We start from the raw sequence: 115,343 nt of genomic DNA, 5'->3' as shown, positions 1-115,343 counted from the left end.
CTGGAAGCCCTGAATGATCAGATCTCTTACGTATCCCAGGAACAGTTTCTGTTTAATATGAGCTTATTTGAAAATATCCGTCTGGGCAGGCTTGACGCCTCCGATGAGGAAGTGATGGAGGCGGCCGAAAAGGCCCAGTGTATGGAATTTCTCGGGCGTCTGGAGAAAGGGATTCACACCATGGCGGGAGACGGCGGCCGGCAGCTTTCCGGCGGAGAGCGGCAGCGCATTTCCCTGGCCCGGGCGATTTTAAAAGACGCGCCGATCATTATCCTTGACGAGGCGACCGCATTCATGGATCCCGAGAATGAGGAGAAAATGAACGAGGCTATCGCCGAGGTCATCCGCGGAAAAACAGTGATCGTCATCGCCCACCGGCTTCTTTCTATTATAAATGCGGATCAGATCTGTGTGCTGTCAAAAGGCAGAGTGGCGGATGCAGGCACCCATGAACAGCTCCTGGAGCGGTGTCCGGCCTACCAGAGTCTGTGGAAGGCAGCAGGGGAAAGCGCGGCCTGGAAAGTCAGCGCCAGAGAAAAAGGAGCAGGGGAGGAAAGCGAAGTTTGGAAGTGAACTTCCAAATCTACCATTATTGACGCAGCAAATGCGTCAGGAAAGAGGAAAATATGATTACATTAATAAGAAGAATTTTACATGTGTCCGGACAATATAAGGGACGGATTCAGGCGGCGTTTGTATTTTCCTTCCTGAAATCCGTTCTGGCAAAGGCGCCCATCGGCATTGCTTTTCTGGTGTTGTCGGCGTTCTACCGGGGAACTATGACGGCGGAAATGTGTCTGGCAGCCGGAGCCGGCATGATTGTCTGCGTTTTGCTGCAGGTGATCTTCCAGCATGCGGCGGACCGGCTGCAATCTGCCGCTGGTTTTATGGTACTGGCCGATAAACGTATGGAGCTGGGACGGCATCTCAGGAAGATGCCTATGGGGTATTTCACGGAAGGAAATATTGGTAAGATCAGCTCCGTTCTTTCCACCGACATGGTATTTATTGAGGAAAACAGCATGACGGCGCTGGCCGATATGATGAGTTACATTTTTGCGGAAGCCATCATGATCGTGTTTCTGCTGCTTTTCAATGTATGGCTGGGGCTTGCCGGCATTCTGATCATACTGCTCATCTTGCTGGTGGCGAAAAAAATGAACCGGGAGAGCATGGAAGATTCCAATATCCGTCAGGAGCAGAGCGAAAATCTCACAGAAGCGGTGCTGGATTTCGTGGAAGGCATCGGCATCGCCAAAAGCTATAATCTGCTGGGGGAGAAATCAAAAGAGCTGACGGCTAATTTCAGAAAAAGCTACCGGACCAACATGGATTTTGAAAAGAACCATGCGCCGTGGCAGCGGCGGCTGAATCTCATCTATGGGCTGGGCGCCGTGGCGATCATGGTTCTCGCTTTGTATCTGACCGCAATGGGACAGATGGACGTAACCTATCTCATTGGAATCATGCTGTTTGTTTTTGACCTGTTCGGGCCAGTGAAAGCACTCTACAGCCAGAGTACCAGGCTGACGGTCATGAACAGCTGTCTGGACCGGATGGAGGAAGTGTTTGGGGAAGCGGAACTGCCCGATGAGGGCAGTCAGAGGATACCGGAAGCCGTCGCCGGCGTTCCGGAGATTGAGTTTAGGCATGTACATTTTGCTTACGGGGAGAAAGAAGTTCTCCATGACATTTCTTTTTCTGTGAAACGGAATACCATGACAGCATTGGTGGGGCCGTCCGGCGGCGGCAAATCCACCATCGCCAGTCTTCTGACCCGTTTCTGGGATGTAAAGTCCGGGCAGGTGCTCGTGAGGGAAAAAGACATCCGGGATGTGCCCCTCCATGATCTGATGGATCACATATCCATGGTGTTTCAGAGGGTATACCTGTTCCAGGATACCGTTTACAATAATATCAGTATGGGACGGCCGGACGCATCCAGGGAGGAAGTCATCGAGGCGGCGAAAAGAGCGCGCTGCTATGACTTTATCATGAAACTGCCGGATGGCTTTGACACGGTGATCGGCGAGGGCGGCGCCACTCTCTCCGGCGGGGAGCAGCAGCGCATCTCCATCGCCCGGTGTATTCTGAAGGACGCCCCGATCATTATCCTTGACGAGGCCACAGCCAGCGTGGACGCTGATAATGAAAGTTACATCCAGGAGGCTATCAGCGAGCTCTGCCGGGGCAAAACTCTTCTGGTCATCGCCCACCGGCTGAACACCATCCGCCATGCCGACGAGATTCTGGTCATCGCCGACGGAAGGACCACAGAATGTGGAACTCACGAGAAGTTGATGAGACAACACGGCGTGTACGAAAGCTTTGTTACCGTCCGGGAACACAGCCGGGGCTGGAACCGCCGCCGGAAGAGGGCGTAATGAACTGACGCGAAAAAAGCATAAAGAACCGCCGCCGGAAGAGGGTATGACGGACCGCCGGCGAAGGAGAGCATGACGAACCGTCGTGGGGAAGGACATAAGAACTATCAGCGGAAAAGGGCGTACCTGGATGGCCCTCTGACCGGGACATGCAGCTGTGATCAGATATCATAAATTTGAATACCACATTTTTTGGCGAGGGCCACAGAAGCGGCATTCTCCGGGCGGATTCGGGCAATAAACTGTTCGAATCCGCCCTTTTTGCGTCCGTAGGCTATCAGGCCGCGAAGCACTTCTTCGGCAAATCCCCGATGCTGGTATTTGCTGAGCAGAGCATAACTGACTTCTGCGGAAAGTTGACGATGACTGGCGCTGGTATCGGCCGTGATAATGGTTGAGCTGTCTTCAACTCTATTCTGAGTGGCCGGGAATAAACGATCGCCGTCAGGGGCAGCCTCAGTAACTCCGGCGAACCCCGCGATTCCCATGAAATCCTCCGATTCTTTTTCCAGAACCGCATAGAGGCCGAAACCAAAAAACGGATACTGGTGTCGGATATAATCTGAGAGGAACTCTTCCGGATTGTGACAGCCAGAAGGAAAAAAGCAGCCGTCAGAATTCTGTACATTTTCCTGCTGCAGAAGGTCCAGCGGGTCGAAATCTTCCTGGCATAATTCCCGGAGCAGGCAGCGTTCCGTCCGAAGAATCCACATGGGCTGCCGGTAATAACGGCAGTACACTTCATAAAGAAACTCCGGCGTCAGCGCCTCGGGGGACAGGATCAGCCAGGGTGTTCCCATCAGATCCTCAGAAGAATTGCCCTCGTGGGAGACGGCGATGACCGGCAGTCCTTCAGTCTTGTAGCGCCCAATGGCCTCATCGGTGTCGCAGAGGATGATCGTGCCGCCGCCTGGATCTGTGGCCGTTGAATCCACCGACATGATCGTCGAATCCACCGACATAATGGAAGGGCATGACAAAACGTCCGCTGCGCGGCGGTAAGCCTGGTCATAGGGCGGCATCATATCGAATTTTAAAATAAAATGTAACGGTGCTTGCATGTCGGTTTCCTTTCCCGGTCTCTGCGGTGATATATGAGGCGAAATATTTTTTGATTCTTAATTGAAACGCCGGTGCATTTTTGTCGCCGCTTTTATGCGGCTGGCCGAAATATTTCAGCAAGAAAATGTACGGTATTTCTACAGGTTTTTATTACCATCAGTCTATAGCATTTCCAATTCCTGTGCAAGAGCCAAAACGGCCTTGTCGGACAGGGGGATATGTGGTAAGGTAAAAAAGAAACAACAGGCGGACATCGTGCCGCAGTGATGATAAAGAATAAACCTGCTGCCTGCAGGGAAAAGTAAATGCAGGCGCGTATGGAGGGATACATTTTGGAGATAAAGTTTAAACCGGAACCGGAAAAGAAAGATACTGGAGCTGGAACGCCGCCGGAAGAAAAGCCGTCGGCAGCAGAGGAAACCATCGGTGCAGCGGAAACAGGAGGAGCGGCGGAGCCAGAAGCAGAAAAGCCGGCAGAGCCGGAGGAAAATGTCACAGAGGAGACAGCTGATATCAGTCCTGTGGAAACCGGGACCGGCAGCACGGCGGAAGGTGCCGGAACGGAAGATGATCCGGAGGAATCCGCCGGCATGAAACGCCGCAGGCGTTCCCGGAAGCGCGTGGCTTTGTACAACGATGAAGAAGAGCCGGGAGGAGCAGACGGCGAAAGCCGGAAGGAGATGGAAACGCCGGAAGATTCCCGGGATGATGATATTTTAAAGACCGTCGGCGAAGCTGTGGAGAAGAAACCTCTGCGGCTGTGGCAGAAGATTCTGCTGGCGGCCGGCGTTGTGGTTCTGGCAGTGATACTCACTTTTGGGTTTTCCATCTGGCGGGAGTATTCCAGGACGGAGTCCACGGAAGGCAATCCGGTGGAAGTGACCATTGATCAGGGCAGCAGCACCAGACAGGTGGCGCAGGAGCTGAAAGACGCGGGCGTCATCCGTTATGAAACGGCATTTTTACTGAAAATATATTTTTCCGATGACAGAGGAAAGCTCCGTTATGGAACTTTTGAACTCAACGACGGCATGTGTCTGGATGATGTGATTGAGGCGCTGGTGACCGGCGGTGCTCAGAAGAAGGAAGACTCCTTCACCATTCCGGAGGGCTACTCCATTCCGATGATCGCGGAGAAGCTGGAAAACGAAGGCGTTATGAGCCAGGAGGAGTTCCTGACAGCGGTGGAAAACGCGGCGGCGGATTTTCAGTATAAGGATATCCTGCCGGCGGCGGATCAGGTATTTTATCAGCTGGAAGGATACATTTTCCCGGATACGTATTATCTGTCGGAGGATATGACCGGGGATGAGCTGGTGGCCAAGATCCTCGATGAATTCCTGCAGAAGTTTGATGAGCAGCGGCAGCAGGAGGCCGAGGCTATGGGTATGAGCGTGGAAGAGGTGCTCATCCGTGCGTCTCTGGTGCAGAAAGAGACCGAGCGTCCGGAAGAATACCCTATGGTAGCCGGCGTCATCAATAACCGGCTGGCACAGAATATGCGTCTGCAGTTTGATTCCACGGTGGTATATGCGATGACGAAAGGAATGTACGGGGTGGACCGGGTCCTGTATGCGGATCTGGAGATTGACTCCCCATATAATACTTACAAAAATGACGGACTTCCTGTGGGTCCGATCTGCAGTCCGAGTCTGGAGGCCATCGACGGCGTGCTGCATCCGGCGGAGCATAATTATCTGTATTTCCAGACAGATCAGGTGAAGAATGACGGCTCCAACTTGTATTTTGAGACCTACGAGGAGCATGCGGCAGCAGCAGCCACCACGGAAAATCCGTCGGCGTCTTCAGATCAGGACGGGGAGAACACGGAAGCGGCAGGTTCATCAGACGGCGCTGCAGCGACGTCTGATGCAGCAGGGCAGACCACGGCAGCATCGGACGAGACAGGAGAAACCACAGCGGCAGATCCGGCAGGGGAAACCGCCGCTGTACCGGACGGACAAGGCCGGTAATCATATAGAAGAATTTTTCTGACAGCGGGTTTCTGTATGCAAACGAGGCTTAATGGAAAAATATATAGTGAAAAAGTCATAAAGAACAATTGATTAATTTGACGATTATGATATAATAACGTCATGAAATTATTTTCTACATGAAGTACCCCTCACTTCAGAAAGACGGCTGTGCGTAAGTTGCACGGCCGTCTTTTTTTTAAAAAAGCGGAGCGGCTGTGTGAAGGATGCAGACCGGTATATGATAAGGAGGAGAGAAGAATCGCGGATATTTTGTGCTGGACGACCATTGCTGTATTTTGTGGACTGCTGCTCGTCATCGCCTGGACAGATTTTAAGACCATGCGGATTCCCAACCGGCTGAACGGAGCTGTTTTTGTGACGGGAATTTGTTCGGTCTTTACAGTACCGGGACCGGATATGGTGGAACGCATGCTGGGGATGCTGGTGATCAGCGTTCCCATGTTTCTGACCGCCGTGCTGGTACCGGGCGGTTTTGGCGGCGGCGATATCAAACTGATGGCGGCGGGAGGCCTGTTTCTCGGCTGGAAAGGAACGGTGCTGGCGGCGGTGCTGGGGATTTTTGCCGGTGGAATCTGGGGATTGTATCTGGTACTATTTAAAAGAGCGGGCCGCCGGGATGCATTTCCCTTCGGACCGTGTTTATGCGGCGGAATGCTGGCATCATTTGTAATATTTTGCATGCGGGAATCATATCTTATACTATGAATCAATTTTATGTAATCTGCCGGGGTATTGTGAAAGTCTTCACAGGAGTGATGTGGGGATTGCTTTTTGGCGTGTTTTTTCTGTCCGGACTGGCCTTTCTTGCCGGCCGGCAGATCTATTATGAGACCTCGGACAGCATGAGTCCGGTCATTGAAAAAGGAAGTCTTTTGTTTGTAAAAGAAGAGGAAGAGTATGAGACCGGGGATATTGTGGCTTTTTACGCCCCTTATGGTGGACAGCTCATCTGCGTGACCCACCGCATTGTGGATAAAGTACAGCCGGACGCCTATGTCACAAAGGGAGACGCCAATGCCCGGGAGGACCGTCTGGTCATCCGGAAGGAGCAGATTTACGGGGTGGTCACGGAGTACATTTCCTATTTTGGATACATTTGTTTTTTTATACAGAGAAACAGTACTTTTTTGTTGTTTTTTTTCATTTTTTCACTGTTGTGGAGGAAATGAGGCGGTGCCGGGGATTCCGGCACAGGAACCTGCTGTATACAGGGATTTTTATGTATCCGATAGCAGCGTAGGATGTCTGAAAATCGGCGCGGCATACGTTAAAAGTACTGTGTCAAGGGCAACATTTGGCAGATTGACATTTTTTAGGGTATAATCTTGTATTTGTATACAAACATGGGCGATTTCGCTTTACAGATTCTCAAAAAAATGTTAATATTATGTCGAATTATAAACCATATCTTTAACTTATTAAGGAGGAAATTTCAATGCCTAGAGCAAAACAGTCCATGGATGGAAATACCGCTGCTGCTCATGTTGCTTACGCTTATACTGAAGTTGCAGCTATCTATCCTATCACACCATCCAGTCCAATGGCTGACTCCATCGATCAGTGGGCAGCTGCCGGACAGGAGAACATTTTTGGTCATCAGGTAATAGTAAATGAAATGCAGTCCGAGGCAGGTGCAGCAGGTGCTGTACACGGTTCTCTGGCAGCAGGTGCTCTTACCACAACATTTACAGCATCTCAGGGTCTTCTGTTAATGATCCCTAATATGTACAAGATTGCTGCAGAACAGCTTCCATGTGTATTTGATGTTTCCGCACGTACTGTTTCCACACAGTCCCTGAACATCTTCGGCGACCACAGCGATGTTTACGCCTGCCGTCAGACCGGTTTCGCTATGCTGGCTGAGACAAACCCACAGGAAGTTATGGACTTAAGCCCGGTAGCACATCTTGCAGCCCTTGAAGGCAAAGTTCCGTTTATCAACTTCTTCGATGGTTTCCGTACTTCCCACGAGATTCAGAAGATTGAAAAATGGGATTACGAAGATCTGAAAGAAATGTGCAACATGGACGCTGTAAAAGCTTTCCGTGAGCATGCACTGAACCCTGAAAAACCTGCTATGCGCGGTTCTCACGAGAACGGCGACGTTTTCTTCCAGCATCGTGAGGCATGTAACTCCGTTTACGACGCTTTACCGGCTGTTGTAGAGAAATACATGGCAAAAATCAATGAAAAATTAGGCACAGACTACGACTTATTCAATTACTACGGCGCTCCGGATGCAGACCGTGTGATCATCGCTATGGGATCCATCTGTGACGTTGCAGAAGAAGTTATCGATTATCTGACAAAGGCCGGCGAAAAAGTTGGTTTAGTTAAAGTTCGTTTATATCGTCCATGGGTATCCTCCTCATTACTGAAGGTACTTCCTAAGACAGTGAAGAAGATTGCAGTTCTTGACCGTACAAAAGAGCCAGGTTCCTTAGGCGAGCCTCTGTACCTGGATGTTGCTGCTACTCTTCGTGAAGCTGGTCTTAACGATATCGTTCTTACAGGCGGACGTTATGGATTAGGTTCCAAAGATACCCCTCCATCATCTGTATTCGCTGTATATACAGAGCTTCAGAAAGATGATCCGAAGCCTCGTTTCACAATCGGTATCGTGGACGATGTTACAAATCTGTCCCTGCCGGAGGTTAAACCTGCTCCGATCACATCTGCTCCTGGTACAGTAGAATGTAAGTTCTGGGGTCTTGGCGGAGACGGTACTGTTGGTGCTAACAAGAACTCCACAAAGATCATCGGTGACCACACAGATAAATATATCCAGGCTTACTTCCAGTATGACTCCAAGAAGACAGGTGGTATCACAATTTCTCACCTTCGTTTTGGTGACAACCCGATCAAGAGCCCGTATTACATCAACCAGGCTGACTTCGTTGCCTGTCATAACCCATCTTACGTTGTAAAAGGCTACAAGATGGTTCAGGACGTAAAACCAGGCGGAATCTTCATGATCAACTGCCAGTGGAGCGACGAAGAATTAGACAAACATATGCCTGCAGAGTCCAAGAAATACATTGCAGACAACAACATTCAGTTATACACCATCAACGCTATCGACAAAGCGATTGAGATCGGTATGGGTAAACGTACCAACACAATCCTTCAGTCCGCGTTCTTCAAACTTGCGAACCTGATGCCGATCGAGGAAGCAGTTGAGTACATGAAAGCAGCTGCTAAGAAGTCCTACAGCAAGAAGGGTGACGCAGTAGTAGAGATGAACTACAAAGCAATCGACGCTGGTGTAGACGCTCTTCATAAAGTAGAGGTTCCAGCTTCCTGGTCCAATCCGGAACCGGATGCTCCGGCACCAGAACTGGAAGGTCGTCCTGCAACAGTGAAGATGGTAAAAGAGTTAATGGAACCTATCGGACTTATGGATGGCGACAACCTGCCAGTATCCGCATTCAAGGATATCGCAGACGGTCAGTTCGAGCTGGGTGCTTCCGCATACGAGAAACGTGGTACAGCCGTAACAGTTCCTGAATGGGATCCTGAGAAATGTATCCAGTGTAACCAGTGTGCGTTTGTATGTTCCCATGCTACAATCCGTCCGTTCATGGTAAGCGAGGATGAGATCAAAGCTGCACCTGATAACATGAAGGTTGCAGATACAAAACCGAAAGCAAGCGAATACAAATATACAATGAGCGTATCTCCGTTAGACTGTATGGGATGCGGCGAGTGTATCACAGTCTGCCCGACAGCAGCTATCCAGATGGTACCTCAGGAATCCCAGGCAGATCAGCAGCCAGTATTCGATTACCTGGTAGCAAGCGTTGGAAAGAAACCGGGCGCACCTGCAGATACAACTGTAAAAGGTTCCCAGTTCAACCAGCCGCTGCTTGAGTTCTCCGGATCCTGTGCAGGATGTGCAGAGACATCCTACGCTCGTCTGATCACTCAGTTATTTGGTGAGCAGATGTACATCAGTAACGCAACAGGATGTTCCTCCATCTGGGGCGGACCTGCTGCAACATGTCCATATACTGTAAACAAAGACTCCGGACAGGGTCCTGCCTGGGCGAACTCCTTATTCGAGGACAACGCTGAGCATGGTTTCGGTATGTACCTTGGACAGAAGACTTTACGTGAACAGGCTATCGCTAAATTACAGAAGATGGCTGCTTCCGATAAAGCAACAGACGAATTCAAGGCTGCATTCAACAAGTTCATGGAGACAAAAGAGAACACCAGAGAGAACATGGCTGATACAAAAGCCCTGATCGCAGAACTGGAAAAAGCTGCCGCTGCCGGATGCCCGGATGCTGCAGAAGTTCTTGAGAAGAAACAGTATCTCTCCAAGAAATCCATCTGGATCTTCGGTGGTGACGGATGGGCATACGATATCGGTTTCGGCGGACTTGACCATGTACTTGCTTCCGGCGAGAACGTAAACGTAATGGTATTCGATACAGAGATGTACTCCAACACAGGTGGACAGGCATCCAAAGCTTCCAACATCGGTGAAGTTTGTCAGTTCGCTGCAGCTGGTAAAGAAGTAAGCAAGAAGAGCCTTGCTGAGATCGCTATGAGCTATGGTTACGTATACGTAGCACAGATTGCTCTGGGCGCTAACCCTAACCAGGCTGTTAAATGTCTCGTAGAGGCAGAAGCTTACGACGGACCATCCCTGATCATCGGATACGCTCCATGTGAACTTCACGGAATCGCCAAAGGCGGAATGAACCACTGCCAGGATGAGATGAAGAAAGCCGTTAAGGCTGGTTACTGGAACCTCTTCTCCTTCGACCCAGCTAAGAAAGCAGAAGGAAAGAATCCATTCACTCTGACATCCAAAGAGGGCGACGGTTCTTATCAGGAATTCCTGAACAACGAGGCTCGTTATACTCGTCTGGTGAAACCATTCCCAGAAAGAGCAGAGAAACTCTTCAAAGAATCCGAAGAAGCTGCAAAGGCTCGTTACGAGAAACTGAAGAGAATGGTAGAACTCTACAAATAAAATATATCTGGAAGTGCCGCGTGCACGATTCTCAGATATGGACGGGACGGAAAGAGTATTCTCTTTCCGTCTCCCAATATAAAATGTACAGAGACTCCCGCGGGAAATCTTTTCCTGTGGGAGTTTTTTCTGAAATATAAGCTTTACGGGAAAAAACACTGTGGACCAATTGCGCCACGTAAAATGATGGTGCAATATAAAACAATGACACTATAACAATAGAAGGAAAACAAAGTAGAAAATGAACATAATATTTGACGTGGATGAAACCCTGTACGATATGGTTCAGCCTTTTGAACGGGCATTTAAAGAACTGTGGCAGGATAAATATGATATAGATATGTATGCACTGTATGCGGCTTCGCGCGTGCACAGCGACAAAGTTTTTGACCAGGTAATGGCGGGCACCATGACGGTGGACGGCGCCGGCGTTTACCGTATGACGCATGCGATGGAGGACTTTGGATTTGCGATCACGGAGGAAGAAGCCCTGGAATTCCAGCACGCTTACCGGAAACACCAGCAGCATCTGGATATCTCTGAAACAATGGAGAAGATTCTCGATCTGCTGAAAAATCGCAATGTTTCCCTGGCAATCCTCACCAACGGAGATACCGATCACCAGATGGAAAAGATCCGGGGGATGGGTCTGGAACGCTGGTTTTCTGACGACAAAATCTTTGTCTCCGACACCGTCGGATACTTCAAGCCGGATGTGCGCACCTTCCGGGCGGTAGAACAGGCCCTGGATCTCAACCGGGATGAAACCTGGTACATTGGTGATTCCATCGAAAACGATGTGGAAGGAGCCGGAGCGGCCGGCTGGCATATGATACTTTTAAACCGCCATCACAACGATACTTCAATTATCCGGCATCAGCCGGACTATATCGTGGAGAGCGAGGAGGAGCTGCTGGAAATATTGAAGAGGATTGTGGGAGATTTGTAAATATATTAATAAAAAATAAAATATTGAAAAAATATTTATTGTCATTGCATTTCTGGCTCTTTTAGATAAAAAAAGAAGTGAGAAATAAATTTGCCTATCCTGTCTGCACTCAGGATAGGCGAAGTCATTAAAGATGTTTTTATGTCAGGAAGGCTCCGCTTACAGAGCAGGTGCTTTCCTAACATCAATATAGCATAGTTTGTTTTGATTTACAAGAATATTTTTTGATATAAATATATTTATTGCAAAAGTGTATTTTCTGCTGAAATTATTTCCAATGGCTGTATATTTTGTGAAGGAACAAAATAATTCTCATTCGTTTTAAATTGTATTAATTGTATATATAAATGTGCTCTCAAAAGACTGTCACACTCTGCTGACAAAAAGAATTGCATTTTTTTGAATGCAATCAGCTGGATTTTTAGATGTAAATTGTGATAAATAAGAACAAAATAGGAGATATAGCTCAAAATAATCTGAAAATAATAAAGATTTAAAAATAAAAACTAATTATTAGACAATAGATTAAAATGTTTATATTTACAAATTCCCTGAAATACGGTAAGATGATAACTGCAAGACAGATGAGAAAGAATATCATGTTTGGATTATCTATAACTGTATAAGAGAAAGGGTGAGAGCATGTATCATCAGGAGAGAGTGCAGCAGGGCCTGTATGATTCCTCCTTTGAGCATGATAACTGCGGTATCGGAGCCGTGGTAAATATCAAGGGAATCAAGAGCCATGCGACAGTGTCCAATGCATTGAAAATTGTTGAAAATCTTGAACATAGAGCCGGCAAAGACGCCGAGGGTAAGACAGGTGATGGAGTAGGAATCTTAGTACAGATTTCCCATAAGTTCTTCAAGAAAGCCTGTGATTCCCTCGGCATTTTTATTGGTCAGGAAAGAGATTATGGTATTGGTATGTTCTTCATGCCGCAGGATGAATTGAAGAGAAACCGCGCCAAGAAAATGTTCGAAATTATCGTGGAGAAAGAGGGACTGAATTTCCTCGGATGGAGAGAGGTTCCGGTACAGCCGGAGATCCTCGGAAAGAAGGCCAAAGACTGCATGCCTTATATCATGCAGGGCTTTGTGAAACGTCCGTTTGATGTGCCGAGAGGTGTGGATTTTGACCGTCGTCTTTACATTGTAAGACGAGTATTTGAGCAGTCCAATGATTTCTCTTACGTGGTTTCTTTGAGCAGCCGGACCATCGTATATAAAGGAATGTTCCTGGTGGGACAGCTTCGTAACTTCTATGCGGATCTCCATGATCCGGATTATGAATCTGCCATTGCACTGGTACATTCCCGTTTCTCCACCAACACAGTGCCTAGCTGGGAGAAAGCGCATCCGTACCGTTATATTGTTCATAATGGTGAGATCAACACTATCCGGGGTAACGCCGACAAGATGCTCGCCCGGGAAGAGAAGATGGAGTCCGATTATCTGAAAGATGAAATGACAAAGCTGACTCCGGTTGTGGATCCGAATGGTTCTGACTCCGCAAGACTTGATAATACGCTGGAATTCCTGGTGATGAGCGGTATGCCTCTGCCTCTGGCAGTGATGATCCTCATTCCGGAGCCGTGGCAGAATGATGAGAGTATGAGCCGGGAAAAGAGAGACTTCTATCAGTATTATGCTACTATGATGGAGCCGTGGGACGGCCCGGCATCCATTCTGTTCTCTGACGGAGATATCATGGGAGCCGTTCTGGACAGAAATGGTTTGAGACCTTCCCGTTACTATATTACCGATGATGATCAGCTGATCCTTTCTTCTGAGGTGGGTGTGCTGGATTTTGACGTCACTCACATTGTGAAGAAAGAGAGACTGCATCCGGGCAAAATGCTTCTGGTCGACACTGTAAAAGGTGAGCTCATTGACGATGAAGTATTAAAAGATTCTTATGTTAAGAAACAGCCTTACGGTGAATGGCTGTCTGATAACCTGGTACAGCTTTCTGATCTGAAGATTCCGAATGTGGCTGTGGAAGAATATGACTATGTAGAAAATAACCGACTGATGAAGGCCTTTGGCTATACCTATGAGGATCTGAAATCGGCGATCCTTCCGATGGCCTTAAATGGAAATGAAGCCATCGGCGCCATGGGTATCGATTCCCCGCTGCCGGTGCTTTCCAAAATGCATCAGCCGCTGTTTAACTACTTTAAGCAGATGTTTGCCCAGGTAACCAACCCTCCGATTGACGCCCTGCGGGAGGAAATCGTCACCTCTACTTCTATTTATATTGGAGATGAGGGAAATATCCTCGAAGAAAAGGCGGAGAACTGCCGGGTATTAAAAGTAAATAATCCGATTCTTACCAACACGGACCTGTTAAAGATCCGTTACGCAAAGATTCATAATATCGTGACGAAGGATGTGCCGATTACTTATTATAAGGGCACCAATCTGGAAAAGGCCATCCAGCGTCTCTGCATCGAAGTGGACCAGGCCCACAAAAACGGTGCGACGGTTGTCATTCTGACTGACCGGGGTGTGGATGAAAATCATGTGGCGATCCCGTCTCTGCTGGCGGTATCCGCAGTGCATCAGCATCTGATTCAGACAAAGAAGAGTACATCGGTGAAGATTATTCTGGAAAGTGGAGAACCGAGAGAGGTGCATCATTTTGCCACACTGCTTGGTTACGGCGCTTGTGCCATCAATCCGTACATGGCGCAGTTTGGTATTAAGAAACTCATCCAGGACGGTCTGCTGAAAAAAGACTATTATGCGGCCGTGGATGATTACAATAACGCAGTGCTGCACGGTATCGTGAAGATTGCCTCCAAGATGGGTATTTCCACTCTGCAGTCCTATCAGGGTTCCCAGATCTTTGAGGCGGTGGGCATCAGCAAAGATGTCATTGACAAATACTTTACCAACACCGTCAGCCGGGTGGAAGGTATCACCCTTGATGATATCGCGGAAGATGTGGATGTGCACCATTCCAAAGCGTTCGATCTGCTGGGACTGACCAATGACCTGACTCTGGACAGCGAGGGAACACACCAGTACAGAAGCGGAAAGGAAGAACATCTCTATAATCCGCTGACCATTCATACTTTACAGACAGCCACATGGACGGGAAATTATGAACTGTTTAAACAGTATACGTCCATGATCAATAAAGAAAATGCACCGATCACCCTGCGGGGACTGATTGATTTTGAATATCCGGAAAAGGGAATTCCGATTGAGGAAGTGGAACCGGCTGAGTCCATTGTAAGGAGATTTAAGACAGGAGCCATGAGTTACGGTTCCATCTCCAAAGAAGCCCATGAGACTCTGGCCATCGCCATGAATAAGATCCATGGTAAATCCAATACCGGTGAAGGCGGCGAGGATCTGGAGAGACTGACCGTCGGACCGGACGGACTGAATAAATGTTCCGCCATCAAACAGGTGGCTTCCGGACGTTTCGGTGTGACCAGCCGTTATCTGGTCAGCGCGCAGGAGATTCAGATCAAGATGGCCCAGGGTGCAAAACCGGGCGAGGGCGGTCATCTGCCTGGAGCCAAGGTTTATCCGTGGGTGGCAAAGACCAGACACTCAACGCCGGGCGTGGGTCTGATTTCCCCGCCACCGCACCACGATATTTACAGTATCGAGGACCTGGCACAGTTAATTTATGATCTGAAAAATGCCAACAAAGATGCCCGGATTTCTGTCAAGCTGGTATCTGAAGCCGGCGTCGGTACGGTTGCTGCCGGTGTGGCAAAGGCCGGTGCGCAGGTCATCCTGATTTCCGGTTATGACGGAGGTACAGGAGCGGCGCCTAGAAACTCTATCTACAATGCGGGACTTCCATGGGAGCTGGGCCTGGCAGAAACACACCAGACGCTGATTCAGAATGATCTGCGTAACAAGGTTATCATCGAGACAGACGGAAAGCTCATGAGTGGAAGAGACGTGGCCATCGCGGCGGCTCTGGGAGCAGAGGAATTCGGTTTTGCCACCGGTCCGCTGATCACCATGGGATGCGTCATGATGCGTGTCTGCAATCTGGATACCTGTCCGGTTGGTGTGGCAACACAGAATCCGGAACTGAGAAAACGTTTCAAAGGAAAACCGGAATACGTCATCAATTACATGATGTTCATCGCCCAGGAACTGAGAGAGTACATGGCAAAACTTGGCGTGCGCACTGTGGATGAACTGGTGGGACGGACAGATTTATTGAAAGAGCGTCCGGAAGCACAGGAGAAATACCATCTGGATTTATCCAAAATTCTGGATAATCCGTATTTGGATAAGACTCATCCGATCTGCTACAACAAAAAGAATGAATATAATTTTGAGCTGGAAAAGACTGTGGATGCGAAGATTCTTCTCAATAAATTAAAGACAGCACTGGATAAAAAACAGAAGAGAAGCATTTCCATCGACGTGGGCAACACCAACAGAGCCCTCGGCACCATGTTTGGATCTGAGATTACCAAGAAATATCAGGATACGCTGGATGACGACACATTTACTGTGCAGTGTACCGGCGCCGGCGGACAGAGCTTCGGTGCATTTATTCCGAAGGGACTGACCCTGGAGCTGATCGGAGACAGCAACGATTACTTTGGCAAAGGCTTATCCGGCGGAAAACTGATCGTATATCCTCCGAAGGGAATCCGTTTCAAAGCGGATGACAATATCATCATCGGAAACGTGGCTCTTTACGGTGCGACCAGCGGCCAGGCCTACATCAACGGTGTGGCGGGAGAACGTTTCTGTGTTCGTAACTCCGGAGCTACAGCGGTCGTGGAAGGCGTCGGAGATCACGGCTGTGAATACATGACGGGAGGAAAGGTTCTGATCATCGGTAAAACCGGTAAGAACTTTGCGGCCGGCATGAGCGGCGGTGTGGCCTATGTTCTCGATGAGGACAGTGACCTGTACCTGCGGCTCAACAGAGAGATGGTTTCTTCCGAGCCGATCGTATCCAAATACGATGTTATGGAGATTAAGGACATGATCACAGATCATGTGGCGTATACCAATTCCGAAAAAGGAAAAGAAATTCTGAATAACTTCAGCGAATATCTGCCGAAATTTAAGAAGATCATTCCGCATGATTACAAGAAGGTTCTGCAGAAGATTTCCGAGCTGGAAGGCAAGGGCTTAAGTGCAGAACAGGCGCAGATTGAAGCATTTTATGAGATAAAAAGAGGATAGGAGGGGAGAATCGTGGGAAAGCCAACTGGATTTTTGGAATATGAAAGAAAAGAAAGCGTTGCGGAAGCGCCGTTAAAACGAATCAGACATTTCAATGAATTTCATACCCCTCTGTCCCGGAAAGAACAGGAAATACAGGGAGCCAGATGTATGAACTGCGGTGTGCCGTTCTGCCAGTCCGGTATTCTGATCAATGGAATGGTGACCGGATGCCCGTTGAATAATCTGATTCCTGAGTGGAATGATGCGACTTATACTGGAAACTGGGATGAAGCGTACCAGAGATTAAAAAAGACAAACCCGTTCCCGGAATTTACCGGGCGGGTCTGCCCGCATCCTTGCGAGGTAGGCTGTACCTGTAATTTGAACGGGGACCCGATCAATATTAAAGAAAAAGAGTTGAGCATCATCGAGCGGGCCTACGAGAGAGGTCTTGCCAAACCGGAACCGCCGGCTGTGCGGACCGGCAAAAAGGTAGCCGTCGTAGGTTCCGGACCATCAGGACTGACAGTGGCACATTATCTGAATATGCGTGGACATTCCGTGACAGTCTATGAGCGTTCTGACCGTCCGGGTGGACTGATGATGTACGGAATCCCGAATATGAAGCTGGAAAAGATTTATATCGAGCGAAAGATCGATATTATGAAAGAGGAAGGCGTCACCTTCAAGACCAGCGTCAACGTGGGTGTGGACATCAAGGCAGAGGAGCTGAAAGAAGAGTACGATGCCATCGTGCTGTGCTGCGGCGCTTCTGATCCGAGAGATCTGAAGGTGCCGGGAAGAAAGAGCAAAGGCATTTATTTCGCGGTGGATTATCTGACGGCCACCACAAAAAGCCTGCTGAATTCCAATTTTGCTGATAAGAAATATATCGACGCCAAAGATAAAAATGTCATGGTGATCGGCGGCGGTGACACAGGCAACGACTGTGTGGGAACATCCATCCGTCTGGGCTGCAAGAGTATGCTCCAGCTGGAGATGATGCCGAAACTGCCGGACGAGAGACAGCCAAATAACCCTTGGCCGGAGTGGCCGAGAGTCTGCAAGACTGACTACGGTCAGGAAGAATCCATCGCTGTCTTCGGTAAAGATCCGCGGGTATATCAGACCACGGTCAAAGAATTTATCGCCAATGAAAAGGGAGAGGTCTGCAAAGCAAAACTTGTTAAACTGGAAAGCAAGTTTGACAAAAAGGCTGGCCGGAACATCATGGCGGAAGTGGCTGGCAGTGAATACGAAGTTCCGGTGGATCTGGTTCTCATTGCGGCAGGATTCCTGGGAAGCCAGTCCTATGTGACTAAAGCTTTTGGCGTGGACACCAACGAGCGGAGTAACGTAAAAACAGAAGCAGGATCCTATAAGACAAATGTGGATAAAGTATTTGCAGCCGGAGATATGCACCGTGGACAGTCCCTGGTGGTATGGGCCATCCGCGAGGGCCGCGACTGCGCAAGAGAAGTAGATTTATCCCTTATGGGATATACAAACCTGTAACCACCAGGCCATCAAAACATGCATCTGCTCGTGCTTGCATGAAAGCAGATGCGTGTTTTAGAGGGCCGCCCCCACATGAGCAAGAAGCTCGATAGAGCGGAATGCGAATGAGGGGAGGATTGCGGGAGCGTGAAACGCGGAGCAATCCGGGTGGTTACAAAAGAAAGAGAACGAATGGCCGCCCCCACATGAGCAAGAAGCTCGATAGAGCGGAATGCGAATGAGGGGAGGATTGCGGGAGCGTGAAACGCGGAGCAATCCGGGTGGTTACAAAAACGGGTATTACAAATACCTGCATGACATCAGCCAATCAGTTTTATTTTGATCATATAATAACTTTCCTGAACCGGCGGACCGGGGCGGCATCTTGTGTGCCGCGCCGGTCCGCTGGCATATCCGGAGGGCGGATAATATTTATAAATAAAAAATAGAAGCATTTTTATTTTGTTTGTGCTAAAATAGGAGTGTTATTCTGTTGGTCTTTACAAACGATAATAAAAACGAGGAATTACCGTAGTTTTGGACATGCAGATATGAAACGTTTTGAAATTGTATGAAAAGAACAGGAGTGACAGTATGAATTTAGAGGCAAAAGCTTTAGTGACATTCTTACAGAAATTTGATGAGCATCCCTTCACAGTAAAAATCGGAGATGAAGAGGCGCAGATCGGAGAAGGTAAATCAGAATTTACCGTTGTTTTCAATAAGGTTCCTTCCATGAAGGATCTGCTGACAAGCACATCCATCGCCCTGGGCGAGGCGTATATGGACAGAGATATGGAGATCGAGGGAGACCTTTACCATGCCCTTAATATGTTTATGGGACAGATGGGTAAGTTTTCTACCGACCAGAAATCTCTGAAAAAATTGATTTTTTCATCTTTGAGCAAATCCAATCAGTCCAAGGAAGTATCTTCTCATTATGATATCGGAAATGATTTTTATAAGCTGTGGCTGGATGAAACTCTGAGCTATTCCTGCGGATATTTTAAGAATCCGGATGATACGCTGTACCAGGCACAGGTGAATAAGGTAGATCGTATTCTGGAAAAATTGTATCTGCAGAAAGATATGACCCTTCTGGATATCGGATGCGGATGGGGCTTCCTCCTCATTGAGGCGGCGAAAAAATATGGTATCAAAGGCGTCGGCATCACATTAAGCAAAGAGCAGAAGAAGAAATTCGAAGAAAGAATCGTGGAAGAAGGGCTGGAAGGCCAGCTGAAAGTGGAATTGATGGATTACCGTGATCTGCCAAAGAGTGGTATGAAGTTTGACCGTGTGGTCAGCGTCGGCATGCTGGAGCATGTGGGACGGGATAATTATGATCTGTTTATGCGCAGTGTCAAAGAGGTTATGGAGCCGGGCGGATTATTCCTTCTTCATTATATCAGCGCTCTTCAGGAACATCCGGGTGACGCCTGGATCAAGAAATATATTTTCCCGGGCGGAGTGATTCCGTCATTGAGAGAGATTATCAACATTGCCGGTGATCATCGTTTCTATACCCTCGATGTGGAAAGTCTGCGCCGTCATTACAATAAGACTCTTCTGTGCTGGAATAAGAACTTCCAGGAGCATAAAGATGAGGTCGTGGAGATGTTCGGAGACCGGTTTGCCCGTATGTGGGAGCTTTACTTATGCGCCTGCGCGGCAACTTTCATGAACGGTATCATCGATCTGCATCAGATTCTGTTTACCAACGATGTAAACAATGATCTGCCGATGACACGGTGGTACTAAAAAATTTATTGATTCTTTTTTGTTTATCGCTTATGATGATACAAGGACAAAATACGGCGCGATACCCGGTCCGGTTTCGCCTCAAAGCAAAATCGGCCGGTGAGCGGGGCGGTTTGTCCGGGTATCATCATAATTTTTTATTCTGTTTTTACGAGGAGAGTTTATTATAATGAAGATTATTCTGGCATCCGGCTCTCCCAGAAGGAAAGAACTTCTGGAGCAGGCCGGATATGATTTTATCATAGAGGTCAGCGATGCCGACGAAAATATACAGGCGCCCCATCCGGGAGAACTGGTGGAGGAACTGTCCCACCGGAAAGCGGAGGCTGTGGCAGGACCGCATCAGGATGCGGCGGACGCTGTCACAGTGATCGGCGCGGATACAGTGGTAGCCATTGATGGCAAGGTCCTGGGCAAACCAGATGGGGAGGAAGGCGCGGTAAAGATGCTTCGTTCTCTTTCCGGCAGGACTCATCAGGTTTACACTGGGGTGTCCCTGCTTCTTTTGTCGGATGGACATCTGATCGCGGAAGAAAAGTTTCATGTGTGTACGGATGTGACCATGCGGGAAATGACCGATGAGGAGATCCGCTGGTATGTGTCCACCGGAGAACCTATGGACAAGGCGGGCGCTTACGGAATCCAGGGAAGAGCCGCAGTGTTTATTTCCGGCATCTGCGGAGATTATTATAATGTGGTCGGACTGCCTCTCTGTGAGCTGGTAAGCCGCCTGCGCCGGTTATGGAAGGAAAACGGAATTGATGAGTGAGGGCGGAAAAGCATTGGAACGGGAGATTTTAAAGAGAAAGACAGTAGTGGCTGAAAGGAGACAGAAAGTAAAGCGGAACGGCTGTTCCGAAAAATGGAGGATGTCTCCGCTGAAGCTAAAAAATACTGTTCTGGCAGCGGCTCTTGTGTTTTGTCTTAGCGTCGGGATGCTGGCGGGGTGTCAAAAAGAAGGGGCGGCCGATGGCGGCAGTTCTTTCCGTATTGTCACGTCCTTCTATCCCCTCTATATCATGGTCATGAATCTCACCGATGGTGTAGATGGGGTGGAGATCGCGAATATGGCGGAACCACAGACCGGATGTCTCCATGATTATCAGCTCCGTCCGGGAGATCTGGTATCCCTGGAGGGGGCCGATGTGTTTCTGGCCAACGGCGGTGGTATGGAAGATTTTCTTTCGGATGTGCTCGATACGTATCCGTCTCTGAATATTTTATATGCTTTAGACGGAGTGGAAACCGGTGCGCTTCTCCCCGGGGAGGAACACGCCCATGAAGGACACGAACATGCCCATGAGGAGGAAGATCAGCCTGAAGATCAGTCTGTATCTGCGGCAGAGGAGGATTTTGCCCACCGGGATGAGGGATTCGGGGCAGAGGCTGTTTCTGCTGATCACACGGATGCGTCCGCCGGCGATCTGGAGTCCGGGGAAGTCAACCCGCATACCTGGCTGAACCCGGAACTTTATGAACAGGAACTTTCATATATTGCTTCCGCTCTGGGTGAGATGGACCCGGCTCACCGGGAAGAGTATGAGCAGAACTATCTGGAATATAAAGAGAAAATTGACACTCTGATGGCAGAAAATGAAGATTTAAAAACCATCACCCCGAAGAAGGGCTGTGTACTTCTCCATGAAAGTTTTGCCTATCTGGCAGATGCCTTTGGCTTTCCGGTTCTGGAAACAGTCGATGTGGAAAAGGACAGCGGTTTTTCGGCAAAAGAAATCCGCACGCTCATCGATCTGGTGGAAGAAGCCGGAGACGGGATCATTTTATCTGACAGTCAGTATTCAGGGCGGATATCCAATCTGCTGGCGGGAGAGACAGGGATGGAAGTGTATCAGCTGGATTCCTGCGTCAGCGGGGAGTATGACAGGGATGCCTGGCTGGACAGCATGAGAAAGAACCTGGAAGCATTGAAAACTGCGGCGCAGAATGCCGATAGTCTGGAGGAATAAAAATGCGGCGAATCAAACCGAAAATGTGCGGAAATCACTGCACAAAAATTGAACATGTGGATGTCACTCTGGATAATAATCATATTTTGGAAGATGTAAATTTTCATCTCTACTGCGGGGAGATGCTGACCATAATCGGAAAAAACGGCGCCGGCAAATCCACGCTCATGAAAGCGCTGCTGGGAGAAATTCCTTATAAAGGAAGAATCATTTTTGAGGATATGCGCAGTGGCCGGCGGAGCCGGATGAAAATCGGTTATGTACCGCAGCACCTGGCTTTTGATAAAAACACGCCCACCACGGTGTATGATTTCTTTGCATCCTGTATCAGCCGTCGTCCGGTGTGGCTTATGAAGGATAAAAGAACCTATGAAAAAGTAAAAGAGGAGCTGTCGCATTTTCAGGCGGAGGATCTCATCGACCAATGTCTGGGAGACCTGTCCGGGGGAGAACTGCAGCGGGTGCTTCTTTCTGTGGCTACCTGCCCGATGCCCAACCTGCTGCTTCTGGATGAGCCGATTTCCGGTATTGACAGGAACGGAACCACTCTTTTTTATGAGCTTCTGGATGAGTTGAAGGGGAAATATGACCTGTCTATTTTGATGATCAGCCATGATCTGGATTTTGTCTACGAGTATTCTGACCGGGTGATTTTACTGGATAAAACTGTGGAGGCCGAAGGAACGCCGGAGCAGGTATACCGGACCGATGTGTTCCGGAAAACGTTCGGATATGCGGAACATCCGCTGTTTGCACCATCTGCGGCGGCGCTGTCCGGTCGTAAAGCAGAGGAGGAATGACTATGTTTGAATATGAATTTATGAAAAATGCCCTGGCGGCAGTGCTGCTGATCACCCCTCTGTTCGGACTGCTGGGGACAATGATCGTCAATAACAAGATGGCGTTCTTTTCCGACGCCCTGGGACATTCGGCAATCACCGGCATTGCTCTGGGCGTGATCCTTGGCATGACTGATACGACCCTTTCCATGATTCTCTTCGGTATCCTGTTTGCCCTGCTCTTAAACTGGATTAAATACCGGGGCAAGGCCGGTGCCGAGACGGTCATTAGCGTGTTTGCCTCCTGCGGCCTCGCAGTGGGACTGGCAGTACTGTCTGTGGGAGGGAATTTTTCAAAATATAACTCTCTCCTGATCGGAGATATTTTAAGTATCACCCGTACAGAGCTTTGGGGGCTGCTCATCGCCTTCGCTTTGACGGTGGCATTCTGGCTGTTTTGTTTTAACCGTCTGCATTTCGTCAGCGTTAATCCGTCCCTGGCCCAGAGCAAGGGAATTTCGGTGCGTCTGTATGATAACCTGTTCGTGATTCTGCTGGCCATCATCGTCATGCTGTCCATCCAGTGGGTGGGACTTTTGATCATCAACGCCCTGCTGATTCTTCCGGCAGCGGCGGCGAGAAATCTGGCGAGAAATATGCGCAGTTATCATCTCTTCTCCGTCCTCATCGCCGTGGTCTGTGGCGTGGCCGGACTGATTCTTTCTTACTATACGGACATTGCCACCGGGCCGATGATCGTGTTGCTGGCCTCCGGTGTATTTTTCCTGACCTTCTTAAAAAGAGCATGAGAATGCTCTTTTTTTATGAAATTGGGATTTGTAAAGGTGATGACAGATTTCTCATATATCAGACGATGCCATTCGTTTTCATACAGTTCCTCCCGGCTCGACCCTCACTCGGACTGCTGATATTTTCTGATCAGCAGGTCTTAGACAGTCCTCCCTCACAGCTCACGGTCGGAATCTGTATGCACTCCGAATAGCATCTGTATATTGGAAAAATCTCTGTTCCACCTTTACAAAAATCCTGTGCTACGTTGACAAAACAGCAGGTTATGGCTACAGATGAATCAGCGGGTACCAAAATTTACGGTCGCGTCTGTCTGGCATGAACTTACAGAGCCAGCCACACAGGTAACGCTTCTGTCGGTTTGAATCAGGTATTTTTGTTATCATCGATGGGACCGTTTAATAATCAAAACTGCCACAATCTGTTGTTTCGCCAGAGTAGCCAGGATTCTTTGTAAATCTCTATGCACGCAGACTGCATTTGGAGAAGACGAGGTATTGATATGGTTTGACGACGACTGTGAGCGCAGGCGTCTGATTTATATTGACGAAATACAGTCAGGTACCAGTCTGCCGAAGTGGAGGAGGAGAACTTTTATCAATGCCTTGTCTTCGGTAAAGCAGCCTTCTGTGGGCTGCAAAGAGATTTACAAATCCCCAGCTGCTTTCGTATCTTCTCCAGTGTTTTAAAATAAACGCCATAGATAAAAATACCAATCATCAGCAGCACGCAGAAGCAGACGCCCAGTCCCACGATTTCCGGGCCGGAGAAGGTGTTGTCATTGGCGTACATGATCATAATGTAAAGGAGAAACATGACGGTCATGCCCACAGTGGCCGGAACGGTGAAGACTTTGCCGCACTGGTTTTTGACCTCCTGTGCCAGGAATTTTGGCGATGCGCCCAGCCGACGCAGATCATCAAAGACGTAACGGTTGTTGAGGGCGATGGTCTGGCAGCGGGTGTAGCAGATGATCAGAGCCGCTGTGAAACAGATGATGGCGATGAAGAGGAACATCATCAGGAAAACGGCGAAGTTCTGCATAAAGTCATTCTGATCCAGAAGGCGGATTTTCGGCATATAGCTCCAGTACATGCGGAAGTCCGTGGAGTCCGGGTTGTCATAGCTGACCTTAGTCATCTCGTCGGTGTCGCCCCAGTAGACTTGACCGTTTTGTTCAGCCACATATTTTGCCACCCGGTCGTAGGCGTTGATAACTTCGCAGCTGGAGTCAAAAGAATGAACAAAGTTTAGGTAAAGCTGTCTGGCAAATTCGTAATTATCTTCCCCGTCCACATTGAATAAGAATATATTTCCCTTCCAGTCATCGGTGAGATTTTGGGACAGAGCGGCAAAGTCGCTGTTGTCCACCACATAAAAGCTGCTGCTGGTACCCGACATGAGATCATACTGAAGAAATCCGGCAAACTTTGTGTCGAAGCTTTCCATGGTGCACATATTGGTGAACTTGGTCAGATCAGTGGTGATCCAGTAGGAATCTTCCTGGCTGGTGGAAGTGGTGCCATAGCAGACGCCTGCCGGAATGTCGATATCATCTCCGGTAATCTGATTGTAAGTGTCCTCGGAGATGATTTTACATTCGGAGAGCAGGGGAGCATATTCGTAATGAAATTGTCGTCCGTCTTCCACCCTGGTGTTGCCGTCTGTGGCCAGGCTCAGGTATTCATGATCCTGCCAGCCGGTCAGCTTCAGGTCGTAGCCGGCGGCCAGATCCTCGATTGCTGCCTGGTCCGGAACATTCTGATCGGCCCGGTTGTAAAAGAAATAATCATAGTCCCGGCTGCTGGTCTCCAGGATGGAGGAGGTGGAGAGGATCGGAATATAGAAAATACCGAAACATCCTCCGGCGATGAGTACCGTGCTGACCAGAAGATTATTTACCGTCTGCCTGCCCTGAAACTTCATCATACTGCGGGCAATGATATTTTTGTAAGGATGTTTTTTCCGGCGGCTCCATCCGTGGACGACGGTATGGAGCATGATCATGTAAAGTCCTATAAAGACCGGCGCGTATAAAATATTGATCCATTCCGGCGGATAGGCCGAAAAAACATTCATGTAAACGCCGGGAGCTCCGTAGCCGATGATGGCGCCGGCAAAGAGAATGATGATGCCCGCCGGGCCGCACCACCGTCCCGGTTCACGGACGGGTTCATTCTTGTGTTCTTCCTGTACGATATCGATGATGTTGGTTTTCCGGAGATATCTCCATGCGGTCAGGCAGGAAAAAGCAATGACGATGAGAAGAAACATCGCGGACACGACCAGACATGTAAAGTCAAAATGTAATGTCATCTCAGCACTGTCGACTACAAACAGCCGGAACCCGTTCCAGAGCAGCCATACAAATGGAAAACCGGCGATGATCCCCAGCACGGAAGAGCCGGCGCTCAGGGTAAAAACTTCACGGAATAATCCCGGCGCCAGGCGGTTCCGGGAGGCGCCCAGTGCCATCAGTATGCCCAGCTGGCGGGATTTTTTGCGGAAAAATAAACTGGACGCGTAGATGGTGAAAATCACGCAGCCGAAGAGAGAAAGTACAAAAATTGCGTACATCTGTTTTCGGCTGTCTCCGCCTTCCGGCAGAATACCAAGGATGGTTGGTGAAAACATCATGGCAGAATACGCGGAAATCAGCATCAGAGAGATAAAATTACAGAACAGGTACAGAGATGCCTGTTTCCGGTCGGCCTTCTGAAGTTTCCGCTCCATGGACTGCATGGTGTTGTTTGATTTTTCTGTTTTCATATGAAATCTCCTTCCTTTTTGATAGTGTTCGACCGCGGATGCGTGTTACTCGCTCATTTCTTTGATGGCGTCCAGAAGCTGGTCCTGGAAATCGCTGCGGCTGCCGGTTTTCTCCAGCTGCCGGTGGACGGTTCCGTCTTTCAGGAGGATAACCCGGTCGCAGAAGGAGGCGGCGAAGCTGTCATGGGTCACCATGAAAATGGTAGCATTCATTTGTTTCTTGGCGTGTTTGAAGGAATCAATGACGGTGCGGCTGGACTTACTGTCCAGATTTCCTGTGGGTTCGTCGGCAAGAATCACATAAGGGTCATTGATGAGACTGCGGGCCACAGCCGTCCGCTGTTTTTCACCGCCGGAAATCTCGGCCGGATATTTATTCCTGATGTGTTCAATGCCGAAAAGAGCGATCAGCCGGTCGGCAAAAGTTTCTGCCTCCTGATCCACCTTTCCCTGAATGATGCGGGGAACAAGAATGTTCTCGCGAACCGTGAGTCCGTCCAGCAGCATGAAATCCTGAAACACAAATCCCAGTTTTTCATTTCGCACCTTTGCCAGCTCTGTTTCGCTGAGATTGGTAAGCTGTGTGCCGCCCAGGGTAATTTCCCCCTTATCAAAAGGAATATAGCAGGAAATACAGTTTAAGAGGGTGCTCTTGCCGGAACCGGATGGCCCCATCACCGCCACGAATTCCCCCTTGGCAATCTGAAAACTGACGCCTTTCAGTACCGGGTACTCTTTGTTGCCTACTATGTAAGATTTGTGAAGATTTTTAACATATAACATATGGTATCCTTCCTTTCTGATCGTTGTATGCGCATCGCGCTCTGTTGATATTCCCAATATAGCACGATACAGATCCGGACGGATTTTGCCATGTCAAAAATGGGAAGAGTAATGAAAAGTTTGGGAAGGCGCTGCAGAAAATGTAAAGAATGGTACGATGGATGTAAAGTTTGGCGCTGATCTTTGCCGGGATGCTCCCGGCGGGGGTTGACACTGCCTGCGGGAGAAGATATTCTGATAAAAAAGAAGAAATCAGGAAGAAAAGGAGAGGATCGTGTGCTGAGAATAGGCATCTGCGATGACGAGACCGGCGCCCGGGATACCCTCTGGATGCAGCTTTCAAAGCTGCTCCGGGAAGGAAGCGAAGAGGTGGTCTATGATTTTTCGTCGGGGAAAAGTGCGGTGAACTGGCTGGAGAAACATCCGGGGGAGATTGACTTATTATTTCTGGATGTGGAGATGGAAGGATTCAATGGCATGGAGACGGCAAGGAAGATCCGGGAATTCAATGAGAATCTGCTCATTGTGTTCGTGACAGGATATGCCGATTACGTGTTTGACGGATATAGTGTGGGAGCCCTGGATTATCTGATGAAACCGGTGAAAGAGGATCGTCTGGCGGCGGTGCTTGAACGTGTCCGGGAAAAAATGTACAGAGCGGATGAGCAGAACTTTGTGGTGAGGAACACGGAGGGAACGTATCGTTTCTCTTATAAGGATATTTTGTATTTCTACAGCGAAAAGAGAAAGGTGACGCTGGTGACCGCCTCAGGAGAATACGCCTTTTATGATAAACTGGACGCCGTGGAAGAGAGGCTGGGGGAAGGCTTTGTACGGATCCATCAGAGATATCTTGTCAGCGCCAATGCGGTCAGCCGTATTGGGAAAACATTTGTGGAAGTGGGAGAATACACTTTACCGGTGAGCCGTTCCCTCCGGGAGAAGGCAGCAGGGAAACTGGCCAAGGCCATGCTGGAGGGGTGACGCAGGATGGAGATGATAGTGTCCCATATATATGATCTGGTTTTAATGCCAACATTCTGGCAGTGGACGGGAATGTTTGTAGTTGCTGTTTTTATTGCGGGTTCAATGTGGAATCTGTTTCGGATAAAGAAATGCTGGTGGAGTGTTGTGCTGCTGGTGGTTCTGGGATTTTTAGCCGGCGGCACGGTGGTTTACATTGGTGATCTGGCCAATCTGCCGCCGACTTTTCTTGTGATCCTTCTTATCATATGGGTCTGCTGTGAGGACAGCGGCTGGAAGAAGCTCTGTATGGGGCTGCTTTTTGGCAGCACTATGTTTGCCTGGAATGCCATTGTGGATAATTTTATCCGCAATCATCCGGAGTATTTTTTATTGCCAAGAGTGATATTTGCGTTTTTATTTTATGTGATAACACGGCTGGCGGCGCCGGAGAAGGATGAGGATCTGGCTCCGGGCATGTGGCGGCTGATCCTGCTTCTTACCATGGTTCCGGTGGGAAATGTGCTGAGCACGGTCCTGCTGTCTGATGAGCGGTGGGAACCGGGGCGGCTGGATCTGCGTCTGCATTTTGCGGTGCTCTGTCTGTCCCTTGTGGCGTTTGTGGGGCTGCTCTGGGCCATCCGTGTGCTGGTGCGCCAGCGGAAGCTTGAGCAGGAAGCCATGTATGCGCGGATGAATCAGAAATATTATGAATCCATGGAACAGCAGCATTTTGAGATCCGCAGGCTCCGGCACGATATGGCTAATCACCTGCAGACGCTTTCCGCTCTGCCGGAAGAGGAACGGCAGCGATACATTGAAGAACTTCTGGCAGGCAGCGCGGTGACGAAGACTTTAAATTATTGTGGGGATTCCACGGTCAATGCCGTATTGTCTGTCAAAGAGACATTTTTAAGGCAGCAGCACATTTCCTGGGAGATAAAGCTGGATATTCCGGAGGAACTGCCCTTTGAGAAGGCGGACATCTGTGCGATTTTTGCCAATGGGCTTGACAATGCGGCGGAAGCCTGCGTGAAGCTTCCGGAAAAAGAGCGAAAAATCACCCTGCAGGGCCGGGCGGGAAAAGGAATGCTGGCGTTGAAGATCATAAATCCATGTGAAGCCGGCCGGACAGGCAAAAAAACGGCAGTATCAGGGGGAGTGCGCATGGCAAAGGGAAAACAACCTGCGGAGAACAAAAACACTGCCGCAGCGAAGAACAGCGTACTGCCGGGAACCACAAAGGGAGACCGGAAGAAACATGGATATGGTCTCAGAAGTATTGAGGAAAGCGTTCTCAGATACGGCGGAAATATGGAGATCTATGAGGGGGAGGGAGACTTTGAATTGTTCTGTTATCTGCCGTTTCCACTTTCAAAATGAAGGCTGAACATAAAAAAGTTGAAAGAAAATCATGAAAAAATGCAAAAAACGTGAATAATCATTCAAATCTTGTGAAAAAACTGTGGAAAAATGAAAAATGCCTTGAATTATTATTCATAGTTATGTAATATAATAGTAACACCAATTGCGAGGAGTCCTGCAGAGCAGGATTCTTTCTTATTGAGTCAGGAGGGATAGATATGCCGAAACAGGAAAACATGAAGATGGAGGACATAGAGGAATTAAAGGTCGATATGGATATTCTGGAAGATGAGCTGATGCACAGCCACAGAATCGATCCGAATCTCTATCTGGAGTATGACGTGAAAAGAGGTCTGCGTGATGCCAACGGTAAAGGTGTGCTGACCGGCCTCACAGAGATTTCTGATGTCAGCGGATATGACCTGGTGGGCGGGCGGAAGATTCCTTCTGAAGGACATCTGTATTATCAGGGAATTGATATCTGTGATCTGGTGGCAGGTATGAAGGGACGCAGGTATGGTTTTGAGGAAGCCATCTATCTGCTGATGTTCGGAAAACTGCCGGATAAGAAAGAGATGGAACGTTTCCAGGACGTGATGTTTGAGCTGGAAAGTCTGAGCAACCGCTTTGTCCGTGATGTGATCATGAAGGCTTCCAATCAGAATATCATGAATGCCATGCAGCGATGTGTGCTGACGTTATATACATATGATGAAGATCCGGAGAACATTTCCCCGAGAAATGTACTGCGCCAGTCCATGGATTTGATCGCCAAGCTGCCGCTCATCGCGGTTTATTCTTATCATGCTTACCGCCATTTTCGTCTGGATGAGACTCTGTTCATCCGTAATCCGGAAAAGGGACTGTCTCTGGCGGAGAACATTCTTCTCATGCTCCGGCCGGACAGACAATATACGGAGCTGGAGGCCAGAGTTCTTGATATCGCCCTGATTCTCCATGCGGAACACGGCGGCGGAAACAATTCTTCTTTTACCACGAGGGTGGTATCTTCATCGGGAACGGATACCTATTCTTCCGTGGCGGCTTCCATCGGTTCCCTGAAGGGACCGCGGCACGGCGGCGCCAACCTGAAGGCACAGAGGATGTTTGATGACATCAAAGAAAATGTGAAGGACTGGAGCAATGAGGGAGAAGTGTCCGATTATCTGCAGAAGATTCTTGATAAGAAGGCTTTTGACCGTTCGGGTCTGATCTACGGCATGGGTCATGCGGTCTACACCCTGTCGGATCCCCGCGAGATTATTTTAAAGAAGTTTGCCCGCTCTCTGGCGGAAGAAAAGGGAAGGATGGAAGAGTTTGCTCTCTATGATCTGATCGAGAGAACTGCGAAAAAACTGATTCCGGCCCATAGAAATACCTTTAAGCCGGTCTGCGCCAATGTGGATTTCTACAGTGGGTTTGTGTATACCATGCTTGGAATCCCGCAGGAATTGTTTACACCGCTCTTTGCCATTGCCCGTATGCCTGGCTGGAGTGCGCATCGCCTGGAAGAGCTCATTAACGCCGGAAAGATCATCCGTCCGGCTTATAAATATGTGGGACATCATACGAAGTATGTGCCTCTGGAAGAACGATAAAGGATGGAGGCGGCTCTTTGGAAACAGCGGCAGCGGTTTCAGGCGGCCGGTGATTTCCCTGCCCGGAGCGAAGCGGTCTGGGAGATGATCATCGTCTGCCAGAACCGGCCGTTTTATACTGTGAGAAATTGTGAATTCTGCTATACGGTGAAGGGGCATGAAATAAAAATCAGCAGGAAGGAAAAGACCATTACCCGTGTGACTGTGGAAGTGGCTCTTCGGAAAGCCCTGGCGCTGAAAGTGGTGGACGGACCTAAAAAGCTGGGAGTATTCGGCGCTTCTTACCTGTATCCCTTGTTTCTTTATTTTGGGATCATAACCAAAAAAGAATAATAACAAAAAATGACATCCATGGGAAAATGTCCGGGAAACTGCCGGGTATCCATGGATGTCATTTTTTGTTTGGAAGGAGAATCCTGTTTGGAAGGATTTCCTTTTGAAAATGTGACGAGTCGTTGAGGAGGATCCTTTCAGAGCAGCCTACAGCCGGGCAGTGTTCCTGCTGCAAAAGGATGATTCTTTGGGACACTGCAGATGCTCTGTCTCCTGATGGTATAAAAGATATTCTCTCATAATGGCAATAAATTCTCCCACGGTTGGCTTCTTTTCCAGAGGATAACCGGCAATCTGGCTCAGCAGACCGGGATTCCTCTTCCAGATAGCGGTGATAACGGTGCGGATATCCCGTTCCACCGAGTATATGGTTGTGTGATATTTTTTTGCCACATCCGGGTACAGTTCTTTGGTCACAGAAAGCAGGTACTGACTGTTTTCCATAGAAAGATTGATCGCGTGGATCACATAGTCAAAGCCGATATACCGCGGCGTGGCGCCAAGATTCAGAAGAAGACGCCGGACTGCCGCAGGAGAATAGTTTATATCAGTGGATATCATTTTTGTTCCTCCCTTCCAATTGTTCGGGCATCTTTTAGAAAGCGCAGATCCTGTGGCCCGGAAAGACCCGGAAACAGCGCAGATGTTAGCGAAAAAATATATTGGCGGAAAAACCTCCTGCACTCGACATGATATATGAAAATTTTATCTTTGCTTCCGTTTTTTGACAAGGAAGTATACCTCAGGAACAGACGTGAATTTGGAGAAGGTGGTAAAAGCAGAGGGGAACAAATGTGCACATGACGGCGCTTTCCTTTTTTAAGCATTATGGAAAAAATTATAAGATAATAAACAGGTTACAAACAATACGGAATGTGCTATCATAAGGTGGAATTTGTCGATGCGAGCTGTGGTATACGGGCTTCCGTAAAAACGGCTCTTTTATGACTTTTCCCGGACAGACCTGCATATGAGACACCAGTGAACCAGGATTCCGTTTTCGGAGAATTCTGGGGGAAAGGAGTGGAGACACGAAGATGGAAGAATTAATTGATTTGCAGCTGATGATCTTTTCGTTGATTGCCATTGGACTGATTGTCAAAAAGATTGGGATGGTGGGAACTGCCGGACAGAAGAATCTTACAGATCTGGTAGTTAATCTGATTCTTCCCTGCAATATCATTGAGTCGTTTATGGTGAAGTTTTCCATGGATATCGCGACGGACTTTGCGGGTATTTTTATCATTTCCCTGATCATTCAGGCAGGATGCGTGCTTCTTGGACATCTGTTGTTCCGGAATACCACCGAAGGACGGCGGAAATGTCTGCGGTATGGGACCATCTGTTCCAATGCCGGTTTCATGGGTAATCCGCTGGCGGAGGGAGTGTTTGGTTCCATGGGACTGACTTTGGCGTCCGTGTATCTGATCCCTCAGCGGGTGATGATGTGGTCAGAGGGCATTACGGTATTTACGGAGGCACCCAGCAAAAAGGCGCTGATCAAGAAGGTGATGACACATCCCTGTATCCTGGCCTGTATCATCGGTCTGTTTTTGATGCTGACCGGGCTGCGGCCGCCGGCCTTTGCCAACGATGTGATTTCGGCGGTGGGAGACTGCAACACGGCAGTGTCCATGATGGTCATCGGAATGATTCTGGCTGATGCGGATCCAAAGACGCTGCTGGATAAGGATATCTTGTTTTACACAGTTTTGAGACTGGTGATCATTCCGTTTCTGGTATGGGTGCCATGCCGGCTGCTGCATCTGGACAGTCTGGTCATGGGAGTCAGCGTGCTGCTTGCCGCCATGCCGGCAGGAGCCACCACAACGATTCTTGCAGCGCAGTATGACGGGGATTCAGAATTTGCTGTAAAACTGGTTGTTTTTTCCACGGCAGCTTCTCTGATCACCACTCCGTTATGGAGTATTCTGCTTTTGTAGGAACCGGAAACGGTAAAAAGAGTGAAAGAAATGACAGAATTCCTGCTTTTTATGTCATATAACTTGTTTTTTACATTAAAAAATTGTAAAATAGATTAGCAATTTTGAAAATCTGTAATATATTTCAGCAGGATCCATGCTAAGATGTAATGGTATAGAACGGAATGGAGAAAGGACAGGATGTGCTGTGGCGGTAATTGATTTTCATTCCCATATTCTTCCGGGTATAGATGACGGAAGCAAAAATACAGAGATGTCGATGGAGATGTTAAGAATGGCATCAGAACAGGGAGTAGATGTCATGTTGGCAACGTCTCATTTTTATGCTTCCAGGCACAGAATCGAAGATTTTCTGGCCAGAAGGCAGAGAGCCTATGAGAGGCTGGCGGCTGTGAAAAAGGATTTTGGCCCGGAGCTGAGGCTGGGGGCAGAAGTAGCCTTTTTCTCAGGCATGAGCCGGGCGGATCGTTTGGATGATCTCACCATTGAGGGGAGCCGGGCACTTTTGCTGGAAATGCCTTTTGGTCCGTGGAACAGATCGGATATCCGGGAAGTGGAGACATTGATCAGAAAGAGAGAGTTTCAGGTGATCCTCGCTCATCTGGAGCGTTATATGGGGATGTCCGAGAATAAAAAATGGATAGAAGAGCTGCTGGAGATGCCCCTGTATGTGCAGATCAATGCGGAGAGCCTTCTTGGCTGGCGCAGGCGCCGTCCGCTGATCAAGCTGTTTGAAAAGGGACAGGCACATTTCCTGGGAAGTGACTGCCACAGAGTGGAGCGGCGGGAGCCGAATCTGGGAAAGGGCAGAGCAGTACTTGAGAAAAAGCTTGGAAAAGCGTTTATAAATGCTATGGATGACAGAGGCAGCAGGCTGCTTCGGATAGGAGGAGAGACAGATGTCTGAGAAGATTACATACATTGTATGTGCCGTTTTGTTTGTGGTCCTTGTGGCCCTGATGATTTGTGAGAGCATGTATCCGGAAGGCGGGGCAGCGCTTCTCCAGAGTATCATGCAGTAATGCGGGAGGAAAGCGGAAGCTATGAATGAGAATAAAAACGGAAGGACGACCATGGACAGGAGCCGGGCGCTGCGGAAGCTGATCCCGCTTTTCATTGCTGTTATCGTGGTGGCAGCGGCGGTGGGCATTGCCTCCCGGACCATTGATCATCAGGAAGTGCCGGCGGAGAGTACGCAGCAGGCGGCGGTGGAGCCGCAGCCGCAGGAAGAGACTGTGGATATCAACGGTGTACAGTGCACGCCTAAGAAGAATATTAAGACATATCTGTTTATGGGGCTGGATTCCCGGGGTGAGGCAGAAGCTGCGGAAGAGTACGACGGCACGGGACAGTGCGACACTCTGCAGCTGCTGGTGCTCAATGAGGATGACAATACTTATACCAGGCTGCCCATCAACCGGGATACCATGACCGATGTCAAGTCTCTGGATACGGACGGTACCTATCTGGCCACGACTTATATGCAGATCTCCCTGGCCCATGCCACCGGCGACGGTATGGAGACCAGCTGTGAGAATACGGTGGACGCCGTTTCCGGACTGCTGTACGGGCAGCCTGTGGATGGATACGCCTCACTGAATATGGATGCCATTGAGGTGCTCAATCATCTGGTCGGCGGAGTGACCGTCACGGTGGAGGATGATTTTTCAAAAGAAGATCCGACGTTAAAAATGGGTGAAACAGTGACCCTTACCGATGAGCAGGCCATGCATTATGTCCGGGGCAGGATGAATGTGGGTGACGGAAGCAATGAAGGGCGTATGCGCCGGCAGTCGCAGTATTTATCTGCCCTCAAGGCGGAGCTTGCGGAGAAATGCCAGGCGGACAGCGCTTTTGCCCTGGATATTTATGACGCCCTGGAACCGTATATGGTGACGGATCTTTCCCGCAATGATTTCATCAAGCTGGCAGCGTCTCTGGTCAATGCAGAGGAACAGGAACCTCTGGAGATCCAGGGAACCAACGGCGAGGGAAAGACGGGCTTTAATGAATTTACCGTGGACCAGAACAGTCTGGCGGATACAGTGATACAACTGTTTTATGACAGAGTTGAAGATCAAGAATAAAGTACAGGAGAGAGAAGATGGGACTTGCAAACAGAAAAATAACAGATACAGGAACGGAACTTGAGGTGGTGAAAGATTCACACACTCTGACGGCAGTTCCGCTGCCTGATGCGGAAGATGAAATGGAAATCGATTTACTGGATCTGGCGTATGTGCTGCTGGATAAGATACACTATATTATCCTCTGCCTGCTGGCAGGGGCGGTGCTGCTCAATGCATTCTCGTTTTTCTGCATCCGGCCGACTTATCAGGCAACGGCAAAGATGTATGTGGTATCTGCATCCAATGATTCCGTGGTGGATCTGACAGATTTGAATATCGGAACTTCACTGACATCTGATTACGAACAGCTGATGCTCAGCTATCCGGTGCTGGATCAGGTGATCGACGAGCTGGATCTTGATATGGAGACAGAGGATCTGGCGCAGATGGTTACTTTGGAGAATCCGCAGGATACCCGTATTTTAAATGTAACCGCCACCAGCACAGATCCGGTGGAGGCCATGAATATTGCCAACAAGCTGACGGAGGTTTCCGTGGAATATCTTCCGGAGACCATGAGTACCAATCCTCCGAATATCGCGCAGCAGGCGCAGCTGCCGGATGAGAAGGCGGCTCCGAGTTATGCACGATACACGCTGATCGGCGCGCTGCTGGGAGCGATCCTCTACTGTGCTTATCTGACGGTTCGTTATCTGCTGGATGATACGATCCGCACCTTGGAAGATATGGAGAAGTATTTCGGCGTGGTTCCGCTGACGTCCATTCCGGACAGCGATATTTTTGAAGAGCTGGAAAAACGCGAAGAGAAAGAGGACAGCGTAAAGAATAAAAAGAGAATCAGGAAGGAAAAACGGGCATGAAACAGATTGATATGAATATCCAGGCTTTACCTTATGCCGTAGAAGAGGCCATGAACCGTCTGCGTGTGAATATTAAGTTCTGTGGAAAGAATACAAAAAAGATACTGGTGATCAGCAGTGTTCCCAACGAGGGAAAGAGCACGGTGTCCGTACACCTGTGGAAGATGCTGGCGGAAGCAGGATTTCCTTCTGTGCTGGTGGATCTGGACCTGCGTAAGTCTGTGTTAAAAGACCGGCTGGAGTTTAAAAGTGAAGGGGAGATCCAGGGGCTGGATTATTACTTGTCAGGTCTTTCCGAATATCAGAATGTGGTATATGAAACCAATATCAGCAATGGTTACATTGTTCCGGTTTCCAATCTCCTGGAGAATCCGTCAGCGCTGCTGGAAGATCCGAGAATGGAAGAACTTCTGGACAGACTGGCAGAAGACTACCGGTATGTGATCATTGATTCCCCGCCGCTGGACAGTGTGGCGGATGGAGCGCTGATCGCCTCCTTCTGTGATGGCGCCATTTTAGTGGTGCGAAGCGGCATGACTTCCAGACGTCTGGTGAAACAGTCGATCCAGCAGCTGGAACGGGTAGGCTGCCGGCTCCTGGGCACGGTGTTGAATCGTGTGGAGACCAAGAGCAGAGCTTATCAGAAATACTACGGCAAATATGGCAATTATTACAGCGATTATTATGGCGGACATGGCGCAGAAAAGAAAGAAGGCTGAGCACTGTTCCGTCCCATGGATCAGAGTATGGTCATTGCCCTGAGGGATTTGTTGTATTTAAAATCACATTTTAATTATTTTCAGACGATTGTATTTTGGTAATTACATGCTCTGCCGGGATGAGAGGATTTCTCCTGCCGGCGGGGGATGCTAATTATATATAAGACAAATAATCATCCGGGGACGTGGCTGAGCCGGCTGTTTATTTGGTATAACAAGGAGGAACAAAGATATGCTTAACATGAAAAAAGCTATGGCTGTTGCTATGACTGTAGCTCTGATGGTTCCATCCACAGCATTTGCTGCAACATCTTCACCTGTGAAAACTACAATCAGCGGAAGTTATAACATTTCTTCCCAGTACACAGGCAAAGATGAAGTCCTGAAAATCACTGTCAACGGTAAAGAACTGGTTGAAGGTACAGACTTTGTCATCGACGGACAGCAGCCTACAGCAGCAGGAAGCTATAATTTAAAGATTAAAGGTATCGGTTTATATCAGGGTGATGCTACAATCGCTTATACGATCACAAAAGCAAGCAAACCGGTTTATAAACTGAACAAGAAAACAGAAAAGAAACTTGCAAAAGGCTTCAAGGCTAAAAAATTAAAAAATAAATCCAAAAAGATTAAACTGAAAGTTAAATCCGATGGAAAAGTTGTTTCTTACAAAGTTAAGGGCAAAAAAGCTAAAAAATGGGTTAAAGTAAGCAAAAAAGGTGTTGTTACTCTGATGAAGGGTATCAAGAAAGGTACTTACAAGATCCGCGTTAAGATTAAAGGTACAGATAACTTCAAGAAAGGTACAAGAACAATCAAGATTGTTGTTAAATAATTGAGGTTACTTTTACCATAAGAGGAAACAGGCATCCTGGCCACGCAGGGTGCCTGTTTTATTTTGGAGATCTGGCCGTGGCGGGTGGGTCCTTTTTTGGAATCTGCTGCCAGGGGATTTTGTTTTTGGGAAGACGGAAGCGCGCAGAGCCTTATTGATTGACAAATACCGCCAGGTTGTTTACAATGGGTAAAGATGTCTGAAAACGCCCGGCGGCGGGGAAACGGCCGGTTACCGTCAGGGCTGTGGAATGAATGAAGAGGACGCAGGAGAAGAGAGGTTATTATGTTTGAGAAGATGGAGAGAAAACTGGTAAATGTACTGCTTTTTTTTGACTTATTTAAAATGAAAACAAAGATTCCAAAAGATTTTACGGGAGTCATGAAAACCCAGGACAGACGGGTGCGCAAGCTCGTGCGAAAAGCGTATAAGATTCCTTTTTATAAGGAGCGTTTTGACAAGGCGGGGGTAAAACCGGAAGATATCCGGACGGGCGACGATTTGTCAAAGCTTCCGCTCCTTACTAAAGATGAGCTCCGGGCCTGGATGAACGAGGAGGCGAAGAATCCAAAGTATGCGGACTGGTTTCATGATACCACCAGCGGTTCTTCCGGCGTACCGCTGATGCTGCTGGTTTCTCCGAAGGAGAAGGCCTATAACATGGCGAACTGGTTCCGTGTCATGATGACGGCGGGATACAATCCGTTTTTTGGCAAGACCATGAGCCGCAAGAGCGCCCACAGCGTTACCGGAGGCAGCGATACGTTTCTGCAGCATTTTGGAATTCTCAGGAGAGGTTTTGTGGCCCAGTATGACCCGGAACCGGAGATCGTGAAACAGATCAACGCTTATCGACCGGATTTTCTCTATATGAACAAGAGTGAGTTCATGAGGATCTGCCTGTACTGCAAGAAGAACCATGTGGAACTGGCGAAACCGAAGTTTTACTGTCCGACCGGCGAGAAGATTGACGATACAGCCAGAAAGCTCTTCGCGGAGATTTTGGGACCGGGCATCATTGATTCCTACGGTACGGCGGAGACCGGAGCCGCCATGGTCCGTCTCTTTGACAGCAAGGAATATGTGGTGCATAATGATTCCTTTGTGGTGAACATTTATGATGAGAAGAACCGCCCGGCGAAGGAAGGAAATATTGTGGTGACGCCGCTTTATAAGACGGATCTGCCGCTGATCAATTACGCCATTGGAGACCGGGGAACCTGTGAGGTGAGAGACGGAGTCCGGTTCATCACCAGTGTACAGGGCCGGATGAATGATTTCTTCCGATATGAGACCGGGGAGGTTACCACATTTTTTGAGATTGCCCCGATTATCGCCCACTGCGAGGATATTTTTCAGATTCGTTTTATCCAGGAATCTTATTCAAAGATTCATATTCAGTGCGTACAGAATAAGGAGGTTTCCTCTCTGAGCGAAAAAGAAGTGGAGAAGCAGCTCACAGAGCAGCTCAATGCCCGGTTTAAGCATCCGTTTGAGATTGAATATGAATGGATGGATTCCATTCCGCCTGATGAAAATGGAAAGCTGCGGATGATCGTGTGCAAGGTAAAAGATGCCTGAGCCAGCATATATGACAGAAGAAGATGAAGCATCGGCTGCCGCGGGACGCAGAGAGGCGGCAGAAGCAGGCGACATATTGGAGGAAAACAAGAATGTCTGAACAAAGTGAAAAAAATACCCGGGGGCAGGAGATTCCCGCCTCCATGATTCAGCAGGGAAATAAAAGAAAACAGAATAAAAATGCGTCCTTAAATAAGATGGCCTTTACCTCTGGCTTCTTTTTTATTCTGGCGCAGCTGCTGGCCAGGGGATTTAACTTTATCGTGACGCCGATTTATTCCAGACTGTTGTCAGAGGCGCAGTACGGTATTGTGACCACCTATGAATCCTGGCTGCTCATTGCCTACACCATCATGTCCCTGTGTCTCTGGCGCAGTGTGGATGTGGCAAAACATGATTTCCCGGATGACTATAACGGATATGTATCCAGTGTTCATACCCTGTCGTATATTTCCATTGCCATTTTCTTTGGTATCTGCATGATTTTCAAAAAGCAGGTGCTGGCGTTCTGCGACATGGATGATCTGATGTTTTATATGATGTTCCTGTACGTGTTTACCTACACCAGTATGCTGTATATCCAGAGACGGGATAAGCAGGTGATGCGCTATAAATTCAGCACGGCGGCGACAGTGCTCACCATCATACCGGGCACCATTTTGTCCATTGTGCTTATCTATCAGGGCCGGGTGCAGGGATTCATCGATCAGCTGGTACACCGGCGGATCATTGGATATTATCTGCCGCAGATTATCGGCGGAGCGATCATCGCCATCATTCTCTGGTGGCAGGGAAAGAAGTTTGTCAATTTAAAGTATTGGAAATACGGCTTGAAATTCAGTCTTCCGCTGATTCCGGAGGCGTTATCGGTGCAGATCATGAACCAGTCGGACCGAATTCTCATCGGAAAGATCGTGGGAGCCACATCGGCCGGCATTTTTTCCATCGCTATGACGATTTCCTATGTGGTGTGGATTCTGGAGGATTCCGTCTGGAATGCCTGGATTCCGTGGCTTTACGAAAAGATTGCCAGGGAAGAGGCAGATGAGGTGGAAAAGCCATGGACCATTGTCATGCATATGTTCGGACTCCTGTCCTGGCTTCTTGTGGTGCTGGCCCCGGAAGAGATATTGATCCTGGGAGGAGCGCGGTATCAGGATGCAGTTTGGCTGGTGGCTCCGCTGGTGACGGGGACGCTGTTCCGTTTCTTCAGTTACAGCTATTCTGCGGTACAGAACTACTATAAACGGACCCAGTATGTGGCCATGGGAACCATTGGTTCCATGATATTCAACCTGATCATCAGCTATATTGGCATCACCCTTTTTGGATATATGGCGGCAGCTTACATGATGGCTATCAGCTATTTTGTCCTGCTCCTGATGCAGGGCATTCTGGAGCATAAGCTTACCGGTATGGTGATCGTGCCTCTGAAGAAAACGGTAAAGATCGCACTCATCTATCTGGCCGTGAACCTGGCAACCATGGGACTTTACAATGTGCCGTGGTTTATCCGCTATGTGGTGATCCTTGTGGTGGCTCTGGCAGCCTTTAAGATGTTCTATCCGGATATGAAAGCGGTGCTGAAGATGATCAAAAAGAAAAAATAAAGATAATGACAACAGATAGATGATCAGAAAGAAAAAATAAAAATCCTTCTCCGGTTTTGCGGATTACAGACAATGCTCTTTCCATTGCTCTGTTTTGCAAAAGGGAGAAGGATTTTTTTGAAGAAAAGGCCAGAACAGATATTCTGGCCTGAACGAACGACTATTCCACTTCTATTTTGATATTATCCATTGCTTTAAAAAGGAGATCCTGGGCTTCTTCCAAAGTCTCGCCTTTGGTGATAATGTGTCCGATACGGTCCGGTCCCACATGGAACTTGTGGACTTCATCGCCCGGTTTATAATCAAAGTGAACCTCACAAATATTGTCGTTATCTTCGTTGAGATTTTGAATGGATTTGATCACGCCGTCTTTCTGGCTCATGAGCAGATGGCTGGCGTTCGGTGTGTGCGGTTTCTTGAAAGTAAAGTCCGGATCTTCATCCAGGGCAGTCCGGAGAATCTTCTCATAATAGTCAAAACCATAATAGATGGAAACCAGTTCAGCCAGACAAGTGGCGCCGCAGCGGCCGCCGATTTCCAGAACATAGGTCTTTCCGTCTTTAAGGATGAAGTCCGCGTTGATGGCGCAGTTATCAAGGCCCATGGCTTTGACAGCCCGGCGCAGCTGGATCTTCGCATCTTCAATGACCTCTTCACTGAGGTTATATGGTGCGTAATGTCCGATAGGAACGCCGGTGTCTCCGTGGTAGACGTAATCTCCGTGAGGAAGAATAAAGGATACGTTGCCGTCGTAAGCGAAGGCCTGGGCGCCGAACTCCTCGCCCTCGATGAATTCTTCCACCAGGAAATAATCTTTTCTGGTATTTTCCTTCACATAAGCTACGGCGGAATCGAATTCCTCAAAAGAATCCACCCGGATGATTCCGCGGCTTCCTGAGGAGTCCACGGATTTAAAAATCAGAGGAAATGTAAGTTCTTTAACCGTCTTTTTGATATCGGTATCCGCAAAGGATACCTGTCGGAAACGGGCGGTTCGAACGCCGTACTCCTCATATCTGCTTTTCATCAGCATTTTGTCCACGGCAACCTTTGAAGCCTCATAGGAAAGGCCGTTGAGTCCCATGGCATCGCAAACCCTGCCGACAGTTTTCATGCAGACGTCGGTTCCTGCTGTGACAATTCCCTTGATGCGCTCCTTTTTGGCAATCTCAAGAATTTTATCCTCGTCTACAGTATTTTCATAATACACCTTGTCAGCCAGGGCGAACCCGGGGTAATTACCGGGGATGCTGACAACAATGGTATAAAGCCCCATTTTCTTAGCGGTTTCAATGAGGGGAACCTGGTAGATGCCAGCCCCCAGTATCATTATTTTTGTCACGGTTTTCCCTCCTGTAAAAGGTAGCATTGATTATATGTTTTTGTTTTCCGGATCATTTTCTTTGCCGGCAGGTATATCCGCCGGATTATCAGTTTTCTTTTCAGAGGCGGACATTTCCGCATGGTCGTAAACCTTTTTGACCACAAACTGCGGCTGTTTGTTCATTCCCAGGAACATCCGGCCCAGATATTCTCCGATCAGGCCCATGAACAGCATAATCACTCCGGAGAAAAAGCAGATGGCGCACATCATGGAAGGCCATCCGATCGCCATGGACGGAACTAAAAGCTTGCGGATCACCACAGCCACAGCACCGAGAATGCTGAGGAGCGAAAAGAAATATCCGCAGTAGGTCGCCATCCGAAGAGGGATGACAGAATAGCCCATGATATTGGACCATAATTGGATGAGCTTCTTGAAAGTGTAGCCGGATTCACCCACTTCCCTGTCAAAATGTTTGATGGGAATACAGCTGATGTTGCGGGTGGTCCGCAGGAACAGGCCCTGCAGATGTGTATAAGGGCTCTTGTACTGAATGACATAGTCTCTCACAAAACGCCGGATGACCCAGTAGCTGGAAGTCTTCATGTCCTTCGGTTTGCCAATGAGAATCCGGACGGTGAGGTAATTTACGAAGCTGCCGAAATTCCGGAAAAGGGAATGTTTCTTTTCCGGGTAGTAGCCATAGACGATGTCATATCCTTTATCGATCTCCGCCAGCAGATATTTCAGCTGGGACGGATGGGTCTGCATGTCGTCGTCCATGGCGATCAAAAGTTCGCCGGAAGCGTAATTCAAACCGGCCATCACGGCATTGTGCTGGCCGGAATTCTTTGCCAGCGAAATGACTTTTACAAAAGAATAATCCCGGGCGAGAGCTTTGAGCTCATCGAGGGTGGCTCCGCCATCAGGCGAATAATCATCCACGAGAACAAACTCATATTCGGAGATATTTAGATTCTCCAGCTCCGCTGCGGTCAGTTCCACCACTTTGCGGATGGTCTGTGATGATTTATAACAGGGAATAATAATCGAATGTAACACGGTGTTTCCTCCTGCTGCCGTCGGATCCGGGGAGCCTTTCTCCGAAAGAAGATCGCTGCTTTTCACAGAACGCAGTTCTTTTTCGGGAAAAGACCACCCTGGCGAAGAAATCTATTTGTCGTAGAATTCTTTGATCTTGCGGCAGACTGTCAATACTTTTTCTCTCTCAAGACCATAGTAGAGCGGCAGACGTACCAGACGTTCGCTCTCACTGGTCGTGTATCTGTCCTCTCCGTGGAAGCGGCCGTATTTTTTGCCGGCAGGAGCGTCGTGAAGAGGAATGTAATGGAAAACGGTTGAAATATCATTTTCCTTTAAGAATCGGATTAAGGCAGAGCGCTCGGCGAGGTCCTTTGCCTTGATATAGTACATGTGCGCATTGTGCACACAGCCTTCCGGAATAAACGGAAGTTCAATATACCCGGCTTCCTGCAGAGGAGCCAGTGTCTCATGGTAAAGGTTCCATGTGGCCATGCGGTCTTCATAAATCTCATCGGCGATCTCCAGCTGCGCCCAGAGATAAGCGGCGTTTAAGTCGCTTGGCAGATAAGAGGAGCCGGCTTCCACCCAGGTATATTTATCGATCTGGCCGCGGAAGAACTTGCTTCGGTTGGTACCCTTCTCACGGATGATCTCTGCCCGCTCAATATTCTCGTTATCTTTGATGAGGAGGCATCCGCCCTCTCCCATACTGTAATTTTTGGTCTCATGGAAACTGAAACAGCCATAGTCGCCGATGCTGCCCAAAGCTTTGCCCTTGTAACTTGCCATGACCCCCTGCGCAGCGTCCTCGATGACAAGGAGATTGTGGCGGGCGGCGATATCCATGATGGTATCCATCTCGCAGGCGACGCCGGCGTAATGGACTGGAACGATAGCTCTTGTCTTTTCGGTGATGGCGTCCTCGATTTTGGTCTCGTCGATATTCATGGTATCCGGGCGGATATCCACAAAAACGGCGGTGGCACCGCGCAGAACAAAGGCGTCGGCGGTGGATACAAAAGTATAGGAAGGCATGATCACTTCATCTCCCGGCTTAATATCTGCCAGAAGCGCGGCCATCTCCGTCGCATGGGTGCAGGAGGTGGTCAGGAGAGCCTTCGCTGTGCCGGTGTGTTCCTCGATCCATCGGCTGCAGAGGGCGGTATAAGCACCGTCTCCGCTGATTTTGTGATTCTTGATTGCCTGAGCCATATATTCAGGCGCTTTCGGCGCACAAGGCGGAATATTAAAATTAATCATATGCAATCCTTCTTTTCTTTATCAGATTCAGAAGCCGAGAGATGGTGCCGGATGACAAAGAAAAAACTGCCCCCGCATCTTCTGATCTTTCGTTCAAATGTTCTGTGAAAATGTATTTGTGTGCAGGCGCACCCGAAAAACGGGCGTGGAGCACGTTTTGCTGACGGATAGACAGCTGAGGGTATTATAGCAAATTTCAAGAAAATTGTATACCCTTGTTTCCTTGACGGAAAGTGCCTCTGATTATATAATAAGAAAATAGCCGGGCCTGTGGATGCATGCCGGAAAGTAAGAGAGATTCCGGACGGGCGCGGAACAAAAATAAGAATGAGGAGGTATCTAAACAGTGAAAAAGTTTATGAGTTTTGCCGCAGCTATAGCCGTGGTGTGCCTGTGCTTTTTGTTCATGGGAAATACGGCTTCCGCAGCAAGCGTCTCTGTGGATAAGATTGCTTATGTGAGCACAGAGAAGAAGAGTCTTGTTCTCAAGTTTGAGGATTTCTCGGACAGCGGGTATACGTATACGGTGACGAATACGGCTACGGGGAAACAAGTCGCAGCCGGAACCGTGGGAGCTAAGGTCAACAATCTCGACATCGGTCTGGGCGGCGCCTATGCAAATGGAACTAGATATACGCTGGATTTGGAAGGGAATAATGGAGATTCCCTCACTGTGGATTACTACACAGGGGAAGCGGTACAGGGATTGAATGCGGTGAAGAATTCCAACGATGCGCTTCAGGTATCCTGGAGAGTTTCCAACGGAAGCATCTATCAGGGGTACAGAGTGCAGGTGGCCAAGGACTCCAATACCGCAGCGACTGCTGTGGATACGGAAGTATCTTCCGGAACGGCATCTTCCAGGAGCATTGCTTCTTCCGCTCTGGATAGTGCACAGTACAGCATCTATTTAATTGGATACAAAAAGATAAATGGAACGGTCTGCTATGGACAGGGACTGACCACAAGTTATGATTATTTGAAAACACTGGGCAAGGTTACCGGAGTGAAGGCGAAACCGAAGGCCAACGCGGCCAAGATTTCCTGGAACGCGGTCAGCGGCGCTTCTTACTACACGATCTACAAGAGCAGGAAGTCCGGCAGCGGATACAAAGTGGCCGCCACCAATGTGACGGGAACTTCCGCGGTGGTGGAAGGACTTACCGCCGGAAGAACCTGGTATTTTAAGGTAGAAGCCGTGGGAGCGGCCGGAAGCAAAAAGACCACCGGCGCCCGTTCTGCCACAGTAAAAGCTAAGATTCCGGTGGTTGCGGGAAAGGTTCTTGGCGTTAAGCTGACCCTCAACGCCAAAGATAAGCTTTCCATCAAATGGGATAAGACGGCGAAAGCTACGGGCTATCAGATTTATTATAAGAAAAAGAGCGATCTTACATATAAAAAGCTCGGCACCACCAAGACGACAATGTTCACTCTCAAGAAGCTGGATCCTGACACCAAGTACAATATCCAGGTCCGCGCCTATACGAAAGTAAACGGCAAGAAGTATCTGAGCAGTCAGACTTCCAAGACTGTCACGGTGAAGCCAAGCAAATATATGAGCAAGAATTATGATAAGCTTCTGGCCAATACGGTCCGGACCATCGGTTATTCCGGAAATAAAGAGATTTATACCACAAAGAATTATTCCAAGGAAGTGAAGCTTGCTTTTGTAAACGGCAAGGGCTACAGCAGTAAAACGGACTATTTGATCTGGATCAGTCATTATACACAGCAGGTTACTATTTATAAAGGTTCCAAGAAAAACTGGAAGATTATCCGTACCTTTGACTGTGCGACAGGAACTGCCAGCAACCATTCTCCGATCGGAGTATATAAGATTACTTACAAAGAACCAGGCTGGTTCTACACAAGTACAAAAGAGTTGTATGTCACTCATTTTGCGGGAAGGAATTCCTTCCACACCCGTCCGCTCTGGAATTCCGGAGCCGTACAGAATCCGACCATCGGTAAGCCGGCATCCCATGGATGTATCCGGTGTTATAACGAAGATGCCAAGTACATCTACGATAACATGCCGGTCGGAACCACCGTGGTTTCCTACTAACAGGATGGGTAATGTGAGCTTTGCTCATAAGACAGGATGTTGACCGGTCTGCCGCAGACGGTATAAATTAAATAATAAAAGGATAATAAAAAGGCGTTGCCCGTGAAGGGCAACGCCTTTTGTCGCAGTGAAGATATTCTGCAAAGGATCTATTCTGCCATTTTCCTGCGGCGGCGTTTCCGAAAGAAATTAAAGAGGATGATCAGCACGAAGACTCCCGCGCCGCCTGCTGTGATGAGGAAGGCGTAGTGGAGTCCCGGCAGCTGATAGTGCAGCCGGATACTGTGGGTGCCCGGTGTCAGGTTCAGGCCCATGTACTGATAATTGACTTTCTGGATATCCGTCTTTTCTCCGTCCACCCAGGCGGTCCAGCCGCTCTGATATGGAAGGGAGATCACGAGCATCTGATCGGTATCGACGGTAATGTCGCCGGTGACAGTATTGGTATCCACCTTTACATTTTCCAGGGAATGTTCCCGGAGTGCTTCCGCCCGCTGCGGATAAGTATCCATGCTCTGGGAGTAGATGGCAAACTCATCAAAATGGATCGTGCCTTCGTCCTTGAATTTCAGCGTACACTGGCTGATGGAATCCTCATGATATCCCAGGTTGAAGAGATATTCCTCCTGGTTTGTACTGTAGGAATCAATACGGAACCGGTACTGGTAACTGATATCTTTGGCCTTGATCTGGGTAGGCAGGAAATGTTCTGCCGCATCTTTAGGGAAATATAAGTCGCCCTTCAAGGACAGATAAGTCTCGGAATTTGGCTCTCCGTCGAAGGTAAAGCGGATGGTACCGCCGCCCTCCGGAATGGTGATGACTCCGTCTTTGACGGTGACACCATCGCTGGCCTTGATCTTCCTGATCGGAAGTTTCCGGGCGGTGAGCGGCAGAGAGCTGCTGTCAGCTTCGGTGAGATTCTGGTTGTCAGCCATGGCGTCGTCTTCCACGATGGCGGAGAGCATGGTCAGTTCCTGTTTTTCCGCGGCGGAAAGATTCCCGGCGTCGGATTCGCTGGTCACGGTGTCATAGGTGTAGCCCAGCGGCAGGGTGTACTGATTCTCGTAGATGGAGTAAGTTCTCTTCTTGGTTTCTTTATCATAAACCTTCTTATAGCCGTAAGGCAGTGGAAGCTTCACATCATCGGAGGTTCCCAGATAGCGGACGCTGGCCAATTCATGCATGTAGGTCCGGGCGTTGTAACTGTAAATGCTTACAATATTCCAGTCACAGTTGCCCATGGCGCGGTTGTAGTCCACGATACCGCCGTTTAAGGTGCTGGTGAAAGTGGAAATATCATTATAACCGTAGATCAGGCTGGAAGACCGGGTGTCTCCGTAGGTCTTCAGGTTGGTGCTGCGGTAGAAACCGTCGTCTGCGCCGGAGGTATCGTTCTCTGTGCCATTTTTGGTATCGGCGGAATCATCGCCGGCGTCACCGGATGTTTCCACCTGGTCCAGATATTTTAAGGCCGTCATGGACATATCCGTCATGGACTTGCCGGATTCCACATAGGTATCCAGATGCGTGCCGTCTTCCGAGGCGGAGGTAATGAACATATTGGCGTTCAGTACCACGGCCAGCATGGTGACAGCGAAGACGGTGGACCGGGCAGTACGCTTTGGTATAGTGAGCCGGTCATGGTTGATGGCGAGGATCAGAGCGGTGGTCAGAGCCAGAAGCCCGAATACGCCGAAAACCTTGTCTGTGCGGTATTTGGTGGAAAAGAAAATGATGCCCGCATAGAGACATACAATGCCCAGCATGATTTTAATCTCTTTTGCCGTCAGTCTGGTGAGGTGTTCCAGATTTTCCGCCAGAATAAAGGCGATGATGGCGGCGTAAATGTAACACCAGCGGTTTGTGACACTGCTGAATCCGCTGAAAATGTAGCCGAAGATCGGAAACAGGCAGAAAAACGTAAAGATGATAAAAATCGGCTTCAGTTCCTTTTTATTTTTTCTCGTGAACAGCAGAACGAGGGCCAGGAACGCCAGCGGCGCGAAGCCCAGTTTCAGCCACATGCCCGGGGTGAAGGAATCGGAGATAAAAGAAATAAAGAAGTCCGAAATCCATTCTTTCCGGTAGAAAAGCGGCGTTGTACTCAGAAAATCGGAGAGAGCGCTGCCTCCGGTACGGCTGGAACCCATGTAGCTGCCAAAGGAAGTAAAGATGGAGATGATTCCCATGGCGGCGCCCAGAACGTAGCTGCCCACGATGATCAGTCCCCGGGTAAAAAATGTCCTGAAGTTCCGGTATTCTTTGGTACACAGGATTCTGGTGACAAAGTAGATACCCAGAGCGATGGTGTTCATATATAAGAAGTAATAGGAACACAGCAGGGACAGGGCGGTAAATACTGTCAGCAGATACCATTTCTTTTTGGAAATCAGCTGTTCCATGGCGATGACCAGAATCGGAAGCAGGATCAGCGGTGTGAGGAACTGCCCGTGTCTGGTTCCCGCGTAGATGGCGTAACCCGAAAAAGCGTAAACCATGCTGGCGGTGTACGCAGCATAATGGGAACGCTTAAAGTAAAGCACCAGGGCGGACATGCTGGCTCCGGCCAGGAAATAGCGGAGCACGATCAGCAGGCTGTAAGCGGTCTCCACCTGTGACGGATGAAACAGCAGATACAGCCAGTAGATCGGGTCGTAACTGATGGCCACGGTGGCGCCCAGTCCGCTGGTGAAATCATATTGCTGAAAGTCAAAATTCCCCTGTAAAATGTCCTGAAAAATGAAAGGAATATAGGACAGGAAACGGTGTACTTTCGGTACATACTGTCCCAGTCCGTCCACGGACCAGATGAGTGTCCGTCCGGCTTCCGAGTATGGCACAAATATCAGGTAGGCCATGATCAGGAACAGGACGCAGTATCCCACATAATACAGGAAAATATCAAGGGGCCGGCTTGATTCCCGGCGGCGTCTCACCGACAGCCGGAAACGGTCGGCTCTCCGGAGCAGTCCGAAAAAGAAGTCTTCCAGAATCCGGTAAACCGGGAGTAAAACTGCGCTGATAAAGAGGCAGATATAAGCACAGCCGGATCCCAGCAGCAGGGCAGCCGGATGTTTCAGGTGCAGAACGGCAAGAACAGCGCCTGCAGCCAGAGCAATGGCCGTGACCGGGATCAGAGGTTTACAGACGGTAAAGATCTCTGGCAAAGATGCGTGTCGTCCATTCCGGTTCATTCCGGCAGCGTCTGTTTCCGGTATTCTCATGTCAGAAAAATTCCGGGCAGTCAATATTCCCGCAAAAAATACAAAAAGATACGGAAAGAGCGGAACCGCTCCCAGGCGGTCGCTGCCCGTAAAAACGCCAATAACGCCGTAGCCCAGCAGTCCTTCCGGGAGGAAGGAGAATAAAAATCCTGCCAGACAGACCGCTGCGAGGAGCAGCGGCGCTTTCAGGCATTTCTCAATCCATGGCCAGCAGAAAGCGCAAAGCAGGAACAGCACGCAAAGGGTGAGAAAAATGGCAGCGGTATCCGGAATCCGCAGAACGGCCAGCAGATCTTTTACCGTGGCAAAAACAGCCCGGTGGTTGATGATGATCTCATTGAGAAATCCGATACCGTAAAAAAGAAGAATGGCGTACAGGGCCTTACGCAGTGTACGTTTTCTGAAATCTTCACGGGCAGGATTCTCAGCGCCCATGAGGCAGCCGGCGGCAAAAATCATTCCGGGTGCATATATAAATTCAGCTCCCTTCATGAGAAGAAACGCGGCCTGTGAACCGGAAAAAAGCCGGTTTAAGACCGTGGCGGCCAGCATGCCGAAATAAAATAGAAGAAACAGCTCCCGGTACCATAGGTGGTCTCTTTCGGGAAAGGCCGGGAAGATGCCGAATATCTTTTGTTCCGGCGGATGATTTACATTTTCCATACTTATAATCCTCCTGTTGATTATCACATTTTATGAATGATCATTCGTACCATGTACGTATTCCTATCTCTGGAACATAACGGTATATTGCTCTTTGGACGGGTCGTAAGAATCACCGCCGGTGGAAGCCATGGTCGGGTCCATCATACTCCAGTTTTCTCCGTCAAACTGAATCAGGTTATCCACCCAGCCGATGGATTTTAAATAGACGCTGATCCAGGCATGATAAATATCATTGGCGTAGCCGATATTTAATTTGCAGGGGATCCCCTGGGTGCGGAGCATGGTGCACATGAGGGCAGAATAATCAAAACAGATGCCCTTTCCGCTATCCATGGTCTCATCCACATCGGGGTAATAAGGAGAGGTGACCGTGGCCGCTTTTTCGTAATCGTATTCGGTGCTGCTGACGACAAAATGATAGACTGCCGTGGTCACGTCCAGATCGGTGTCACACCCCTGAGCCAGCTCATTTCCTTTTTGGATGGCCCGGGTGTCCTCTGTAAAGTATACAAACTGATTGGAGTACAAAAATGGCATAAATTCATTTTCCAGTGTCACATCGATGACATCGGACATGAGATTGCTGTATATGTCCCCGTCCATCTGTTCATATATGTCAATAAGGTAGGAGCCGTCTCCGGAAGAAAGAGGCATGGCGGTGTACGTATCTTTTTCACTGATGAAGTAGAGATACGTTACGCCGTCCGGCCCTGTGAGCTGCACGTTGACCTGGGCGGCGGCGCCGTGATAGGCAGCCATGATATAGCCCTTCTCTATGTTGGAAATATCCACGGTGACGGCATCATTTCCAATCTCCGCTGTGCCGTCGGCGGTGGGAATCCTCACGGCCGGCGTGAGCACATCGGTATCTTCGGCTGTCTCTGCGCCTGTGCCGCCGTTCTTTGGAGCGCCGGAACTGCATCCTGCCAGAAAAAGAATGCACATAAAAAACAGGAAAAAAATTCCTGCCTGCCGGTTCCCCGTCCGAAAAAATGCAGAAGCAGCCTGTGGTACTTTTTTTAGATGCTGCATACAATAACCTCTGTGAAAACAGATGCGCGTCCGCGCGCCGTGAACCAATGTCCCGGTGCAAAAACTTATAATGCAAAAACTTATAAAAATTAAACCGCGCATCCTGATCGGAATGTCTTTCAGCTGTTATTGTAAGGGATAGTACAAAAATTTGCAAGATGCTGCGAAACCATTGACTTTAAAGAAAAATGTAAGATAGAATGAAAAAAGAGCGGACATGGGAGAGGTGATTTTTGATAAGATCGATGTCTGCTGTCAGACGGAGAATTACCGCCCGATACAAGATGTATTAAAAAGATAAAAGGAGATAGAATGATATGTTGCTGTACATTATTCGTCACGGAGAAACCGATTGGAATACTGCCGGTCGTCTGCAGGGAGGCGCGGATATTCCCTTAAATGAGAATGGAAGGAATCTTGCCCGCGTTACAGGAGAAGCGCTGAGGAGAGTGCCGTTTGATTTGATGATCACCAGTCCTCTGAAGAGAGCGAGAGAGACAGGAGAACTGGTGATCGCACCTTCAGAAAAACATTTTGGAAGAAAGATTCCGGTGACAGAAGATGAGAGGCTCAAAGAACTGAGCTGGGGAAGCTGGGAAGGGCTTGGCTGTCTTGAGGAGAATTTTGCTATACCGGATAAAAATTTTAATTTATTTTACACCGATGCGCTTCATTTTGAAGGAGCTCCGGACGGGGAGAGTGTGGCGGATCTTTGTGACAGAACAGCAGAATTTTGGCAGGAGTTGATACATAAACCGGAATATCAGGACAAGATCATTCTGATTTCCACCCATGGCTGCGCCATGCGGGCGCTGATGAATCCGTTGTACGATGATCCTGCGGATTTCTGGCAGGGACATGTGCCTTTTAACTGTACGGTAAATGTGGTGGAGGTTAAAGACGGATCGGCACAGATTGTTTTGGGTGATAAGATTTATTATGATAGATCGTTATGTGTGGATAACTATAAGGCAGTACAGCCGGATAAGAAAGCCTGAGAGCAGAAGATAAAGCAGGTGCATCCTGCGAATGTGTTCTGACTGAAATCTTTTAGTATAAAATACCTGCATCGGCTCATACTATTTCTGGTGAAAGCTATACAAAATCAGAACCAGAGCATACCCGAACTGGCATTTTACAGCAGATAAGAAGCCGGATTTGGGAAGAATAGACAACGATGGAGGTAAATGCATTATGAAAGCGACAGGGATTGTGCGCAGAATCGATGATTTAGGCAGAATTGTGATCCCAAAGGAGATAAGAAAGACTCTGAAGGTGAAGGAAGGGATGCCCCTGGAAATTTATACAGATCAGGAAGGGGGCATTATCTTAAAAAAGTATCTCCCTTTTTCCGAGTTTTCCTCCCTGGCTGAAGAATACGCTGAGTGCATGGTCCAGCAGACGGGAGCCTGCGCCATTATCACCGACAGGGAAAAAGTGATCGCCGCAGCCGGCGGAGCGGGAAAGGGATTAAAAGGACAGGGAATCAGCGGACGTCTGGAAAGAATTCTGGACGACAGAGATGAACAGCTGCCGGCCTCGGAGAGGAAACGTTTTATTCCGGTGACGGAAGGAATGGAAGCCGGCGGTGATCAGATTTTTTCGGTGATCCGCAGCGGCGGTGAGATCCTCGGAGCCGTATTTCTTCAGGCGAAGGAACCGGGACGGAAGCTGGGTGAGCTGGAACGAAAGGTGGCTGCCATTGCGGCGGAATTTCTGGGCCGCCAGGTCAATGTGTAAAGAGATACAGAGCATGAAAAGAAGGAAAGTAAAAAACACAAATTAAAAAAATGAGACGATAAAAACAAAAGGACAGTGCGCTGTACGGATGTTCCGCTACAGTGCACTGTCCTTTTAGCAACTTTATAAATATCGAAACAGCTCTTTGGCTTCCTCTTTTTTAGCGGTATCTTTGACATCCAGGATCTCGGCCTTTACACTTTTGTTGCCGAACTGGATCTCCAGGATATCGCCGCTTTTTACATTGAGGCTGGCCTTGGCAGCTTTGCCGTTGACCAGTACCCGTCCTGCGTCGCAGGCCTCGTTGGCCACGGTGCGCCGTTTGATCAGGCGGGAAACTTTCAGAAATTTATCCAGTCTCATTAATTATTCACTTTCTCCTTTAATGCCTTCATGGCTTTGAATTTCGGAGATTTGGATGCAGGGATCGTGATGGTCTCTTTTGTTCTTGGATTGATACCTTCACGTTCTGCACGCTCAGCCACTTCAAATGTACCAAAGCCGGCAAGCTGTACTTTTTCACCCTTGCTCAGTTCATCTCCAACAACATCGATAAATGCCTTTAAAGCGTTATCAGCATCTTTTTTTGTCAGTTCTGTTCTCTCAGCGATGGCTGTAACCAATTCAGTTTTATTCATAATAATTCCTCCTGATATTCACACCCGAAACCGACACTTTGGATAATAAAAAAAGTGTAGAATTCAGGCGGTATATTTGTTGTAAAATCCGCATAGAGTCTACTTACTTCCATAGTTATAACGGTTTCCGCTTTATTTGTCAAGGAGATATATTTAAAACTTTCTGACGCTTTGTTTAAAGTTTTCGCCTCCATGCATGTCAGTCCGCCGGAGCGCATAAGAATGAAAGAAAGGGGACATAAGCCGGAGGCGTTTTGATGCAGTTTCAGGAGAATGGAGGATACATGGAAGAACGTATCATGAAAAATCACAAAATATCATTGTTTAACCGAAACAGCGGTATCATCAACGGAGTGCGGGAAGTGATTTCTTTTGATCCCGGGGAGATCATTCTGGATACAGAACAGGGGATGCTGATGATCCACGGAGAAGATCTGCATGTGACCAAACTCATGGTCGAAAAGGGAGAAGTGGAAATAGAGGGGATCGTGGACAGTTTTATATATTCGGACAGCGGGCCTGCCAAAGGAGAAAAGGGCGGGATCATGAGGAGATTGTTCCGGTGAGGCGGCCGTTTGTGCCGGCGTCAAAACTGTGCGGGGAGGGAGTGCTGTGGCGGAAATCATCGTGCAGCAGTCATCGCTTTTTTTGATCAGTGTCCTTTACGGCGTGATACTGGGGCTGTGGTATGATTTCTTCCGGGCGGTCCGGAGAAAAATCTCACACCGGAACCGGACCGTGCATATGGAAGATATCGTGTTCTGTCTCAGCGCTGCGGCGGGGCTTTTTCTGCTGTTCCAGATATATAATCAGGGGAGTATCCGCTTTTATGTACTGCTGGGGTTGTTTGCCGGAGCCATGGGATATTTTTTCCTTTTGAGCGCACTGATGGAAAAAGGGATGGAACTGCTGGTGGGCGCGGCGGTATTTTTTCTGAAAAAAGCTGCTGCCGCTTTGTTTTTTCCCGGAAAAATAATTGTGAATTCTCTTTTAAAGACATTGAAAAAAGTAAGGAGAACCGTTAAAATAGTGAGAAGCAGAAAGTAAACCAATCATGCGGGAACAGGTGAGCAGATGAAGAAGAAAAGAAAGAACAGCAAACAATTCAACCAAAGGTTTCGCAAGAGATTTTTTACGAAAAAATCTGTGACGGTGATCATTTGCGTTGTGATCATTCTGGTTGCCGTGGCCTTTGGATGTCAGGATCTGAGAAAAAGAGCGGAACGCTATGAGAATACTATTGACGAGCTGAGCACGGAGATCAGGGATATTAAGGATACCAATCAGACACTGGAAGACGAGAGGAACAATATGGATTCCGCGGAGTTCAAGGAGAAAATGGCCAGAGAGAAGCTGGGGATGATCGGAGAAGATGAGTACTCCCTGCAGCAATCGGAGAATGGAGATTCCGGGGAGACTGCCGGTGCTGATTCCGGAAAGAGCGTTGAAGAAAAAGATAAGCAGACTGATGCAGCAGATGACAGCAGCGCTGCGGATGATGAGGAAGATGACGGCGTAGCCGATGATCCCGGTGAGGATGGCGCCGATTCCGGAGAACAGTGATCTCAGCTTTGGCGCAGCGTTGTTTTGGAAGAGACTGCATGGCGGGCGATACTTCCTCAAAATCAGGATGTCAGGCGCCGCACAGGAACGTTTCGCAACGGGAAATCACTTTTTTCAAAAAATATAAAAGAAAACATGTAAAAAATGGTTGACACAGCTTTTTTTTCATGGTATTATATCGCTCGTTGAGTGCGGCGGGATAGCTCAGTTGGCTAGAGCACACGGTTCATACCCGTGGTGTCGCTGGTTCAAATCCAGTTCCCGCTACTATTTTTTTGAGAGGCCCGAAAGGGCCTTTTTTCATTTTGTAGGAAATTCTTGTTTTTATAAATCTGTGACAGATTTTGACAAACGAATCCGCTGCCGCTCTATATAATATCATAGAAGATGTGGGGGTGGATTATGAAAGAGAAGAAAAGAGAGCTTTCCCTGGAAGGCGAGGTGTACCACCGGCTGCAGATGTTTGAGGATTCTCTGAAAGAGCTGCTGAGGCTCTCGGAATCTGCGGAGGAACGGCCGGAAGTACTGTCCGGAAAGGGAACAGAATTTATATATACGACACTGACGGAAGATGTCTGCCGGAGATGCCCGAAATACAGGGAATGTTTCGGCCGGAAAAAAGAGAAGACGCTGGGGGAGATTTCGGCTATTCTGGAAAAAGCAGCCAGCGAAAGCCGTGTGGACGGCAGAATGGCTTCGGGGGACTTCAGAAAACAATGCGTCTATTTTCAGCCTTTTATGGAAGAAATGGCCTGGCTGTTCCGGATGCTCTATCAGAACCGCTGCTGGGAGAGAAGGATGAGTGGACTTCGCCGGGTCATGCAGAAACAGATACTGTCCCAGTATATGCTGATGCAGGAATGCCGGAGACTGCTGTCCGATGGGAATGTGATAGAGGGGGAGAGAAAAAGGAGGCTCCGCCTGTCACTTCTCCGGAGAGGATTCCATTTGCTTGGCGGAAGAGAATATGTGGATGAAAGCGGTCTTCTGAACGTGAGTCTCAGTCTGCGTCCCATAGCCGGCTCGAGAAAGATCACAGGAGTGCTGCAGGCGCTTGCCGCTGCCTACGGAAAGGAATTCCGCGCGGCGGGTACCGATACCTGGGTCCGTTCCGGAAGAAACAGGATGGAGTTTACGGAAGAGGGCGGTTTTCAGGTATTGTTTGGGATCCGGCGCTGCAATAAAAAAGGGGAGGAAGTCTGCGGAGATTCCTTCTCTTTTGCAAATTATAATAAGAAGAGGGCGGTGATGCTGCTCTCCGACGGCATGGGCGTGGGGGAGAGCGCCAGTCATGACAGTCAGGAACTCATTGAAGCCTTTGAGGCGATGCTGGAGGCGGGAATCCATGAGGAGTATGCCCTGGAAATCCTGCACAGCACGTTGCTGACGCGCAAAAAGGCGGAGTATGCCACCCTGGATGCCGCTGTGATCTCTCTGCAGACCGGAACCCTCAAAACCTTAAAGGCGGGGGGAACAGCAGCCTTTATCCGCCACAAAAAGTCTGTGGAGCGTATTCTTCCTTCCAGTCTGCCGCCGGGATGTCTGACAGAACAACGGTTTGATATTTCTCACAGAAAGCTGTATGATGGGGATATGGTTATCCTGCTTTCCGATGGGATGCTGGACTTTGAGGCCATGCCTGGCAGCACGCTCCGGATGGAGACGATTTTACAGAATATAAAGACGACCAGCGCCCAGCGTTTTGCCGATGAGTTGATGAAGGCGGTGCCGGTGCCTCCGGAAGGGCATGATGATGACCGGACGGTAATGGTGGCGGCTCTGTGGGAGACGGGCCGGCCGGGCAGGCGGAAAATATAAAGACCGGCAAAACTGCCGGGAGGCAGAACATACAGGGGACGGCATGTCCGCCGTCCGGACAGATGCAGGAGAAACAGACAAAAGGAATAGATGATAAGGATGAAATCATGTGGAAAAAGGTTGACACATTTGTGAGAGAACATCATATGCTGCAGGAGGGAGACTCCGTGCTGGTGGGATTATCGGGCGGAGCGGATTCCGTGTGCCTGCTGCGGTATCTGTTGTCCGTTCGGGAGAAAATACATATTAAGGTATATGCATTGCATGTCAATCACCTGCTGCGGGGAGAGGAGGCGGAAAGGGATGAACAGTTCGCCGCCGGTCTGTGCAGAGACTGGGAGGTTCCCTTTGCCGCGGTAAGGAGAAATGTATGGGAAGAAAAGAAGAACCGGGGCTGTTCCGTCGAGGAGGCCGGACGGCTGGTGCGTTATGCCTGTTTTGAGGAGTTTGCGAAGAAATGGAATTGTAATAAGACGGCGGTGGCCCATCACAAAAATGATCTGGCGGAGACAATGCTTTTCCGCATGGCGAGAGGAACCGGACTCAGAGGGCTGGCGGCCATCCGCCCGGTGACAGGGACGATCATCCGTCCGCTGCTCTGCCTGGAAAGAAAAGAGATCAGGGGAATTCTCCGGGACCTCGGGCAGGATTTTGTGGAGGACACCAGCAATCAGGACGACGGATACAGCAGGAATTATATCCGTCTGCGCCTTCTGCCGGAGATGGAACATCTGAATGCCGGGGCGGTGGAACACCTGGGGCAGATTTCCCGGCAGGCAGCGGCGTTCATGGATTATCTGGAGCCGGTCTTTCAGAATATTTATGAGAAAAATGTGATCCGGCAGAAAGACACCTGCTTTCTGCCGGTGGAAAAAGCCCGGAACATGCATCCGGTGGAACGACACGAGACGCTGCGCAGAATGCTGACGGACATGGCCGGACATCAAAAGGATCTGACGGCAACGCATGTGGAGCAGATGGCGTCGCTGGTGGATAAGAAAGCCGGCAGGCGCCGGGAGCTTCCCTACGGACTGGTGGCAGAGAGAACCAGAGAGGGGATTCTTCTTCTTCGCCGGGAGGCCTGTCAGGAGGCCGGGAGAAAGAAAAATGAGAAAAAGCCGGCGGTCCGGTGGGTGGATATGGAGGCGCTTGAGAAGAACAATGCCTGGGAGACGGATATTGACCATAAGAGGAAGATCTGTTTTTGCCTGAAGCAATTTCATGGCGGTGATATCGAAAAAAATGATTGTGTTAAATACTTTGATTATGATAGAATAAAAAGTACTCTTTGTATAAGAAGCCGGCAGACCGGCGATTATTTTGTTGTGGACAAAGAGGGGCGGCATAAATCTCTGCGGCGCTATTTTATCGATGAGAAGATCCCGGCTGAAGAGCGGGACGAGAGGCTGCTCCTGACGGAAGGTTCCCATGTACTGTGGGTGCTTGGCGGAAGGATCAGTGAGGCGTACAAAGTGAGATCTGATACCGGTCGGATCCTTGTCGTCCGTGCAGAAGATAAAAGTATTCAAAAGTAACATTGTGGAGTGAGAAATGGAGGAAATACAATGGCTGATAAGATCAGTGTGCTGATACCGGAAGAAGAAGTAAATGAAAAGATTAAAGAACTGGGAGCGAGAATCAGTGAAGAGTATGCAGGAAAGGAAGTGCATATGATCTGTATTCTGAAAGGAGGCGTGTTCTTTGCCTGTGAGCTGGCAAAACACATCACCGTACCGGTTTCGCTGGACTTCATGCAGGTGTCCAGTTATGGCAATGCCACCAGCAGTTCGGGTATTGTCCGGATTAAAAAAGACCTGGATGATTCCATGGAAGGCAGAGAGGTCCTCATTGTGGAGGATATCATTGATTCCGGACGCACGCTGCATTATCTGATTCCTGTTTTAAAACAGAGGAATCCGGCCAGCATTCGTCTGTGCGCGCTGTTAAATAAGCCGGATCGCCGGGAAGTTGAGGTGCAGATCGATTATCTGGGATTCGATATTCCGGATGAGTTTGTGGTGGGTTACGGACTTGACTATGCGCAGAAATACAGAAATCTTCCATTTATCGGAGTTGTAGAGCCGGAGGCTTCCGCCGGCGACGGGGAAGCAGAACCGGATAAGAAAGGAGAAATCGTTGAGTAAGAACTTTAAAAATATTCTCGTTTTTTTGGTCGTGATGCTGCTGATTTATTCCTTTGTGAGCTACTACATGCACAGGAATTTCACCTCGGGAGATGAGGTGTATACTTATACGCAGTTTGAGCAGGACCTGTCACAGGGTGAGATTGCATCCATTGAGATCATGCAGAATGAAGAAGTTCCTACCGGAACGGTCAATGTGAAGTTCGTTGACGGAGAAGAGGACTCCCTGTATGTTACGGATGTCAATGATGCCATTGAAGATGCGCAGCAATACAAAGTGACCTATGTGGTTTCCAATGTGAGCCACGCCGGCGGAATTCTTGTGGGAGTGCTTCCGTATCTTCTTATCTTTATTGTGATGTTCGTGTTTATGTTCATGATGCTGGGAAGAGCGGCCGGAGGCGGCAGCAACGGCAAAATGATGAATTTCGGTAAAAGCCGGGCCAAGATGCAGGACCCGCATGTGAAAAAGGTACAGTTTAATCAGGTGGCCGGACTCCAGGAGGAAAAGGAAGAACTCAAAGAGATTGTAGACTTCCTGAAGAATCCCGGAAAGTTCATCGAAGTGGGCGCCAGAATTCCAAAAGGCGTCCTTTTAGTGGGCCCTCCGGGAACCGGTAAGACGCTTCTTGCCAAAGCGGTGGCAGGAGAGGCGGATGTGCCGTTCTTCAGTATCTCCGGTTCTGACTTTGTGGAAATGTTTGTCGGCGTCGGAGCGTCCAGAGTCCGGGATCTTTTTGAGGAAGCAAAGAGAAATTCACCGTGTATCATCTTTATCGATGAAATCGACGCCGTGGCAAGACGGAGAGGAACCGGTCTTGGCGGCGGACACGATGAGAGAGAACAGACATTAAACCAGCTGCTGGTAGAGATGGACGGTTTTGGCGTCAACGAGGGAATCATTGTCATGGCGGCCACCAACCGTGTGGATATTCTGGATCCGGCTATCCTGCGTCCGGGACGTTTTGACCGGAAAGTGGCGGTGGGCAGACCGGATGTAAAAGGAAGAGAAGAGATTCTCAGAGTGCACATTCAGGGCAAACCGCTGGCACAGGACGTGGATCTGCATCAGATCGCCAGGACGACACCGGGATTTTCCGGCGCGGATCTGGAGAACCTGATGAACGAGGCGGCGATCCTTGCGGCGAGAAATGACCGCCGGTTTATCAAAATGGAAGATGTGCGGAAGGCATTTATCAAAGTGGGAATCGGTACGGAGAAAAAGAGCCGCCTGGTTCCGGAACTGGAGAAAAAGATTACGGCTTATCATGAGTCCGGCCATGCGATCTTGTTCCATGTGCTGCCGGATGTGGGGCCGGTCTACACGGTTTCCATTATTCCGACCGGCGTTGGAGCGGCAGGTTATACCATGCCGCTGCCGGAGAATGACAATGTCTTCAACACGAAGAGTAAGATGATTCAGGATATCAAGGTGGGCATGGGCGGAAGAATTGCCGAAGAGCTGATTTTCGGGGATGTGACCACCGGAGCGGCACAGGATATCAAGAGCGTGACATCCACGGCGAGAGCTATGATCACCCAGTACGGTATGTCTGAGAAGCTTGGGTTCATCAATTACGAGGAGAACACAGATGAAGTATTCCTGGGCAGAGATCTGGGACATTCCAGAAGCTTCAGTGAAGAAGTGGCCAGCGAGATTGACAAAGAAGTCAAGAAACTGGTGGATGAATGTTATGCGGACGCTAAACGGATCATCCTGGAGCATATGGATGTGCTGCATGCCTGTGCGGCCCTTCTGATCGAGAAAGAGAGAATCAACCGCGACGAATTTGAAGCCTTATTTGAAAACCGCGAGCATCCCACAGAACAGAATGCAGAAGCCTGAAAAGGATTTCTCATCGGCGGCGGGAAGGAAGATGTCGCTTTCGCGACCCGCCGCAGGCGGGGAATCCTGCTTTGCAGAATTCTTTTTTTGTTAATTATAAGTCATACAATATATAAAAAGATACTTTTTTATACTAAAACGGAGTAGTATTATTGTTGTAAAGCAAGGTAAAAAATTGGTAAAATCGACTCAATTACGGAAAAATAGTAAAAAGGAAGGCGGAAAATTCTAGAATTTCAGACAATATGACCAAAACTTGTCGAAACGAGTCTATCCTGCACAAAATTTTTTGTTAAAAAAATGTTTTTTTGTGCACACTTTAGCGAAGGGGGATGCTATTATAATAGCGTAACCCCCCCAATACATTATATAGTTTTTGCTACACCCAATAAGTAACAAAAATACCTTCTCCAAAAAAGGATGGCGTTCGGAATTGCCATCCTTTTTTCGTGCACAAAAATATTTTGTCGAATCGTTTGTGGAGCGTTTGAGAAAGAGGCGGTTTGGTGCTGCCGGCTTTCTCACAAGTCTGTAAACCGCGATTATAAAGAGACCGGGAAGTCAACATATAGTAATCATTCTTATTGTCAGATAGTTTGGAAAACTTTTACATGTATTTTGACAAAATGCATAAAAAAATAAGGAGAAAAAAATAAAGTTTATGCACACTTCAGAAGAAACAGATGCTATTATAATAGGCGTAACCCCCCCCAATACATTATAGATTTTGTTGCTAATAACGTAACAAAATACCTTCTCCAAATTGAGAGCGGCATCGGGGCCGCTCTCGCAAATACATGTATAAAGCCAGAAAAACAGGCAGCCGTTTACCGGCTGCCTGTTTTTCGTATGTCTTGTTGATCATTTATTGTTTCTCGTCCTCCAGCAGCCGGCGCTTCAGATCGAAGAGCGGCTGGGACAGATCGACGTATACCGTCTGTGGATTCATCAGTCTGCGGTTCTCGTCCCAGAGAGTGTCTAATTCCTGCTGACAGACCGCTTTGATGCTCATGGTGTCCGGAGATTCATAGACACACTGTCCGTTGAGGAAAACCGGAACCAGAAGTTCACGCATGTGATAGGTGCCTCCCGGTATCGTTGATTTTTTCCAGGTGGAAATCGGATCGAAAATCTTAAGATCTTCGGAAATATCATAATGTTCGCCCACCAGACAGATTAAGTCAGCCTTGATCTTCTTCGTCTCGTTATCATAGATGCGGAAGATGGTCTTGTTACCCGGATTTGTGATCTTCTCCGGATTCTCGGAGATCTTGATCTTGGCGGTGAACTCTGTCTCATCAGCTTTTTTGATGGCGGCCAGCTTGTATACTCCGCCGAAGGCAGGATTGTCCGCCGAGGTGATCAGATTGGTGCCAACACCCCAGGAGGTGATGGCTGCGCCCTGCGTCCGCAGACTGTCGATCAGGTATTCATCCAGATCGCTGGAAGCGGAGATGACCGCATCGGTAAATCCGGCCTCATCCAGCATGGCCCGGGCCTTTTTGGAGAGATAAGCCAGGTCGCCGCTGTCTAAGCGGATGCCATATAACTTAGGGTGGATGTCTCTGGCACGCATTTCCTCAAATACGCGGATGGCGTTGGGAACGCCGGATTTCAGTGTGTCATAGGTATCCACCAGAAGGATGCAGGCATCCGGATACATGTCGGCGTAAGTCTTGAAAGCCGTATATTCATCCGGGAAGCTCATGATCCAGGAGTGGGCGTGAGTGCCCTGCACCGGAATGCCGAAGAGCTCTCCTGCCAGTACATTGGAGGTGCCGGTGCAGCCGCCGATGACAGCCGCTCTGGCTCCCAGTGTTCCGGCGTCCGGTCCCTGGGCACGGCGGAGGCCGAACTCCATGACGCCGCCGCCGGCGGCGTAGTCTACCCGGGATGCCTTGGTGGCGATGAGACTCTGGTGGTTGACGATGTTTAAAATCGCTGTCTCCACCAGCTGCGCCTCCATGATCGGAGCGATCACTTTGATCAGCGGTTCTTTCGGAAAGACAACGGTGCCTTCCGGAATCGCGTAGATGTCGCCGCTGAAATGGAAGCCTGCCAGATAGGAAAGAAAATCTTCCCGGAAAATGTGGAGGCTTCTCAGATAATCAATATCGTCATAAGAAAAACTTAAATTCTTTACATAGTCAATGACCTGAGCCAGGCCGCAGGTAATGGCGTAGGCGCTTCCGCTGGGATTGGTGCGGTAAAACATATCGAACACGACAGTGTCGTTGTTGCCGTTCAAAAAATATCCCTGCATCATGGTCAGCTCGTATAAATCAGTCATCATGGTCAGGTTGCTGGAAAACATAATCTTACTCCTCTGTTCCTACACGAATCGTCGATTCCCCCAACGGGGTGATGTATTCGCTGTTTACATATCCTCTGTAGCTTTCGTATTGACCGGTCTGTACTTCCACTAAAGCGTAATCGGTATTCTCTACGGATTCGATCAGCCGTAAATGTGTCATGGGCGTCAGACTGGCAATTTCATCAGAATCGCTGCTCGGTCCGTTGCGGAGGGTCAGCGACTGATGTACATCGGCCACGTAAATGTCCTCGCTGTTTTCTTCCTCCTCGGTGGAGGCGCTCTCCGTCTCTTCTGAATCCTCCACAGTGGAAGGCAGACTGATAGAGTTCATTGCCTGTTTGCTTGGAATGGCAAAGTAGAGAAACGAAATACCGGAGAAAATAACTCCTGCGATAAACACAACGCAAAGAAAAGATACAATGAATTTTTTTATCATGTGGACTCCTTTCGATCATTGTATTGAAAAAGAAGAAATCAGTCAGTTTCTTTCTATAAATATAGGTAGTATTCCCCTGCGGCAGATGCGGCTATACATTTGACACAAGGTTTATCTGATATTTTACCATAATATTATGGAAAATGCCATAGAATTATAATTGACATTTTTCCGCAGGTAGTATATGATTGTTGTGTTAAAAACGAAGACGGAGACAGTAGGAATTTCTGAACGCTCCAGTGAGGCGGAGACAGTGGGAACCCGCCGCCAGTAGGGAATCTCTGAACATCACTCCTGAGTTGCGCTGCTGAAAGCATACAGTAAGCGGCGACGGAATCTCACCGTTACAAGAGAGGCATATGATAGTATGTAAAAGGTGGTATAATGAACGCTTGGGCTTTCATCCTGTTACGGATGGAAGCTTTTTTTATTTCAACAGGCCATAGGAGGGAAAAATGTACAAAAAAGTTTCGACAAACCTGAATTTTGTGGAAAGAGAAAAGGAAACTGCAAAGTTCTGGAAGGACAATGACATTTTTAAGAAAAGCATGGAACAAAGAGAAGGATGTCCGACTTATACTTTTTATGACGGACCGCCTACTGCCAACGGCAAGCCGCATATCGGTCACGTGCTGACCCGTGTCATCAAGGATATGATTCCGCGGTACAGAACCATGAAAGGATACATGGTGCCAAGAAAGGCCGGATGGGATACCCACGGTCTTCCGGTGGAGCTGGAAGTGGAAAAAGAACTGGGGCTTGACGGAAAGGAGCAGATCGAAGAGTACGGTCTGGATCCTTTCATCAGAAAATGTAAAGAATCTGTCTGGAAATACAAAGGCATGTGGGAAGATTTCTCCAACACCGTCGGTTTCTGGGCTGATATGGATAATCCATACGTCACTTATCACGATGATTTCATTGAGTCCGAATGGTGGGCGTTAAAGACCATCTGGAACAAGGGACTTTTATACAAAGGATTTAAGATCGTGCCTTACTGCCCGCGGTGTGGAACTCCTCTTTCCTCCCACGAGGTGGCGCAGGGCTACAAAGCGGTAAAAGAGCGTTCTGCCGTGGTACGTTTTAAAGTGGTAGGTGAGGACGCATATTTCCTGGCATGGACCACGACTCCGTGGACACTGCCATCCAACGTAGCGCTCTGTGTGAATCCGGACGAGACTTACTGCAAGGTAAAGGCTGTGGATGGATACACTTATTATATGGCGGAGGCTCTGCTGGATAAAGTCCTCGGCAAACTGGCCGGGGAAGGAGAAAAGGCCTACGAAGTCCTTGAGACCATGAAGGGCTCCGATATGGAATATAAAGAGTACGAGCCTCTGTTTGCCGCAGCGGGAGCAGCTGCCGAAAAACAGCACAAGAAAGGATTCTTCGTGACCTGCGACGGATATGTAACCATGTCCGACGGTACCGGTATCGTTCATATCGCTCCGGCGTTTGGTGAGGATGACTCCAATGTGGGAAGAAAATATGACCTGCCGTTCGTACAGTTCGTCAACGCCAAAGGTGAGATGACAGAAGAGACCGACTATGCCGGAACTTTCGTAAAAGATGCAGACCCGCAGATTCTCAAAGATCTGGATGCCAAAGGACTGCTCTTTGATGCGCCGAAGTTCGAGCATGACTATCCGTTCTGCTGGAGATGTGACACTCCGCTGATCTACTATGCGAGAGAATCCTGGTTCATCAAAATGACAGCAGTGAAAGAGGATATGATCCGCAACAATAACACCATCAACTGGATTCCGGAATCCATCGGAAAAGGACGTTTCGGCGACTGGCTCAACAATCTGCAGGACTGGGGCGTTTCCAGAAACCGTTACTGGGGTACTCCGTTAAATGTATGGGAGTGCGAAGGCTGCGGCCATATGGAATCCATCGGAAGCCGTGAAGAACTGGCAGAGAGAAGCGGCAATCCGGATGCCAGAACAGTGGAACTGCATCGCCCGTATATTGATGAGATCACATTTACCTGTCCGGATTGTGGAAAGACCATGCGCCGTGTGCCTGAGGTCATTGACTGCTGGTTTGACTCCGGAGCGATGCCGTTTGCGCAGCATCACTATCCATTTGAAAATCAGGAGACCTTTAAGGAACAGTTCCCGGCACAGTTTATTTCTGAGGCTGTGGATCAGACCCGTGGATGGTTCTATTCCCTGCTGGCGGAATCCACCCTGCTGTTTAACCGGGCACCGTATGAGAACGTCATCGTTCTTGGCCATGTGCAGGATGAGAACGGACAGAAGATGAGTAAGAGTAAAGGAAATGCGGTGGATCCGTTCGATGCGCTGGAACGCCATGGTGCTGACGCCATCCGCTGGTATTTCTACTCCAACAGCGCGCCGTGGCTGCCGAACCGGTTCCACGATGATGCGGTGACAGAAGGACAGAGAAAATTCATGGGAACTCTCTGGAACACCTACGCATTCTTTGTATTGTATGCGGATATCGATTCCTTTGACCCGACACAGTATACTCTGGATTACGACAAGCTTTCCGTTATGGATAAATGGCTTCTGTCCCGTCTGTACTCCACAGTGAAAGCCGTAGATGATAATCTCAACAATTACAAGATCACAGAGACGGCCAAGGTGCTGCAGAGCTTTGTGGATGAGATGAGCAACTGGTACGTGCGCCGCTCCAGAAGCCGTTTCTGGGCAAAAGGCATGGAGCAGGACAAGATCAACGCATATATGACTTTATATACAGCCCTTGTGACCATCGCCAAGGCAGCGGCTCCGATGATCCCGTTCATGACAGAGGACATTTATCAGAATCTGGTGAGAACCGTGGACAAAGACGCGCCGGAGAGTATCCATCTGTGCGACTTCCCGGAAGTAAAAGAAGAGATGATCGATGCTCAGCTGGAGAAAGACATGGCGGAAGTGCTGGATATCGTTGTTCTCGGCCGTGCCGCAAGAAATGCGTCCGGTATCAAGAACCGTCAGCCGATCGGCGAGATGTTTGTGAAAGCGGACAGCGAGCTTAACGTCTTCTATAAAGAGATCATTGAGGAAGAGCTCAATGTCAAGAATGTGGAGTTTAAAGATGATGTTTCCGAGTTTGCCGGATACATTTTCAAACCGCAGCTTCGTCTTCTGGGACCGAAATACGGCAAGCAGCTGGGACAGATCAGCAAGGCCCTGGCAGAGGTCGACGGCAGCGCCGCCAAGAAGCAGCTGGATACGGAAGGTGTTTTGACAATTACTGTGAATGATGGTAAGATTGATTTAACTCCGGAGGAACTGCTTATCACAACGACACAGAAGGAAGGATTTGTATCTCAGGAAGATCGTGGGGTTACAGTTGTGCTGGATACGAATCTGACACCGGAGCTGATCGAAGAAGGATTTGTGAGAGAAATAATCAGCAAGATTCAGACCATGCGGAAAGAAGCCGGCTTTGAGGTGACAGATCACATTACAGTCTGCGAGAACGGCAATGATAAAATCAGGGCAATTATGACCGATAACGCAGATGTGATCAAACGGGATGTATTGGCAGAGGAGATTGTATTTGACGCAGAGCGCGGATATTCCAAAGAGTGGAATATCAACGGTGAGAAAGTGCAGCTTTCCGTGGAAAAAAGATAATGTAGGAGGATTTCCCAATTGATTAAGAAAATAACCTTTAACAAGAAGAAGTTCAAGAAAGAAGTAGAGGCAAATACCCGTATTTTGTTCCGCCGGACTCTGGAAGAGGCGACTCCGCAGCAGATTTATCAGGCGGTGGCCTATTCCATCAAAGATGATATTATCGATAACTGGATTGAGACTCACAAGGCATACGCTGCTCAGGACAAGAAGACAGTATATTACATGTCCATGGAGTTCCTGATGGGCCGTGCCCTTGGTAATAATATGATTAACCTTACCTGCTACGATGACGTTCGCGAAGCCCTGGAAGAGATGGGACTGGATCTGAATGTGATCGAAGATCAGGAGCCGGATGCAGCATTGGGCAACGGCGGCCTCGGCCGTCTGGCTGCCTGCTTCCTGGATTCCCTGGCTACTCTGGGATATCCGGCATATGGCTGCGGTATCCGCTACCATTATGGTATGTTCAAACAGAAGATTGAGAACGGATACCAGATTGAGACTCCGGATGACTGGTTAAAGAATGGCAACCCGTTCGAGATCAAGAGAGACGAGTACGCTGTCGAGGTTAAATTCGGCGGTTATGTGGATGTGGAGAACCACAACGGCCATACAAAGTTTGTGCAGAAGGGCTATCAGAGCGTCCGTGCCGTGCCGTATGACATGCCGGTGGTAGGCTACGGCAACCACATCGTAAATACTCTCCGTATCTGGGATGCGGAAGCGATCAATACCTTTAACCTGGACTCCTTTGATAAAGGTGAATATCAGAAGGCTGTAGAGCAGGAGAACCTGGCAAGAACGATCTGTGAGGTGCTCTACCCGAATGACAACCATATGGCAGGTAAAGAGCTTCGTTTAAAACAGCAGTATTTCTTTATCTCCGCGTCCGTGCAGAGAGCTGTGCAGAAATATAAAGAGACCCATGATGATATCCGTAAGTTCCATGAGAAGGTTGTCTTCCAGCTGAACGATACCCATCCGACAGTGGCCGTTGCCGAGCTGATGCGTATCCTGGTGGATGAAGAAGGACTGACATGGGAAGAGGCATGGGATGTGACCACAAAGACATGTGCGTACACCAACCATACCATCATGGCAGAGGCTCTGGAGAAATGGCCGATCGAGCTGTTCTCCCGTCTGCTTCCTCGTGTATATCAGATCGTGGAAGAGATCAACCGCCGTTTCGTTATGGAGATTCAGGCAAGATATCCGGGCGATCACGAGAAGGTGCGCAAGATGGCTATTCTCTATGATGGACAGGTGCGCATGGCACACCTTGCCATCGCGGGCAGCTTTTCCGTCAACGGTGTGGCTCGTCTTCACACAGAGATTCTTGAGAAGAGAGAGCTCAAGGACTTCTATGAGATGATGCCGGAGAAGTTCAACAACAAGACTAACGGTATCACACAGAGAAGATTCCTGCTTCACGGCAATCCTCTGCTGGCTTCCTGGGTGACCAGCAAGATCGGAGACGACTGGATCACAGATCTGTCTCATATCAGCAAGCTGGGCGTTTATGTGGATGATGAGAAATGTCAGCAGGAATTTATGAATATCAAATATCAGAATAAGGTTCGTCTGGCTAAATATATCAAAGAGCATAACGGTATCGATGTGGATCCTCGTTCCATCTTTGACTGCCAGGTAAAGAGACTTCATGAGTACAAACGTCAGCTGATGAATATCATGCATGTCATGCATCTTTACAATATGCTGAAAGAGCATCCGGAGATGGATATCGTGCCTCGTACTTTTATTTTCGGCGCCAAAGCGGCGGCCGGCTACGATACAGCCAAGCTGACCATCAAGCTGATCAACTCCGTGGCAGACCGTGTCAACAACGACCCGGCCATCAACGGCAGAGTGAAAGTTGTCTTCATCGAGGATTACCGCGTATCCAACGCAGAGCTGATCTTTGCGGCGGCCGATGTCAGTGAGCAGATTTCCACTGCCTCAAAAGAAGCTTCCGGAACCGGTAACATGAAGTTCATGCTGAACGGCGCTGTGACCATCGGGACCATGGACGGAGCCAATGTGGAGATTGTGGAAGAAGTCGGCAAAGAGAATGCTTTCATCTTTGGCCTGTCCGCAGAGCAGGTAATGGAATATGAAAAGAACAAAAACTATCATCCGGCTGATCTCTATAACAGCAACGATGATATCCGCCGTGTGATGACTCAGATGATCAACGGCTATTACTGTCCGGAAAATCCGGATTTATTCCGTCCGCTCTATGATACACTGATGCAGAAAGATATGTACTTCATTCTGGCAGATTTTGAGTCCTACAAAGAGGCTCAGAAGAGAGTGGAAGCAGCTTACCGCGATGAAAAAGCATGGTCCCGCATGGCGATGATGCAGACCGCTCACTGCGGCAAGTTCTCCTCTGACAGAACCATCGAAGAGTATGTGAGAGATATCTGGCATCTGGAAAAAGTGAAACTGTAATACAGGCAGTGACACCCGGGTACAGACAGGACTGTGATAAAACTGTCCGTTTTGTAAAAAATACAATACAATAAAATATAACAGTTGAGGCGGAGAAACCGTTGTAAATGGGCTTTGCTGGTAAATTATTACCCTAAGACCTGTTTGCAGCGGTTTCTTTGCTTTTTTTGTCCGGATATATGTGTTGTTGAATAAAATATATAAGGCTTTTATGATAAAAGTTGTGTAATATTTTGGAAAAATAAAAAACATTGTAAAACTTACGATAAAAATTTGCTTTTTCATGCAAAAAAGTATAGAATAAGAACAAATGAGTCCTTTGATGTGTGGAGGGAGAAAAATGAGCGCAATTATTGATGAGATTATTGATTCCCTGAAAAAAGGACAGGGCAAGCGGGTGACAGATCTGGTGAAGATGGCGCTGGAAGAAGGAATTTCCGCCCAGACGATCCTGGAAGATGGTTTCCTTGCAGGCATGGGACAGGTGGCGGACAAGTTCCGCCAGGAAGAAGTGGGGGTTCCGGAGATATTAAGCGTCACAAGGGCGCTGGATAAAGGAGTGCAGTCGCTCAGAAGCTACACCGGCAGCAGCAACTCCAAAGAAGTGGGGACGGTTGTTCTCGGTACAGTGAAAGGCGATATGCATGATATAGGGAAAAATCTGGTAAAAATGATGATGGAAAGCAAGAACATTCATGTGGTGGACCTGGGGGTTGATGTTTCGCCCAGAAGATTTCTGGATGAGGCCATTGCCAGCCGGGCACAGATTGTCTGCATGAGTGGGATTTTATCCAGATCAGGAGAAGACATGCGCGCGGTGGTGGAAGCCTTTGAAGACAGGGGGATCCGAAACCGGGTGTACTTTATGGTGGGCGGATATTTTATGGATGCGGAACAGGCCAGAAAGATTGGCGCCGACTGTTACACGGAGGACGCCTGCGCCTGCGCGGAGAAGGCATACCAGTATTTGATGAAAAAGGGGAGAAGAAAACGATACCAGTAAAAGATTACCGGGTATTCTGAAGGGATTAGGGTACAGCCTCATTCATTATGCGAATTGTGGATGATACAGTACACCAGAGTAGATGGAGGACGAATCATTGGCAGATAAAAATAATATTCATATTGAAGATGTCATAGATGTGAAAGAACTACAGAATCTGCAGGATAACTGGGCGAAGGCGACAAACCTTGCGTTTGTCAGCGTGGATTGCAACGGGACACCGATCACTAATTACAGTAATTTTACTCCTTTTTGCGAAAAACTTCGGGAGTTTGATGAATTTCGGGAGAAATGCCATTATTGTGATGCCTGCGGAGGACGAAAGGCGAAGAGGATCGGAAAGGCCTATACCTATATCTGCCATGCCGGCCTGATCGATTTTGCAATTCCGATCATGATCAAGGGCCAGTATGTGGGAGCCATCCTTGCCGGCCAGGTGACCAGCGCGGATTTTCAGGATTTAAGGCAGATCGCCCCGATCAGTGAGGGGTGGCAGGATAACGAGGAATTGATGGAGCTTTATAAGCAGGTGACTGTTATGCCTGTGGAGAAGATTCTGGCGGTGGCACAGATCCTCTGTGACAGTTACAATTATTCCGTGGAGAAACAGTACGCCAACAAGGTGGATGCGGAGCTGCGGGAAAAGGATCTGAAGCTCATCAAAGAGGAGAAGCTCCGGATTGAGATGGAAAAGGCGCTGCGGGAGATCGAGCTTAAGGCTCTCCACTATCAGATCAATCCGCATTTCCTTTTCAATGTATTGAATACCATCGGGCGTCTTGCGTTTTTTGAAAATGCAAAGATGACGGAAGATGTGGTCTACGCATTTTCCGACATGATGCGGTACATTTTGCGAAAAAGCAGTCAGCCGCTGAGCTCTCTCGGAGACGAGATCGCCTACGTGGTCAATTATCTGAAGATACAGAAGATCCGTCTGGGCAGCCGGATGCAGTATACCATCGATGTGCCGGAAGAGTTTTACGCGGTGAAGCTGCCGTTTCTGTCCGTGACGACCATTGTGGAGAATTCCATCAAACACGCGGTGGAAAACAGAGCGTCCGGAGGAACCATTCAGGTGCGGGCTCACCGGGAGGGTAAGGATCTGTATGTGGATGTCATTGATGACGGAGACGGGATCGCTCCGGAAAAGATTACCAGGATCCTTCGAGGAGATGCCTATAAGAATGAGAAGGAGGGGGCTGTCGGCATTTATAACATCAACAGCCGCCTGACCCATTATTTCGGGCATGAGTATGCGCTCATGATCGAGAGTGAGAACAAGCCGTCCATGGGGACGAAGGTGACCATTAAAGTGCCGTTAAAAATTCAATAGAAAGGCGGTGTCATTTTGTACCGTATTTTAATTGTAGAGGATGAAGAGCTGGAGAGAACCTCGATGAAGATCTTTCTGGAAGAAAATCTTCCGGATGTGGAGATTGTCGGAGAGGCCAAGAGCGGGTATGAGGCAGTGGAACTGATTGGAAACTGCGATATCAATCTGATTCTGGTGGATATCAACATACCCGGCATAGACGGCATGGAGGTTATCAAATATGCCAGAAAGAAGCTGCCTCAGGCGGTGATCATCATCACCACAGCCTATGATGACTTCAATATCGCCCACAAGGCGATCAAACTGAAAGTGGATGATTTTCTTCTGAAACCCATCCGGAAAGAGGTGCTTCTGGAGTCCGTGAAGGCCTTTGCCGGGAGGCTTGGCGAGGGTCCTCAGACAGATAAGAGTAATAAATTGTTGTCAAAATTGGAAGTGGAACTAAGAAAATGCTCTTACAAAGCTACTGTAGACCTTTTAAGAGAGTACATTGACCAGTTATATTTAGAACATCACGATGTAAATGTGATTTCCAAGCGGCTGCAGGATCTGGCAAAGATGATCGTGCGGACCGCGGAGGAGCTCAACATCAGTGATACCAATGAGCTTGTTATGCAGATGGAGAAGTTAAAGATCAAATATCTGCTTTATAACAATAAACATGATGCCTACAATGAAGTTGTGAAGATGGTTGATATTCTCTTTGATAAGATGAACATCAAAGGGAAGCTGTCTGACGGCGGCATGAAGTCCGTCGTGGACTACATAGAGAGAAACTTAAAGCGGGGCATCAGCCTGGAGGACGTGGCCAACCACGTCAACATCAGTACCTACTATCTCAGTAAGATTTTCAAGAAAGAGATGGGGGTCAATTTCATCACCTATGTCACGGACCGCAAGATGGACCTGGCAAAGGAGATGCTTGTGAACACCGACATACCGGTGCTTAATATTGCCTTGGATCTGGCGTACAATGAAGCGAACTACTTCAGTAAGGCTTTCAAGAAGAAAACCGGATTGACGCCGTCTGAGTATAGAGAAAAGTACAGAGTAAGAAAGGAGGAGGAAAATGAAACGGTTTAAGCTTTCCACTGAGGTGCTTTTCAGTGAGGATGCCATCGACGCTCTGCTTGAAGAAAAGGATGAGAACGCTGTCCTTATTACGGACAAGTTCATGGTGGATTCAGGGATGGCTGACATGATTCTTAAAAAGTTGTCAAACTGTAATTCAGTTTCCGTATTTGACGAGGTAATTCCTGACCCGCCGATGGATTTGATCGAGAGAGGAATTGATTTTCTTCAGGACAAGGAGTGTGACGTTGTTGTCGCGCTGGGTGGAGGTTCTTCCATCGACGCGGCGAAGGCGATCGTTTTCATGGCAAGAAAGATTGAACTTGCACAGAATCCGGAGAGCACAAAGAAGATCAAGCTGATTGCCCTTCCGACCACCAGCGGCACTGGTTCTGAGGTGACGCAGTTTGCGGTGGTTACCGATTCAAAGACTGGTGTCAAGATTCCTCTGATTGATGAGAGCCTGATGCCGGATATCGCGATTCTGGATCCGGAACTGGTGAAATCAGCGCCGCCATTTATCACGGCGGATACTGGTATGGACGTAATCACTCACGCCATTGAGGCATATGTGGCTGAGACAGCCAGCGACTGTTCCGACTGTCTGGCAGAAAAAGCTATGGAACTGGCTTTTGAATATCTGCCAAAGGCATACCGCAACGGCTATGACATTAAGGCAAGGGATAAAATGCACCGGGCATCCTGTCTGGCAGGTATGGCGTTCAGCCTTGTTAATCTCGGACTGAACCATGGTATCGCTCACGCCCTGGGCGCTATTTTCCACATCCCGCACGGCCGTGCCAACGCGCTTGTGCTGCCGCATGTTATTTATTTCAATGCGGATATGGACAGAGAAGCAGCAAAACACAGCAACGACGCAGCAAAAAAATATCAGAAGCTTGCCCGCGTTGTCGGTCTGCCGGCTCCGACCACAAAAGTTGGTGTATCCAATCTGATCGCTGAGATCAATCGTCTTCTGAAGTACATGGACCGCCCGATGTGCATTACAGAGTGCGGCGTGACACTGGAAGAGTTTGAGGCAAACAGAGATGAGATCATCCGCAGAGCGCTCGCTGACGCCTGCACACAGGCTAACCCGAGAAAAGTTACAGCGGAGGATATCAGTAAGATCCTGGATCACATCGCAAAATAATAGACATGCCGGATAGAATTGTTTTGTTGTCCGGCAAAAAAGATGTCAACAAAGTATCATGTCGAAGAATGGCTTTTGGCAGTTCCTGTGTATTTAAAAGCTAAAAATTATAGGAAAAAGCCAAGTAATTTTGTGAAAGTTGCTATATAATGATACTATCCTGTAAATCAACCAAAGGTAGTCTGTCCTATCCAGACAGACAAGAATTTTTATAAGGAGGTCAATTATGCAGAAAGAAGCTTTAGGAATGATTGAGACCAAAGGTTTGGTTGGCGCAATCGAAGCAGCCGATTCCATGGTTAAATCAGCAAACGTAACACTGGTGGGATATGAGAAAATCGGATCTGGTTTAGTTACTGTTATGGTCAGAGGTGATGTAGGAGCTGTTAAGGCATCTGTTGATGCAGGTACAGTTGCTGCTGACAAGGTAGGTACAGTTGTGTCCAGCCATGTAATCCCAAGACCACATACAGACGTAGAAAAAATCTTACCACAATAAGTTTAGTCCTAGTCTGATCAATTATTAATGGAGGTATAATTCAATGAAAGATGAAATGATGGCTAAAATCATGGACGAAGTGATGAAAAAAATGGGTGGCACTCAGGCTGAAAGTGCTTTCGCTAATGATACAACTATCGCAGCTCCAACTCCTAAGGGAATCAACGAAGACCTTTGCGGATTAACAGAGTACGTTGGAACAGCTTTAGGACATACAATCGGTCTGGTAATCGCTAACCTTGACTACAGCGTTCATGAATTACTGAAAATCGATCCTAAATACCGTTCTATCGGTATTATTTCCGACCGTGTTGGTGCAGGCCCACAGATTTTTGCATGTGACGAAGCTGTTAAAGCTACAAATACTGAAATCGTTCTTTGCGAGTGCCCAAGAGATACAGAAGGCGGCGCTGGTCATGGTTCCTTAACAATCTTTGGTGCTGAGGACGTATCCGATGCAAGAAGAGCTGTTGAAGTTGCATTAAGCTTTGTTGAGAAACAGATGGGTGATGTATACGGTAACTCCGCAGGACATCTGGAGTTCCAGTACACAGCACGTGCATCCTACTGCTTAGAGAAAGCATTCGGCGCTGTTGTTGGTAAAGCATTTGGTATCACTGTAGGTGCTCCTGCAGGTATCGGTGTTGTATTAGCGGATACAGCTGCTAAGACTGCTACAATTGATCCTATCGCTATCGCTACACCAGGTAACGGCGGAACATCCTTCTCCAACGAGGTTAACTTCTTCTTTACTGGAGATTCAGGTGCAGTTAGACAGGCTATTATCGGCGCAAGAGAAGTTGGAAAACAGTTACTGAAAGCCTTAGAGCCGAACGAACCACTGGAATCCACAACTGTTCCTTATATCTAAGATAACGCTTTGATTTTTAGCATACCTTATGTACGTTGAGAGAACATAAGGGAACTGGTAAATGGGATATCTGCTTACATAATGTGAACGGAAAGGCAGATATCGGAGCTTCTGTAAGATAGTATAGAAGAAAGTTTAATTGAGAAATTGAGAGGTGTTGAGACCGTGAGAAGTAAACGTTTTGAATATTTAGATCAAAGACCTGTTAATCAGGACGGCTACGCTTTAGAGTGGCCAGAAGTTGGATTTATTGCGATGAACAGCCCATATGACCCTACTCCTTCCATCAAGATCGTGAACGGCGAAGTAGTAGAGATGGACGGCAAGACAAAAGACGAGTTCGATATGCTCGATGCTTTCATCGCTAAATACGCTATTAACCTTGATTTCGCAGAGGAAGCTATGGCTAAAGATTCTCTGGAGATCGCACGTATGCTCGTTGATATCAACGTTAACAGAGCTGAGTGTCTGAAATATACAACAGCAGTTACACCTGCTAAGTTGGTTGAGATCGTTGGTAACCTGAATGTTCTTGAGACCATGATGGGTATCACCAAGATGAGATGTAGATTAAAACCAGCTAACCAGTGTCACGTTACTAACGTAAAAGATAACATGATCCAGATCGCAGCAGACGCAGCTGAGGCAGCTGTTCGTGGTTTCGCTGAGATGGAGACAACTGTTGGTATCGTTCGTTACGCTCCGTTTAACGCTATCGCTATCATGCTCGGTGCTAACGTAGGACGTCCTGGTATCCTTACACAGTGTGCTGTTGAAGAGGCTACAGAGCTTGACCTTGGTATGAGAGGTTACACAGCTTACGCTGAGACAGTTTCCGTATACGGAACAGAGGACGTATTCATGGATGGTGATGACACTCCATGGTCCAAAGCATTCCTTGCTTCCTGCTACGCTTCCCGTGGTGTTAAGATGAGATTTACATCCGGTACCGGTTCTGAAGTTCAGATGGGTATGGCAGAAGGAAAATCCATGCTTTACCTTGAGGCTAGATGTCTTGGTGTTACCCGTGGTGCTGGTGTTCAGGGAACTCAGAACGGTTCCGTATCCTGTATCGGTGTTCCTGCCGCTGTACCAGGTGGTATCCGCGCCGTTGCATGTGAGAACTTAATTGCCGCTATGCTTGACCTTGAGAACGCTTCCTCCAATGACCAGACATTTACACATTCTGATCTTCGTAGAGTTGCTCGTTCCATTCCTCAGTTTATCCCGGGAACTGACTACATCTGTTCCGGATATTCTGCAACACCTAACTATGATAACATGTTCGCTGGATCCAACTGGGATGCAGACGATTATGATGACTGGGTAGTAATCCAGCGTGACTTAAAAGTTGACGCAGGTCTTGTTCCTGCTACAGAAGATGAAGTTGTTGCTGCTCGTAACAAAGCTGCAAGAGCTATTCAGGCTCTCTTCCGTGAATTAGGATTACCTGAAATCACAGACGAAGAAGTTGAAGCTGCTACATACGCACGTGGATCTCAGGATATGCCTGACCGTGACGTTGTTGCTGACCTTAAAGCTGCTACAGATATGCTTGATCGCGGCGTAACAGGTATCGACTTTGTTAAAGCTCTTTACAAAGGTGGATTTGAAGACGTTGCAGAGTCTATCTTCAATATTCAGAAAGCGAAAGTTGTTGGTGACTACTTACATACAGCGTCCATGCTTGATAACAAGTTCCACGTAATTTCCGCTGTTAACAGCCCGAACTGCTACGAAGGACCTATGACTGGTTACCAGATCAGCCCAGAGCTGTGGACAAAACTCAGCAACATTCGTACAGCTGTTGACCCGTCAAAGATTTGATAAGATAGTCTATTTTAAGGAAGGTGAACTATAATGGCAATTGATGAAAGATTATTAAAAAGCGTTATCGCTGAAGTTCTCAAAGAAATGAACACTACTTCCGCAGCAGCAGCTGAAGAGGCTTGTTCCGAAGGCATGACCATCACAGAAGTTGGCGATGCTCAGAAAGGTACAAACCCTAACGAAGTTGTTTTAGGCGTTGCACCGGCTTTCGGCGTATCCCAGACAAAGAATATCGTTGGTGTTCCTCACGCAGCCATCATCAAAGAAATCATGGCTGGTCTTGAGGAAGAAGGCGTTGCCTGCAGAATCGTTAAAGTATACAGAACATCTGACGTATCCTTTATCGCTCATGATGCAGCAGAATTATCTGGATCAGGCATTGGTATTGGTATCCAGTCCAAAGGTACTACTGTAATCCATCAGAAAGACCTCCCACCACTGTCTAACCTGGAGTTATTCCCTCAGTGCCCTCTGATTGACCTTGAAACATACAGAGCAATTGGTAAGAACGCTGCTAAATACGCAAAAGGCGAATCTCCAAACCCTGTACCAGTAAAGAATGACCAGATGGCAAGACCGAAATACCAGGCTTTATCCGCTGTTCTTCACATCAAAGAGACAGAACATGCCGACAGAAATAAAGCTCCTAAAGCTCTTAAAGTTGAATTTAAATAAACGGAGGTGTCAATCGTGGATCAGGAATTATTAGTAAGACAGATTATGCAGGAAGTGCTTAAAAATATGCAGGGCTCTGCAGCAGCTTGTGAATGCGAAGGCAAAGTAACAGCCGCTGATTATCCTATTGGAGAAAAAAGACCTGAGTTAATTAAGAGTGCATCAGGTAAATCTCTGGATGAGTTAACATTACAGGGTGTTATCGATGGTACTTTAGACGCCAAAGATTTCCGTATCACAAAAGAAACTCTGGAATTACAGGCTCAGGTTGCTGAATCCGCAGGACGTGGATTCTTCGCTGTAAACTTAAGAAGAGCTGGTGAGTTAATCCCTGTACCAGACGCAAGACTTCTTGAGATTTACAATGCATTAAGACCTTATCGTTCCACAAAAGCTGAATTATACGCTATCGCTGATGAGTTAATCAACCAGTACGGCGCAACTGTTTGTGGTAACTTCGTAAAAGAAGCAGCTGATATTTACGAAAAACGTGGACGTTTAAAAAAATAGTCAGCACGCTTCCGTGACGGATCAAGGGGGCAGAACCTGGACAGCGCTGGATTGCTGTACCAGGTGAAGCACCCCTGATTACCGCATATAAACTGGAACGAAACAGACAACGGAGGTATATAAAGTGAAATTAGTTGCGGGCGTTGATATTGGCAATGCGACGACAGAGACAGCCGTTGCCAGGATCGACGGAAAGCATGTGACGTTTCTTTCCAGTGGTATCACAGGTACCACCGGAATTAAAGGAACAAAACAGAATATTCACGGCGTTTTCCAGTCCCTGAAGAGAGCTTTGGACAAGGTTGGGCTCGACATCGGTGATCTGGATGAAGTTCGCGTGAATGAGGCAGCTCCCGTAATCGGTGATGTTGCCATGGAAACGATTACCGAAACTATTATCACTGAATCTACCATGATTGGACACAATCCCAATACCCCAGGTGGTATTGGGATTGGTGTTGGAACATCCCAGATGATTACAAAGCTGGATAAGGTGGAATCTGGTACAGATGTGATAGTGGTTATCCCGTCAAGTATTTCCTTTGAAGCCGCTGCAAAGATTATTAACCAGTATAATAAAATATTAAATATTACAGGTGCCATTGTCCAGCGCGATGATGGCGTTTTAATTAACAACCGTCTTGAGAAAAAGATTCCGATTGTTGATGAAGTGGGAATGGTCGATAAAGTCCCGCTGGGCATGAAATGTGCCGTGGAGGTTGCGGCTGTGGGCGGAGTTGTGGAAGTTCTCTCCAACCCGTACGGTATCGCGACTCTCTTTAAGCTGACACCGGAAGAGACAAAGCAGGTGGTTCCGATTGCCCGTGCATTGATCGGAAACCGTTCTGCTGTTGTAATTAAGACACCTGAGGGAGATGTAAAGGAAAGACGGATCCCTGCTGGTTCAATTGAAATTATTGGTAAAAAGAAGAAAGTAACGGTTGGCGTTGACGAAGGCGCTGAGAAGATGATGGATGCCGTAAAGAGCATTGATGTCATCGAAGATATTAAAGGCGAACCGGGAACGAATGCCGGCGGAATGCTTGAAAAAGTTCGTCAGGTTATGTCAAATCTTACCAACCAGCATCCGAGAGATATCAAGATTCAGGATTTACTGGCAGTGGATACCTATAATCCACAGCAGGTAAAGGGCGGACTGGCCAATGAGTACTCACTGGAAAGCGCCGTTGGTATCGCGGCTATGGTTAAGGCGGACCGTCTGCAGATGCAGATGATCGCCGAAGAATTGACTGACAGATTGAAAATACCTGTATATGTCGGCGGCGTGGAAGCCGATATGGCTATCAAAGGTGCTCTGACGACACCGGGTACGAACGTGCCGATTGCAATTGTTGATATGGGCGCAGGTTCGACAGACGCATCCATTAAGAATAAAGACGGAGATGTAAAGCTCGTGCATCTGGCTGGTGCCGGCAATATGGTTACTCTCCTGATTCAATCTGAGTTGGGTCTTGAAGACTTTAACACAGCGGAAGACATTAAAAAATATCCTCTGGCAAAGGTGGAAAGCCTTTTCCACATCCGCCATGAAGACGGAACAGTGCAGTTCTTTGAGGAACCGCTGGATCCGGGTGTTTTCGCAAAGGTTGTATTGGTAAAGGAAGGTGGAGAATTAGTACCGCTTGAGGGATTTTCCTCCCTGGAGAAGATTAAGCTGGTACGGACTAATGCAAAGCGAAAAGTATTTGTTACAAATGCAATCCGTTCGCTGGCCAAGGTCAGCCCGACGGGAAATGTAAGAGATATTGAATTTGTAGTATTAGTCGGCGGTTCTGCACTGGACTTTGAGGTGCCGACTCTCGTAACTGATGCATTATCACAATATAATATAGTAGCTGGCCGGGGTAACATTCGCGGATGCGAGGGACCTCGAAATGCGGTGGCAACAGGACTGGCAATGTCTTGTTCTGAAATAGGAGATTGAGTATGGAAGGAAGTAATACAGGAATAAATACAAGACCTTCAATAAAAGTTTTTTATGACTGTGACCATCTTTCTTTGGCTGATTTTTCCGGTGTTCTTCTTGGAATCGAAGAAGAAGGAATCCCCTATGACCTTCAGGCAGAGCATTGTGCGGACGTTCTGGAACTTGCCCATAATGCCAGCTTGGAATCAAGATTAGGGGTGGGCGTTGGAATCAGCAAAGAAGGCGTTGTTCTTCAGTATGAAAAGCTAGATAAAGCGGCCCCTCTTTTTAGAATTAAGTTTTATCAGACAGATCAGTTCAGAAATATCGGATCCAATGCGGCAAGACTCGTAAAGAAGATGCCGTTCCGCAGTCTGGACTAGTCATAGAAGTTTTAATCTGAAAAGTAAGGAGGTGTAAAGGTGGCTGACAAGAGTATTGGTTTTATTGAGACCTTTGGCCTGGCTGCCTGTGTGGCAGCGGCTGACGCGGCAGTGAAATCTGCCAATGTCAAACTGCTCGGTTTCGAATATGCAAAGGGCGGCGGTATGTGTACCGTAAAGGTAGAAGGCAATGTGGGAGCCTGCAAAGCGGCGGTGGAAGCTGGCAAAAAGGCGGCGGAATCCGTACAGGGCTCTTTAAGCGGTACAAAGAGTGTACTGCTGAAAGCAAGACCGGCTCCAAGCATGAGAAAGCTTATGGTAGACAACAGAGAAACTGTTGGCGGTGAGATCGCAATGGCAGAAGGCTATCGCCCGAAAGGTGAGTCGAAACAGCCGGTTCTTGTTAAGAACTGGAAGCCGAAAGCAGAGCCAAAGGCTGAAACGCCAATGGAAGAAGCACCTGAACCGCCTGTAGTTGAAGAGCCGGAGAAAAACACATCTGATGAAAATACAGTAACAGATTCAGTGAAGGATCAGCCGGAAGAGGCTCCAAAGACTGAAGAAGTACAGTCTGAGGAAGTTTCAAAAGAGGAAGACTCCGTGGAAGAGATTCCGAAAGAAACAGAGAGCCAGCCGGAAGAAGCTCCGAAAGAGGAAGAAGCCAAACCGGAGGAAACGGAACCGGTCGCAGCTCCTGAGGCAGAAAAAGCCCCGGTTGCAGCTCCTGAGGAAGAGCCAAAGGAAGAGGCGCCTGCGGAGGAGAAAAAAGCTGAAACTGTAACGAATACAGATGCTCCTGCCAAAAAACCATCAACAGGAAATAGAAGAAGCGGAAGATCTAGAAAGAAAAAGAACACAGACAAAAACACAGATAAATAATCTGACATAGAGGATATTTCAAAAGATCCGGGCCTGTGTTTCAATAAAATCAGATCGTAATACTGAGGTATGATCAGGTGCGGTATCGCATCGCACCTGATCTGATCTCATGATACTGTAGATACGTGAGGCAAATGCATGATGCCTTGACAATGATGATACAGAAATGGTCATTAGATAGTAAGGGGAATGCATGAATAATTATAATGATGTTTTGGTCGGCTTTTCAGAGCTGATTAAAAATGAAGAATTTCGACCATATGAAGGAGAGCTGAGACTGGGAGTGGACCTGGGAACCGCCAATATCGTGGTTTCAGTGGTGGACTCCAACAATACCCCGATTGCAGGGGCTTCTTATCCTTCTACAGTGGTCCGGGATGGAATCGTTGTTGATTTCCTCGGGGCGTCCAGAGCGGTTCAGAATATGAAGAACCGGCTGGAACAGATGATGGGCGTGGAGTTCCGCGAAGCGGCCACAGCCATTCCTCCGGGAATCATATCCGGTAATGTAAAAGTCATTTCCAACGTTGTGGAATCTGTGGGTCTGGACGTGGTCAATGTGATCGATGAGCCAACGGCTGCTGCCTCCGTTCTTGGAATTACAGACGGAGCGGTTGTGGATGTCGGTGGCGGAACAACCGGTATCAGTATTCTCAAAGATGGAAAAGTGGTTTTTACGGCCGATGAGCCCACAGGTGGTACTCATATGACTCTGGTTCTTGCCGGAAGTCTTGGATGCACCTTTGAGGAAGCCGAGAGAATCAAAAAAGATCCGAAACAGGAGGTACTGGTATTTCCAGTCGTGAAGCCGGTAATCGAGAAGATGGCGGCGATTGTCTCCCGTTTCATCCAGGGATACGATGTGGACGTGATTTATGTGGTAGGCGGTGCCTGCAGCTTTAAGAAGTTCGAGAGTGTCTTTGAGAAGGAAACCGGGATCAAGACGATCAAGCCAAAGGAACCGCTGCTGGTGACACCCCTTGGAATTGCCATGAATTGTAACAGACAATAGGTGGCATAAATGAATAGAAACGAATTTGAGAATGCGCTTATGTCAACCATTGTGGAATATATTTCTGACCAGATTGTTCTGAGATATATGAATGCCTGCAAAAAGGCTGCCGTTCTTTTCTCAGGAGCTCTTATTGGATATGCAGATGCGGTGAAATCTCTGAAAGAGCTGAAAAATGATGGCTGGGAGCTGACAGTCGTAATGTCAAAAGCTGCCGATGAAGTTCTGACAAAAGAGCGTATTCAGAATGATATTGGTCCGGATGCCATTTATGTTGAGGGCGCTCCGGTAAATGGAAGACAGATTATTGATGATAATCAGTTCGTGATCGTACCTGCGCTGACCATTAATACGGCGGCAAAGGTGGCAAACTGTATCAGTGACAACCTGCTCACGAACATGATTTCCAGGGCGATGGCCACCGGAAAGCCGGTAGTGGCTGCTGTCGACGGCTGCTGTCCGGATAATGAGGTCAGAGCAAAGATGGGATTCAAGGTGACGGACGCTTACAAGGCCCGGATGCGGAGCAATCTTGAAGCGCTGCAGTCCTACGGAATCCATCTCACTGTTGACAATAATCTGTTTGAGAAAGTAAATAAAGTCTATACTGCCAGCTTTGATTTTCCGTCACCGGATTCCAACGCAAAACCGGCGAAGGTAAAAGCGGAGCAGACAGCACAGCCATCCTGCAGCGGCAGTGCGGCGGCGGAGGAAGCATCCAGCATCAAGCTGAATAAGAATGTTATCGGCCGTGTGGACATTGCCAGAAATGCAAGATATAAAACCATTATTGTGGGAGCTGGCGCAGTTGTGACAGGTCTCGCAAGTGACGAAGCATACAATCGTGGCATCACGATTGTGAGAGAGTAAAGTAGGTGAAGACATGTATTTAGGTAAAGTAATTGGCACAGTGGTATCTACTGTAAAATGCCCGAGTCTGACCGGATGCAAGTTTCTGATCGTCGAGAAGATCAACCAGGATCTTACCGCCAAAAAGCAGACTGAAATTGCCGTCGATACTGTTGGAGCCGGTGATGGCGAAACCGTAATTGTCGTTGGCGGCAGTTCGGCTCGTATGTCAGGTGATGGTGAAAAGAAAAACAGTCTTCCTGTCGATGCCGCAATTGTTGGGATTGTGGATACCGTGGAAGTGTCACAGTGTTAAAGGTGTGAATGTATGGCTAATATTTATACAAAAACGGGTGACAAAGGGACGACAGGATTATATGGTGGTTCCAGAGTAGATAAGGACAGCATGAATGTGGATGTCTACGGAACCATCGACGAGGCGATTTCCGCACTGGGAGTTGCCTACGCTCAGACTGAGTCACCGGATATCAGAGAATATATCAATCATATTCAGAAAAGAATGTTCCAGGCAGGAGCAGAATTCGCGTCTGATGAAAAAGGCTTGGAGATGCTTAAGGACAAAATTGGAGAGGCAGACATCAAATACCTGGAAGATATTGTCGATCAATCAACAAAAGTCAATGGGCTGATGCGCGAGTTCGTAGTGCCTGGAGTGAATCCATCTTCCGCAGCCTTGCATGTGGCAAGGACAGTCGTAAGACGGGCGGAAAGAAAAATAACAACCCTTGCCAGGGAGATTCCTGTTCGCGATGAATTACGAAAATATATCAATCGTCTTTCGGATGCATGCTTTGCCATGGCCCGTCTGGAGGAGTCCAGAGCACAGCAGCAGGAAATCGAGGAGCTCAAAGAGGTAGTGCGTAAAGTGGTGAAAGAAACCATGGGAGGCGCCGGCAATAAAGGAGAATGCAAGATGGACATGTCTTTAAAGAGCCTGAAAAAGATGGCTGAATTTGTAGAAGAGAAAGCAAATGAAATTGGTGTGCCGATGGTATTTTCCGCAGTGGATGAGGGAGGCAATCTTCTCTATTTCCAGAGAATGGAAGGTTCTCTTCTGATCAGCGTGAAAGTATCACAGGACAAAGCATATACTGCATGTGCTCTTAAGTGTCCAACCTCAGCTCTTGCCGATGTCACCAAGCCGGGTGACAGCTTATGGAGTCTTCATAACTCCGGAGATGGCAGGATTGTATGTTTTGGTGGTGGATATCCGATTGAAGTTGATGGCAAGATTATCGGTGCCATCGGCGTCAGCGGAGGTACTGCCGAAGAAGATATGGCAGTTGCTATATATGCATTAGAAAAAATGCAAGGAGGAAATGCATAATGAATATTGATGTTCAATTAATTGAAAAAGTTGTGAAAAAGGTTTTGACAGATGTTGAATCCGCTTGCCCTGCTGACGATTATACCTATGGTATTTTTGAGACAATGGATGACGCGATCGAAGCATCTGCAAAAGCGCAGAAAGAATATATGAACTATTCCATGGCAGACAGAGAAAGATTTGTCAATGGAATCAGAGAGGTAGTTTGCCAGAAAGAAAATCTGGAATACATGAGCAAACTGGCCGTAGAAGAAAGCGGTATGGGAGCTTATGAATATAAACTGATCAAAAACAGACTGGCAGCAGAGAAATCTCCTGGAATCGAAGATCTGACCACAGAAGCTTTATCCGGAGATGACGGACTCACACTGGTTGAGTACTGCCCATTTGGTGTTATCGGAGCAATCGCACCGACAACGAACCCTACAGAGACAGTAATCTGTAACTCCATCGGAATGCTGGCCGGCGGCAATACTGTAGTATTCAGCCCGCATCCACGTTCCAAAGGTGTTTCCATCTGGCTGATCAAAAAGATCAACGCAAAACTGGAAGAACTGGGAGCTCCGAGAAACCTGGTTGTTACTGTAAAAGAACCATCCATCGAGAACACCAATATCATGATGAATCATCCAAAGGTTCGTATGCTGGTTGCTACCGGCGGTCCTGGAATCGTTAAGGCCGTTATGTCCACCGGTAAGAAAGCAATCGGAGCCGGAGCAGGTAACCCTCCTGTTGTTGTTGATGAGACAGCTGATATCGAGAAAGCTGCCGTTGATATCGTAAACGGATGCTCCTTCGATAACAACCTTCCTTGTATCGCAGAGAAAGAAGTTATCGCTGTTGATCAGATCGCAGATTATCTGATTTTCAACATGAAGAACAACGGCGCTTATGAAGTAAAAGATCCTGCTATCATCGAGCAGATGGTTGACATGGTTACAAACGACAGAAAGAAACCGAACGTAAACTTTGTTGGTAAGAGTGCACAGTATATCCTTGACAAGGTAGGTATTAAAGTTGGTCCGGAAGTAAAATGTATCATCATGGAAGCTCCGAAGGATCATCCATTTGTTCAGATCGAGCTGATGATGCCGATTCTTCCTATCGTTCGTGTGGCAAACGTTGATGAAGCAATCGAATTTGCCGTAGAAGTTGAACACGGAAACAGACATACAGCAATGATGCATTCCAGAAATGTAGATAAGCTTACCAAGATGGCAAAAGAAATCGAAACAACTATTTTCGTTAAGAACGGCCCATCTTATGCTGGTATCGGCGTTGGCGGAATGGGATACACCACATTTACCATCGCAGGTCCTACAGGTGAAGGTCTGACATCTGCGAAATCATTCTGCCGTAAGAGAAGATGTGTATTAAAGGATGGTCTCCATATCAGAATGAAATAATTAAGAGGTGAGTAAAATGGAAAAAAACCTTATTGATGTTATCGCTCAGTCCGGTATTGTAGGTGCCGGTGGTGCAGGTTTTCCTACTCATGTAAAAGTAAATGCCAAGGCTGAATATGTCATCCTCAACGGCGCGGAATGTGAACCGCTGCTGAGAGTGGATCAGCAGCTGATGGCAGTCGAGACAAGAAAAATCCTTGAAGGCTTAAAGCTCATCAAAGAAACCGTAGGCGCAGATAAAGTCGTTATTGCATTAAAAGAACATTACACAGCAGCAATCAACAGCTTTAATGAGCTTATTGGGGAGTATGAAGGCTTTAGCCTTCATCTTCTCGAAAACTTTTACCCAGCGGGTGATGAACAGGTTACGGTATACGAAGTGACGGGAAGAATCGTTCCTGAAGGCGGTATTCCATTGAACGTAGGCGTTATCGTTTCTAATGTTGAGACAGTCCTTAACATTTATAACGCTTATTACGAGGACAAACCGGTTACGGATTCCTACGTAACCTTTGCCGGAGAAGTGAAGAACCATGTGACCATGAAGCTTCCTCTCGGTATGACAGTGAAAGAAGCCCTGGATCTGGCGGGCGGCGTCACTGTGGATGGTCCGTATGTTGTCATTAATGGCGGTCCTATGATGGGCAAACATGTTCCTCTGGATTCCAAGATTACCAAGACCACAAAGGGCCTGATCGTATTACCGGAAAGTCATCCGTTGATTCAGGATGTGAAGATGGACATTTCCAAGATGCTTCATATCGCAAAAGCTGCGTGCTGCCACTGCAGCCTTTGTACAGAAGTATGTCCTCGTAATTTGATAGGACATAGAATTGCTCCGCATAAGACTATCAGATTTGCTAGTTATGGCCATTTGTGTGACGGATCCGATACTCCTATGATCGCATTCTTATGTTCAGAATGTCGTCTTTGCCAGTACGCTTGTATCATGAACCTCCAGCCATGGAAGGTAAATCATGAATTAAAAGGCATCATGGCAAAGCAGGGTATCAAAAATACATTGCATAATGCGCCTGAATCAGCACATCCAATGAGAGAATACAAAAAATATCCGATTAAAAAGCTTATCGCAAATCTCGGTCTCTCAAAATACAATGTGGCTGCGCCACTGACAGAGATTCCAAAAGAGATAGATCACGTTTCTATCCCGTGCGGACAGCACATCGGTGCTCCGGCAGTCCCATGTGTAAATGTCGGTGATACAGTTACAAAAGGCGATGTGATCGCTAAACCTGCAGAAGGTAAATTAGGTGCTTGTATTCATGCTAGTATCAGCGGTACAATTAAGGAAATCGCTGACGGTTGTATTTCAATCGAAAAATAAAGGATGGTGTTTACGCAGTGAGAAAAGCAGTTGGATTTGTAGAAATTAAAAGCATTCCTGTTGGTATCCAGACGGCTGATGAGATGGTAAAAGCAGGAAATGTAGAATTATTATTAGCTACACCAATCTGCCCTGGCAAGTATGTGATTATCATCGGCGGACATGTTGGTCCGGTAAAGGCAGCCATGAGCAAAGCAGAGCTCGTGAGCGGCATCTATCTGATCGATACACACATTCTTGATAATGTTCGTGAAGAAGTTCTTCCGGCAATTTCCGGATTTACCAATACAGAGAATATTCAGGCAGTTGGTGCAATTGAGACAATCTCCGCTTTGACAGCAGTTATCGCAGCCGATGTTGCAGTAAAGGCTTCCAAAGTAAGTATTGTTGATTTAAGAATCGCCAGAGGTTTAGGTGGAAAAGGATACCTGGTTATCACCGGCGAAGTATCTTCCGTAAGATCCGCAGTGAATGCCTGTCTTGCGAAGCTGAGCATCAGCGGTGAAGTGACTTCCACATCCATCATTCCACGTCCACATCCGTCAATTGTGGAAAACCTGCTGAAATAACAAGCCATGCACAGATTTCAGGAACTGGGCTGCTCAAGCTTGCTTGAAAGCAGAACTGTTCCTGTAAATCTGTATACGGCGACAAAACACATCGAGATGAAGCGGAACGAAGTGAAGCGGAATCGAGATGCGGATTTGTCGCCGAGCCATCGCGAAGCGAGGGCGGCATGGCGTGAGAAACCATGCATAGGCGAAGCGGAATCGAGATGCGGATTTGTCGCCGAGCCATCGCGAAGCGAGGGCGATATGGCGTGGGAAACCGTGCGAGGTATAATAATAAAAATAAAAAAGGCTGCTCATATGGGCAGCCTTTTTGAAATGAAAAGGAGAGTACTATGGCAGAGACATATATACCAATCGGTGAGAATAACAAAAAAGCAATTTTGAATTTCATCGGAATGTGCCGGATGAACGGCCTGGAAGAAAACGGTGAACCGTCTTTTACCTTTAAAGATCCGAGAGAAGGCATCGGCGTTGTCATGTTTGACCTCTTCTACAGAAGTACAAACGTGCTGGAACCGTGCTGGAGCATGACAGTGAAAGTGGATTCCCAGAAACGTTTCCACGATAACGAGCCGGAAGAAGAGGGAGCAACCTACTGCTACCTGGATTCCTACAAAATTGCCAAAGATTCCCTGGAACTGGAACACAAGACATCAAAGTTTAATGTGTTCTCCTGGCGATAAAAAGAAGACAGCCCTGCGGGAAAAAACGGGATTCATAAATCCCGGAACCTGCAGGGCTGTTTTGTCGGTAACAGGGAACAGACCCATAAATTCCGCTGTCACCTCTTTCAAAAAATTTGAAAGGAGAGATACTTTCGAATCTCTGATGAAGGCTTAGTTAATAATTATTTTAAATCGTTACTCTGCTTTACACAATCTCTCTGCGCTTCTTTAATAATGCGATCATATCGTTGAGCGGTTCATCAATCGTGTTGTAGGTAAACCATTTGCGGAACAGAAGCTCGTCAATCTCCACGGAGAGGAACTTCGCCTGTGTACGCAGATGATTGTCCTTGATGTGGTCAAAGTCCGCGGTCTGCATGGTTCCGCATACCCGGCAGAGATTAGCACAGGCGGCAAAACCAAAGCACTCGCGCAGGATATCAAGGGAAAGAGACTCCTTATACCCCTTGGCCAGCTTGTATTCCAGCTTGGCGTCTTTCTCCCAGTACTCAAAGAAATAAGAAATGTAATCTGTATAAAGCAGATGCATGATTGTGATCAGGTATGACAGGCAGACCTTTCTCTCGCTCTCCTCATCAAACGGACGGAAGGCGGCGGAGCAGAACTGGCTGATGATATTGGCCAGAATGAAACCTAAATCATAAGAAAACGGCGCTCCGAAGGTATATTCCATGTCGATAACCTTCAAATGTGTATCATCCGCAAACATATTGGATGTATGGAAATCACCATGGATCAGAGTCTCTGATTTGCTCATGAACAAATGACGCAGCTTAAAACGCTGGAATGTGATCTCCGTATCCTTGTAAATATTGCAGCAGTATTCTTCAAATTCCGGACCGCAGGCATGATCAAACTCATCGGAGCCGAAGATGCCGAGGAAGATACCGTCCTCCATCACATGCCGGATCTCGGCATTCATAAAATAAGAGAGAAGACTGCGGTATTCTTCGGAATCCAGATAAAACTCTGAAGTATAAAAATGTGTGGCGGCAAGATACTGGGCAGCCTGGCTGGCCAGCTCCGGCAGCCGGTGATTCTCGTTCATCTGATAACGAACCAGCTTCAGATTTGAGACATCTTCCATGATAAAAATATTATTCTCAAAATCACCGTGATAAAGAGACGGTACATACTGAGGAACGATCTTGGAACGAAGCTGCATGATCTCATACTCATACCGGTTCCTCTTTGGTGTGATCGGCTGTCCCCGACGACGCAGATGGCTGGTGGACTGTTTTACGATGTAAGAAGAATGAGCGTCTGCGACACGAAATACAAAGTTACAGTAGCCGTCTCCTTCCACGTCCTCGCTGAGATCCCCTTCGCCGATAACATTTACCGTTACCGGTTCTTCCAGATGAATAGAAGGGACATTATCATTAATATAAGAAACGATATTTTCCTTGGTCAAAATAATCATAACCGACTCTCCCTCCTACTTTCCAGCCAAATTCTTCTGTGCCTGCTGTTCATCGTACTCTCTTGCGTACCGGCAGTAAATATCCTCCACAGTCCGCATATCGTTGATAAACTCGTCAATCGTGTTGTACTGTTCCCATTTAACCAGCATCTGCCGGTTCAGGATGATAGAATAGCACTTGGCGTTGTGCCGTGCCACATAATCGTCAATGTCGTCATAATCCGGATAAGGAATATCTCCGGCAATCCGTCCCAGCATGGCGGAAGCCGCAAAACCAATGAACTCTCTGAGCGTGGTCAGGCGGAAATCCTGCTGCAGTCCCGGAACATGCTGATACACCGGTTTGGCGTCCTCGTCCCAGTAACGGCAGAAATAATCGCAGAACTTGCAGTACGTTTCTTTGATCATAAACAGGCAGTAATCCTTAAATACCGTGCGGGCCTGTTCTGTCTTGTACGGACGGAACAATGCGGCTGCATACTGAGCGATAAAGTTCGCCAGGAAATAACCCATATCATAAGAAAACGGTCCGCAGAACGTATATTCCATATCAATGATCTTTGCCTCCGTCTGGCTGGCAAAAATATTAGATGTATGTAAGTCGCCGTGGATCAGACATTCTCCCTTGGTCATAAAAAGATGACGAAGCTTCTGTCTGGAGAGAAGCACCGCCGGATCAGCGCAGATCCTCTTGGAAAATGTGACAAAATCCGGATCCAGCGGCCGTCCCACTGTATCTTCCGGGGAAACGCTGGTAAGGAACATGCCCACGTCCATAATCTCTCTCATGGTGGAATTCATGAAATGTACGGACAGATCGCGGAAGGTCTTTCCGTCCAGATAAAATTCCGATGTGTAGAAATTATTGGCAGCCATATAGCGGGCAACCTGTTCGCCCAGAAGCGGATATGTGACACCCTTCAATAATTGAAAACGGGAAATCCGCAGCCGGGATACATCTTCTGTGATAAAAATCCGGTTCTCATCGTCACAATCATATAAATCCGGAATCAGATCCGGAACAATTGCCTTGCGAATATGCATGGATTCGTATTCCAGTTTGAAACGATTCACATCCAGAACAAAATCCCCCTTGCAGCGGGGCTCGGCGGTGGACTGTTTGACAATCAAATGATACTTTCCGTCAGACACACGAAAAACCATATTGATAAAGCCGTCGCCGTCTTCCTCAACGGAACCTTCCCCGATGGCGGAGACCGTCACCGGACCGCCGTCTGTATTAAAAAAATCAAGCCTTGATTTTACATAATCAGTCACATTCTCTTTAGTCAGTATAATCAAGGTTTCACCTCCTCCTTTTCCATGTCATCCGGCAAAATACGCTGTCCGGGAATCATTAATCAAAATAATCTGCCTCATAGCGCCGGGCATTCTCTTCTTTGTACTTCTCAACCATTTTGTGAAGACTGTCTGAAAGCTCGTCCACACCCTCGCCGGTGTAAGAGCTTACCGCGAAAATATCTCTGCAGCCAGCCAGTTCCAGATAAGAACGGGCCTGCTTCTGATTGGAATCCTCCCGGTCAATCTTCGTGAGAATGCCGACAACCGGCTTTTCAAACTTTGTGGTGAGACCGCCGGAGAACCAGCAGTCTTCACTGGTGGAATCCTGCACGAGACCAATGATATCCGCATCATGGGAAGTGATGGTCAAAGAGCCCCAGTAACCGCGCTGCTGCATGTACTCACCGGGCGTATCTATAAAATTCCCCACATATTCCACCGTCTGTGTCTTGTCGTATTTGATCTCCTTATCGATAAGACGCTGAATCAACGTTGTCTTTCCGGCGGCCGAAGGGCCGATTAGCATAATTCTCATAATTAAGATCCCCTGTCACGTCTTGGTGATAGCGACCGTATCAAATCCCAGCTTGTTATAAAAAGTAGTGATGACACTGTTCAGCGCGGACTCCACATTCGCGGTGGAACCCACAATGATCACAGAACCGGAAAAACGGTCTACAAATCCCAGCTTGATAGAAGCGGCCTTGGTACAGATATCCGCTGCTATGATCGTCGCCTCCGATGGAGTGATCGTCATGATACCGATGGCATCATGGTAATCGTCCGGCAGACCCAGCTTCTTATAGACAGAGGCCTTCGGGCGGGTAACCATATGGGCGAGAGTTATCTGTTTGCCGGGAACGTATTCCTGTATCATACGGGATTTGTCTTCTGAGTTGATCCCGTTGTTTATCATATCTTTTGCCATACTCGCTCCTTTCCACAAAAGCGCATACGTATCCAAATTTTAAACTCTATTGCATATATTATATAAATAAAGAAGGGGAAAGTAAATGCAAATTAGCCATAAAGTACAAGTATTCTTTTGCGATTTTACAGACAGGGAAGGAAAATCTTTTGAAGCGCCGTGCACAGGAGGGAATCTTATGTCAAAAGCGTCAGGGCGGATGGAAGAACGGGATCCGGAAGGCATAAAGCCGGCCGGGCGGCCATATAATGTAAGATGAAAAAAATAATACAGGCAATTCTGATTTTGAGTCTCAGTATTTTACTGCCGGGCATCTGCACGATGCTCATCACCGGCAGAACCAGCGGAAATCAGAAAAAGATGGGAGTGACAGTGACCCTGGAAAACGGGGAACAGATTGACGGAGAAGACTTTGTCGTCGGCATGGCTGCCTCAGAATTATCTTACGCCAGGGAGGAGGAAGCATTAAAAGCGTGGATGATCGTGTGCAGAACAAATTTTGTGAAGGCAGTGGGAGACAAAAAGGAAGTCAAAGAGGGAGACCTGTCGCTGGATTACATTTCCAGAGAAGAACTGGAACAGAATAATGGAAGAAAGGCCTGGCTGGAAATCAACAGTCGTCTGGAGGAAGCTTCTGAGGAGACCTTCGGTCAGGTGATCTGTTACGGGAATGATCTTATTGATGCCCTGTACCATCCGGTCAGTATAGGAAAGACAGTTTCCGCCAGCGAGATTTATGAGGTGGATGTACCTTACCTGATCAGTGTGGACAGCAGTCAGGACGTGGAATCTTCCGATTACATGGATGTAAAAATCATGTCCTATAAAGACTGTGCCGCGAGACTATCGGACGCCGGGTACGAGGAAACTGAGGATGACTGCAAGAATAATCTTAAGATTGCGAAGCAGACGGAAAACGGATTCGTGCAGAAGGTAAAGACCAAGGATAACGAGTGGACAGGAGAAGAATGGAAAGATATCTTTGATCTGAATTCCACTAATTTTTATCTGGAAAACTACGGGGACCGGCTCCGCATCGTGACCATAGGGAAAGGGCATAGTATGGGAATGAGCCTTTACGGAGCAAATGCACTGGCGGAAAAGGATTTATCCGCTGCAACGATTCTTTCCTATTATTATCCGGGTACGGAAATCCGCGATATGAATTCTGATATGGCGGCAGAGAAGAAAACGGATTCGGAGAAAAAATAAGAAAAAATGTATAAATTTTCATCCGCTGGCAAAGCTATAGCCAGAGGTGATGATATGAAAAAACCAAATAAATTCTTAAACAAGAAATCCATTTCAAGTTTGGTGATTGCAGCATTTTTGATCTTATCTGTTCTGACTGCCTATAATATACGGTTTGGAAATAACGGGCCGGATACGGCGGAGACGGAAGTGGAAGAGACCATCGGAAATAACGATGATGTCATCAGCTCCGGAGATGCCCGCACGGGGGATGAACAGGATGTCCGTGACAGGAATGTCGCAGGAGAAAACAATGAGGAGAACGACGGAGACGACACGGAAAGTGAAGGAAAAACAGAAGAGGATGAAAGTAAGGACAGGAGCGGCCGGGATGCCGCCGATCAGGAAGACGAGGGCCGCAGTTCCGACGATACATCAGAGGAGGAAGACGAGCAGAAAGCTGACCTCAGTCATTTCAGTTACGATGGAAGCACCAGGATGCCATGGCCGGTAATGGGAAATATCATTCTTCCATACAGCATGGATACCACAGTGTATTACACCACGCTCGACCAGTATGCCTGCAACGATGGGATTTTGATCGGAGCAAAAAAGGGACAGGAAGTGACCGCTGTTGCCGATGGAAGAATCGTCAATATCGCGGAATCCGATCGTTACGGAACGACGGTGACCATAGTGATCGGGGAATATTATGAGGTTTCCTATTCGCAGGTGGAAAATGTAAACTTTGAAATCGGTGATGAAGTGGAAGAAGGAGATGTGATCGCCACCGTGGCGGAGCCGACTAGATCCTTCACCCTGGAAGGGCCTCATCTTTTCTTTAAAATGACCTACAAAGGCGAACCGGTGAATCCGACAGACTATCTGGAAGCGTGAAGATGTGCGTAAAGTTCAGGTACGTTACCGGGATGAACCCATGGAACTGCCGGATGTTTCCGCGGAACCTCCGGATAATTTCTGCATAAAATAAATAAGGCGTAAAAACCTGTGAAAAATACAGCCGGATTTATGATACAATTGCAGAAACGCTTTTTTGAATGATTCCTCAGATAATATACAAGAAATCTCCGGCTGATAAGATAGGGAGGACCGGCAGCGGTTCTCCCGGAAAGAAAACGATGGAGAAACGCGGAAAGGAATACAAATGCAGTATACTTACATAGTAGAATGTCGTGACGGCACCCTTTATACCGGGTGGACGACAGATCTCGAGAAAAGAATAAAGGCACATAACACGGGAAAAGGTGCGAAATACACCAGAAACAGGGCCCCTGTACGTCTTGTATACTATGAGGAATACGAGACAAAGCAGGAGGCCCTGAAACGAGAATATGCCATCAAGCAGCTGTCGAGACAACAGAAACTGGAACTGATCCACAGCAGGCAGAGAGAAACCGGCTCCGCTTCAGGACAACATTCCTGAAAAATCGGAGCCGGTTCCGGCAATAAATGACTAAGGATGTAAATGTATTTACAACTGCTGGCACAGATATGAATGCGTCTGCACTCACATCTGTGCGCAGGGAGTAAGCTTACAGCATGTAAACATACATGAAAATGAAATGACAGAAACTGCCGCCCATCACAAACAGATGGAAAATCTCATGGCTGCCGAAATTTGCAGGCAGCTTATCAAATACAGGCAGCTTCAGTCCGTAAAGGACGCCGCCGATGGTGTAAATGATGCCTCCTGCGAGAAGCCATCCAAAGGCTGCGGTAGGAAGAGCAGCGACCAGCGGCTTGAATACCAGCACACAGGTCCAGCCCATGGCAATATAAATGACGGAACTAACCCAGTGCGGGCAGTTAATGATAAATATCTTAAGTCCGATGCCGATCACCGCGGTGGCCCATACCAGAATCAAAAGAGGGATTCCGGAGCTCTTCGGAAGAGCCAGCAGGCATACCGGCGTGTAGGAGCCGGCGATCAGGACAAATATCATAGCGTGGTCAATTCGGCGGAACAGCAGATTCACCTTGGTGGAAATATCCAGAGAGTGATACAGGCTGCTGGCTCCGTAAAGAAGGATCATGCTTCCGATGAAAACTGCCATGGACAATACGGCGGTGCCGCTGTTGCTCTGGGCAGCCTTGAAAATCAGCGGGAAGGAGCAGATCACGGCGCCTCCCATAGCGATCAGATGTGTAATTGCGCTTCCAGGATCTTTTAAACGTGTATTCATAAAAAATACCTCCTTTAAAAAAAGATACTATTGTTTTCTTCCCGGCTGTGTTATGATGGATATCAGTAAACAGCCAACGCACCGCGCTCCTGATCAACAGATGCTGTCGGGAAGTATATCTGATGCGGGAAGATATAATAACATGCAAATATTATATGATGTAGTTTTAAAAACTATGTATCAAGTGTTTAAATACTATCACATTAAAAACAAAAATGCAACCCCTGGTTTTACGTATATTTTCGGAAAGAGAGCCGTCGATTCGTACATAAATGACAGCAAGGGCACCGGCGGCGGAAGAATAAGGAGAATTTTATGAGAATTGGATTGGCACAGATGGATATTCTCTGGGAAAATGTACAGAAGAATATGGAAAAGGCGGAGAATTTTATAGAAAAAGCAAAAGAACATGAGGTGGAACTGTTGATTTTTCCGGAGATGAGTCTCACGGGGTTTTCCATGAATGTGGAGAAAACCACGGCTGACTGGCAGGAGCAGGTGCGCTTTTTCCGGGAGAAGAGCCGGGACAGCGGAATCACCCTGGTATTCGGGTATCCGGTGCCGGTGAAAGAAGAAGAGCTGCAGCGGCATCCCCAGTGGAAACGATACCAGAACCGGCTGGCGGTGGCGGAGAATGGGGAGATCCGTATGAGTTACGCAAAGATCCATCCGTTCACCTTCGGACAGGAAGGAGACTATTTCCAGGGCGGAGAAGAGATTGTGTGCATGAACTGGAAAGATACCGTTCTTGGCGGGTTCATCTGCTATGATCTCCGGTTTCCGGAAATCTTTCAGATCAGCTCAGCCCAGAGCGAAGTCCTTGTGATCATCGCCAACTGGCCGACTGCCAGAATTGATGACTGGGACTGCCTGCTGAAAGCCAGAGCCATCGAGAACCAGGCCTTTGTGGCGGGAGTCAACCGGGTGGGAGAAGGCGGAGGCATCGCCTACAACGGTCATTCCGTGCTGTACAGCCCGCGGGGCAGGCGGCTGACACATTTTTCTGAGGAAGAGAGCCTTTTGATCGGGGACATTGATCCCCTGCAGGTACAGAAATGCCGGGAGGTATTCCCTCTTAAGAAGGATCGCCGGGATGATATATATCGGAAAGAATCCCTCTTTACTGTTTGACTTTCCGGGAAGCCTGTGGTATCTTGTATCAGGTAGAATTTACATATGAACGGATTATGGAGTCCGGAGTGTCCGGGCTCTATTTTTGTGCTATTAGAAAGAGAGACAGATATGGAATCATTACAATTTATGGATTTGAACATTAAACCGCAGATTTTAAAGGCCATTACCCATATGGGTTTTGAGGAGATGACGCCGATTCAGGCAAGAGCCATTCCGGTGGAGCTTTCCGGGGCGGACGTGATCGGCCAGGCCCAGACCGGTACAGGAAAAACCGCGGCGTTTGCCATTCCGATTCTGGAAAAGATCAACCCGAAGCTGAAAAAACCGCAGGCTATGGTCATCTGTCCCACCAGAGAGCTTGCCATTCAGGTGGCGGATGAGATTCGAAAACTGGCAAAATATATGCCGTCCGTAAAAGTGCTCCCTATCTATGGCGGTCAGGAGATATCCAAGCAGATCCGCTCCCTGAAAACAGGCGTGCAGGTCATCATCGGAACCCCGGGCCGGATCATGGATCATATGCGCAGAAAGACTGTAAAGTTTGATGAGATCTGCACGGTGGTCCTGGATGAGGCCGATGAGATGCTGGATATGGGATTCCGTGAAGACATTGAGACCATATTGAGTGAAATCCGCGAAGACAGACAGACATTGCTGTTTTCTGCCACCATGCCGCGGCCGATCCTGGAGCTCACCAGAAAATATCAGCGGCATCCTCAGGCGATCAAAGTGGTAAGAAAGGAACTGACAGTTCCGAATATCACCCAGTATTATTATGAAGTTCGTCCGAAGAATAAGAGCGAGGTCCTCTCCCGTCTGCTGGACATTTATGATCCAAAGCTTTCCGTGGTATTCTGTAATACCAAAAAGGGAGTTGACGAGCTGGTGCAGGATCTGCAGGGCAGAGGATATTTCGCGGAAGGTCTCCACGGTGATATGAAACAGACCATGCGTGACAGAGTCATGCGCAGCTTCCGGAACGGAAAGACGGAGATCCTTGTGGCCACAGACGTGGCAGCCCGGGGTATTGACGTGGACGACGTGGATGCGGTATTTAATTATGACCTGCCGCAGGACGATGAATATTATGTACACCGGATCGGACGAACCGGGCGCGCCGGCAAAGCGGGCATGGCGTTCAGCTTCGTGGTGGGCCGTGAAGTATACAAACTGCGGGAGATCAAGAAGTACTGCCGGGCCAAGATCAAGGCGCAGCCGATCCCTTCTTTAAATGATGTGACCGAGACCCGGGTGGAAAAAATCTTTGAAAGACTGGATTCTTATATTGAAGACCAGGACTTAAAGCGTTATATTAATATGATAGAGGCTTTCGTTAATGAGAAAGATTATACAGCAATGGACGTGGCAGCTGCATTTCTTGCAGAGATTCTGGGAAATGCCGAGGCGAGAAGCACACAGGAGAATGAAGATTTCGGAGATACCGGGGCAGAAGAAGGCATGGTGCGTCTCTTCATCAATATTGGAAAGAAACAGGGAATCCGGCCGGGCGATATTCTCGGAGCCATTGCAGGCGAATCGGGAATTCCGGGTAATCTGGTGGGCACCATTGATCTGTATGACAAGTATACCTTTGTGGAGGTGCCGAGGGAGGTTGCTTCCGACGTACTGGATGCCATGAAAAATGTAAAGATCAAAGGGAAGTCCATTAATGTGGAGCCGGCAAACCGAAAATAGTGTTGTGCGACTCAGCAAAAAGAAAGATGAATTGAGGGGACGATCATGGGAATGTTTCAGAATCTGTCATTATCAGAGAAGGTCCAGTTACACATCCAGAGAACGAAGCCGATTTTGAATCAGCAGGCGCTCTTTACGGATGGAGGGCCTAACTTTGTGGAGCCGATGGAACCAGAGGCAGGAGATACGGTGAGAATTCGTTTCCGGACTGCAAGAGATAATGTGGAGCATGTGTATTTCTGCACCGAAAAAGAACGGACGGAAATGCAGATTGCTTCTCACGACAGGCTTTTTGATTTCTATGAGATAGAGATCACCATGGGAGAAGAAGTGCTCGTGTACTATTTTGAGATACACGCGGGCGGTAAAACCTGTTTTTTCAATAAAAAGGGACCGACAAAGGAACTGGAGCCGTTTTTTAATTACAGGGTGACGCCGGGATTCTCCACACCGGACTGGGCGAAAGGAGCCATTTTCTATCAGATTTACGTGGATCGTTTTGCCAACGGGGATCCGACCAATGATGTGCTGGACAGAGAGTACATTTATATCGGAGAACCGGTGACCCGGGTGAGAGACTGGAATAAGTATCCGGCGCAGATGGGTGTCCGGGAGTTTTACGGCGGCGATCTGCAGGGAGTCCTTGATCATTTGGATTATCTGCAGGATCTGGGAGTGGATGTGCTGTATCTGAATCCGATCTTTGTATCTCCGTCCAATCATAAATATGATATCCAGGATTATGATTATGTGGATCCTCATTTTACAAAAATCGTGGTGGACGAGGGCGAGGTCCTGCCGGAAGGAGCCTTTAACAATATTCAGGCTGCCAAATATATTTCCAGAGTGACGGACAAGAGGAATCTGGAGGCCAGCAACGCGTTTTTTGCGAAGTTTGTGGAAGAGGTTCATAAAAGAGGCATGAAGGTGATCCTTGACGGCGTGTTTAACCATTGTGGATCTTTCAATAAATGGATGGATGCGGAGAGGCTCTATGAGAACCAGTACGGTTATGAGAAGGGCGCTTACGTGGATAAGAACAGCCCGTATCACAATTACTTTAAGTTCTATAATGAAGATGAATGGCCGTACAATGAGGAGTACGACGGCTGGTGGGGACACCGGACACTGCCCAAGTTAAATTATGAAGGCTCCCGTCAGCTGTATGATTACATTTTAAATATCGGACGAAAATGGGTCTCTCCGCCATATAATGCAGACGGATGGCGCCTGGACGTTGCTGCCGATCTGGGGTACAGCGAGGAAATGAACCACCAGTTCTGGAGAGATTTCCGTAAGGCGGTCAAGGAGGCCAATCCGAACGCCATTATTCTGGCGGAACAGTATGCGGATCCCGGCGACTGGCTGGAAGGCGACCAGTGGGATACGGTGATGAATTATAATGCCTTTATGGAACCGGTTACCTGGTTTTTTACGGGGATGGAGAAGCACAGCGACGAGAAGAGGAGCGACCTTCTTGGCAATACACAGGCGTTCCTGGATTCGATGATCTATCATATGTCCCGGTTCCAGTATCCATCGGTGCTGGTGGCCATGAATGAGCTGTCCAACCATGATCATTCCCGTTTTCTCACAAGGACCAATCAGACGGTGGGAAGAACAGAATCCCTGGGCCCGGAGGCTGCCGACCACAATGTCAATAAGGCTGTCATGCGTGCGGCGGTGATGCTGCAGATGACCTGGCCGGGAGCGCCGACTCTGTATTACGGGGATGAAGCCGGAGTGACCGGATGGACGGACCCGGATAACCGGAGAACCTATCCGTGGGGACGGGAAGATCAGGCGCTCATCGAGTATCACCGGCAGATGATACGGATTCATAAAGAGCATCAGGCATTGATCACCGGTTCTCTCAAATATCTGCAGGGAGCCTATAAAGTGATCTGCTACGGACGGTTTACAGAGCAGGAGAAAATGGTCATCCTCATCAACGGAGGTTTTGACGAGGCGAAGGTCCGGGTGCCTGTATGGGAAGTGGGCATCACGGAACAGGAGGATCTGCAGCGGCTGATCATGAGCAGCGAGTCGGGCTTCACACTGGAGCCGGAAGTCTGTCCGGTACGGGGCGGCGTTCTGGAAATTACCCTCCCTGCCACATCAGCGATTCTTCTCAAAGCGATTTTCAGAAAAACTGCTTGATTTTTGTGTGCATATCCGTTATAATAAAGAACTGTCAGATATGTTAATTGCATATTGAATGGGTGGATTCCCGAGTGGCCAAAGGGGACAGACTGTAAATCTGCTGCAAATTGCTTCGGTGGTTCGAATCCACCTCCGCCCATTGCCTGAAAGACACGGTATTTATTGCCGTGTCTTTTTTCGTGCACTGAATATAGTGTGTTATAACGCCAATTATTGATAAAGTTTTTCAATAAGAGAAAAAATATGGAAATACTCAGAATATAGAGTTAAAATAAGAAGAAAATTAGAAAACAGGGAGGATTGTCAAATGGAAAAACATAAATTCTGGGCGTGGGCTCTTATTTTTTGTTTGTTTATGACAATGTATACCGGGTATAAGCACAAATAGGAGGAACTTGCATGTTAAATTGTTTAAAATGTTTATCAAAAATTGACGGAAAGAAAACGGGAATTTTCGCGGCGGGCGTGTTGTTTGGAACTGCCGGAATCAAGATTTTGTCCAGCAGGGAAGCAAAGAAAGTATACACGAACTGTACTGCGGCGGCGCTCCGCGCGAAAGAATGTATTATGAATACCGCATCCACCATTCAGGAAAATGCGGAAGACATTTATGCGGAAGCCCAGCAGATGAATGAAGAGCGGGCTGCCGGGGAAGAAGAAGAGGTAGTGGAGACCGCTGAGGAAGAAGATTCCCATGAAGTTTAAGATCAAACATGAAATCCGGGGAAGGATCCGTCTGCAGAGTTGTCAGAAAAAGCTGTCCTGCGAACAGGCGGATGCGCTTCAGTATTATTTGAGTCTGAAAGAACCCGTGGAGTCTGTGGATGTGCAGGAACGCACCGGCAATATCGTGATCCGGTATACGGGAGAGCGGGACAACATCCTCCGGATGCTCAGAGAGTTCCGCCCGGCCGATGTGAAAGTGCCGGAAGAATGCCGTCAAAGCAGCAGCCGCAGACTGAATCAGGAGTACTGGGATAAATTGATTAACCGGATCGTTCTCTATTACGGAAGCCGGCTGTTTATTCCTTATCCTCTGCGGGCGATTCTCACGGCGGTGAAATCCATAAAATATATCAAACACGGCCTTGGGACCCTGGCAAAGGGGAAGATAGAAGTGCCTGTGCTGGACGGCACGGCCATCGCCATCTCCATGGTCCGTGGCAATATCAATACGGCCTCTTCCATTATGTTTCTGCTGGGAGTCGGAGAGATCCTCGAGGAATGGACTCATAAGAAATCGGTGGATGATCTGGCCAGCAGTATGTCCTTAAACATCAGCAAAGTATGGCTGGTGCGCGATGGACAGGAGGTGCTGGTGCCGGTGCATGAGATTCAGGAAGGAGATCTGGTCCGGGTACATATGGGAAATGTGATCCCTTTTGACGGTACGGTGACAGAGGGCGAAGCCATGGTCAATCAGGCCTCCCTCACCGGTGAAGCACTACCGGTCCACAAATGCGGGGACGGCTACGTCTACGCCGGCACGGTGGTGGAAGAAGGGGAAATCACGCTGCGGGTAAAAGAAATCAACGGTTCCAGCCGTTTTGAAAAAATCGTCACCATGATTGAAGAATCCGAGCGGCTGAAGTCCACGCTGGAAAGTAAGGCAGAACATCTGGCGGACAAACTGGTGCCATACACTCTGCTGGGAACCGGACTGACGTACTTGCTGACCAGAAATACCACAAAAGCACTTTCCGTGCTTATGGTGGACTTCTCCTGTGCGCTGAAACTGGCCATGCCGATTTCTGTGCTGTCCGCCATCCGGGAGGCCAGCGGCTACAAGATCACAGTCAAGGGAGGCAAATCCATGGAAGCTGTGGCGGAAGCGAATACCATCGTCTTTGATAAGACCGGAACCCTTACCAAGGCGCGGCCGACGGTGGTGGACGTGGTATCCTTCAACGGCGAGGAGGAGGACGAGCTGCTCCGGACAGCCGCCTGTCTGGAGGAACATTTTCCACATTCCATGGCGAAAGCCGTGGTACAGGCGGCCATGGACAAGGGCCTTGTCCATGAGGAACTTCATTCCAAAGTGGAATATATCATTGCCCATGGCATTTCCTCAAAGATTGATGATAAGAAAGTGATCATCGGCAGTTATCATTTTGTTTTTGAGGATGAAAAATGTATGATACCGGAGGGGATGGAAGAAACATTCCGGCAGCTGCCGGATGAGTATTCTCATCTTTATATGGCCATGGAAGGAAAACTGGCCGCTGTCATCTGCATTGAAGATCCTCTGCGGGAGGAAGCGGCGGATGTCATAAGACAGTTAAAAGAAATCGGAATCGAAAAGGTGGTCATGATGACCGGAGACAGTGAGAGGACCGCCAGATCCATCGCTGCCCGGGTGGGCGTGGACGAGTACTATTCTGAAGTGCTGCCGGAAGACAAGGCCGGATTCATTGAGAAAGAGAAAAAGGCCGGCCGGAAAGTCATCATGATCGGTGACGGCATCAATGATTCGCCGGCGCTCTCAGCTGCAGATGTGGGCATTGCCATCAGCGACGGTGCGGAGATTGCCAGAGAGATTGCCGATATCACCATCGGAGAAGATGATCTGCAGGAGATCGTCACATTAAAAGCCATCAGCAACTGTCTGATGAGGAGGATCCAGAATAACTACAGGGCTATCATGGGCTTCAATGCCGGGCTTATTGTTCTGGGGGTTCTGGGAGTTCTGCCGCCGACGGTATCTGCGCTTCTTCATAATACGTCGACTCTGTGCATCAGCCTGAATGGTATGAGAAATCTTCTGCCGGAAGAGAAAACAGAGGCGTGACAGGGGGCCGGCTGGTATGACAAGAGATCAGACAGAATCGCTTGCCGCCAGCCTGGCGTCCTTTTTTAGCGTAAAAATAAAAAAACATAATTCGTCATATTTTGGAATGTTTCGCTTTTCTTTTTCGGGGAAATATACTACAATAGTCCAAAAGCAAACGGAGAATTATAATAAAGAAGGTATGATGAATTATGGGCAGAAGACAGGAAAGAAAGCAGGAGAAAAAAAGACAGAGAAAAAAACGGGGACTGCTGGGAATATCCGTTCTGGCAGTACTCTGCGCAGGTTATCTGCTGACCTGTTCCATGACAGAAAAAAATACGATTCTGGACGGAGTGCAGATAAACGGGACGGAAGTCGGAGGCCTGACAGTGGAGCAGGCGGCGGACCGGGTACAGACCGCCTTTGAAGAAGAGTACGGGGAAGCGGTTCTCACGGTGAACGCCAGCGGAGCGGACTATCAGGTGGGGATGTATCCCTGCCTTTCCATAGATGCGGAAGGAGCCGCCGGGAAGGCGATGGATTACGGCCATGGCAGTTTCCTGACGAGAGGAGCGGCGCTCCTGAAAAGTAAAGTGTTTGGTCAGGATTTTGTACAGAATCCACAGGTAGGCGATGAAGCTGCGCTGTCGGACAGCATCGATGCCTCTGGTTTGTCTTCTATCAATACGACGGTGCAGACCACTTATGAGGTGACGGGAGATTCACTGGTGCTTCACAAAGGAAAGACCGGTGTCTCCGTGGATAAGGAGAAGCTGACGGAGGAGATCAGGGATGCCGTGGCGAAGGCGGATTTTGACACGGTGATCGAGAGCCCGATGCTTACGGGGCAGGTGGAAGGCACAGATATTCAGGCTATTTATGATGAGATCCACACAAAGAAGTCCAACGCCACTTTGGACCCGGACCACGATTATAAGATCGTGAAATCTGTCAAGGGTATCAGTTTTGATGTGGACAGCGCCAGGGCATCTTTTGACGCGGCTGCGGAAGGCGAAGACGTAGTTGTGCCGCTAAAAGTAAAGAAGCCGAAGATCACAACCAGGAAGCTGAAGAAGCATTTATTTAAAGATAAGCTGGGAAGCTGTACCACCAGCGTGGGAGGCTCCGGCGCCAGGATATCCAATGTGAAGCTGGCGGCAGAGACGCTGAACGGCATCATCCTGCTGCCGGGCGAGACATTTTCTTATAATGACGCCCTGGGAGAGAGAACCACCGAGCGGGGATATCAGGCGGCGCCGGCCTATTCCAACGGAGAATCGGTGCAGGAGATCGGCGGAGGTATCTGCCAGGTATCTTCGACGCTTTATAAGGCAACTTTATTGTCCAATCTGAAGATCGTGGAGCATCACAACCATTCCTACGTGTCGTCCTATATCGGTATCGGCATGGACGCCACTGTGTCCTGGGGAGGACCGGATTATCAGTTTAAAAATGATACCGATTATCCGATTAAGATTAAGGCGTCTTATTCGGACGGCGAAGTGACATGTGCCATCTATGGCGCCAAGCTGGATGACACCCATGTGGAGATGACGGCGGAGACCCTCCAGGTAAATTCCTGCGGCACAGTATATCAGGATGATCCGGACATGGACGCGGGCACCAGCACAGTGGTTTCCTCCGGTCATGACGGATATGTGGTTCAGACCTACCGGAATATTTACGATGGCAGCGGTAAAAAGATTTCCACTAAGAAAGAGGCTTACTGCGTATACCGCAAAAAGGACCGGGTAGTCCGGGTCGGAACAAAGGAGGCTGCTCCGGCGGAAGATACAGCTGCGGCTGATGAAACCACCGGCAGTGCTCCGGCGGCCGGGGACGCCACGGGAATTACAGAATAATTGTTGAAACGCCGCTGTGCGGAAGCCGACGGTACAACGGATGTATCAGAGTGATAAAAGCGGCCGTGCCTCACAGGCTCCATTTTGCACGATACGTGCTGATTGGAAGGGAAAGAAACTCCCCATATCCGATGGTCATAGGGGAAAATGTTGCTGTCCCCTGTGGCGATTTGCACAAATGCGTTTGACTGAAAAACATTTTCTTATGTATTTCCGGCAAAAATTTATCGCAACCGTCTGTTGAAAAAAAGGGACAGGGAGTTTACAATAAAAGAAGGATAAATTACACTGGGTTGATTTACATTTCATTTATAGTAAATGAAAAAACGGGATGCAACATACTTTTGGAGGTTCAGAGAATGTTAACCAAAATGATTGAAACATTGAAGAAGAATCCTCGTACGATTGTCTTTACAGAGGGAACTGACAACAGAATCCTTGATGCGGCTGACAAGCTGACTGCAGAGGGCATTCTGGGCGTCATCCTCCTCGGAACAGAGGAAGAGGTGAAGGCAGCAGCCAAGGCAGGCAATTATAACATTGAGAAGTGTTCTATTATTGATCCGGCCGGCTATCCGGAGATGGATGCCATGGTTGCTGAGATGGTCAAGCTTCGTAAAGGCAAGATGACAGAGGAACAGTGCCGGAAAGCATTGTCCCAGAGCAATTACTTTGGAACGATGCTGGTGAAGATGGGTAAGGCTGACTGTCTTCTGGGCGGAGCAACTTACTCCACCGCAGATACTGTACGTCCGGCTCTGCAGCTGATTAAGACGAAACCAGGCAACAAGATTGTGAGCTCCTGCTTTATTCTCGTTCGTGGAGACGAGAAGATCGCCATGGGAGACTGTGCGATTAACATTGATCCTTCTGAAGATGATCTGGTTGAAATCGCAATCGAATCTGCAAAGACCGCAAAGGTCTTCGGTATTGACCCTAAAGTGGCTATGCTGTCTTACTCCACACTGGGTTCCGGCAAGGGACCTTCTGTGACAAAGGTAGCCAACGCAACAAAGAAGATTAAAGAAGCTGCACCTGATCTGGCAGTGGAAGGCGAGATTCAGTTTGATGCCTCCGTATCACCGGATGTGGCAAGCATCAAGTGCCCGGGTTCACCGGTTGCCGGACAGGCGAATACCTTTATTTTCCCTGATATTAACGCAGGAAATATCGGTTACAAGATCGCCTCCCGTCTGGGCGGCTATACAGCAGTCGGCCCTGTACTGCAGGGACTGAATGCTCCGATCAATGATCTGAGCCGTGGATGTACCGCTGAGGAAGTATACAGCATGTCCATCGTTACGGCTGCGCTCAGTGTTCCGGAGGAACAGGAAGAGGTTAACGAGGCGGATCTGGAAGCCATCGTCCGCACAGTTGTTGCCACTTTCATTGCAGCGAAAAAGTTAAAGAAATAATCACATATCGAAGTATGTGGACAGGGAAACCAGAATGGGCGGCGTATGATGTTGTGTCATGCGCCGCTTTTTTTATTTCATAGGAATTGCATGCCTATGAAATAAAAAACGTTCCGCGAGGATCGCACTGCGGGATTCTTTCTTGTTTACGATTTACAGGCAGGGGAAATAGGAAATCATGAAGAAAATATTATTGATCAATGCCTGTGCCAGACCGGAATCAAGGACGTACCGGCTGGCGCAGTATGTACTGGAACAATTGAAACTGGCCGGTGGAAAAGAAGGCCCGGAAACAGGAGAAGGAATACAGCCGGGAGCTGAAAAGACATGGCCGGAAGCAGAAGCCGAAAAGATAGAGGTAGAAGAAGTGAAGCTGTATGAGGAGAAACAGCTTCTGCCTCTGGATAAGGAAAGACTGGAGGAGAGGAACAGCTGTATTGCCGCGGGAGATTTCTCGCCGGATCTGTTCCGTTACGCCAGGCAGTTTGCGGAGGCCGATGAGATCATCATAGCGGCACCATACTGGGATCTGCTCTTCCCGGCGGTGCTCCGGACATATTTTGAGATGGTCACTGTCACCGGAGTCACCTTTTATTACACGCCGGAAGGCATACCAAAAGGCCTTTGCAAGGCATCCAGAATCCTCTATGTCATGACTGCCGGCGGACCGGTGGGAGATTATAATTTCGGTTTTGATTATGTGAAAGCGCTGGCCCATACTTTCTATGGCATACCGGAGACTATCTGCGTCAAAGCGGAGAATCTGGATATCGTGGGAGCTGACCCGGAAAAGATTTTGCAGGAAACCATGGATACAGTTACGCTGGGATAATTACACCGGGATAATTGTGCCGGAATATTATATCAAAATGATTACGCCGGGATAAAATTGTACTGTGATGAAAATAAATCTCCAGGGGGGATGATTATGAGGGATTTCAGGAAAGAATATATGGAGAAACTCAGGACGCCGGAGGAAGCTGTGCAGGTGATCAAGAGCGGAGACTGGGTGGATTACACCAGTTCTCTGGGCAAGCCGGTGCTTTTGGACCGGGCGCTGGCAAAGAGAAGGGATGAGCTTTATGATGTGAAGATCCGGGGCAATCTGATCTCCGGACCCATCGAGGTGGCCGAATGTGACGAGAGCCAGGAACATTTCATCTATCATACATGGCACTGTTCTGCTTACGAAAGAAAGCTCTGCGACCGGGGACTCTGTTATTTTATCCCCATGGTGTTTCATAATAATGCGGCTTATTATAAATATTTTCTCAATGTCAATGTGGTCATGGTCAGTGTGGCGCCCATGGACCGTCACGGGTATTTCAATTATTCAGTAAACACGGGAGTGGCTGCGCCCATTGCGCAGAATGCGGATATCGTGATCGTAGAAGTGAATGAGTACATGCCGAAAATCCACGGAGGCTATGATGAGTGTGTGCATATCTCCGAGGTGGACTACATTGTGGAGGGAAAACACGAGCCCTTTCCGGCAAGTCCCCGGTATGAACCGACGGAGGTGGACCGGCAGATCGCATCCAACTTGCTGCCGTATATCTGCGACGGCGCCACGCTGCAGCTGGGGGTGGGCAGTATGCCAAATGCCCTGGGAGAGATTCTTGCCGAATCGGATCTGAAGGATCTCGGCATGCATACAGAGCTTTGTACCGATGCGTTTCTTCATCTGTACCGTGCGGGAAAACTCACCAACAAACGAAAGACCATTGACAAGGGAAAAGGTGTCTTCGGCGTCGCCATCGGCGGCCCGGATCTGTATGAATGGCTGGACGACAATCCCGGTGTGGCGGCGTATCCGCTGGAGTATGTCAACCGTCCCGATGTCATTGCGCAAATTGACAATATGGTATCCATCAATAGTTGTGTAGCGGTGGACATTTACGGACAGGTATCTTCGGAGAGCTTTGGTTCCAGGCAGATCAGCGGGACCGGCGGACAGCTGGATTTCCTCATCGGAGCCTCTTCCGCCAAAGGCGGCAAAGCTTTTATATGCATGAGCTCCACTTACAAAGACAAAAACGGCGGCCTGCATTCCCGGGTGCTGCCTCAGTTTAACGGCGATATCATTACTTCCCCGAGAAGTCAGGTGTATTTTCTGGCCACGGAATTCGGCGTCATCAACATGGAGGGACTCTCCACCTGGGAGCGGGCGGAGGGACTCATTTCCATCGCTCATCCGGATTTTCGGGATGGTCTTATCAAGGAAGCGGAAAAGAGAAAAATCTGGCGCCGGTCCAATCGGAGAGGCTGAGAGGAAGAGCCGGAAGAAGAAATTTGTGTACAAAAAAGACGGCTGGCCGGATCCTTTGAACATTGGAAAAAATCATAGATAAAATTAATTCTTCTCCCATATTGAAAATATTAGATGGGAGATATCTGCGGGAATCGGAGGATCTCCCCGGGGATTCCGGCAGATATTTTCTCAAAGTTTCATAAATGGATAAAAAAACTAAAAAAGGATAAAATAGAAACGGGCGGCTGTATCGGGCAGCTGGAAGACATTTCTCAGAAGAAAAAGCAGGAAAATCATTCAGAAAAGAAAAATGGAAAGCGGGCACTGGGTATACAGTGTCCGCATTTGGCAAAAGAGATGTCAAAAATAAAGCCCAAAGTGCAATAACTAAAAATGAAAATAAACATCTGCTATGGTATAATTTAATAGAATAAAGTACTTCCCTGACTGAAAGATTTATTATTTTGAATGTGATCTTTTAACAATAAGATGGAGGTTAATATTAGTGGGAGGGATGCGTTATGAACATTGGTATTTTGGAATATGACAAGGAGATAGCGTATCAACTGACAGAAGTTATTAACGAGAATTGCCCCCATATACAGGTTAAGGTTTGGGAGCAGGGCAGCAGTTTAAAAGAGGATATCAGCAGCGGAGGGTTGTACAAGATTCTGTTCCTGTCTCTGGAGAAGAATCCCATGGAGATTATCGAGTACTCCAGAAGACTTCAGGATCTTCATCCTGATGTGAAGATTATCTATATCACTGAGCTTAATGACACTGTTTTTGAAGTATTTCATTCCACTCCGACATATATACTGTCAAGGCCTCTGAATATTGGACATGTAAAAAAAGCACTGGATAAGGCGCTGCATGAGCTGAGCCTTTCCAAAGAGAAGAATTTTACAATTATCAATAAGCAGGGAATATACACCATACCGTATACGAAGATATATTATGTGGAGAGTGACAAAAGAAAGCTGAATATTTATGGAGAGGAAGGTCTCGTAAAGACCATCAATCTCAAGATATCGGATTTCCTCAAGTATGAGCACGGGGTTTATTTTCTTCAGTGCCATAAAAGCTATGCAGTGAATCTGATGCACATATCGCAGCTGGAAAAGTATGAGATTGTCCTCGAAAATGGAATGAAGCTTCCAATCAGTCAATCCAGATATATGGATACCAAGTCGCAGTACATGGATTATCTGGAGAACGAATAAAAGAGACAGCCGTCCCGGCAGCAATCGGGGCGGCTGTTTCTTTATTTCATAGGAAATTGCATTCCTATGAAATAAAAAACGCTCTGCGAGGATCGCACTGCGGCGGATAGGAAGATGTCGCTTTCGCGACCCGCCGCAGGCGGAGAATCCTGCTTTGCAGGATTCTTTCTTATGACAAAATGCTTCCTGCGACGGCAGGCAGGATAGATGTATGGACTATAAAAATTTCTTGAACAAATAATTGGCATGTGCTATATTTTATGGCAGTGAGGCGTTCGGAAAGTTACCCCTGGGGTACGGCAGAGCCGTATGGTAGCTTTCGGGACGCATTTTTTGTGTAAGAAAAGAATTCTGCCGGAATCTTGACTGTATAAAAATCTTCAGAAAAAATCATTACAAGACCGGCTGACAGAGAGGAGAGGCACATGAAAAATAAAGGAGCAACAGAAAATGTAATGAAAAGTCTGCTGGCGTTTACACTGCCCCTGATCATGAGCGGAATGTTCCAGCAGCTCTTTAACTGGGTGGACGCCTTCATCGTGGGAAATGTGGAGGGAGAGCTGGCTCTGGCCGGTATCGGAGCGACCACCTCTCTTTACAATTTATTCGTGACGGTGATCACAGGATTTACTTCCGGACTGGCGGTTCTCGCCGCCCAATATTACGGCAGGAAAGAAAAGAGAAAAATCACCGGAATTCTTGCTGCCTATGCCGTACTGCTGGGGGTGCTGTTTGCCCTTATCGCTCTGGGAGGAATTCTCTTCAGCAAGAACATCCTGCTTCTACTCAACACACCGGAAAACATTTTTGCCAGCGCGGAAGGATACCTCCGCATCCTGCTCATAGGCATCCCCTTTCTGGCCATCTATAACACCTACTCCGCCGTTCTGCGGGGAATCGGCAACAGCCGGGCGCCTTTCCTGGCGGTGCTGGTCTCCTCCGGCGTCAATGTGATCCTGGACCTGCTCTTTGTGGCCGACCTGCGTATGGGAGCGCCGGGCGCCGCCGCAGCCACCGTAATATCTCAGGCCGCCATGATGATTTTTGTCATCTTCTATGTCGTGAAAAATTACCCGTTGCTGCGGTTTCGCCTCTTTTCATCCGTGACGGAAAATGGAAAGCACCGGCACAAAGGACTCATAGGGCAGGGAGCCAAATTCGGCTGTCCTCCGGCCATCCAGTCCGGTGTCAGCTCTGTGGGCAGCGTATTCCTCCAGCACTTTATGAATGGCTTCGGAGAGCAGACGGTGGCAGCCATCACCACCGCTTACCGGGTGGATACGGTTATCTTCCTCCCTATCATAAACCTGGGCTCCGGCATCGCCACCCTGGTGGCGCAAAACATCGGCGCCGGCGACAGAACACGCGCCGGAAAGGTATTTCGGATGGGTCTTATTATAATGACAGTGGTCTCCCTGGGCCTGACTCTGGTGGTTCTTCTGGCCGGCAGTCATCTCATCGCCCTGTTCGGCCTGACCGATGACTCCGTATCCATCGGCAAAAACTTCTTTTATTCCATCGCCGGCTTCTACGTCATCTACGGACTCAGCATGGCCGTCCGCGGCTTCCTGGAAGGAACCGGCGACATGCTTTTCTCCGGTGTGGCCGGCATCCTGGCCCTGCTGGTCCGGATTCTCGGTTCCTATGCTCTGAAACCGGTATTTGGCAACATGGTCGTGGCTTATGCGGAAGCCTTCTCCTGGATATTCCTGCTGGCAATCCTTCTGCTGCGATACTTATGGAAACGCAAATCCGGAAATCCAGACTGCAGAAGCACTTGTTAATTGCTTTATCAGGAAAAACATACCTTCTGTCGGAAAATGACAAAAAAGGAAGAAATATGTGATACAATGCGGAATAAGAGACAATGGTCTCTGAAGAAGCAGCAAAATATTGCAAAATGCTGTTCCAAACCAGGAATAGCTGAGGAGGCGAAAAATGGACGAAACAAGACATTCCGACATTTACGCCAGAGAAACCGACAGCCGCATCCGGCATCGGGAATTTTTACTGCAGGGAGTGGAAGACCTCACCCTGCTCGACGACACATTTATGAGGATTGCCCTCAACGACATCGAGGCCTGCCAGCATGTCATTCGAATCCTAATGGATGATCCATCCATTGAGATCGTGGAAGTGAGGAGCCAGTACCGGATATCAAAACTGGTGTCCAAAGATGCCGTGCTGGACATCCTGGCAGAAGATACGCAGGGACGGGTCTACAACCTGGAGATCCAGAGAAAGACAACCCTCGACCACGCCCGGCGCACCCGGCGGTACAACGCCATGGTGGACGCCGAGTATCTGGAGAAAGGAAAAGAATACAACGAGATGCCGGAGGTGTATGTGATCTACATCAGTGAAACAGACATCTGGAAGACCCGGCAGACAGAATCCCCGGTGGAGAAACATTTCAAAGGACAGATGACAGAATATGACGATGGCCAGCATACCATATATATCAATGCAGCCATCAACGACGGCTCACCAAAAGCCGCCTTAATGCAGTACTTTAAAACCTGTGACCCGGACGACATGAGCCAGGGAGCCCTGTCCCGCCGGGTACGCTACCTGAAACGAGAAAAAGGAGGAATCGAGGAAATGTGTGAATATTCAGAGAGAATCTTTAATGGTGGAAGAGAAGAAGGATTGCGCGAGGGCCGTCGGGAAGGTCGATGGGAAGAACGCCAGGCGATGATACATTTAATGAGAGCACAGGGAATTGATGAAGAGACGATAGAGAAGATACTGGAGAATTTGAAGGAAGAAGAAGCAGTTTCGGTATAAAGATTCGACGTGAATATATCTGGCGGTACGTGAGCTAAGAGTCAGGGAGCCCTGCCCCGCTGGGTACACTATCTGAAACGGGAAAAGGAGGAATTGAGGAAATGTGTGAATATTCAGAGAGAATCTTTAATGCTGGAAAAGAGGAGGGACGCCGGGAAGAACGCCAGGCGATGATAGATGTAATGAAAGTACAAGGGATTGATAAAGAGGCGATAGAGAAAATACTGGAGAATTTGAAGGAAGAAGAGACAGTTTAGGTATAACTGTCTGAAAAGAAAAAATTGTGCTGGAGTGCTTTAGAAAAAAATTTCTTCAAAGCAGTCAAGATTTCAAAAATGCTGTTTCAAAGGAGGAACAGCTAAGGAGGCGAAAAATGGACGAAACAAGATATTCAGACATTTACGCCAGAGAAACCGACAGCCGCATCCGGCATCGGGAATTTTTACTGCAGGGAGTGGAAAAATTGACCCTGCTCAATGACACATTTATGAAGATAGCCCTCAACGATATTGAGGCCTGCCAGTACGTCATCCGTATCTTGATGGATGATCCCGCCATTGAGATAGTGGAAGTGAGGAGCCAGTACCGGATATCAAAACTGGTGTCAAAAGATGCCGTGCTGGACATCCTGGCAGAAGATACGCAAGGACGGGTCTACAACCTGGAAATCCAGAGAAAGACAACCCTCGACCATGCCCGGCGCACCCGGCGGTACAACGCTATGGTGGACGCCGAGTATCTGGAGAAAGGAAAAGAATACAGCGAGATGCCAGAGGTGTACGTCATCTATATCAGCGAAACGGACATCTGGAAGACGTGGATGACGGAATCCCCGGTGGAAAAATATTTAAAAGGACAACTGACAGAATATAACGATGGCCAGCATACTATATACATCAACGCGGCCATCAACGACGGCTCACCAAAGGCCGCTTTAATGCAATATTTTAAGACCTGTGACCCGGATGACATGAGCCAGGGAGCCCTGTCTCGCCGGGTACATTACCTGAAACGGGAAGAAGGAGGAATCGAGGAAATGTGTGAATATTCAGAGAGAATCTTTAATGGTGGAAGAGAAGAAGAACGTCGTGCTATGATACGTTCAATGAAAAAACAGGGGATTGATGAGGAGACTATAAAGAAGATACTGGAGAATTTGCAGGAAGAAGAGATAGTTTCGGTATAAAATAAAAAAGAAATAATACATAATATGTGACACAGGACGTCCTGAAAGTAATCCATAAGATATGGAAATGCTTTCAGGGCGTTTTTTTATTTCATAGGAAATTGTATTCCTATGAAATAAAAAACGCTCCGCGAGGATCGCACTGCGGCAGATAGGAAGATGCCGCTTTCGCGACCCGCCGCAGGCGGAAAATCCTGCTTTGCAGGATTCTTTCTTATGTCCGCAAACAGTAATTTTCTCCCTTCCAGTCATCTCTGCAAGTGTGAGTTTATAATTATAAAGAAAATTAAGAAAAATTTAAGAAAAAAATTCTGAAAATAGAGTAGTTGTAATGCTTTTTGTCACGGGGGGGGTTAAAATTTCATTAATAATTCTGAAAATATCATAAATGGAAAGGGGTTTTGAGATGTGAAGGCAGGAGGATATAAAGAACAGACTTTTCTCATCAAAGTGCTGAACGATCAGCACGGCAC

At 48.1% G+C, this 115,343-nt stretch carries 95 protein-coding genes and 2 tRNA genes (1 of these 97 running past the window's edge); 79 read left to right on the top strand and 18 right to left on the bottom strand.

Annotation, left to right across the window (positions count from 1 at the left end; translation table 11 throughout):
- A protein-coding gene (locus tag B5E53_RS06905; protein WP_087313465.1) for an ABC transporter ATP-binding protein crosses the window boundary here: on the top strand, positions 1-573 show its end. 1,197 nt of this gene lie to the left of the window's left edge; only the last 573 of its 1,770 coding nucleotides appear in the window; its start codon lies beyond the left edge, outside the window; its stop codon occupies positions 571-573.
- 53 nt (positions 574-626) lie between these two features.
- Complete coding sequence (locus B5E53_RS06900; RefSeq protein ID WP_087313463.1) at positions 627-2,384, top strand: ABC transporter ATP-binding protein; 1,758 nt, start codon at positions 627-629, stop codon at positions 2,382-2,384.
- Between the two features lie 161 nt (positions 2,385-2,545).
- On the opposite strand, the gene B5E53_RS06895 is transcribed toward B5E53_RS06900, so the two are convergent.
- Entirely contained in the window at positions 2,546-3,445 is a 900-nt protein-coding gene (locus tag B5E53_RS06895; protein WP_087313461.1) for a GNAT family N-acetyltransferase, read from the bottom strand.
- 333 nt (positions 3,446-3,778) lie between these two features.
- Here B5E53_RS06895 and mltG point away from each other — a divergent pair, with 333 nt between their 5' ends.
- From mltG to B5E53_RS06830, 12 genes are all read left to right on the top strand, one after another.
- The gene (mltG, locus tag B5E53_RS06890; protein WP_162611820.1) at positions 3,779-5,419 is read left to right on the top strand and encodes an endolytic transglycosylase MltG; all 1,641 of its coding nucleotides are present in this window, start codon (positions 3,779-3,781) and stop codon (positions 5,417-5,419) included.
- Positions 5,420-5,590: 171 nt separating this feature from the next.
- Complete coding sequence (locus tag B5E53_RS06885; protein WP_087313457.1) at positions 5,591-6,148, top strand: A24 family peptidase; 558 nt, start codon at positions 5,591-5,593, stop codon at positions 6,146-6,148.
- A complete protein-coding gene (locus B5E53_RS06880) occupies positions 6,145-6,612 on the top strand; it encodes a signal peptidase I (RefSeq protein WP_162611819.1) in 468 nt (155 codons plus the stop codon). Before B5E53_RS06885 ends, B5E53_RS06880 begins: the two co-directional genes overlap by 4 nt.
- A 266-nt stretch (positions 6,613-6,878) precedes the next feature.
- Positions 6,879-10,427 (top strand): pyruvate:ferredoxin (flavodoxin) oxidoreductase, encoded by a 3,549-nt coding sequence (gene nifJ / locus B5E53_RS06875; RefSeq protein WP_087313452.1) that lies wholly within the window; start codon positions 6,879-6,881, stop codon positions 10,425-10,427.
- Between the two features lie 241 nt (positions 10,428-10,668).
- Positions 10,669-11,376 carry an HAD family hydrolase gene (locus B5E53_RS06870; protein ID WP_087313450.1) on the top strand — a complete coding sequence of 236 codons (708 nt, stop codon included), beginning with the start codon at positions 10,669-10,671 and terminating at the stop codon, positions 11,374-11,376.
- Positions 11,377-12,018: 642 nt separating this feature from the next.
- Positions 12,019-16,557 (top strand): glutamate synthase large subunit, encoded by a 4,539-nt coding sequence (gene gltB, locus B5E53_RS06865; protein ID WP_087313448.1) that lies wholly within the window; start codon positions 12,019-12,021, stop codon positions 16,555-16,557.
- Positions 16,558-16,569: 12 nt separating this feature from the next.
- Positions 16,570-18,054, top strand: a complete 1,485-nt coding sequence (locus B5E53_RS06860; protein WP_087313446.1) for a glutamate synthase subunit beta — start codon at positions 16,570-16,572, stop codon at positions 18,052-18,054.
- A 576-nt stretch (positions 18,055-18,630) separates the two neighbouring features.
- A complete protein-coding gene (locus tag B5E53_RS06850) occupies positions 18,631-19,797 on the top strand; it encodes a cyclopropane-fatty-acyl-phospholipid synthase family protein (RefSeq protein WP_087313442.1) in 1,167 nt (388 codons plus the stop codon).
- Between the two features lie 169 nt (positions 19,798-19,966).
- A complete protein-coding gene (locus B5E53_RS06845; RefSeq protein WP_343215607.1) occupies positions 19,967-20,566 on the top strand; it encodes a Maf family protein in 600 nt (199 codons plus the stop codon).
- Complete coding sequence (locus B5E53_RS06840) at positions 20,559-21,764, top strand: metal ABC transporter substrate-binding protein (RefSeq protein WP_140401449.1); 1,206 nt, start codon at positions 20,559-20,561, stop codon at positions 21,762-21,764. The genes B5E53_RS06845 and B5E53_RS06840 overlap by 8 nt, the downstream gene beginning before the upstream one ends.
- A gap of 2 nt (positions 21,765-21,766) precedes the next feature.
- A complete protein-coding gene (locus B5E53_RS06835; protein WP_087313438.1) occupies positions 21,767-22,564 on the top strand; it encodes a metal ABC transporter ATP-binding protein in 798 nt (265 codons plus the stop codon).
- Positions 22,565-22,566: 2 nt separating this feature from the next.
- Positions 22,567-23,352 (top strand): metal ABC transporter permease, encoded by a 786-nt coding sequence (locus B5E53_RS06830; RefSeq protein WP_242963563.1) that lies wholly within the window; start codon positions 22,567-22,569, stop codon positions 23,350-23,352.
- A 598-nt stretch (positions 23,353-23,950) separates the two neighbouring features.
- Here the strand turns inward: B5E53_RS06830 and B5E53_RS06820 are convergent.
- Both B5E53_RS06820 and B5E53_RS06815 read right to left on the bottom strand, forming a co-directional pair.
- Complete coding sequence (locus B5E53_RS06820; RefSeq protein ID WP_087313432.1) at positions 23,951-26,122, bottom strand: ABC transporter permease; 2,172 nt, start codon at positions 26,120-26,122, stop codon at positions 23,951-23,953.
- A 45-nt stretch (positions 26,123-26,167) separates the two neighbouring features.
- A complete protein-coding gene (locus tag B5E53_RS06815; RefSeq protein WP_087313429.1) occupies positions 26,168-26,905 on the bottom strand; it encodes an ABC transporter ATP-binding protein in 738 nt (245 codons plus the stop codon).
- A 276-nt stretch (positions 26,906-27,181) separates the two neighbouring features.
- Here B5E53_RS06815 and B5E53_RS06810 point away from each other — a divergent pair, with 276 nt between their 5' ends.
- The 4 genes from B5E53_RS06810 (at position 27,182) to B5E53_RS06795 (ending at position 31,164) form a co-directional block, all read left to right on the top strand.
- Positions 27,182-27,889, top strand: coding sequence for a LytTR family DNA-binding domain-containing protein (locus tag B5E53_RS06810; RefSeq protein ID WP_087313644.1), 708 nt, complete (start codon positions 27,182-27,184; stop codon positions 27,887-27,889).
- 6 nt (positions 27,890-27,895) lie between these two features.
- The gene (locus B5E53_RS06805) at positions 27,896-29,251 is read left to right on the top strand and encodes a sensor histidine kinase (RefSeq protein WP_087313427.1); all 1,356 of its coding nucleotides are present in this window, start codon (positions 27,896-27,898) and stop codon (positions 29,249-29,251) included.
- Positions 29,252-29,451: 200 nt separating this feature from the next.
- Positions 29,452-30,831: a citrate/2-methylcitrate synthase gene (locus B5E53_RS06800; RefSeq protein WP_087313425.1), complete on the top strand. Its 1,380-nt coding sequence runs from the start codon at positions 29,452-29,454 to the stop codon at positions 30,829-30,831.
- Between the two features lie 3 nt (positions 30,832-30,834).
- Entirely contained in the window at positions 30,835-31,164 is a 330-nt protein-coding gene (locus tag B5E53_RS06795; RefSeq protein ID WP_087313423.1) for a hypothetical protein, read from the top strand.
- A gap of 147 nt (positions 31,165-31,311) precedes the next feature.
- On the opposite strand, the gene B5E53_RS06790 is transcribed toward B5E53_RS06795, so the two are convergent.
- Complete coding sequence (locus tag B5E53_RS06790) at positions 31,312-31,725, bottom strand: sporulation initiation factor Spo0A C-terminal domain-containing protein (protein ID WP_087313421.1); 414 nt, start codon at positions 31,723-31,725, stop codon at positions 31,312-31,314.
- A gap of 476 nt (positions 31,726-32,201) precedes the next feature.
- Here B5E53_RS06790 and B5E53_RS06785 point away from each other — a divergent pair, with 476 nt between their 5' ends.
- From B5E53_RS06785 to B5E53_RS06750, 9 genes are all read left to right on the top strand, one after another.
- Positions 32,202-33,107, top strand: a complete 906-nt coding sequence (locus tag B5E53_RS06785; RefSeq protein ID WP_191532594.1) for an AEC family transporter — start codon at positions 32,202-32,204, stop codon at positions 33,105-33,107.
- 187 nt (positions 33,108-33,294) lie between these two features.
- Positions 33,295-34,014, top strand: a complete 720-nt coding sequence (locus B5E53_RS06780; RefSeq protein WP_087313640.1) for a CpsB/CapC family capsule biosynthesis tyrosine phosphatase — start codon at positions 33,295-33,297, stop codon at positions 34,012-34,014.
- Positions 34,007-34,129 carry a hypothetical protein gene (locus B5E53_RS19940; protein ID WP_275532670.1) on the top strand — a complete coding sequence of 41 codons (123 nt, stop codon included), beginning with the start codon at positions 34,007-34,009 and terminating at the stop codon, positions 34,127-34,129. Before B5E53_RS06780 ends, B5E53_RS19940 begins: the two co-directional genes overlap by 8 nt.
- A gap of 21 nt (positions 34,130-34,150) precedes the next feature.
- Entirely contained in the window at positions 34,151-35,194 is a 1,044-nt protein-coding gene (locus B5E53_RS06775) for an LCP family protein (RefSeq protein WP_087313419.1), read from the top strand.
- 17 nt (positions 35,195-35,211) lie between these two features.
- Positions 35,212-36,057 carry a Wzz/FepE/Etk N-terminal domain-containing protein gene (locus B5E53_RS06770; RefSeq protein ID WP_087313417.1) on the top strand — a complete coding sequence of 282 codons (846 nt, stop codon included), beginning with the start codon at positions 35,212-35,214 and terminating at the stop codon, positions 36,055-36,057.
- Complete coding sequence (locus B5E53_RS06765; protein ID WP_087313415.1) at positions 36,054-36,776, top strand: CpsD/CapB family tyrosine-protein kinase; 723 nt, start codon at positions 36,054-36,056, stop codon at positions 36,774-36,776. Before B5E53_RS06770 ends, B5E53_RS06765 begins: the two co-directional genes overlap by 4 nt.
- Before the next feature lie 232 nt (positions 36,777-37,008).
- Positions 37,009-37,611 (top strand): hypothetical protein, encoded by a 603-nt coding sequence (locus B5E53_RS06760; protein ID WP_087313413.1) that lies wholly within the window; start codon positions 37,009-37,011, stop codon positions 37,609-37,611.
- Positions 37,612-37,896: 285 nt separating this feature from the next.
- A complete protein-coding gene (locus tag B5E53_RS06755) occupies positions 37,897-39,192 on the top strand; it encodes a phenylacetate--CoA ligase family protein (protein WP_087313411.1) in 1,296 nt (431 codons plus the stop codon).
- Positions 39,193-39,284: 92 nt separating this feature from the next.
- Positions 39,285-40,802 (top strand): oligosaccharide flippase family protein, encoded by a 1,518-nt coding sequence (locus tag B5E53_RS06750; protein WP_242963561.1) that lies wholly within the window; start codon positions 39,285-39,287, stop codon positions 40,800-40,802.
- A gap of 160 nt (positions 40,803-40,962) precedes the next feature.
- Here the strand turns inward: B5E53_RS06750 and B5E53_RS06745 are convergent, their stop codons facing one another.
- The 3 genes from B5E53_RS06745 to rffA form a co-directional block, all read right to left on the bottom strand.
- Positions 40,963-42,144, bottom strand: a complete 1,182-nt coding sequence (locus tag B5E53_RS06745) for an ATP-grasp domain-containing protein (RefSeq protein WP_087313409.1) — start codon at positions 42,142-42,144, stop codon at positions 40,963-40,965.
- Between the two features lie 30 nt (positions 42,145-42,174).
- Positions 42,175-43,188, bottom strand: coding sequence for a glycosyltransferase family 2 protein (locus B5E53_RS06740; RefSeq protein ID WP_087313637.1), 1,014 nt, complete (start codon positions 43,186-43,188; stop codon positions 42,175-42,177).
- Positions 43,189-43,299: 111 nt separating this feature from the next.
- A complete protein-coding gene (rffA, locus tag B5E53_RS06735; protein WP_087313407.1) occupies positions 43,300-44,430 on the bottom strand; it encodes a dTDP-4-amino-4,6-dideoxygalactose transaminase in 1,131 nt (376 codons plus the stop codon).
- 346 nt (positions 44,431-44,776) lie between these two features.
- On the opposite strand from rffA, the gene B5E53_RS06730 reads away from it, so the two are divergent.
- On the top strand, positions 44,777-46,495 hold the full coding sequence (locus B5E53_RS06730) for a fibronectin type III domain-containing protein (RefSeq protein ID WP_087313405.1): 1,719 nt from the start codon (positions 44,777-44,779) through the stop codon (positions 46,493-46,495).
- 149 nt (positions 46,496-46,644) lie between these two features.
- Here B5E53_RS06730 and B5E53_RS06725 read toward each other — a convergent pair whose 3' ends face one another.
- Both B5E53_RS06725 and B5E53_RS06720 read right to left on the bottom strand, forming a co-directional pair.
- On the bottom strand, positions 46,645-50,385 hold the full coding sequence (locus B5E53_RS06725; protein WP_087313403.1) for a YfhO family protein: 3,741 nt from the start codon (positions 50,383-50,385) through the stop codon (positions 46,645-46,647).
- 63 nt (positions 50,386-50,448) lie between these two features.
- A complete protein-coding gene (locus B5E53_RS06720; RefSeq protein WP_162611818.1) occupies positions 50,449-51,333 on the bottom strand; it encodes a transglutaminase-like domain-containing protein in 885 nt (294 codons plus the stop codon).
- 404 nt (positions 51,334-51,737) lie between these two features.
- On the opposite strand from B5E53_RS06720, the gene B5E53_RS06715 reads away from it, so the two are divergent.
- On the top strand, positions 51,738-52,418 hold the full coding sequence (locus B5E53_RS06715) for a histidine phosphatase family protein (RefSeq protein WP_087313398.1): 681 nt from the start codon (positions 51,738-51,740) through the stop codon (positions 52,416-52,418).
- Positions 52,419-52,614: 196 nt separating this feature from the next.
- Positions 52,615-53,160 carry a stage V sporulation T C-terminal domain-containing protein gene (locus B5E53_RS06710; protein WP_087313396.1) on the top strand — a complete coding sequence of 182 codons (546 nt, stop codon included), beginning with the start codon at positions 52,615-52,617 and terminating at the stop codon, positions 53,158-53,160.
- 123 nt (positions 53,161-53,283) lie between these two features.
- Here B5E53_RS06710 and B5E53_RS06705 read toward each other — a convergent pair whose 3' ends face one another.
- Positions 53,284-53,523 (bottom strand): RNA-binding S4 domain-containing protein, encoded by a 240-nt coding sequence (locus tag B5E53_RS06705; protein WP_087275366.1) that lies wholly within the window; start codon positions 53,521-53,523, stop codon positions 53,284-53,286.
- A complete protein-coding gene (locus B5E53_RS06700) occupies positions 53,523-53,798 on the bottom strand; it encodes an HU family DNA-binding protein (RefSeq protein ID WP_087313394.1) in 276 nt (91 codons plus the stop codon). The genes B5E53_RS06705 and B5E53_RS06700 overlap by 1 nt, the downstream gene beginning before the upstream one ends.
- Before the next feature lie 257 nt (positions 53,799-54,055).
- On the opposite strand from B5E53_RS06700, the gene yabP reads away from it, so the two are divergent.
- From yabP to ftsH, 8 genes are all read left to right on the top strand, one after another.
- Positions 54,056-54,364, top strand: a complete 309-nt coding sequence (gene yabP / locus B5E53_RS06690; protein WP_242963559.1) for a sporulation protein YabP — start codon at positions 54,056-54,058, stop codon at positions 54,362-54,364.
- Positions 54,365-54,410: 46 nt separating this feature from the next.
- Complete coding sequence (yabQ, locus tag B5E53_RS06685) at positions 54,411-54,845, top strand: spore cortex biosynthesis protein YabQ (RefSeq protein WP_162611817.1); 435 nt, start codon at positions 54,411-54,413, stop codon at positions 54,843-54,845.
- Between the two features lie 27 nt (positions 54,846-54,872).
- Positions 54,873-55,361 (top strand): septum formation initiator family protein, encoded by a 489-nt coding sequence (locus B5E53_RS06680; RefSeq protein WP_087313388.1) that lies wholly within the window; start codon positions 54,873-54,875, stop codon positions 55,359-55,361.
- A gap of 193 nt (positions 55,362-55,554) precedes the next feature.
- A tRNA-Met gene (locus B5E53_RS06675) sits at positions 55,555-55,628 on the top strand.
- A gap of 135 nt (positions 55,629-55,763) precedes the next feature.
- Entirely contained in the window at positions 55,764-57,179 is a 1,416-nt protein-coding gene (locus B5E53_RS06670; RefSeq protein ID WP_162611816.1) for a SpoIIE family protein phosphatase, read from the top strand.
- Positions 57,143-58,714: a tRNA lysidine(34) synthetase TilS gene (gene tilS / locus B5E53_RS06665; protein WP_087313384.1), complete on the top strand. Its 1,572-nt coding sequence runs from the start codon at positions 57,143-57,145 to the stop codon at positions 58,712-58,714. Before B5E53_RS06670 ends, tilS begins: the two co-directional genes overlap by 37 nt.
- Before the next feature lie 30 nt (positions 58,715-58,744).
- Complete coding sequence (gene hpt, locus B5E53_RS06660; RefSeq protein ID WP_087313382.1) at positions 58,745-59,323, top strand: hypoxanthine phosphoribosyltransferase; 579 nt, start codon at positions 58,745-58,747, stop codon at positions 59,321-59,323.
- Positions 59,316-61,169: an ATP-dependent zinc metalloprotease FtsH gene (gene ftsH, locus B5E53_RS06655; RefSeq protein WP_275532669.1), complete on the top strand. Its 1,854-nt coding sequence runs from the start codon at positions 59,316-59,318 to the stop codon at positions 61,167-61,169. The genes hpt and ftsH overlap by 8 nt, the downstream gene beginning before the upstream one ends.
- A gap of 865 nt (positions 61,170-62,034) precedes the next feature.
- On the opposite strand, the gene B5E53_RS06650 is transcribed toward ftsH, so the two are convergent.
- Complete coding sequence (locus B5E53_RS06650; RefSeq protein WP_087313380.1) at positions 62,035-63,483, bottom strand: nicotinate phosphoribosyltransferase; 1,449 nt, start codon at positions 63,481-63,483, stop codon at positions 62,035-62,037.
- A 4-nt stretch (positions 63,484-63,487) separates the two neighbouring features.
- Complete coding sequence (locus B5E53_RS06645) at positions 63,488-63,919, bottom strand: SH3 domain-containing protein (RefSeq protein ID WP_087313378.1); 432 nt, start codon at positions 63,917-63,919, stop codon at positions 63,488-63,490.
- A 455-nt stretch (positions 63,920-64,374) separates the two neighbouring features.
- Here B5E53_RS06645 and ileS point away from each other — a divergent pair, with 455 nt between their 5' ends.
- From ileS to B5E53_RS06535, 22 genes are all read left to right on the top strand, one after another.
- Positions 64,375-67,530, top strand: a complete 3,156-nt coding sequence (gene ileS / locus B5E53_RS06640) for an isoleucine--tRNA ligase (protein WP_087313376.1) — start codon at positions 64,375-64,377, stop codon at positions 67,528-67,530.
- 18 nt (positions 67,531-67,548) lie between these two features.
- Complete coding sequence (locus B5E53_RS06635) at positions 67,549-69,984, top strand: glycogen/starch/alpha-glucan phosphorylase (RefSeq protein ID WP_087313375.1); 2,436 nt, start codon at positions 67,549-67,551, stop codon at positions 69,982-69,984.
- A 340-nt stretch (positions 69,985-70,324) separates the two neighbouring features.
- Positions 70,325-70,987 carry a cobalamin-dependent protein gene (locus B5E53_RS06630; protein ID WP_162611815.1) on the top strand — a complete coding sequence of 221 codons (663 nt, stop codon included), beginning with the start codon at positions 70,325-70,327 and terminating at the stop codon, positions 70,985-70,987.
- A 97-nt stretch (positions 70,988-71,084) separates the two neighbouring features.
- On the top strand, positions 71,085-72,320 hold the full coding sequence (locus B5E53_RS06625; protein WP_162611814.1) for a PocR ligand-binding domain-containing protein: 1,236 nt from the start codon (positions 71,085-71,087) through the stop codon (positions 72,318-72,320).
- Positions 72,321-72,335: 15 nt separating this feature from the next.
- Positions 72,336-73,403, top strand: coding sequence for a response regulator (locus B5E53_RS06620; protein WP_087313369.1), 1,068 nt, complete (start codon positions 72,336-72,338; stop codon positions 73,401-73,403).
- The gene (locus B5E53_RS06615) at positions 73,390-74,544 is read left to right on the top strand and encodes a 1-propanol dehydrogenase PduQ (protein WP_087313367.1); all 1,155 of its coding nucleotides are present in this window, start codon (positions 73,390-73,392) and stop codon (positions 74,542-74,544) included. The genes B5E53_RS06620 and B5E53_RS06615 overlap by 14 nt, the downstream gene beginning before the upstream one ends.
- Positions 74,545-74,770: 226 nt before the next feature.
- Positions 74,771-75,043 (top strand): propanediol utilization microcompartment protein PduA, encoded by a 273-nt coding sequence (pduA, locus tag B5E53_RS06610; protein WP_087275395.1) that lies wholly within the window; start codon positions 74,771-74,773, stop codon positions 75,041-75,043.
- A 43-nt stretch (positions 75,044-75,086) separates the two neighbouring features.
- Entirely contained in the window at positions 75,087-75,914 is an 828-nt protein-coding gene (pduB, locus tag B5E53_RS06605; RefSeq protein WP_087275397.1) for a propanediol utilization microcompartment protein PduB, read from the top strand.
- Between the two features lie 165 nt (positions 75,915-76,079).
- The gene (locus tag B5E53_RS06600; RefSeq protein ID WP_087313365.1) at positions 76,080-77,741 is read left to right on the top strand and encodes a propanediol/glycerol family dehydratase large subunit; all 1,662 of its coding nucleotides are present in this window, start codon (positions 76,080-76,082) and stop codon (positions 77,739-77,741) included.
- 33 nt (positions 77,742-77,774) lie between these two features.
- Positions 77,775-78,419, top strand: coding sequence for a propanediol/glycerol family dehydratase medium subunit (locus B5E53_RS06595; RefSeq protein WP_087313364.1), 645 nt, complete (start codon positions 77,775-77,777; stop codon positions 78,417-78,419).
- 15 nt (positions 78,420-78,434) lie between these two features.
- On the top strand, positions 78,435-78,929 hold the full coding sequence (locus B5E53_RS06590) for a diol dehydratase small subunit (RefSeq protein ID WP_087313362.1): 495 nt from the start codon (positions 78,435-78,437) through the stop codon (positions 78,927-78,929).
- A 124-nt stretch (positions 78,930-79,053) separates the two neighbouring features.
- On the top strand, positions 79,054-80,874 hold the full coding sequence (locus B5E53_RS06585; RefSeq protein ID WP_087313360.1) for a diol dehydratase reactivase subunit alpha: 1,821 nt from the start codon (positions 79,054-79,056) through the stop codon (positions 80,872-80,874).
- Positions 80,875-80,876: 2 nt separating this feature from the next.
- Positions 80,877-81,239, top strand: a complete 363-nt coding sequence (locus B5E53_RS06580) for a glycerol dehydratase reactivase beta/small subunit family protein (RefSeq protein ID WP_087313358.1) — start codon at positions 80,877-80,879, stop codon at positions 81,237-81,239.
- A gap of 39 nt (positions 81,240-81,278) precedes the next feature.
- A complete protein-coding gene (locus B5E53_RS06575; protein ID WP_087313356.1) occupies positions 81,279-82,118 on the top strand; it encodes a BMC domain-containing protein in 840 nt (279 codons plus the stop codon).
- A gap of 193 nt (positions 82,119-82,311) precedes the next feature.
- Positions 82,312-83,130 (top strand): ethanolamine utilization protein EutJ, encoded by an 819-nt coding sequence (gene eutJ / locus B5E53_RS06570; protein ID WP_087313354.1) that lies wholly within the window; start codon positions 82,312-82,314, stop codon positions 83,128-83,130.
- 9 nt (positions 83,131-83,139) lie between these two features.
- The gene (locus tag B5E53_RS06565; RefSeq protein WP_087313352.1) at positions 83,140-84,000 is read left to right on the top strand and encodes a flavoprotein; all 861 of its coding nucleotides are present in this window, start codon (positions 83,140-83,142) and stop codon (positions 83,998-84,000) included.
- A gap of 13 nt (positions 84,001-84,013) precedes the next feature.
- Complete coding sequence (locus B5E53_RS06560; protein ID WP_087313350.1) at positions 84,014-84,295, top strand: EutN/CcmL family microcompartment protein; 282 nt, start codon at positions 84,014-84,016, stop codon at positions 84,293-84,295.
- A gap of 12 nt (positions 84,296-84,307) precedes the next feature.
- Complete coding sequence (locus tag B5E53_RS06555; RefSeq protein WP_087313349.1) at positions 84,308-85,327, top strand: cob(I)yrinic acid a,c-diamide adenosyltransferase; 1,020 nt, start codon at positions 84,308-84,310, stop codon at positions 85,325-85,327.
- Positions 85,327-86,733, top strand: a complete 1,407-nt coding sequence (locus B5E53_RS06550; protein ID WP_087313347.1) for an aldehyde dehydrogenase family protein — start codon at positions 85,327-85,329, stop codon at positions 86,731-86,733. Before B5E53_RS06555 ends, B5E53_RS06550 begins: the two co-directional genes overlap by 1 nt.
- Positions 86,734-86,749: 16 nt before the next feature.
- Positions 86,750-88,078, top strand: a complete 1,329-nt coding sequence (locus B5E53_RS06545; protein WP_087313345.1) for a 4Fe-4S dicluster domain-containing protein — start codon at positions 86,750-86,752, stop codon at positions 88,076-88,078.
- A 17-nt stretch (positions 88,079-88,095) separates the two neighbouring features.
- Positions 88,096-88,647, top strand: coding sequence for a BMC domain-containing protein (locus B5E53_RS06540; protein ID WP_087313632.1), 552 nt, complete (start codon positions 88,096-88,098; stop codon positions 88,645-88,647).
- A 335-nt stretch (positions 88,648-88,982) separates the two neighbouring features.
- Positions 88,983-89,333 (top strand): hypothetical protein, encoded by a 351-nt coding sequence (locus B5E53_RS06535; RefSeq protein WP_087313343.1) that lies wholly within the window; start codon positions 88,983-88,985, stop codon positions 89,331-89,333.
- Between the two features lie 187 nt (positions 89,334-89,520).
- On the opposite strand, the gene B5E53_RS06530 is transcribed toward B5E53_RS06535, so the two are convergent.
- Genes B5E53_RS06530 through B5E53_RS06515 form a run of 4 tightly spaced genes read right to left on the bottom strand, consistent with a single transcriptional unit; the run spans position 89,521 to position 92,962 of the window.
- Complete coding sequence (locus B5E53_RS06530) at positions 89,521-90,759, bottom strand: phosphotransferase (RefSeq protein ID WP_087313341.1); 1,239 nt, start codon at positions 90,757-90,759, stop codon at positions 89,521-89,523.
- A 15-nt stretch (positions 90,760-90,774) separates the two neighbouring features.
- The gene (locus tag B5E53_RS06525; RefSeq protein WP_087313340.1) at positions 90,775-92,061 is read right to left on the bottom strand and encodes a phosphotransferase; all 1,287 of its coding nucleotides are present in this window, start codon (positions 92,059-92,061) and stop codon (positions 90,775-90,777) included.
- 55 nt (positions 92,062-92,116) lie between these two features.
- A complete protein-coding gene (gene eutP, locus B5E53_RS06520) occupies positions 92,117-92,596 on the bottom strand; it encodes a EutP/PduV family microcompartment system protein (protein ID WP_087313338.1) in 480 nt (159 codons plus the stop codon).
- Between the two features lie 15 nt (positions 92,597-92,611).
- On the bottom strand, positions 92,612-92,962 hold the full coding sequence (locus B5E53_RS06515) for a BMC domain-containing protein (RefSeq protein WP_191532384.1): 351 nt from the start codon (positions 92,960-92,962) through the stop codon (positions 92,612-92,614).
- A 282-nt stretch (positions 92,963-93,244) separates the two neighbouring features.
- On the opposite strand from B5E53_RS06515, the gene B5E53_RS06510 reads away from it, so the two are divergent.
- The 3 genes from B5E53_RS06510 (at position 93,245) to B5E53_RS06500 (ending at position 95,624) form a co-directional block, all read left to right on the top strand.
- Positions 93,245-94,201, top strand: coding sequence for a SpoIID/LytB domain-containing protein (locus tag B5E53_RS06510; protein WP_087313334.1), 957 nt, complete (start codon positions 93,245-93,247; stop codon positions 94,199-94,201).
- A 54-nt stretch (positions 94,202-94,255) separates the two neighbouring features.
- The gene (locus B5E53_RS06505; protein ID WP_162611813.1) at positions 94,256-95,077 is read left to right on the top strand and encodes a M23 family metallopeptidase; all 822 of its coding nucleotides are present in this window, start codon (positions 94,256-94,258) and stop codon (positions 95,075-95,077) included.
- A gap of 268 nt (positions 95,078-95,345) precedes the next feature.
- Positions 95,346-95,624 carry a GIY-YIG nuclease family protein gene (locus B5E53_RS06500; RefSeq protein WP_087313330.1) on the top strand — a complete coding sequence of 93 codons (279 nt, stop codon included), beginning with the start codon at positions 95,346-95,348 and terminating at the stop codon, positions 95,622-95,624.
- Between the two features lie 109 nt (positions 95,625-95,733).
- Here B5E53_RS06500 and B5E53_RS06495 read toward each other — a convergent pair whose 3' ends face one another.
- The gene (locus tag B5E53_RS06495) at positions 95,734-96,384 is read right to left on the bottom strand and encodes a hemolysin III family protein (RefSeq protein ID WP_087313328.1); all 651 of its coding nucleotides are present in this window, start codon (positions 96,382-96,384) and stop codon (positions 95,734-95,736) included.
- 52 nt (positions 96,385-96,436) lie between these two features.
- Between B5E53_RS06495 and B5E53_RS19125 the strand changes: the two genes are divergently transcribed.
- The 16 genes from B5E53_RS19125 to B5E53_RS06415 all read left to right on the top strand — a co-directional run bounded on the left by B5E53_RS19125 (position 96,437) and on the right by B5E53_RS06415 (position 114,870).
- Positions 96,437-96,703, top strand: coding sequence for a hypothetical protein (locus tag B5E53_RS19125; protein ID WP_162611812.1), 267 nt, complete (start codon positions 96,437-96,439; stop codon positions 96,701-96,703).
- Complete coding sequence (locus B5E53_RS06490) at positions 96,700-97,515, top strand: nitrilase-related carbon-nitrogen hydrolase (protein ID WP_087313326.1); 816 nt, start codon at positions 96,700-96,702, stop codon at positions 97,513-97,515. Before B5E53_RS19125 ends, B5E53_RS06490 begins: the two co-directional genes overlap by 4 nt.
- A 111-nt stretch (positions 97,516-97,626) precedes the next feature.
- The gene (locus tag B5E53_RS06485; protein WP_087313630.1) at positions 97,627-99,213 is read left to right on the top strand and encodes a DEAD/DEAH box helicase; all 1,587 of its coding nucleotides are present in this window, start codon (positions 97,627-97,629) and stop codon (positions 99,211-99,213) included.
- Positions 99,214-99,258: 45 nt separating this feature from the next.
- Positions 99,259-101,373 carry a glycoside hydrolase family 13 protein gene (locus B5E53_RS06480; protein ID WP_343215606.1) on the top strand — a complete coding sequence of 705 codons (2,115 nt, stop codon included), beginning with the start codon at positions 99,259-99,261 and terminating at the stop codon, positions 101,371-101,373.
- 60 nt (positions 101,374-101,433) lie between these two features.
- Positions 101,434-101,515 (top strand) — tRNA-Tyr (locus B5E53_RS06475).
- Positions 101,516-101,775: 260 nt separating this feature from the next.
- Complete coding sequence (locus B5E53_RS06470) at positions 101,776-102,081, top strand: DUF6110 family protein (protein ID WP_087313324.1); 306 nt, start codon at positions 101,776-101,778, stop codon at positions 102,079-102,081.
- Positions 102,071-104,164, top strand: a complete 2,094-nt coding sequence (locus tag B5E53_RS06465) for a heavy metal translocating P-type ATPase (RefSeq protein WP_087313322.1) — start codon at positions 102,071-102,073, stop codon at positions 104,162-104,164. The genes B5E53_RS06470 and B5E53_RS06465 overlap by 11 nt, the downstream gene beginning before the upstream one ends.
- Positions 104,165-104,355: 191 nt before the next feature.
- Entirely contained in the window at positions 104,356-106,008 is a 1,653-nt protein-coding gene (locus B5E53_RS06460) for a VanW family protein (RefSeq protein ID WP_087313320.1), read from the top strand.
- 359 nt (positions 106,009-106,367) lie between these two features.
- Complete coding sequence (gene pta / locus B5E53_RS06455) at positions 106,368-107,423, top strand: phosphate acetyltransferase (RefSeq protein ID WP_087313318.1); 1,056 nt, start codon at positions 106,368-106,370, stop codon at positions 107,421-107,423.
- Between the two features lie 178 nt (positions 107,424-107,601).
- The gene (locus B5E53_RS06450; RefSeq protein WP_087313316.1) at positions 107,602-108,255 is read left to right on the top strand and encodes an NAD(P)H-dependent oxidoreductase; all 654 of its coding nucleotides are present in this window, start codon (positions 107,602-107,604) and stop codon (positions 108,253-108,255) included.
- Positions 108,256-108,351: 96 nt separating this feature from the next.
- On the top strand, positions 108,352-109,692 hold the full coding sequence (locus tag B5E53_RS06445; protein ID WP_087313314.1) for an acetyl-CoA hydrolase/transferase C-terminal domain-containing protein: 1,341 nt from the start codon (positions 108,352-108,354) through the stop codon (positions 109,690-109,692).
- Between the two features lie 503 nt (positions 109,693-110,195).
- Positions 110,196-110,897: a LytTR family transcriptional regulator DNA-binding domain-containing protein gene (locus B5E53_RS06435; RefSeq protein WP_087313310.1), complete on the top strand. Its 702-nt coding sequence runs from the start codon at positions 110,196-110,198 to the stop codon at positions 110,895-110,897.
- A gap of 425 nt (positions 110,898-111,322) precedes the next feature.
- Positions 111,323-112,681 (top strand): MATE family efflux transporter, encoded by a 1,359-nt coding sequence (locus B5E53_RS06425; RefSeq protein WP_087313308.1) that lies wholly within the window; start codon positions 111,323-111,325, stop codon positions 112,679-112,681.
- 154 nt (positions 112,682-112,835) lie between these two features.
- The gene (locus B5E53_RS06420; RefSeq protein WP_087313306.1) at positions 112,836-113,684 is read left to right on the top strand and encodes a PD-(D/E)XK nuclease family transposase; all 849 of its coding nucleotides are present in this window, start codon (positions 112,836-112,838) and stop codon (positions 113,682-113,684) included.
- A gap of 101 nt (positions 113,685-113,785) precedes the next feature.
- On the top strand, positions 113,786-113,941 hold the full coding sequence (locus tag B5E53_RS19120) for a hypothetical protein (RefSeq protein ID WP_162611811.1): 156 nt from the start codon (positions 113,786-113,788) through the stop codon (positions 113,939-113,941).
- A 116-nt stretch (positions 113,942-114,057) separates the two neighbouring features.
- On the top strand, positions 114,058-114,870 hold the full coding sequence (locus B5E53_RS06415) for a PD-(D/E)XK nuclease family transposase (protein ID WP_087313304.1): 813 nt from the start codon (positions 114,058-114,060) through the stop codon (positions 114,868-114,870).
- The last annotated feature ends 473 nt before the right edge of the window (positions 114,871-115,343 follow it).

It is taken from the genome of Eubacterium sp. An11, assembly GCF_002161065.1.
Lineage (GTDB): Bacteria > Bacillota > Clostridia > Lachnospirales > Lachnospiraceae > Anaerobutyricum > Anaerobutyricum faecale.
This window is presented reverse-complemented; position numbering and strand designations above follow the sequence as displayed.

What these genes read in the sequence shown, in the direction of transcription:
- B5E53_RS06900 (WP_087313463.1), top strand. Translation starts at nt 627, where the DNA reads ATGATTACATTAATAAGAAGAATTTTACATGTGTCCGGACAATATAAG.
- B5E53_RS06895 (WP_087313461.1), bottom strand. Translation starts at nt 3,445, where the DNA reads ATGCAAGCACCGTTACATTTTATTTTAAAATTCGATATGATGCCGCCC.
- B5E53_RS06880 (WP_162611819.1), top strand. Translation starts at nt 6,145, where the DNA reads ATGAATCAATTTTATGTAATCTGCCGGGGTATTGTGAAAGTCTTCACA.
- nifJ (WP_087313452.1), top strand. Translation starts at nt 6,879, where the DNA reads ATGCCTAGAGCAAAACAGTCCATGGATGGAAATACCGCTGCTGCTCAT.
- B5E53_RS06870 (WP_087313450.1), top strand. Translation starts at nt 10,669, where the DNA reads ATGAACATAATATTTGACGTGGATGAAACCCTGTACGATATGGTTCAG.
- gltB (WP_087313448.1), top strand. Translation starts at nt 12,019, where the DNA reads ATGTATCATCAGGAGAGAGTGCAGCAGGGCCTGTATGATTCCTCCTTT.
- B5E53_RS06850 (WP_087313442.1), top strand. Translation starts at nt 18,631, where the DNA reads ATGAATTTAGAGGCAAAAGCTTTAGTGACATTCTTACAGAAATTTGAT.
- B5E53_RS06845 (WP_343215607.1), top strand. Translation starts at nt 19,967, where the DNA reads ATGAAGATTATTCTGGCATCCGGCTCTCCCAGAAGGAAAGAACTTCTG.
- B5E53_RS06840 (WP_140401449.1), top strand. Translation starts at nt 20,559, where the DNA reads ATGAGTGAGGGCGGAAAAGCATTGGAACGGGAGATTTTAAAGAGAAAG.
- B5E53_RS06835 (WP_087313438.1), top strand. Translation starts at nt 21,767, where the DNA reads ATGCGGCGAATCAAACCGAAAATGTGCGGAAATCACTGCACAAAAATT.
- B5E53_RS06830 (WP_242963563.1), top strand. Translation starts at nt 22,567, where the DNA reads ATGTTTGAATATGAATTTATGAAAAATGCCCTGGCGGCAGTGCTGCTG.
- B5E53_RS06820 (WP_087313432.1), bottom strand. Translation starts at nt 26,122, where the DNA reads ATGAAAACAGAAAAATCAAACAACACCATGCAGTCCATGGAGCGGAAA.
- B5E53_RS06815 (WP_087313429.1), bottom strand. Translation starts at nt 26,905, where the DNA reads ATGTTATATGTTAAAAATCTTCACAAATCTTACATAGTAGGCAACAAA.
- B5E53_RS06805 (WP_087313427.1), top strand. Translation starts at nt 27,896, where the DNA reads ATGGAGATGATAGTGTCCCATATATATGATCTGGTTTTAATGCCAACA.
- B5E53_RS06800 (WP_087313425.1), top strand. Translation starts at nt 29,452, where the DNA reads ATGCCGAAACAGGAAAACATGAAGATGGAGGACATAGAGGAATTAAAG.
- B5E53_RS06795 (WP_087313423.1), top strand. Translation starts at nt 30,835, where the DNA reads ATGGAGGCGGCTCTTTGGAAACAGCGGCAGCGGTTTCAGGCGGCCGGT.
- B5E53_RS06790 (WP_087313421.1), bottom strand. Translation starts at nt 31,725, where the DNA reads ATGATATCCACTGATATAAACTATTCTCCTGCGGCAGTCCGGCGTCTT.
- B5E53_RS06785 (WP_191532594.1), top strand. Translation starts at nt 32,202, where the DNA reads ATGGAAGAATTAATTGATTTGCAGCTGATGATCTTTTCGTTGATTGCC.
- B5E53_RS19940 (WP_275532670.1), top strand. Translation starts at nt 34,007, where the DNA reads ATGTCTGAGAAGATTACATACATTGTATGTGCCGTTTTGTTTGTGGTC.
- B5E53_RS06775 (WP_087313419.1), top strand. Translation starts at nt 34,151, where the DNA reads ATGAATGAGAATAAAAACGGAAGGACGACCATGGACAGGAGCCGGGCG.
- B5E53_RS06770 (WP_087313417.1), top strand. Translation starts at nt 35,212, where the DNA reads ATGGGACTTGCAAACAGAAAAATAACAGATACAGGAACGGAACTTGAG.
- B5E53_RS06765 (WP_087313415.1), top strand. Translation starts at nt 36,054, where the DNA reads ATGAAACAGATTGATATGAATATCCAGGCTTTACCTTATGCCGTAGAA.
- B5E53_RS06760 (WP_087313413.1), top strand. Translation starts at nt 37,009, where the DNA reads ATGCTTAACATGAAAAAAGCTATGGCTGTTGCTATGACTGTAGCTCTG.
- B5E53_RS06755 (WP_087313411.1), top strand. Translation starts at nt 37,897, where the DNA reads ATGTTTGAGAAGATGGAGAGAAAACTGGTAAATGTACTGCTTTTTTTT.
- B5E53_RS06750 (WP_242963561.1), top strand. Translation starts at nt 39,285, where the DNA reads ATGTCTGAACAAAGTGAAAAAAATACCCGGGGGCAGGAGATTCCCGCC.
- rffA (WP_087313407.1), bottom strand. Translation starts at nt 44,430, where the DNA reads ATGATTAATTTTAATATTCCGCCTTGTGCGCCGAAAGCGCCTGAATAT.
- B5E53_RS06725 (WP_087313403.1), bottom strand. Translation starts at nt 50,385, where the DNA reads ATGGAAAATGTAAATCATCCGCCGGAACAAAAGATATTCGGCATCTTC.
- B5E53_RS06720 (WP_162611818.1), bottom strand. Translation starts at nt 51,333, where the DNA reads ATGTGCATTCTTTTTCTGGCAGGATGCAGTTCCGGCGCTCCAAAGAAC.
- B5E53_RS06715 (WP_087313398.1), top strand. Translation starts at nt 51,738, where the DNA reads ATGTTGCTGTACATTATTCGTCACGGAGAAACCGATTGGAATACTGCC.
- B5E53_RS06710 (WP_087313396.1), top strand. Translation starts at nt 52,615, where the DNA reads ATGAAAGCGACAGGGATTGTGCGCAGAATCGATGATTTAGGCAGAATT.
- B5E53_RS06705 (WP_087275366.1), bottom strand. Translation starts at nt 53,523, where the DNA reads ATGAGACTGGATAAATTTCTGAAAGTTTCCCGCCTGATCAAACGGCGC.
- B5E53_RS06700 (WP_087313394.1), bottom strand. Translation starts at nt 53,798, where the DNA reads ATGAATAAAACTGAATTGGTTACAGCCATCGCTGAGAGAACAGAACTG.
- yabP (WP_242963559.1), top strand. Translation starts at nt 54,056, where the DNA reads ATGCAGTTTCAGGAGAATGGAGGATACATGGAAGAACGTATCATGAAA.
- B5E53_RS06680 (WP_087313388.1), top strand. Translation starts at nt 54,873, where the DNA reads ATGAAGAAGAAAAGAAAGAACAGCAAACAATTCAACCAAAGGTTTCGC.
- B5E53_RS06670 (WP_162611816.1), top strand. Translation starts at nt 55,764, where the DNA reads ATGAAAGAGAAGAAAAGAGAGCTTTCCCTGGAAGGCGAGGTGTACCAC.
- hpt (WP_087313382.1), top strand. Translation starts at nt 58,745, where the DNA reads ATGGCTGATAAGATCAGTGTGCTGATACCGGAAGAAGAAGTAAATGAA.
- B5E53_RS06650 (WP_087313380.1), bottom strand. Translation starts at nt 63,483, where the DNA reads ATGTTTTCCAGCAACCTGACCATGATGACTGATTTATACGAGCTGACC.
- B5E53_RS06645 (WP_087313378.1), bottom strand. Translation starts at nt 63,919, where the DNA reads ATGATAAAAAAATTCATTGTATCTTTTCTTTGCGTTGTGTTTATCGCA.
- ileS (WP_087313376.1), top strand. Translation starts at nt 64,375, where the DNA reads ATGTACAAAAAAGTTTCGACAAACCTGAATTTTGTGGAAAGAGAAAAG.
- B5E53_RS06630 (WP_162611815.1), top strand. Translation starts at nt 70,325, where the DNA reads ATGAGCGCAATTATTGATGAGATTATTGATTCCCTGAAAAAAGGACAG.
- B5E53_RS06615 (WP_087313367.1), top strand. Translation starts at nt 73,390, where the DNA reads ATGAAACGGTTTAAGCTTTCCACTGAGGTGCTTTTCAGTGAGGATGCC.
- pduA (WP_087275395.1), top strand. Translation starts at nt 74,771, where the DNA reads ATGCAGAAAGAAGCTTTAGGAATGATTGAGACCAAAGGTTTGGTTGGC.
- pduB (WP_087275397.1), top strand. Translation starts at nt 75,087, where the DNA reads ATGAAAGATGAAATGATGGCTAAAATCATGGACGAAGTGATGAAAAAA.
- B5E53_RS06595 (WP_087313364.1), top strand. Translation starts at nt 77,775, where the DNA reads ATGGCAATTGATGAAAGATTATTAAAAAGCGTTATCGCTGAAGTTCTC.
- B5E53_RS06580 (WP_087313358.1), top strand. Translation starts at nt 80,877, where the DNA reads ATGGAAGGAAGTAATACAGGAATAAATACAAGACCTTCAATAAAAGTT.
- eutJ (WP_087313354.1), top strand. Translation starts at nt 82,312, where the DNA reads ATGAATAATTATAATGATGTTTTGGTCGGCTTTTCAGAGCTGATTAAA.
- B5E53_RS06565 (WP_087313352.1), top strand. Translation starts at nt 83,140, where the DNA reads ATGAATAGAAACGAATTTGAGAATGCGCTTATGTCAACCATTGTGGAA.
- B5E53_RS06560 (WP_087313350.1), top strand. Translation starts at nt 84,014, where the DNA reads ATGTATTTAGGTAAAGTAATTGGCACAGTGGTATCTACTGTAAAATGC.
- B5E53_RS06555 (WP_087313349.1), top strand. Translation starts at nt 84,308, where the DNA reads ATGGCTAATATTTATACAAAAACGGGTGACAAAGGGACGACAGGATTA.
- B5E53_RS06550 (WP_087313347.1), top strand. Translation starts at nt 85,327, where the DNA reads ATGAATATTGATGTTCAATTAATTGAAAAAGTTGTGAAAAAGGTTTTG.
- B5E53_RS06545 (WP_087313345.1), top strand. Translation starts at nt 86,750, where the DNA reads ATGGAAAAAAACCTTATTGATGTTATCGCTCAGTCCGGTATTGTAGGT.
- B5E53_RS06535 (WP_087313343.1), top strand. Translation starts at nt 88,983, where the DNA reads ATGGCAGAGACATATATACCAATCGGTGAGAATAACAAAAAAGCAATT.
- B5E53_RS06530 (WP_087313341.1), bottom strand. Translation starts at nt 90,759, where the DNA reads ATGATTATTTTGACCAAGGAAAATATCGTTTCTTATATTAATGATAAT.
- eutP (WP_087313338.1), bottom strand. Translation starts at nt 92,596, where the DNA reads ATGAGAATTATGCTAATCGGCCCTTCGGCCGCCGGAAAGACAACGTTG.
- B5E53_RS06510 (WP_087313334.1), top strand. Translation starts at nt 93,245, where the DNA reads ATGAAAAAAATAATACAGGCAATTCTGATTTTGAGTCTCAGTATTTTA.
- B5E53_RS06505 (WP_162611813.1), top strand. Translation starts at nt 94,256, where the DNA reads ATGAAAAAACCAAATAAATTCTTAAACAAGAAATCCATTTCAAGTTTG.
- B5E53_RS06500 (WP_087313330.1), top strand. Translation starts at nt 95,346, where the DNA reads ATGCAGTATACTTACATAGTAGAATGTCGTGACGGCACCCTTTATACC.
- B5E53_RS06495 (WP_087313328.1), bottom strand. Translation starts at nt 96,384, where the DNA reads ATGAATACACGTTTAAAAGATCCTGGAAGCGCAATTACACATCTGATC.
- B5E53_RS19125 (WP_162611812.1), top strand. Translation starts at nt 96,437, where the DNA reads ATGATGGATATCAGTAAACAGCCAACGCACCGCGCTCCTGATCAACAG.
- B5E53_RS06490 (WP_087313326.1), top strand. Translation starts at nt 96,700, where the DNA reads ATGAGAATTGGATTGGCACAGATGGATATTCTCTGGGAAAATGTACAG.
- B5E53_RS06485 (WP_087313630.1), top strand. Translation starts at nt 97,627, where the DNA reads ATGGAATCATTACAATTTATGGATTTGAACATTAAACCGCAGATTTTA.
- B5E53_RS06480 (WP_343215606.1), top strand. Translation starts at nt 99,259, where the DNA reads ATGGGAATGTTTCAGAATCTGTCATTATCAGAGAAGGTCCAGTTACAC.
- B5E53_RS06470 (WP_087313324.1), top strand. Translation starts at nt 101,776, where the DNA reads ATGTTAAATTGTTTAAAATGTTTATCAAAAATTGACGGAAAGAAAACG.
- B5E53_RS06465 (WP_087313322.1), top strand. Translation starts at nt 102,071, where the DNA reads ATGAAGTTTAAGATCAAACATGAAATCCGGGGAAGGATCCGTCTGCAG.
- B5E53_RS06460 (WP_087313320.1), top strand. Translation starts at nt 104,356, where the DNA reads ATGGGCAGAAGACAGGAAAGAAAGCAGGAGAAAAAAAGACAGAGAAAA.
- pta (WP_087313318.1), top strand. Translation starts at nt 106,368, where the DNA reads ATGTTAACCAAAATGATTGAAACATTGAAGAAGAATCCTCGTACGATT.
- B5E53_RS06450 (WP_087313316.1), top strand. Translation starts at nt 107,602, where the DNA reads ATGAAGAAAATATTATTGATCAATGCCTGTGCCAGACCGGAATCAAGG.
- B5E53_RS06445 (WP_087313314.1), top strand. Translation starts at nt 108,352, where the DNA reads ATGAGGGATTTCAGGAAAGAATATATGGAGAAACTCAGGACGCCGGAG.
- B5E53_RS06435 (WP_087313310.1), top strand. Translation starts at nt 110,196, where the DNA reads ATGAACATTGGTATTTTGGAATATGACAAGGAGATAGCGTATCAACTG.
- B5E53_RS06425 (WP_087313308.1), top strand. Translation starts at nt 111,323, where the DNA reads ATGAAAAATAAAGGAGCAACAGAAAATGTAATGAAAAGTCTGCTGGCG.
- B5E53_RS06420 (WP_087313306.1), top strand. Translation starts at nt 112,836, where the DNA reads ATGGACGAAACAAGACATTCCGACATTTACGCCAGAGAAACCGACAGC.
- B5E53_RS19120 (WP_162611811.1), top strand. Translation starts at nt 113,786, where the DNA reads ATGTGTGAATATTCAGAGAGAATCTTTAATGCTGGAAAAGAGGAGGGA.
- B5E53_RS06415 (WP_087313304.1), top strand. Translation starts at nt 114,058, where the DNA reads ATGGACGAAACAAGATATTCAGACATTTACGCCAGAGAAACCGACAGC.